This window comes from Pseudomonas sp. B21-054, assembly GCF_026016345.1.
Classification (GTDB): Bacteria; Pseudomonadota; Gammaproteobacteria; order Pseudomonadales; family Pseudomonadaceae; genus Aquipseudomonas.
In genome coordinates this window covers 2121668-2236247 of record NZ_CP087204.1, presented here as the reverse complement: position 1 = coordinate 2236247, position 114580 = coordinate 2121668, and the positions used below count along the sequence as shown (strand labels likewise).

Sequence of the window (114580 nt, the reverse complement as noted above, 5' to 3'; positions counted from 1 at the left end):
GTGCCCGCCTACCTTTATCGCGACCCGGCAGCGCTGTGGTGGTGCGTGCCGGGAGGAACTGGGCGACCTTTGGGTCGCCTTTTTTCTAAGCTGCGCGTGCCAGGACAGGCTCCGGGGGAAACACATCATCAAGCGTGCAGCTAGCCCCTAGTCGATTCAGTGCGGCCGTTATGGCACGACAATCACTCAATCCAGGCATCCGGTTACCCGACTCGTAGTTACTCAAACGGGCCTGCGTCCAACCCAAGACCTGCCCGAGGTCTCTTTGCTTTATTTGTGCCTCTTTCCTAAGGCGAGCAATGTTATTCATGGAATTGACTCCTCTAGTCAGCGCAGAGAATAAACACATTACGTGATTTACTCAACACGATAAGTGAGAAAAATATATTTCATTACGTGATAAAAAATCCACATGGATACTTTAGGCTCACGCATCAAGCGACTCAGAAAACAGAAACGCATCAGCCAGAAGGCTTTAGCGGAGGTCTGCGGCTGGTCGTCTCAATCTCGAATAGGCAACTATGAGAGCGATCTCAGGGAGCCGAATCTGATGGATCTTGCTCTCTTGGCCCCTGCGTTAGGGGTGACGGTTGCTGAACTCATAAGCGGCACGAACTCAACACAGCAGGCTTCTGCAGAACCTGAAGATGCGTCGACAACTGTGTCGGACTCTTCAGATGGAACGGCAAGGCTGATAGGCCCAGCCAAGACAGGAGTGGTGCCCGTGGTAGGCACAGCGAAACTAGGGATGGATGGGTATTTTGAAGCCTTGGATTTCCCGGTGGGCCATGGCGATGGCTATCTACATATTTTCAGTGATGACCCAAATGCTTATGGCTTGAGGGTCATCGGCGACAGCATGCATCCGAGAATCAAAAGCGGTGAGTACGTGCTCATAGAGCCGAATAAAGCCTATGTGACTGGCGATGAGGTCATGGTGCAGACCTATGACGGTCGCTCAATGATCAAGGAGTACATCTATCTGCGAGACGGGGTGTATAGATTTGACAGTGTTAACCAGGACCACAGCCCCTTGCACCTGGATCAGCATGAAGTGATGAAAGTGCACCTCGTCGGCGGCATCCTCAAATCATCACGGTTCACTCACGAACCCAAAAAATAATCACAATACGTGTTGACTTGTGCAACACGACACGTGATATTTGCCTCACTCTTCCACCACAGAGCGAGGCAAAACCATGCACACCACAGCATCCCTGCACGTCCATCCGGCCGTTGCCGACCTATCCCGGATCTTCGAAGTAAGGCGCTTGGCCCGCATCTACGGCTGCACCTTCATCCCGTCAAAACCCAAGCAACATGCCCGTACCGCACCGACTTCCTTCGATCCAAACGACGGAGGTCGGGCAGCATGAGCAAATTCCTGATCGACAACCGCACACTGACATTGCTCAGCGCCCAGGTGAACCTAAGCGGGACTTTCAATCACACCCTTCGACGCCTATATCGACGCGATGTGTTGGCGTTTCGGTTGAAAGTTGAACGCAACAAGACTGACAATACCTTCACCGTTGAGCTGGGCTCAGAGCGTCACACGCTGACCGTGCCCAACACCAAAAAAACACACCTGAAGCTCGCCGACTTCATTGAGGAGGTCGTTAATGGACCTTCAGACCTGGCAGGCGAACCCCAGCCGAAACGACATGCTGAACGTGAGTACGGCGCTTTCAGTAGCCAGCAGCGGGAACAGGTTTACAGACTGGTTTCCACAGGCGGGTTTATCGACCTGGACCTGGGCTTTGAACTGCCAATCCGGCTCGCGGTGCACCGGACACGTACACGTTCGGGCATCACCGTAGTCATGAGCATCGGCGTTAAAAGCCCGTGCACCAAGTGCTTCACCGTGTGCGGCACTGACGCCGAGATGTACGAGCAGGTTTGCGAATCCATCAACCACCTGGCTGCGCTGGCAACACCCGCCGCGCACGCAGCATAGGAGGGCTGACATGGAGCGCAATCTCGAAAAGACCGCCAAACACTTTGGCCTGACTCGCCCCGCCCTGATCAAGCTCATGCGTGAAAAGGGGCTGCTCACCGACCGCAACCTGCCGACGTTCCCCGTCCGCGACCGTGAATACCTTCGGGTCAAGGACAGCAACTGGTACCACGACACGCTGGGCATGCAGTACAGCCAATCGACACGCGTCCGGCAGGCCGGCATCCCCTGGCTAGCAGAGCAATTGGGCCTCGACCTTCCTGCCATCCCGGCAGACAACCGTGACGTGGCCTAGGGAATACGCCCGCCAGATCATCGCCCTACGCACCCGAGAGGAGCGCAACGCCGCGCTCCTTGAGGTGCCGGAGCATCTGCGCGAGCTGACCAAACGCCACTGCCTCAATGCCTGGAATCATCCCCAAAGGAAGAAAAACCATGGACCACAAACTGATTGATCATGCGCTTAATGAGCTGCTCTCGATCAAGGCGACCAACCGGACTGTTGAACATATCCAAGGCTTCGCTCAACTGGTGTGTAGTGCTGCAGGAATAACCGTTGACTCGCCGACACCATCTTTGGCAAGCCTGCCGGAGCTGCATGCCGCTGTATCGCTTATCGCAACCCAGCTTGACGCTGAATCCCTAAGCCCTACCAGCTCAGTCTCCACATCGATCCGCCTGTCGAACAGAATACCGGTACATGTTTCAGTGTCCATCCATAACCATGAAGGATTCGGTAGCGGCATCACCTGCCTTGCAGGTTATGGCAGTTCCGCGGAGGAAGCACTGCGCTCCCTTAAAAACGACATCAATGACCACTGCAGGACGGGGGCCAAATGAGCCCACACACCGACCAGCAACCGCTGCGGCTGTTGTCAGCACCAGACCCGGCCACCGTCGAGCTGCTGTATCGCACCTTCGGCGACGTGCTTATCCCCCTCGAAAAGCTGCGTGTGCAGTACTTCCGCAACCTCAACGAGCAGTCGTTTGCAGCCGAAATCACCAGCGGCCGCATTCAACTGCCCGTGACCACGCTGGACAACAGCCGCAAAGCACCGAAGTACGCGCACATCCGCCACGTTGCGGCACTGATCGATATCCAGGCCTACAAGGCCGACGAAGTCCACGCGAAGGCCCAGGCCGACGCAACCGAAGAAGCCTAACCGTAACGGCTGCCACCACCAGCCACCCACACCACCAGGAGCACACCACATGACTGCAATTCAAATCTGCGCATTGATCGGCCTGATAGTCGGCGCGACCCTCATCTACTGGACCGGCTACCGAGGCGGGCTCATTGACGGCCGCGTCGAAGGTATCGAAGAGGGCACGAACGACGAAAGAGCAGCCAACGCCAAGGCTATCCGCGAATTGGAGGCATCCCTCCAATTCATCCGTGCCGATCACAAGCACCTCGCAGCCCATGCGAAGCGGCTAAAAGAAAGCCAAGCCTTCGGCCCTCAAGAACGCCAAACGCTTATGCAGATCGCCGAAAAACTGAGGCTGGCCTCTGACACCTTCCGCGCCATGAGCTCGAAGGCACAGGCACAGCAGGCGCTCGACCTGCGCGAGAAAGCACTGGGCATGGCCGCTCTGCTGGATCAGGTCAACGTGGAGGACGCAGCATGAGCCGTCATAGCCCGATGCTACGCCTCTCACCTCAAGACGCCAGCGCGCTGCACCAGCAACACGCCAAAGCCACCGCCGAACTGCGCGAAGTGACTCGATTCCGCAAAGAGTTCGACCGGCAACTGTCGCTGCTGATCGGCTACGACGCCCTGCGCAAGTTGCACAAGGACACCCAGAACGCCCTGCTGCTCGCCGACCTGGTCAAGGAGGCAGCATGAACTGGATCCTCACGCATACCGGCAAACGCTTTGACCTGTTCGAGCCGGACGTCGACATGATCGACCCACGAGATATTGCGCACTCGCTCGCACATTTGTGCCGCTTCAACGGCCACACCCGCGAGTTCTACAGCGTGGCCCAGCATAGTTGCTTGGTTGCGGATCTGGTGCCGGCCGAGCACAAACTCGCCGCCCTCCTCCACGATGCGACCGAAGCCTACATCGGCGACATGGTGCGGCCGCTCAAACAGTGGATGCACGCCTACCAGGACGTCGAGACTTGGATCTGGGAACGCATTTGCACCCAATTCAGCATCGATCAGGAGCTGCCGGCATTCGTCACCCAAGCCGACCTGATCGCCCTGGCCACCGAACGCCGCGACCTGATGCCACCCGACCCGGCCACCTGGGATTGCCTTGTCGGCATTGAACCCGCGCCCGAACGCATCCGGCCGTGGTCGCCCACCGAAGCCCGGCTCACCTACCACCAGCGCCTGATGGACCAACTCGCTATTGAACACCGGAGGAAAGCGGCATGAAGAACGAACAGAACTACACCCAAACCCAGTCCGCTTTGCTCCGCAGCGCTAGTAGGGTCGACGCGCCTGTAAAAAACAGTCTCTGCTGCGCAGTAGCAGGCATTACTGCTTCTTCCAATGCCACTGCCGAGGCACTTACACCCCATGAAAGGCTGCGCCGGGCAGCAGCAACTGAAGCCACGCTGATCGCTAAAAATCGCCCGCTCGCGCAGCCTGTCGTGGGGTATACGCATGGAGCCCGCGTATGACCGCCTTTTCCCAAACCCCAATAAGCACTGCCGTCATCACCCAATTTGGCCTCGACCTCATGGGCAAGATCCGCGTCGACCTGTTTGCCGGTGGTGGCGGCGCAACCATGGGCCAGGAAATGGCTACGGGCAAAGCCGTCGATATCGCGATCAACCACAACCCCAAAGCCATCAGCATGCACAAGCGCAACCACCCAGGCGCAGAGCATTACATCTCGGACGTCTATGAGGTGTGCCCCCGAAAGGCGACACGAGGCCGCCCCGTCGCACACCTACACGCAAGCCCTGAATGTACCCATCACAGCCTTGCCGCCGGAGGACAACCACGCAGCAGTGCCAGCCGCTCTCTGTCGTGGGTCACCGTCAAGTGGGCCGGGCAGGTCAAACCCGACCTCATCACTATGGAAAACGTCTGGCAGATCCTGCAATGGGGCCCCTTGATTGCTAAGCGATGCAAAACCACCGGCCGGGTGATTCACCGCGACGGCAGCGTGGCCGCACCAGGCGAGCGCGTTCCGGTGCAGGATCAATACCTGGTGCCTGATCCGAAACGTAAGGGCAAGACTTGGCGCCGCTTCTTGCAGATTCTCAAGAACATGGGCTATGACATCCTGCATGGAAAACTCAAAGCCTGCGATTATGGCGCCGCTACCACACGTGAACGCCTTTACATGGTCGCTCGATGCGATGGCAAGCCACTGTATTGGCCGGAGCCGACCCACTTCAAAGAACCTGCGAAGGGTCAAAAAGCTTGGCGTAACGCTGCCAGCATCATCGATTGGTCGATCCCCTGCCCAAGTATCTTTCTGACGAAAGAAGAAGGCCGTGCCGCTGGTGTACGCCGACCATTGGCAAGCAAAACCATGGAGCGCGTTCGCAAAGGTGCCCGCCGCTATGTGGTTGATCATGCCGACCCGTTCATCGTAAGCGTCAATCACTCGGGCAATGACATCGCTCGATGCCAGTCTGTGCAAGATCCAACCAAGACCATCACTGACGCGCATGGCTTCGCCCTGGTGACACCACAAGTCACGCCTTTCCTCACAGAGCACGCCAACGCAACTACCCAGCGAACTATGGCCGCTGATGCACCCCTGGGGACCATCTGCGCACAGGTCAAGGGCGGACACTTCGCGCTCGCCGTGGCCTACATCGCACAACACAACGGTGGCTTCAACGAAACGTTGGGACGGCACCCAGCCCAACCTCTGACAGCGATAACCACGACGGGCAGCCAACAGCAGTTGGTGACCGCCAATCTGCTGACCTTGCGCAAGAACTGTGTGGGCAGGGCGACGGATGAGCCGATCTCAACTATCTGTGCCGGCGCAGAACATCACGCGCTGCTCGAGTACACACTCGCACCAGACGTGAAGGAAGGCGCTCTGCGCGTTGCCGCTTTCCTGATGGGGTACTACGGCACCGACAATATCTACGACCTGCGCGACCCGGCTGCCACGATCACGACACGGGACCGGCTGGCACTGGTTAGCGTAGTTATCAGGGGCACGCCGTACGTCATCGTCGACATTGGCATGCGAATGCTGACCCCCCGGGAGCTTTACCGAGCCCAGGGCTTTCCGGACAACTACGTGATTGACCATGGCCACGACGGCCAGAAGTTCAGCAAGAAAGATCAGGTATTGATGGTAGGAAACTCTGTCTCTCCCTGGCCTATGATGGCTTTGATTGAAGCTAATATGACCGAAAATACAAGCGATATGATGGAGGCTGCATGAATACCCTCTTCTTACTGATGGCTCAATATGAAGGACAAGCGGTCATCCCGCTAGGAAAAGTATGCGAGGACTATATGCACTTGACTGTAGAAAAATTCAAGCGCAAACAACTTGATGGGGAAATAGATATCCCGGTAGTTCGATTGGGGGCCAACAGCCAAAAGGCCGCCCTAGGCATCCACATTAAGGATTTAGCAGACTACATTGATCGCCAACGTGAAAAGGCAGCCAAAGAACAAAACCAATTGATGGGCAGAGCAGCTTAAAGTAAACGGGGCCGATTTGGTCCCGCTTACTAATTAGAAAAGGTAAGATACAGTTACTACTCGCCATACATGGATATTTCCGCCCGCAGCTTATTCGCAGTTATGAACCCAGCGGCCTGAACAAACAGCACGACAAGAACGCTTAACAAACAAGCACCACGAACCGACATTACCCCCCAACCCCAATACTCTGACAGAACCAATCTCTGCACAAACGCCATATCACCAAAAGCGCCAACAACTACCGCCAACATCAACAGAACAACTACCAAAACAACATTAACAATCACCTCATGCTTCAAATCAGTCAAAGCATCCACGACCAGCTTGTACGCTTGCGGCTTCTGTACCTTCAATTTCTTAGGAACATCCTTCATTACCCCTTCCACGTAATTGAAAAACGCCAATGATAGTGCACCAAACAATGCTCCCAAGACGAACAGGACCGCATTAACACTACCAAACAATGGTGCTGCCTCCCCTCCCGTGCCCCACAGCAAAAGAAAGAAAAGGCTGAACGAAGTAAAGAAAGCAAATGATAGGCGGAGCATACTAACGCCTCAACAACTCACCTATTGCAGAATAAACATCAGCCACCATCCGCGCATCATTATCAGAACGCCCCGGCGCAGGCTGCCCAGTTTCCAGTTCTAGCTGCCCCTCATGCATCACTATGTCGTCCGAAGGAACATTCAGGTCAACCTTAACTATGGCAGATATACTTTTATGTATTTTCTTACCATTATTTTCGCCTTCAGTTGTCACGCTCCACTTACCTTCTCCCTCTTCAATATAATCCACATAATCCTGAACCGGCAATATTGGAACCTTAAGATCACCGTATTCGTTACTAAGCGTAATCCTAACCTCGTCTTGGCCAAAAAGCTCCTTCATAGCCTTTAGAGCTTCTCGAGCTTTCACATTCGTCTCAAGTATATTAGGAGATATAAGCTCCAGTTCAATCTCATACACTTTTTTGTGAGACTCAATCACACTCCAAAACTCGCCCCTTATAGTTTTAGGCTCAATAAATATCGAATAGTTAAACTCATCCGACACAGGATCTTTAAGCCCAGCATGTATAGCGTTTGCAATCTGCTCCTCTGTACCGAACCGCCAATCATGCTGCACGAAAACATACTGATCAACAACATCTACAACCGTTATTACAGGAACCCAATCATCAGCGTCGTGAGGAACTATATCGCCCGGTATTTTATCACCAACTTTTGTGATTTTATGCTTTGCTGTTTTCCCTACTAAAAATCGCCCCTTCGGAAACTCATCAGCAATTGGCTCCACATAAGTAAAGCCTACAAAACTATAACGAACCTTATTTTTTACAAACTCTCGACCATCATCCTGAAGGGCAGACACGACAACAGCCCCCTTGGGTTTGGGTAAAGCCTTAGGAACAAGGGCGCCTTGCTTATTTTCGATCAATGAGTAACGCAACACCAAAAATGGTTTGATTCCTTTCACAATATTTCCTTCAGAGGCGTAATTTTGTTATTCAGCTACATCCGCAACTTACCCGCTTTACAAAGTGATATCAATGTGGAATCGCACTATTTGCGCGCACATCATGATTTCGACACGCCAGCTAAACCAGCTTCCCTAACCACTCCCACTCTTTATAAATATCCCCTCTTCCCCTCAGATGCGTATACCGCCGCAATGAGTTCCAGTCCCTATGCCCCGAAACACTCGACACCCGAGGAATATCCCAGTCCATCTCAAACAACCGACTCACCCCTTCATGCCGCAGGTCATGAAAATGAAGGTCTTCTATTCCCAGCAACGGGCAAGCCCTGGTGAAAGAGGCTGATACCGATTTACCGTTGAAGGGGAAAATCTCTCGCTCCACTTTGGGCATTGAATTCAGGATCGCCCATGCCTCATCGGGCAAGTGGCACCAGACATCGTTACCTAGCTTCTGACCAGGATTCTTCATGTCTCGAACCAGCACTGCCTGCCTGGATTCGTCGAGATCCTCCCAGCGTATCCGCGTGATTTCCTCCTGCCGACGTGTCGAAAAGAGTGCGAAAGCGATTATTTTCGGCATAGGAATCGAGTTATTACCCCGAGTCTGCATGTCGAAGAAGTGCTTCATCAGCTTGTCCAACTCATCAAGAGTAGGCCGGCGATTGCGCTCTTTGCTCTTGGTGACCATTCCAAGCTTACGCAACACCTTTCGAGCGTCAGTCATGGCAAGCGGATCTATCTCATACCCCCAGGCCGGCCTAGCAACCGAGAGGACCGCGCCTAGGTGCGATAGATCATTCCCGACCGTCTGCGCCTGGACACCGCCTCCCTCTTTGCTCATCCGCCACTGAGCAAACTCGACCAGCTTCTGGCTATTCAGCGCCGAATCATCGACCTCGCCCAGCCACGTCTCCTTGATCGCCGTCAGGGTTGCTCGCTTAGTCTTCCCCAGCGGCCGGATCTTCTCGTACTCGTCCAGGTACTGGTCGATCATTTTCTTGATTGTCACCCCCTTCCGGTTCGCACGTTCGATAGCACCAGGCGCGGCCAGCTCCGTCTCCCGCCGCTTGATCCATGCCTGAGCCACCTGCTTGCGGTCGAAGGTTTGGCTTTCCTGATAAACTGTCTTCCCGTCCCGATTAATCCGTATCTGCGCCGTGTAGGCCGTCGAATTGTCCTTGCGCTTGCGTGATGTGATCGTGCCCATATCCAGTTGCTACATTGCCGAGACCGGTTGCTACAATGTAGCAACCGCTTTCCAAAAACAAGGAAAAATGGGTAAAAACAGCTGTATAAAAGATCAGTATCAATGAACTTAGAAAAAACTAAAGTGCCCGTAAACACTGGATCATCTCGCCAAGAGCCTTCCCGCCGCTTCAGCGTTGCGCCGATGATGGACTGGACCGACCCCCACTGCCGGTTCTTCCTACGCATCCTCTCCAAACACGCCCTGCTCTACACCGAAATGGTCACCACCGGCGCGCTACTCAACGGCGACCATGAACGCTTCCTGCGCCACCACCCGTCCGAACACCCACTGGCCCTGCAACTGGGCGGCAGTGTGCCTGCCGACCTGGCCGCCTGCGCACGGATGGCCCAGGAGCACGGCTACGACGAGGTCAACCTCAACGTCGGCTGCCCCAGCGACCGGGTGCAGAACAATATGATCGGCGCTTGCCTGATGGGGCATCCGGATTTGGTGGCCGATTGTGTAAAGGCGATGCGCGATGCGGTGTCGATTCCGGTAACGGTCAAGCATCGGATAGGGATCAATGGGCGGGACAGTTACGAGCAATTGTGTGAGTTCGTCGGGACGGTGCACGAGGCCGGTTGCACGAGTTTCACCGTGCATGCGCGGATTGCGATTCTGGAGGGGTTGTCGCCAAAGGAGAATCGCGACATCCCGCCCTTGCGGTATGACGTGGCCGCTCGGTTGAAAGCGGACTTTCCCGAGCTGGAGATTGTGCTCAACGGCGGGATCAAGACGCTGGAGGCGTGTCATGAGCACTTGCAGACTTTCGACGGCGTGATGCTGGGGCGCGAGGCCTATCACAACCCGTACCTGCTGGCTGAGGTGGATCAGCAGCTGTTCGGCAGCACGGCGCCGGTAATCACCCGGGCCGAGGCGTTGGCGCAGTTGCGACCTTATATCGCCAGTCATCTGGCCGCTGGCGGGGCCATGCATCACATCACCCGCCACGTACTCGGGCTGGGCACCGGTTTCCCGGGCGCGCGACGGTTTCGGCAGTTGTTGTCGGTGGATATTCACAAGACCAAGGATCCGTTGGCGTTACTGGATCAGGCGGGGCAATTGCTGGAAGGACGTTAACCGTCACTTGCTTTGAACCTGCGGCCGGTTTTGGCATCGTATCTACCGATACCCGCCCCGGCCTTTCAAACAGCCGTTTTCAGGTTGTTGCCGCCGGGACCGTTGATACCTCTTCACGCCCTTGAGTGGCTGCCGGCCCTCGGGTAATGTCAACAGACCCATAGGACAGAGCACGCTCATGACTTCCAAGCTGGAACAACTCAAACAATTCACTACCGTCGTGGCCGATACCGGCGACTTCGAAGCCATCGCCCGCGTTAAACCCGTGGATGCCACCACCAACCCTTCCCTGCTGCTCAAGGCTTCGGCCATCCAAGGCTACGCCGAGCTGCTGAACGCCTGCGTCGCGGACTGCAAGGGTGACGTCGGCCTGGCCAGCGACCGTTTTGCCGTAGCGGTCGGGCAAGAAATCCTGAAAGTGATCCCAGGGCGTATTTCCACTGAAGTGGATGCGCGCCTGTCGTTCGATACCGAGGCCATGCTGAAGCGTGCGCATCGTCTGATCGATCTGTACGAAAAGGCCGGTATTGGCCGGGATCGGGTGTTGATTAAGATTGCCTCCACCTGGGAAGGTATTCGCGCCGCCGAGCAGCTGGAGCGTGAAGGCATCCAGTGCAACCTGACCTTGCTGTTCTCCTTCGCCCAGGCCGCGGCCTGTGCCGATGCCGGGGTGTTCCTGATTTCGCCGTTCGTGGGCCGTATCTACGACTGGTACAAGAAAGCCAATGGCAACGACTACACCGGCGCGGATGATCCGGGCGTGCAGTCAGTGACGCGCATCTACAACTACTACAAGGCCAATGACTACAAGACCGTGGTCATGGGCGCGAGCTTCCGTAACCTCAATCAGATCGAGCAACTGGCCGGCTGTGACCGTTTGACCGTCAGCCCTGAGCTGCTGGAGAAACTGGCCGCCGATGAAGGCAAGCTCGAGCGCAAACTGGCGCCAGGCCAGGCTGGGGAAGCACGTTTGATCCTCAATGAGGCGCAGTTCCGTTGGTTGTCCAACGAGGATGCCATGGCGACCGAGAAACTGGCCGAAGGTATTCGTCAGTTTGCCCGCGACCAGGAGAAGCTGGAGGCGTTGCTGCAAGCCAAGCTGTGAGGTGATTCAGCCGGCATGCAAAAAGGGCGAACCTGGTTGGGTTCGCCCTTTTTTATGCCGCTTGACTTAAGAGATGTGGCGGGTCGACAAACGCCATCGCGAGCAAGCTCGCTCCCACAGGGGATGTCGGTTGGGCTCGATTAAGAGAATGCCATAAAACCTGTGGGAGTGAGCTTGCTCGCGATGAGGCCGGTGCAGCCTACACAAGCCCAAGGCTCAAGGCCGCTCCAGCGCATTCACCAAGTCATGGAACGCTTCGCGATTGGAGTCGTTGAGCCCCATCAGGATCTTGTGGGCTTCGAGCACCTTGATCCGCACTTCCTCTTCAGACTGGTCCTGGTCAGGCAGGTCGTCCAGGCACTCAGGGCATGGCACGGGGTCGCCAACGATGTTGAACACCTGGTCGAAGCCCATGGACTGCAGAAGACGGGTGATGTCGTTGTGGGTGGTGACAACGGTCGGCAGCAGGCCGACCTTTTGCCGCGACAGGATCGACAGCTTGGCCAGCAGGCCCAGGGTGGTGCTGTCAATGCTGCGGGTTTCGGTCAGATCGATCACGATGGCGCTGAAGTTCAGCGCGGTGAAGATCCGCTCAATAGTCGCATCCAGCGCCGAACACAGGGTCAGGCGCACTTCACCGACAAACTTCAGGACAAAGGTGCCGTCCTGCTCGGCGAACTGGATTCTACCAGTACTCATCAAAGTTTCCTGCTCAACACTAACAGGGCGATATCATCCGGCATCTCCCCTAGCGTGGCTAATCCAAACACTTGACGCAAGCCTTCCAGGCTGCCGCCCGCTGCTCTCACCCGTTCAGGCAAGGCCGCTTCTTTCTCTTTGAGTGTAGGTTCTGTCAAAAGGTCCAAAATGCCATCAGACATCAGCGTCAGGCTGAATACTGGCGGCAATTCCAGCACGTGGTCTTCGTAGGTGGCCTCATTGAACAGGCCCACCGGCAAACCACGTCCTTCCAGATAACGAACACTGTCTGGTGTATACAACACAGGCAACGGCAGGTGACCGCCGATGCTATAGGTCAACAAACCCGTCTCCTCGTCGATGACCCCACCGACCATGGTGACGTGTTTGCCCAGCTTACAACTGATCAGGCCTCGGTTGATATGCCCAAGGACTTCTGATGGCTTGAATTCTGGCAACGTGCCATTGCGCTTGGATTCGAACAGCAGACGCGTGGTCATGAACTTCAACAGCACCGTCACGAACGCCGAGGAAGCGCCATGGCCGGAAACGTCCGCCAGATAGAATGCCACTCGTCGCTCATCGACCCGGAAATAGTCCACGAAATCCCCCGACAGGTACAACGACGGGATGATCTGGTGGGCAAAACGGAAATCGTCGACGGTCCAAGGGCTGACCGGCAGCATGTTCATCTGCACCTGGCGCCCGGCGTTCTGGTCTTCCTGCAACAGGTTCAGACTGGCTTCCAGCTCGCGGTTGGCGGTTTCCAGTTTTTCGCGGTAGCGCTGGTTTTCCACCAACAGGCGCGAACGGTCCAGGGCCCGGCGCACCGAGTGCTCGAGCACAGCCAGGTCTTCGAGGGGCTTGATCAGGTAATCCGCCGCGCCCAGGCGCAACGCCTCGACCGCGTCATTCATCACGCCCGCGCCCGAAACCACGATCACCGGGGTCTGCGAGGAAATCTCGGTGACCTGGCGAATGAGTTCGAGTCCGCCCATCTGCGGCATGCGCAGGTCGCAGATGACCAGGTCGGGCTTGTCTTGCTCGAATACCTGAAGACCCTGTTGGCCATTGCTGGCCTGCAGGACGCTGAAACCACTGTCTTCCAAGTAGGCCGCGAGACTGGCTCGCACCACTTCGTCATCATCGATTATCAGCAGCGTGGCACTGGTTTTTGGCATGTGGGCAAACGGCGCCAGAATTAGGTTGGCGTAGCGGGCTGGGGCAACTTGACCTGGCACGCACTACTGGATTCGCTTTCTAGCCTCTCTGTCGTACCGGTTTCAGGTCTTTTCCCTACACACAGTTACATCAGAGGTGCCCTTCTAAGGCGCAGACGGTACTCCCATCCGCGGGGCGTTTCAAGCTCAGGCAGATAGCCGCTTGCCGTCTTTATTTGTCAAAGCACAGAGAGTTATAAGAACCGAGCGAAGCGTAACTCAATGGAAGGATCAAACCGGCTCGAACCCGCGCTCAAAGCACAGAAGGCGGCCTTTTGGGCCGCCTTCCTGGTTTATGAGTCGAAATCAGAAATCGTCTTCGACCTGGCCATCCTTGACCTTGAATTCGCGGTTTTGCAGATAGGCGTTGCGGATGAAGACATACTTGTCGCCGCTCACCATTTTCTCGGCCGACAACAGGCTGGCGCGGGTGTCGACGACGTTCAGGCCGCGAATTGAGTTACGCACCGAGACGTTATCGATATAGCGATACGGGGCCGTGTAGTCATCGACCAGCTTGGCCGGCGCGTCACGCAAGGTGCTTGGGCCCAGCAGTGGCAGCATCACATACGGCCCGCTACCCAAGCCCCAGTAGCCGAGGGTCTGGCCGAAATCTTCATCGCTGCGCTGCAGGCCCATGTGGGTGCCCACGTCGAAGAAACCCAGCAGGCCGAAGGTGGTGTTGAAGATCAAACGGGCCGTGTCGACCCCGGCGGCGGCCGGCTTGGCCTGCAGCACGTTGTTGGCCAGATTGCCCACGTCACCGATGTTGCGGAATATATTATGGATGCCGTCTTCGAGAAACTGCGGCGTCACGTACTGATAACCCTGGGCCAATGGCTTGAGCGCATAGGTATCGACGGTGTCGTTGAAGGTGAAGATCGGACGGTTGATGCTTTCCCAAGGATCTTCTTCCGTCGCGGCCTGGGTGGCGAACGGAACCAGCAGGACGCCGGCGGAAAGACACAGCTGAGCTAGACGATGGCTCCAGCGCATAGGGGAAAACTCCTTGGATTGTTCAGGCAAGGGCGCCGAGCCCAGGCGGTAAGCTGGCTAGTATAAGGCGGAAAAGTCCTACTGACAGCATTGAAAAAACGAAGCAGATTTTAGGACACTTCTGCCACCCAGCGCCTTCATTTCACTGTCACCGGACTGTCATGGAGGACCGTTAGGCTGCTGGTTATTTCAAGGACGTTCCCATGCCCCGCGCCGAAGCCCTGCCCCTCCCCGCTCCCAGCCTGACTGCCGTATTGTTTGGCCTTAGCGGATGCCTGGTGGATTTCGGGGCGCGCATTCGTCAGCCAGGGGCAGCCCCGGTCGAGCATGCGCAACCGACGCTTGGCGCCCTCGAATGTTTACACAACTTGCACCGTCAGGAAATTCCCTGCGCCTGGCTCGACGAACTACCACCCGCCACCGGCCATGCCCTGGCGGCTTCGTTGCCGAGCTGGATCAAACCGCCGCAACTTCCAGCAACAAATAATCCTTGGCCGGCGCCTCATGCCTGTTGGCAAGCCTTGATGGCGCTGAATGTCCAGCAATTGGACGGCTGCGTGTTGGTCAGCGGTGAACCCAAGCTGTTGCAATCAGGGCTCAACGCGGGTTTATGGACCATCGGGTTGGCGTCCTGTGGCTCATTGTGTGGCCTGGCGCCTGTCGAATGGCAGGCGCTCAGCCAACAGCAACGGGAAACCAAGCGCGCCAAGGCCACCGTGCAATTGTTCAGCCTGGGCGTGCATTCGGTGATCGATCACCTGGGCGAACTCGACACCTGCCTGGCCGATATCAGCCTGCGCCGACTCAAAGGCGAGAAGCCATGACCCGGATCATGCAGGGGCCGTAAGGGTGGATTACTCTTAAGGCAAGCCATGGACTTTTGACGCACCGTCGCGGTCCATGGCTGAGCCTATCAATAAAGGGAGTACGCCAATGCCTGCCCGCGAATTGCAAGAACAGCTCAATAAACTGCGCGAGCAATTGGAACAGAATCCACCGCTGTCGGAAGTCGAGCGCGATGACTTGCACGCGCTGATGCAACAGATCGAACTTGAGCTTGAGCTGGAAACCAAGACACAGGACACCAACCTCGCTGACAATGTGAACCTGGCCGTCGAACGCTTCGAACTGGAACATCCCACCCTCGCCGGGACCTTGCGCAATATCGTGCAAACCTTGGGCAATATGGGAATCTGACCCCCGCCAAATGCAAAAAGCCCTGCTGTTGATAGCAGGGCTTTGTGGGAGCGAGCTTGCTCGCGATAGCGGAGTTTCAAGCAACATCAATGTTGAATGGGCTGGCCCCATCGCGAGCAAGCTCGCTCCCACTGGGGGCTTTATTGGCGAACCAATCGGTTATTCGGCAACTGTACCGCTTCGGTACTGCGATACGGATTGATATCCAGCCCACCACGACGCACATACCGCGCATACACCGTCAACTTCTCCGGCTTGAGCAGGCATTGCAGGTCGAGAAAGATCCGCTCCACGCATTGCTCATGAAAATCCGAATGCTGGCGGAAGCTGACGATGTAGGCCAGCAGGCTGGCATGGTCCAAGGCCGCGCCGCGATACTCCACCGCCACGCTGCCCCAGTCCGGTTGGCTGGTCACCGGGCAGTTGGACTTGAGCAGATGGCTGTGCAAACTTTCCTCGACGATGCGTGAATCATCGCAACGCAGCAGCTCCGGACGCGGGTGCTCGTACGAGTCGACGCTGATGTCCAGGTCGTCGATGCACGCACCGGGCAGCGCCACGATGCCTTCGCTTTCCACATCCTTGAGGCTGCGAACCTGCACGCCCACCGGCTTCCCGGCCGCCGCCGACAGGTCCTGGCGCAGAGTGGTTTCCAGGCTTGCGGTATCGGTGAACGGGGTCTGGTTCAGGGAGTTGAGGTACAGCTTGAAGGATTTGGACTCGATGATATTCGGCGAGTCCGCCGGGATCGAGAATTCACCGATGGCCACCACCGGCTTGCCGGATGGCAACAGCCACGACAGCTCGAAACAGTTCCAGAAATCCACGCCCTTGTACGGCAAGGTCTCGGCCGTCAGGCCCAATTCCGCCCATTTCGCGGCGCGCGGGATCGGAAACAGCAGTGACGGCGTGTACGTGGCGATGTATTCGCTGGATTTGCCCAGCGGCGAATGTTCGGCTGCGGGATGCATGACGGAAACCTGACTGAAGAATCAGCGGATTCTATCAGCCTTTGCCGCAGCCTTTGAGTGCTTACTGACTGACAGTCAGGTCGCCCTTCATCCCGGCCTGGTAATGACCGGGGACATTGCAGGCAAACTCCAGGCGCGTGGCCTTGGTGAACGTCCAGGTCAGCTCGGCGGTTTTACCCGGCTCCACCAGCACGCTGTTGGGGTCGTCGTGTTTCATGCCGGCCTGGTCGTGGTTCATGGCGCCATGACCCATCCCTGGCTTCATCGCGGTCGGCGTCATCTGTCCGCTCTGCTGCATCTTCAGCATTTCCTGCTGGTGTTCGATATGCATCGCGGCGTTGCCCAGGTTGAATTCGTGGAGCAACTGGCCTTTATTGATCAACACGAAGCGTACGGTCTCCCCAGCCTTGATATCGAGCGCGCCAGGATTAAACGCCATGTCGCTCATCACCACCTCGATGCTGCGACTGGCCTTGGCTGCCGGCGCGGGCTGGCCGAAATCAACATGGCCCGGCGATGCCCACGACGGCGCACCGAGAAGCAATGCGCAAGCGGCCAGGATCAAGCGGTTTCCCATTAACATGTTCATACTCCAAGCGGATAAGGTTCAGCTTGTGGAGAACTCTATCGCTGTACGCCTGCCAATCGGCTGACAGCTCGATTACAACTTTGTCAGGTTGCGCCACGGGCCCGCCTGCCACGGTATAACGCCCTCGTTCCAACCCTGCATCGAGCCGCCCATGAAACTGTTGATCGTCGAAGACCAAACCAAAACCGGCCAATACCTGCGCCAAGGCCTGGGCGAAGCCGGGTTCAACGCCGACCTGGTGGCCGACGGCGTCACCGGCCAGCAACTGGCCTTGAGCGGTGAATATGCCTTGCTGATCCTCGACGTGATGCTGCCCGGCCGCGATGGCTGGCAGATTCTGCAAGCGGTGCGCGGGGCTGGCCTGGATACACCCGTGCTGTTTCTCACGGCGCGGGATGCGATACAGGATCGAGTGCACGGCCTGGAGTTGGGTGCCGATGATTACCTGGTCAAGCCTTTCGCTTTTTCCGAGCTGCTGGCGCGGGTGCGCAGCCTGTTGCGCCGGGGCAGCTCGACGCCTCAGGAAACCAGCCTGCAACTGGCCGACCTGCGCCTGGACCTGATCCGCCGCCGCGTCGAACGCAGCGGTCGGCGCATCGACCTCACCGCCAAGGAGTTCGCCTTGCTGGAAATGCTCCTGCGCCGCCAGGGCGAAGTGCTGCCCAAATCCCTGATCGCATCCCAAGTCTGGGACATGAATTTCGACAGTGACACCAATGTCATCGAAGTCGCCATCCGGCGCCTGCGCATCAAGATTGACGATGACTTCCCCAACAAGCTGATCCACACCGTGCGCGGCATGGGCTATGTGCTTGAAGAGCGCAGCCTGTGAGGGGCCAGTGGTCGCTGAGTAGCCGCCTGGCCCTGCTGTTCGCTGCCTGCACCGCCGTGGTGTCGTTGTTTGCTGGAGTATTGTTCAGCCGGGGCAGCGAGGCGCACTTCATCGAGCTGGACCAGCAACTGCTGGAAGGCAAGCTGATCGGCCTGCGCCACGCCCTGCAAGACTTCGACGCCGAACAGACCCAGGGCCGCCTGGAAGATGAACTGAGCCGTCAGGCCGACCTGGCGCTGCGCATCAAGGGCAGCGATGGCGTGCGCTGGTACGACAGCTCGATCCGGATTCCTGCTCAGCTGCCGGAGCGTCCCGGCTTGTCCACCCTCAACGATGGCGACAACGCTTACCGCGTGTTGAACGCACCGCTGTATCCCGACCAACCCAATTCGCCGCAACTGACGCTGTTGCTGGACATCACCCATCACCAGCACTTCCTGCAACGCATGCAGCGCCTGATCTGGTTGACCGTGGGCCTCTCGGCCCTGGCCACCGCCCTGCTCGGCGCGTGGGCCGCCCGACGCGCCTTGCGGCCGTTGCGACGCATGGGCGCCATCGCCGGCAGCGTCTCGGCCCGCTCCCTCAACGCCCGACTGCCTGAAGAGCAAATGCCCGCAGAACTGGCGGAACTGGCCCACAGCATCAATGCCATGCTCGGACGCCTCGACGACGCCTTTCAACGACTCTCGGCGTTCTCAGCCGACATCGCCCATGAATTGCGCACACCATTGTCGAACCTGTTGACCCACACCCAGGTCACCCTCACCCGCGAGCGCCCGCTGGAGGACTACCGCGAGGCCTTGCACAGCAACCTCGAAGAACTGCAATGGATGGCGCAACTGGTCAACGACATGCTCTACCTGGCCAAGGCCGACCACGGCCTGCTGGCGCCCAACCGCGAACCGCTGGCATTGGCAGCGGAGGTCGACGTACTGCTGGAATTCTTCGCGCCCTTGGCCGAAGACGCCAACGTTCGCTTGAGTCGTGAGGGCGAAGGCCCCATCGAGGGTGACCGCAGCATGTTGCGCCGGGCCCTGTCCAACCTGCTGGACAACGCCCTGCGCTTCACCCCCGACGGCGGCGAAGTGCGGGTGCGGATTGTCGATGAGGCTCAGGTGGTGTGCGTCAGCGTGGAGAACAGTGGCGAGGGGATTGCGGCGGACCTGTTGCCGCGCCTGTTCGACCGTTTCTACCGCGCCGACCCGGCTCGCCAGGAAGGCAGCAGCGAACATGCAGGGCTGGGACTTGCGATTACCCGCTCGATCATCCGCGCCCATGGCGGGCAGATCCGCTGTGAATCAGCCGATGGCTGGACGCGGTTCCTGATCGAATTGCCGAAGGTGGATTAAGCCCGACGCCCCCCTGTGGCGAGGGGATTTATCCCCGCTGGGCCGGGAAGCGGCCCCAAGACAGTCAATTTAATCGGCCTGATGTACCGAGCTATCAGGGTTTAGGGCTGCTTCGCAGCCCATCGGGGATAAATCCCCTCGCCACAAGGGTCTCGCGGCCACCCCTGGGGTATCAGGAATACCGCAACGCCTGCGCCGGCTCGATCTTCGCCGCACGCCACGCGGGGTACACGGTGGCAAGGAAGCTCAGAATGAACCCGGCGGAACAAATCAGCAGCACATCGCCGCGCTGAAGCTCCGACGGCAAGTTGCTGACGAAGTACACATCGGAACTGAAGATGTGCTGCCCACTGACCCGTTCCAGCCAACCCACCAGGGCGCTGACGTTCAACGCCGCAATCACCCCGAGCACGCCGCCAATCAGCGTGCCGACCACACCGATCACCGTACCCTGGACCATGAAGATCGCCATGATCTGCCGCGGCGTGGCGCCAATGGTGCGCAGAATCGCGATATCCGCGCCCTTGTCGTTCACCACCATGATCAGCGTGGCGATGATGTTGAACGCTGCCACCGCGACGATCATCAACAACAGCAAGCCAATCATGGTTTTTTCCATCTTCATGGCGCTGAACAGGCTGCCCTGGGTGTGGGTCCAGTCGTCGGCCTTGAAGTCCGCGCCGAGCCCGGTGGCGATGTCGCCAGAGACTTGCGGCGCGGCATACAGGTCTTTCACCGCCAGGCGCACGCTCTGCACCTGGTTTGGCTGCCAATGCTGCATCTGCGCGGCGTCGGCCAGGTGGATCAGGGCCATGGAGCCGTCCAGCTCGGCGCCGACCTTGAACACGCCCACCACGTTCAGCCGCTGCATCCGCGGGGTAATTCCGCCGGGTGCGGTGCTGACTTCCGGCACGATCAGGGTGATTTTGTCGCCGACGTTCAGACGAAAACGCCGGGCGGTGATTTCGCCGATCACTACACCATATTCGCCCGGCTTCAACGCATCGAGACGGCCCTGGACGATATGCTGGGCCACGATGGACACCTTGCCTTCCTGGGCCGGGTCAATGCCGCTGATCTGGATCGGCTGCATCGAACCCTTGTGGCTGAGCATGCCTTCCATCTCGGTGAACGGCACGGCGGCGGTCACTTCAGGATTCTTCAGCGCCGCGGCGGCCACCGGCTGCCAGTCGTCGATCGGATTGACACCGACGATGGTGGCGTGGGGCACCATGCCGAGGATGCGCGAGCTCATTTCGCGCTGGAAGCCGTTCATCACCGACAGCACCACAATCATCGCCAGCACGCCCAGGGCGAGGCCGATCATCGAGGTCATGGAAATGAACGAAACAAAGCGATTGCGGCGCTTGGCGCGGGTATAGCGCGTGCCGATAAAGATCGATAACGGTCTGAACATTCGCGGGGCACCGTATAAAAATAAAAGACCCGGCGTTCGTCACAAACACCGGGTTTCGGTCGGTCAGATGGGCGTCAGGCAACCTTCCTGCAAGTGCAGGACGCGGTCCATCTGCCGGGCCAGGTTCATGTCGTGGGTCACCACCAGGAACGCGGTGCGCATCGACGTGCTGAGCTCCAGCATCAAGTCCTGGATGCCTTGGGCGGTGTGGGAGTCGAGGTTGCCGGTCGGCTCATCGAGCATTACCAGGCCTGGCTTGTTGACCAGGGCCCGGGCAATCGCCACGCGCTGGCGCTCGCCACCGGACAGTTCGGCCGGTTTGTGCTCCAGGCGATGCCCCAGCCCGACCCGCTCCAGCAAGGCCGTAGCGCGCTGACGGGCTTCAGGAATCGCGGTGCGGCCGATCAACAGCGGCATGCAGACGTTTTCCAACGCGGTGAACTCGGGCAGCAAATGGTGGAACTGGTAAACGAACCCCAGGGACCGGTTGCGCAGCAGGCCGCGGGCCTTTTCGTTCAGCGCCGAGAGTTCTTCGCCTGCCAGCCAGACACTGCCGGCGGACGGCGTATCGAGGCCGCCCAGCAGGTTGAGCAAAGTACTTTTGCCCGACCCGGAGGTGCCGACAATCGCCACGCGCTCGCCAGGGTGCAGCTCCAGCTGCAGGCCCGACAACACCACCACCGACTCCGGGCCTTCCTCGTAGGATTTACCCAGGTTGCGGCAGCTCAAGATTGCTTTTTCACTCATGCCCGACTCACTCATAACGTAACGCCTCCGCAGGCTGGGTGCGCGCGGCACGCCAGGCTGGATACAGGGTGGCGAGGAAACTCAGGACCAACGCGGCGCCGCAGACCATCAACACGTCATCTGCCTGCAATTGCGACGGCAGGTAGTCGATGAAGTACACGTCGGCGTTGAGAAACTTGTGCCCGATCAGGCCTTCGAGGGCGGCAACCGCGGCGCTGACGTTCAGCGCGGCGAACATCCCGACCAAGGCGCCAACAATAGTGCCAATCACGCCGATGACGGTGCCCTGGACCATGAAGATCCGCATGATCTGCCCCGGCGTGGCGCCAAGGGTACGCAGGATGGCGATGTCACCCTTCTTGTCGTTCACCACCATCACCAGCGTGGAAATGATGTTGAACGCCGCCACGGCGACAATCAGCAACAGCAGCAGGCCGATCATGGCTTTTTCCATGCGGATCGCCTGGTACAGGTTGCCGTGGGTGCGGGTCCAGTCCCGGGCGTAGTAGCGGTCTTCGCCAAGCTGCTGGGCGATGGTCCAGGCCACACGCGGGGCCTGGAACAGATCGTCGAATTTCAACCGCAGGCCCTGGACCTGATCCGGTTTCCAGCGATGCAGGCGCGCCAGATCTTGAAGGTTGGTGACACCCAGGTAACCGTCCAGCTCACCAGCGCCGACATGGAAAATGCCAACCACGGTAAAGCGCTTCATGCGTGGGAACATGCCGCCCGGGGTCACGGTGACTTCCGGGGCGACGAAGGTCAGTTTGTCGCCGATGGCCACGCCGAGCTTGGCCGCGGCCTTGTCACCGATGACGATGCCGAAGCTGCCGGGCGCCAGGTCGTCGAGTTTACCCTGCTGCATGAAGTTATCGATGATCGATACCTGCCGCTCGAGCCCGGGGTCGATGCCATTGAGCAACACCTTGGACACTTTGCCGTCGTTGGTCAGCAACCCCTGCATCTGGATGAATGGCGCCACGGCCAGCACCTGCGGGTTCTGCTTGACCTTGGCGGCCAGGCTCGGCCAATCGTTGATGGCTTCGCCGGTTTCGAGGGTCGCGTGGGGCACCATGCCTAGCACGCGGGTGCGCATTTCATGGTCGAAGCCGTTCATCACCGAGAGCACGACAATCATCACGACCACGCCAAGGGCCAGTCCGATGATGGATGTCAGGGAAATGAACGATACGAAATGATTGCGACGCTTTGCACGGGTATAACGCGTGCCGATAAATACGAAGAGAGGTCTGAACATGTCGGGGCTTGTTCGGAGGGAAAAGGAACGTCCTTGTGGCGGGGGTCACAAACCAGCTTTACACTCAGACCACCGCCGCTACCATGGGTTCGCCATGTCGACATTAGATGAAGAAGATCGCCGCGAATACTACCGTATCGAGGACACGATCGCACTGGAAATTCGGCCCCTCTCCATTCCTGAAGCTGCCAGCCAGGAAGTGTTGCAGGATGCTTCTCCATTGTTCAACCTGCTCAGTGAACTGCACCTGAGTGAATTCGAGTCACAGCACCTGCTGCGCCAGATCAGCGAGCGCGAACGCAGCGTCGCGGCGTACCTCAAGGCGATGAACAAACGCATCGACCTGCTCAGCCAAGTGATTGCCCTGACGGTGCTCGGCGAAATCGGCGAACCGCAGCCGGTGATCATTTCCGAAGGCGGCGTCGACTTCCAATACCCCACGCCAATCGCCGTCGGCGCCCACTTGTCGATCAAGCTGGTGCTGATGCCCCAGGCCCTCGGTTTGCTGCTGCGAGCGCGGGTCACCCACTGTGACCCCAAGGGCGACGGCTACGACGTCGGCACCGAGTTCGAACGCCCCACCGACGCCCAGCGCCAGTTGCTGGCCCGCTACATCCTGCAGAAACAGGCGCAAGAACGGCGCCTGGCCCGGGAACTGAACGAATCAGGTATCAATAAGGAAGAACCGTGACCCTCATTTATGGCCACCGCGGCGCCAAGGGCGAAGCACCGGAAAACACCCTGACCGGCTTTCAGGAGTGCTTGAAGCACGGCGTACGCCGTTGCGAGCTGGACCTGCACCTGTCCATGGACGGCGAGTTGATGGTGATCCACGACCCGACCCTCAAGCGCACCACTGATCGCCGTGGCAAGGTGGTGGAGCATTCGGCTGCCGAACTGGTGACCTACGATGCGCGCAAGGGTGGACCGGGCTGGATCAAGCCGTGCCCGATCCCACGCCTGGAGGAGCTGTTCGAGAAGTGTGATTTCGAGCATTGGCAGCTGGAGGTCAAGAGCGCCTCACGCACCCGTGCCGCCGCCACCGTGCTGGGGATCCGCGAAATGGCCCAGCGGTTCGGGCTGCTGGACAAAATCACTATTACCTCAAGCTCCCGGGAAGTGCTCAAGGCTGCCCTGGACCTGACCCCGGATATCTCCCGCGGCCTGGTGGCCGAATACGCCTGGCTCGACCCGCTGAAGGTCGCCCAGAGTTATGGCTGTGAGATTCTGGCGTTGAACTGGACCTTGTGCACGCCGGAACGCCTGATCAAGGCGCAGCGTCAAGGCCTGCATGTGTCGGTGTGGACCGTCAACGAACCCGCGCTGATGCGCAGGCTCGCCGACTTTGGCGCTGACAGCCTGATTACAGACTTTCCCGGTTTGGCCACTGCCACGCTTGAGAAAGGCTGAAATCGGTCTCCCCGGCCGGCTCAGGCCACCGGCCGGAGCCGCTCAAAAAAGCCGGTTGAGCCCGTCGTACGCCGCTACCCGATAGGCTTCGGCCATGGTCGGGTAGTTGAACGTGGTGTTGACGAAGTACTTCAGCGTGTTCAGCTCGCCCGGCTGGTTCATGATCGCCTGGCCGATGTGCACGATCTCCGAAGCCTGGTAGCCGAAGCAGTGCACGCCCAGCACCTCCAGGGTCTCGCGATGGAACAGGATCTTCAGCATGCCTTGCGGCTCACCGGCGATCTGCGCCCGCGCCATGCTCTTGAAGAAAGCCTTGCCCACTTCGTACGGCACCTTGGCCTGGGTCAGCTCTTGCTCGTTCTTGCCGATCGAGCTGATCTCCGGAATGGTGTAGATACCGGTCGGCACGTCGTTGACGAAGCGCCAGCTGCCGTTGTCGACGATGCTGCCGGCGGCCGAACGACCCTGGTCGTGGGCGGCACTGGCCAGGCTCGGCCAGCCGATCACGTCACCGGCGCCGTAGATGTTCGGCACACAAGTGCGGTAGTTCTCATCGACTTCGATCTGGCCGCGGCTGTTGACCTTCACGCCGATGTTTTCCAGGCCCAGGGTGTCGGTGTTGCCGGTACGGCCGTTGCACCAGAGCAAGGCGTCGGCCTTGATCTTCTTGCCGGACTTGAGGTGCAGGATCACGCCGTTGTCGACGCCTTCAACACGGTCGTAGTCTTCGTTGTGGCGCACGGTGATGTTGTTGTTGCTGAAGTGATAGCTCAGGGCCTGGGAGATTTCCGAGTCCAGGAAGCTCAGCAACTGGCCGCGGTTATCCACCAGCTCCACCAGCACACCCAGGCCGCTGAAGATCGAGGCGTATTCGCACCCGATCACGCCGGCACCGTAGACGATGAGCTTACGCGGGGTGTGACCCAGGCTCAGGATGGTGTCGCTATCGTAGATCCGCGCATGGTTGAAATCGATGTCGGCCGGGCGATACGGGCGCGAACCGGTGGCGATGATGATGTGCTTGGCCACCAGCTTCTCGACCACGCCATTGCCGCAGACCACTTCCACAGTCTGCTCGTCGGCAAAGCTGCCAGTGCCGAAGAACACGTCGACACGGTTGCGGGCGTAGTAGCCGGTACGCGAGGCCACTTGCTTGGAGATCACCTTCTCGGCGCTCTTGAGCACGTCCGGGAAGGAGAACCAGCGTGGCTCGCCGATGGCCCGGAACATTGGATTGGTGTTGAACTGCATGATCTGCCGGACCGAGTGACGCAAGGCCTTGGACGGGATGGTGCCCAAGTGGGTGCAGTTGCCGCCGACCTGCCGACGGCTGTCGACCATCGCCACCTTGCGCCCCGCCTTGGCGGCGTTCATTGCCGCGCCTTCCCCCGCCGGGCCGGAACCCAGTACCACCACGTCGTAGTTGTAGACAGCCATGCGTACTCCTCAGAACAGGCCGCAGTGCCTTATTTGGCACATACGGCTAAATCATGCCGGCCTGCGGCATGAAAGAACAATTTGGGGCCGGTTCACGAGCCCGGCCACAGTCTATAGAAGCGTCAACGCCGCGCACATTACCCCTTGGTCGCGTCGTAGGCTAGTTTTGCCTGCGCTATTTCGCCACAGGGGGCCTTTCAGTACGCTGTCATCATTGGGTTTTTCCGTTACTGATCCGTTCAAATGCATCGTTAGTACGGGTGACAAAGCCATTGCCATCGCGCAGAACGAAAAACACCCCGATACCGTGCTTTTCGGCATAGTCCCAACCCCGTTCAGGACCGAGAATCAGCAACAGCGTCGATAGTCCATCGGCCATCAACGCCGAAGGATGAATCACCGTGACTGACGCCAGGTTGTGTAGGACCGGTGCACCAGTGCGTGCATCAAAGGTGTGGGAATAACGCGTCCCGTCCTGCTCGAAATAACGCCGGTAGTCACCGGAGGTCGAAACCCCGTAGCCATTGACTTCGATGACACGCTCAGCCACTTGCCGGTCGTCCCGCGGCGCCTCCAGGGCAATGCGCCAGGCCGAGCCGTCGGGTTTACGCCCGGCAGCCTTGAGTTCACCGGTGGCTTCGGCCAGGTAACTGTCGATGCCCAGGGCCTGGAGCCTGGCGGCTATCCGGTCGACGGCATAACCGGCGGCGATGCTGTTGAAGTCGACTTCCACCGCAGCGTCCTTGCACAACCGGTCGCCGTCGATGCGCAAATGACCATGCCCGACGCGCTGGCGCACCTGGGCCAAGGCTTGCGTGGTCGGCACTTTCTCTTCTCGGGATTGGGGACCGAAGCCCCACAGGTTCAGCAGCGGCTCCACCGTCAGGTCGAACGAGCCGTCGCTTTGAATGGATAACTGTTCACCGACCCGGATCAATTCGAGGACCGGCCCCGGCATGACCTGGCAGCTATTGGCCGGCAATGCATTGAAACGCTCGATGTCCGAGTCACTGCGATAGGTCGAGAATTGCCGATCCACTTCGGCAAGGATGTTTTCCACCTCGGCCTGCACCGCTTTCGGACCGGGCGTGGCGGAATGCCTGACGTATTGAATGGAATAATGACTGCCCATGGCCGGGCCATCGAAGCGCTCCAGGGTGTCGCCATTGCCGCAGCCGGACAAAACGCCGACCAGGACCACAAGCTTTCCCCACCGTCCAGTTAACAAATCTTCATCTCCCCTCAAAACCGCGCCAGCCATTATGGGCTTCAGCGCTAGTCAGTCCAGCTGCAAATCCTGTGGGAGCGGGCTTGCTCGCGAAAGCGGTCAGGCAGGCAGCGTCTGTGTTGAATGTGCCGGCCTCTTCGCGAGCAAGCCCGCTCCCACAGGAGATACAACCTCCATACAAGATTTGTCAGAGTGAGTACCTACCCCATGTCTTCCACCACGAGCAACGGCAAGGCGATTTTTCGCGTTGTCAGCGGCAACTTCCTGGAGATGTTCGACTTCATGGTCTACGGCTTCTACGCCACGGCCATTGCCAAGACGTTCTTCCCTACCGACAGTGCATTCGCCTCGCTGATGCTGTCCCTGGCCACGTTCGGTGCCGGGTTCCTGATGCGCCCCCTGGGGGCAATTTTTCTCGGCGCCTACATCGACCGCCACGGGCGCCGCAAAGGCTTGATCATCACCCTGGCGATGATGGCCCTGGGCACCGTACTGATCGCCTGCGTGCCGGGCTACGCCGTCCTGGGCGTGGCGGCGCCCTTGCTGGTGCTGCTGGGCCGATTGCTGCAAGGCTTTTCTGCCGGTGTGGAACTGGGCGGTGTATCGGTGTACCTGGCGGAAATCTCCACGCCAGGGCGCAAGGGCTTCTTTGTCAGTTGGCAATCCGCCAGCCAACAGGCTGCCGTGGTGTTTGCCGGCCTGTTGGGGGTGGGTCTCAATCATTGGCTGAGCCCTCAGGAGATGGGCGATTGGGGCTGGCGCGTACCGTTCCTGGTGGGTTGCATGATCGTGCCGGCGATATTCGTAATCCGTCGCTCACTGGAAGAAACACCTGAATTCCAGGCGAGAAAGCACCGCCCCACCCTGTCGGAAATCGTCCGTTCCATCGGTCAGAATTTCGGCATCGTCTTGGCTGGCATGGCGCTGGTGGTGATGACCACGGTGTCGTTCTATCTGATCACCGCTTACACGCCGACCTTCGGCAAGGCCGAATTGAACCTGTCGGACCTGGACGCACTGCTGGTCACGGTGTGCATCGGCTTGTCGAATTTCTTCTGGCTGCCCGTGATGGGGGCGCTCTCCGACAAAATCGGACGCAAGCCCCTGCTGCTCGGCGCGACTATCCTGGCGATCCTGACGGCGTACCCGGCGCTGTCCTGGTTAGTGGCGAACCCCAGCTTCAGCCATTTGCTGATTGTCGAGCTGTGGTTGTCGTTCCTGTATGGATCCTACAACGGTGCCATGGTGGTGGCCTTGACGGAAATCATGCCGGTTGAAGTGCGTACCACCGGTTTTTCCCTGGCCTACAGCCTGGCGACGGCTACGTTCGGCGGGTTTACCCCGGCGGCGTGTACCTATCTGATCCATGTGCTCGACAACAAGGCTGCACCGGGGATATGGCTCAGTGGGGCGGCGGTGCTGGGGTTGATTGCGACCCTGGTGTTGTTCAAGGGCAACCGTCATGAACTGCGGACCGCACAGGCTTCGATGGTGAGCGGCGCCTGATAGATTGCCTTCGCGAGCAAGCCCGCTCCCACATTGGACCGCATACATCAGCAACAACTCGGTCAACTGTGGGAGCGGGCTTGCTCGCGAAGAGGCCGGCGCACTCAACACAAAACCTCTGGACAAAAAAACGCCCCGACAAGTCGGGGCGTTTTCACAAGCGGCTAAGGCTTAGCGCGGGAACGCTGGCGGGTTTACCCCGGCCATGTCTTCCATCACGCGAACCACCTGGCAGCTGTAACCGAATTCGTTGTCGTACCAGACGTACAGAACAACGCGGTTGTCTTGGCTGATGGTGGCCTCGGCATCCACGACACCGGCGTGGCGCGAGCCCACGAAGTCGGTGGACACCACTTCCTGCGAGTTAACGAAGTCGATCTGCTTGTGCAGGTCGGAGTGCAGCGCCATGTAGCGCAGGTACTCGTTCATCTCTTCACGGGTGGCGGCTTTCTCAAGGTTCAGGTTGAGAATGGCCATCGACACGTTCGGCGTAGGCACACGGATCGCGTTACCGGTCAGCTTGCCGGCCAGCTCAGGCAGGGCCTTGGCAGCGGCGGTGGCGGCACCGGTCTCGGTGATGACCATGTTCAGCGCGGCGCTGCGGCCACGACGGTCGCCCTTGTGGAAGTTGTCGATCAGGTTCTGGTCGTTGGTGTACGAGTGAACCGTTTCGACGTGACCGTTGACGATGCCGAACTTGTCGTTCACTGCCTTGAGCACCGGCACGATGGCGTTGGTGGTGCAAGACGCAGCGGAGACGATCTTGTCGTCAGCGGTGATTTCGCCGTGGTTGATGCCGTGGACGATGTTCTTCAGTTTGCCCTTGCCAGGCGCAGTCAGCACGACGCGGTCGATGCCCGGGCAGGCCAGGTGCTGGCCCAGGCCCTCGGCGTCACGCCATACGCCGGTGTTGTCCACCAGCAGTGCATCCTTGATACCGTACTGGGTGTAGTCCACCTCGGTCGGGCTCTTCGCGTAGATCACCTGGATCAGGTTGCCGTTGGCGAGAATGGTGTTGTTTTCTTCATCGATGATGATGGTGCCGTTGAACGAACCATGGACCGAATCGCGACGCAGCAGGCTGGCGCGCTTGGTCAGGTCGTTCTCGGCGCCTTTACGCACCACGATCGCCCGCAGGCGCAGGCCGTCGCCGCCACCGGTTTTTTCGATCAGGATGCGCGCCAGCAGACGGCCGATACGACCGAAGCCGTACAGGACCACGTCAGTGCCTTTGCGAGGCGAAGCGTTCTGCTGGCCAACCACATCGGCCATCTCTTCACGCACGAACTGCTCGGCGCTACGGCCATTGCCTTCGTTGCGGAACTTGAACGCCAACTTGCCCAGATCCACCGAAGCCGCGCCGAGCTTGAGCTCGCTCATGGCCTTGAGCAGGGGGAATGTTTCGTGGACGGAGAGTTCGCTGTCGTCGGAAGAACGGTGGCGAGCAAAGCGGTGGGCTTTGAGGATCGCGATGACAGACTGGTTGATCAGGCTGCGGCCATAGATCGAGCTCACCACGTTGTTATTGCGGTAGAGCTGACCGATGAGAGGGATCATCGCTTCTGCGAGAGCTTCACGATCAATCCATTCACCAAGACACTGGTCGGGCTTCTGAGTCACGGTAACCTTCCACATGTAGGGGCTGAAAAAAGGGGCTACATTATGCCGCCGAGTCCATCGCGGAGCAATGCGCGCCCGTCGCACCGTGGTTTTCCTGTCTGCCAAGGTAGTCTGCGACTGACAGCCACCCCCTTCCCCCGCTACAATTGTCGACTTTGTCGCAACGCTGGAGCTCAACCTTCCGTGCCCGTTCTGCGTCTTCCGCTACTCCCTGCCGCGGCAGGTAAACAGCACTGGGGCAACCTGCCCGGTGCCGCCCTGAGCCTGGCCATCGCCGAGGCTGCCAGCGCTGCAAAGCGTTTCACCCTGCTACTGACCGCCGACAGCCAAAGCGCTGAACGGCTGGAACAGGAGCTGAGTTTCTTCGCCCCGGACTTGCCCGTGCTGCATTTCCCGGACTGGGAAACCTTGCCCTACGATCTGTTTTCGCCCCACCAGGACATCATTTCCCAGCGAATCGCCAGCCTTTATCGGTTGCCGGAGCTCAGTCATGGCGTTTTGGTAGTGCCGATCACCACAGCCCTACATCGCCTGGCTCCGACCCAGTTCCTGCTCGGTAGCAGCCTGGTACTGGACATCGGCCAGAAGCTCGACGTCGAGCAAATGCGCAGCCGCCTGGAAGCCAGTGGCTATCGCTGCGTCGACACGGTGTACGAGCATGGCGAGTTCGCCGTACGCGGCGCCCTGATCGACCTGTTCCCGATGGGCAGCAAACTGCCCTATCGCATCGACCTGTTCGATGACGAAATCGAGACCCTGCGCACCTTCGACCCGGACAACCAGCGCTCCATCGACAAAGTGCAGTCGATCCGCCTGTTGCCGGCCAAGGAATTCCCGCTGCAAAAAGACGCCGTGACCCGCTTCAAGGCGCGCTTTCGCGAGCGCTTCGATGTGGATTTCCGCCGCTGCCCGATCTTCCAGGACCTGAGCAGCGGGATTACCCCCGCCGGTATCGAGTACTACCTGCCGCTGTTTTTCGAAGAAACCGCCACCCTGTTCGATTACCTGCCCCAGGACACCCAGGTGTTTTCCCTGCCGGGCATTGAACAGGCCGCAGAAAATTTCTGGAACGACGTGCGCAATCGCTACGAAGAGCGTCGCGTCGATCCTGCCCGTCCTTTATTGCCACCCGCCGAGTTGTTCCTGCCGGTGGAAGACTGCTTTGCCCGCCTCAAGAGTTGGCCACGGGTGGTGGCGAGCCAGCAGGACGTGGAAACCGGCGTCGGCCGTGAGCGCTTTCCGGCCAGGGCACTGCCGGACCTGGCGATCGAAGCCAAGGCCACGCAACCCTTGGCGGCACTTGCCGGCTTCCTCGACGCGTTCCCCGGTCGCGTCCTGTTCACCGCTGAATCCGCGGGGCGTCGCGAAGTGCTGTTGGAGCTGCTCGAACGTCTGAAGCTGCGACCCAAGACAGTCGACAGCTGGCCGGGCTTCGTCGCGGGCAAGGATCGCCTGGCGATTACCATCGCGCCACTGAACGACGGCCTCGTCCTGGATGATCCGGCCCTTGCCCTGGTGGCGGAAAGCCCGCTGTTCGGCCAACGCGTCATGCAGCGCCGCCGTCGCGAGAAACGCGCCGACGCCGCCAACGACGCGGTCATCAAGAACCTCACCGAGCTGCGCGAAGGCGCGCCCGTGGTGCATATCGACCACGGCGTGGGCCGCTACCTGGGCCTGGCGACCCTGGAAATCGACAATCAGGCCGCCGAGTTCCTGACCCTGGAATACGCCGAGGGCGCCAAGCTCTACGTGCCGGTGGCGAACCTGCACCTGATCGCCCGCTACACCGGCAGCGACGACGCCCTGGCCCCGCTGCATCGCCTGGGCTCGGAAACCTGGCAGAAAGCCAAGCGCAAAGCCGCCGAACAAGTGCGCGATGTGGCCGCCGAACTGCTGGACATTTACGCCCGTCGCGCCGCCCGCGAGGGCTACGCCTTCGCCGATCCGAAAGCCGATTACGAAACCTTCAGCGCCGGTTTCCCCTTCGAAGAAACCGTCGACCAACAGACCACCATCGAAGCCGTGCGCGCCGACATGCTCGCGCCCAAGCCGATGGACCGGCTGGTGTGCGGCGACGTGGGCTTCGGTAAGACCGAAGTGGCAATGCGCGCCGCGTTCATTGCCGTGCACGGTGGCAAGCAGGTCGCGATCCTGGTGCCGACCACCCTGCTCGCCCAGCAGCACTACAACAGTTTCCGTGACCGTTTCGCCGACTGGCCGGTGACCGTGGAAGTGATGAGCCGCTTCAAGTCCACCAAGGAAGTGAACGCCGCCGTGGCCGACCTGGCCGAGGGCAAGATCGACATCGTCATCGGTACGCACAAACTGCTGCAGGACGACGTGAAGATCAAAAACCTGGGGTTGGTGATCATCGACGAAGAACACCGCTTTGGTGTGCGCCAGAAAGAACAGCTCAAGGCCCTGCGCAGCGAAGTCGATATCCTGACCCTGACCGCGACGCCCATCCCGCGCACGCTGAACATGGCGGTGTCGGGCATGCGCGACCTGTCGATCATCGCCACGCCGCCGGCCCGGCGCCTGTCGGTGCGCACGTTCGTCATGGAGCAGAACAAAAGCACGATCAAGGAAGCCTTGCTGCGCGAGCTGCTGCGTGGCGGTCAGGTCTACTACCTGCACAACGACGTGAAGACCATCGAAAAATGCGCCGCCGACCTGGCCGAACTGGTGCCGGAGGCCCGCATTGGCATCGGCCACGGGCAGATGCGCGAACGTGAACTCGAACAGGTCATGAGCGACTTCTACCACAAGCGCTTCAACGTGCTGATCGCCTCGACCATCATCGAGACCGGCATCGACGTACCGAGCGCCAACACCATCATCATCGAGCGCGCCGACAAATTCGGCCTGGCCCAACTGCACCAGTTGCGCGGCCGGGTCGGTCGTAGCCACCACCAGGCCTATGCCTATCTGTTGACGCCACCGCGCCAGCAGATCACCCCGGATGCGGAAAAGCGCCTGGAAGCCATCGCCAATACCCAGGACCTCGGCGCCGGGTTCGTGCTGGCCACTAATGACCTGGAAATACGTGGTGCCGGCGAATTGCTCGGCGACGGCCAGAGCGGCCAGATCCAGGCCGTCGGCTTCACCCTGTACATGGAAATGCTCGAACGGGCCGTCAAGTCGATCCGCAAGGGCGAGCAGCCGAACCTCGACCAGCCCCTGGGCGGCGGGCCGGAAATCAACCTGCGGGTGCCGGCGCTGATCCCGGAAGACTACCTGCCGGATGTCCACGCGCGACTGATTCTCTACAAACGCATCGCCTCGGCCAGCGACGAAGACGGCCTCAAGGACCTGCAAGTGGAAATGATCGACCGCTTCGGCCTGCTGCCGGAGCCGACCAAGAACCTGGTGCGCACGACGCTGCTCAAGCTCAAGGCCGAACAACTGGGCATCAAGAAAGTCGACGGCGGCCCCAACGGCGGTCGTATCGAGTTCGAGGCCCAGACCCCGGTCGATCCGCTGGTGTTGATCAAACTGATCCAGGGCCAGCCCAAACGCTACAAGTTCGAAGGTGCCACGATGTTCAAATTCATGGTGCCCATGGAACGCGCGGAAGAGCGTTTCAATACCGTAGAAGCGCTGTTCGAGCGCCTCACTCCGACCACTGCTTGAAGGACGCCACATGCGCCTGTTTCGCTCACTGACCTTGCTGTTGACCCTGGTCGCTCCCCTGGCGTTTGCCGACGACCTGTATCAGGTTGAAATGATTCTGGTCCGCCAGAACGCCGAGCCGGCGATTGTCAGCCGCGCCGCGCCGGAAGACTGGGACGCCGGCGCGCAACGCCTGGGCGCGGACAGCCAGCGCACGCCGGCCATGGGCAACATCGTCGAGAAACTCACCACCAGCGGCCAATACACGGTATTGATGCACAAGGCCTGGCAGCAGACCCTCGGTGAACAGGGCCGCAAAGTCGCCATCAGCGACGGTGCCGAACAGTTTGGGCAATTCCCCATCGAGGGCACCCTGGAACTGAAACTGGGCCGTTTCACCGACGTGGATGCCGATTTCTGGATCAACCAGATCGACGCCAATGGCCTGGTCACTGCCAGCGAGCGCCTCAAACAGCAGAGCCATACCAAGAATGGCCAACTGAATTTCCTCGATAACGGCCACCTCGGCCTGCTGATCAAGATCACCTCGCTGACCGCGCCCGCGCCACGGCAGGCACCTGAAGTCATTCCGGACTGATTGGCGCGCCTATGCCCTCGCCCCTGAGCAAACCCCTGGCACCTTCCTGGGTCAATCGATTCAAGGAACAGAGCCTGGAGCGCGGGCGCCGTTATGCGCTGGAAAACCGCGTCAGGATTGTCGAGGCCGGCGACAGCACCATCACCGCCAGTTGCGAAGGTTCTGGCGGCAACGTCTACCGTCAGACCATTCGCCTTAAAGAGTCAGCCAAGGGCGCGTTGATTCTGCTCGAGGCGGCTTGTACCTGCCCGGTGCGCATCAACTGCAAGCACTGTGCGGCGGTATTGCTGCAAGTCCAGGAAACCCTGGCGTATCCGGCCGCCGAGAAAGACGCGCAGTTGCTGGAGAAACTCCAGGCGGTGCTGGACAACCGCAGCCCCAAGGCCCCGCCGCAAGTGCTGGTGGACAACGTGCAGCCGATGCCACGCCTGTGGCTGGCCAGTATCGAGTTTAGCGCCTTCGAGCCGCGCAACGGCAAGATGCAACGTTACATCCAACACCGTGCCGCGCTGTCCTTCAGTTATCTGGACGAATACGTCAGCGGCCAGCGCAACACTGACGTGCTGATTCGCCAGGAAACACAGACGTTGCGGATAAAACGTCATACCGATGTGGAACAGTCCTACCGCGAACAGCTACGCATCCTCGGTTTCAAGGTCGCGACCCGGCAAAGCAAAGCCCTGCCGGAAAGTGCCGGCGAGCTGTACGAAATGGTCAATGACAGTGCCTGGCTGACGTTCACCCTCAACGACCTGCCAAAACTGCGTGATCAGGGCTGGGAGTTACAGATCGATGAGGATTTCGGCTTCGACCTGACGGCCGTGGACGAATGGTACGCCACGGTCGAGGAAACGCCGGAACGGGACTGGTTCGACCTGGAGCTGGGAATCATCGTCAATGGCGAGCGTCTGAGCCTGCTGCCGATCCTGCTGAACCTGATGCGTTCGCACATCGAATTGTTCAACCCGGAACGCCTGGCCAGGCGCCGTGACGATGAGCTCATCCTGGTCAACTTGCCCAACCGTCCGAACTCTGAGTTCGGCCCGCAGCAAGTGGCCCTGCCCTACGGCCGCCTGAAACCGGTGCTGGCGACCCTGGGCGAGTTTTACCTGCAAGAGCCGGGCACCACCAAACTGCGCCTCAACAGCGCGGACGCCTTGCGCCTGAACCCGCTGCAAGACATGCCCCTGACCTGGGAAGGTGGCGAGCACATTCGCGGCCTGGCCCAACGCCTGCGGGACATCAAGGATTACACCGCCACCGCGCCAGACGGCCTGAACGCAACACTGCGGCCTTATCAACTCGAAGGCTTGAGCTGGATGCAATCGCTGCGACAGCTGGAAGTCGGCGGCATCCTCGCGGACGACATGGGCCTAGGCAAAACCCTACAGACCCTGGCGCACATTCTCAGCGAAAAAAATGCCGGGCGCCTCGATCGGCCGTGCATGGTGGTCATGCCCACCAGCCTGATACCCAACTGGCTCGACGAAGCGGCCCACTTCACGCCACAGCTCAAGGTACTGGCCCTGTACGGCGCCGGGCGCAAGAAGCATTTCGAACGACTGGCCGAATACGACCTGGTCCTCACCACCTATGCGCTGCTGCCCAAGGATGTCGAGCGCTTGGCGGTGCAGCCGTTGCACGTGCTGATCCTCGACGAAGCCCAGTACATCAAGAACCCCACCAGCAAAGCCGCCCAGGCCGCCCGCGAACTCAACGCCCGGCAGCGGCTGTGCCTGTCCGGTACGCCCTTGGAAAACCACCTGGGCGAACTGTGGTCGCTGTTCCACTTCCTGCTGCCGGGCTGGCTCGGGGACGTCAAGAGTTTCAACCGCGATTACCGTGTACCGATTGAAAAGCGCGGCAGCGACGTACGACTGCAACACCTCAACGGCCGGATAAAACCCTTCCTGCTGCGCAGGACCAAGGAACAAGTGGCGACGGAGCTGCCACCCAAGACCGAGATCATCCATTGGGTCGAACTCAGCGATGCCCAGCGCGACGTTTACGAAACCATGCGCCTGGCCATGGACAAGAAAGTCCGCGATGAGATCACCCGCAAAGGCGTGGCCCGCAGCCAGATCATCATTCTCGAGGCACTGCTCAAGCTCCGCCAGGTGTGTTGCGACTTACGCCTGATCAACGACGCCACCCTCCCCGCCCGCGGCAGTACCTCAGGCAAGCTCGACAGCCTGATGGAAATGCTCGAAGAGTTGTTTGAAGAAGGCCGTCGGGTGCTGCTGTTTTCCCAGTTCACGTCCATGTTGGCGCTGATTGAAGAGGAGCTGAAGAAGCGCGGCGTCGATTACGCCATCCTGACCGGCCAGACCCGGGACCGTCGCACGCCCGTCAAGGAATTCCAGAGTGGCAAGCGTCAGATCTTTCTGATCAGCCTGAAGGCCGGTGGTGTGGGCCTGAACCTGACCGAGGCCGACACCGTGATTCACTACGACCCGTGGTGGAACCCGGCCACCGAAAACCAGGCGACCGACCGTGCCTACCGCATCGGCCAGGAAAAGCCGGTGTTCGTCTACAAACTGATTGCCCGGGGCACGGTGGAAGAGAAAATTCAGCTGCTGCAGAAGGAAAAGTCCGATCTGGCGGCCGGCGTGCTGGATGGGCGCGTGGCCGGAGACTGGAAACTGCAGAGCGACGATATCGAGGCTCTGTTTGCGCCGCTACCGGATAAGTTGGAGAAGCGCTGACTCACACCGCCCCCTGTGGGAACCGAGCTTGCGCGCGATAGCCGACTATCAAGCAACAACTATATCGATGCGTGGGTGAATCAGGTCTTGGGCAACGGCGCAAACAGCGCTTCGATATCGCTCTGCTCAAGCTTCCACCCGCCCGTCGCTCCACCGTCAAGTACACTGCCGACCAACGCAGCCTTATCCTGCTGAAGGGCCTGGATCTTTTCTTCCACCGTGCCTCGGGCAATCAGCTTGTAAACGAACACCGGGTTGTTTTGCCCAATCCGGTAAGCCCGGTCGGTCGCCTGGTTTTCCACCGCAGGATTCCACCACGGATCAAAATGGATCACCGTGTCGGCGGCGGTCAGATTGAGCCCCGTACCGCCCGCCTTCAGGCTGATCAGAAACAACGACACCTTGCCACTTTGAAAATCCCTCACCGGAGTGCGGCGATCCGTGGTGGAGCCCGTCAATAACGCATAGTCAAGGCTACGCTTTTGCAGCTCATCTTCAATCAGGGCCAGCATCGAGGTGAACTGGGAAAACAGCAAAATCCTGCGCCCTTCACTCAGCAGCTCTTCAAGCATCTCCATCAAACTGGCCAACTTTGCGCTACCGGAACGCAGCGCTTTGACGGTCTGCGTGGTGTTGAGCAGCCGCAAGTCGCAGCAGACCTGACGCAATTTTAGCAATGCATCAAGGATGATGATCTGGCTGCGGGCCACACCACTACGGGCAATTTCGTCGCGCACTTTCTTGTCCATGGCTACGCGCACGGCTTCATAGACATCCCGCTGCCCGTCAGTGAGGTCGACCCAATGCACGATTTCGGTCTTGGGTGGCAGTTCGGTGGCAACCTGTTCCTTTTTACGTCGTAGCAGAAAAGGTCTTATCCGGGCCGTCAGGTGCCGCATTCGCTCGCTGTTACCCTGTTTTTCAATTGGGGTCCGGTAGTCCCGGTTGAAGCTTTTGCTATCCCCCAACCAGCCGGGCAACAGGAAATGGAACAGCGACCACAATTCGCCCAGGTGGTTTTCCATGGGGGTACCGGACAGGCACAGCCGCTGCCGGGCGTTGAGCTCGCGGGCGGCTTGCGCAGCCTTGCTGGCAGGGTTCTTGATGTTCTGCGCTTCATCAAGAATCAGTACACTCCAGGCTTGGGGCTTTAACACCTCCAAATCTCGCGGCAACAAAGCATACGTCGTCAAGACCAGATCGTATTGGGCAAGGCAGGCGAAGTCTTTTTGCCGGGCAGCGCCATGAAGCGCTATCACGTTGAGCTGCGGCGTGAAGCGTGCCGCTTCGTCGAGCCAGTTGGGAATCAGGCTGGTGGGCATGACGGCCAGCGCCGGAACATCCAGGCGTCCGGCTTGCTTCTCGCACAACAGGTGAGTCAAGGTCTGCAAGGTTTTACCCAGGCCCATGTCATCGCCCAGGATGCCGCCGACTTCGAGCTCACGCAGGGTCTGCATCCAGTTAAGCCCTTCGAGCTGATAGGGTCGCAGCACAGCGTTGAGGCCCTTGGGGGCGGGGACATGCACATGAGTGGACTCATGCAATCGTTTTGCAAAAGCACGCAACCGCTCGCCCCCCTGCCAAGCCAGGGGAATACCATCGAGCGCATTTAGCCTGGCCGCATCAAAGGCATTCAAGCGTATCGAGTCGCCCCGATGTTCCTTCATGTACAGCTCGCCGAGGGTGGCCATCAACGGCTTGACCCGCCCATACGGCAACGCGACCTTCACGCCAGGGCCCGCCACGAGTTTTCCGCCGTTGAGATCGATCAACATCAACTGCTCGTCACTGCGCTGGTCGAGATTGACCGGATCCATCATCTCGGGGTTTGAGCGAAGCAGATGGAGCAAAATCGGCAGCAGGCTGTGCCGTTTCCCATCCACGACGATGCCCAGCTGTAAATCGAACCACTCCCGGCCGGGGGACTCCTCGATGTCAGCGTAAAGCTGCTCCACGGGTTGCAGATTGAAATGAAAGCTGTCTTCGATTTCAACTTGCCAATGAGCGGCTCGCAATTGCGCCAGGCCTTGATCAATGAACACCAACCAGGCCGCCTCGTCAGGCAATTGGAACAACTCACCTGCACTTTCTGGCAGTGCAAGGCTCTTGCGAGCGGTCCTTTTGAAACCTGCTTTACGTAGAACGGTGCGTAAAGCTTGCTCGGCATCAGGCTTGCGCTGGATACGCAAGGTTTCGACCCCGGACAGGATCGACACCTCAGCGGGACTCTTAGCGTCCACAACATGCCCATCATAAATAAAGGTCAACGCCGCGCGATGTTCTGGAACGGATCGCCAGTGCCGATAATTGACATAACTTCCCAACGTCAACAGCGCCTTCGGCTCGACACCGTCGATGATGCGTTCAGTCAGTTTTTCCGGGGTCGGGATCGCTCGGCCGACAGCGTTGATCCGGTGACTGAAAAGTACCGCATGTCTAGCCGGCACCTCTGGTGCAGCGGATAAATGGCATGCGAGTCTATCGTCCAGCTCATAAGAAAGCTGGCCAAGCTCCCCGCGCCAGACATCCAGATAATGGAGGGGCTCAAGGGCGAGGATATGTTCCAGTACCTGATCGGTACTTTGCCACTGAGGCCGGTAGTTGCCATTAGGCTGTTCCGCCCAAGAGAACTGAACGGTTTTTTGCGGGCCGGCGATGATGGGTTGCGGCGGATCAAAATCGAAGAACAAGCGAGAAGATTGCAGTGCGAGCGCAAGCACGTCGCCGCCACTACGACCTTGCAGCGGATAACTGTTCGCCTGACCGCGGAAGTCATGACCGCTGATCAGTAGTCGACCGATCTGCCTATCGATATCAGTCATGTAATTCGGCGAGCGAATCAGCATGTCTGCAAGTTGGTAAAACCCTTTTAAATCCCGCAGAGAACCATCATTGAGCTGACGCCCCTTGAAAAGTTGCAGCATCCACTTACCGGAAGACGTGCTTTTATTGAGCTTGTAGAAAAGCCTGGCATCGGTACTTTTTTCGACGGGCGCCGGGTTGGAACTTTGGCCTGGAATGCGCTCGATCCAGGTTTCGAGTTCGGTGCTCAAGCGCCCTTCGGCAACGCAAGCCTCTAGCGCTTGCTCATCTTCCATCAAGTGAAACATCACCGCTGCGCAGTGCTTGCAACCGGCGCCGACCGGGCAAGAGCACTGGAAATCAACCTCGTAATCGTCGCGATGAATAATCAGTTCGATAACTTGCTGGTAGAGATTCGCACCGGAGCCCTTGCATTCGGCACGAACGGTTCGATCATCAATTTCCAGTATCCGCACCCGATCATCCTCGGCGTAGTCAAATGCGCGCTCAAGGTATCGCTGATTGAACATTTCCCCCCATTCAATCTCCAGGAGTTCGGCAATCGACTTAATCATAGGATCAGAACTTAATAAGAGTCAGATAATGAAAACAAGGAGCTGCCGAGGGCCCTGCGTTGATGATCTGGAGCTCCAGCAGCCACTCCTCGTCCAACCACCCTAACCGTAAACGCTGTCCGTGCAGCTAGCCAGCCATCAACACCCGCGCCAACGTCGACTTCACCTTCCCCATCCCGTCATGCAACGCCTGCTCGATCTCGGCCATGGTGATCACCGCCGTGGACTTGCCCGCCGCGGGATTCACCACCAGCGCCAGGCAGGCGTAATCCAGCTCCAATTCGCGAGCCAGCGCCGCTTCCGGCATGCCGGTCATGCCGACGATGTCGCAACCGTCGCGCTCCAGGCGGGCGATTTCGGCCACCGTTTCCAGGCGTGGTCCCTGGGTGCAGGCATACACGCCGTGACTGCTATAGCCACACCCTTCGGCGGCGAGGGCCGCGATCAGTTGCTGGCGCAGCGACTCGCTGTAGGGGTAGCTGAAATCGATGTGGGTAACCGCTTCCAGGTCATCGGCAAAATAGGTGTGCTGGCGGCCGCTGGTGTAATCGATCAACTGATGGGGAACGCAGAAATGCCCGGTCCCCATCCCTGCATGAATCCCGCCCACCGCGTTGACCGCCAGGATCGCCTCAGCGCCGGCCTGCTTGAGGGCCCAGAGATTGGCGCGATAGTTCACCTGATGGGGCGGAAAACGATGGGGATGACCATGGCGAGCCAGAAACAGCACTTCGCGCCCGGCGTAGTCGCCGATCTGCACCTCGGCCGATGGCGCGCCATAGGGTGTATCCACCGCCAGAGACTGACGAATCGTCAGGCCTTCGAGCTGGGTCAGGCCAGTGCCGCCGATAATTGCGTAAACGGTCATAAAAGGGGTCCTTAATCGATCAGTTGGGCGGCTTTCAGCGCGCCGATCGCCGTCAGCCAACGGGGATCCTGACGGTATTCAGTGGAGGCGAACGCCTGGCCGCGCATGCGGGCGATGCGCGCCGATGGCTTGACCTTCAAGCGCTGGGCGGCGCTCAGGGCCAGTTCAGCGGCAGCGCGGTCATTGCACACCAGGCCCATGTCGCAACCGGCCGACAAGGCGGCCTCAATCCGACTGGCCGCATCACCGACCACGTGGGCGCCGGCCATCGACAAATCGTCGCTGAAAATCACGCCATCGAATTGCAGCTCACCTCGCAGGATCTCCTGCAACCAGCGCCGGGAAAAGCCCGCCGGATTGGCATCAACCTGCGGATAAATGACATGGGCGGGCATGACCGCCGCCAGTTGCTTGCTCAGCTTGGCAAACGGCACCAGGTCGTTGGCGCGGATCTGCTCGAGGCTGCGCTCATCATTGGGAATGGCCACGTGGGAATCAGCCTCAGCCCAGCCATGCCCAGGAAAATGCTTGCCGGTTGCGGCCATTCCGGCGGCGTTCATGCCACGAATGAATGCACCGGCCAACACCGCCGCACGCTCGGGGTCACCCTCGAAGGCGCGGCTGCCCACCACCGCGCTGCGCTGGTAATCGAGGTCCAGCACCGGTGCAAAGCTCAAGTCGAGGCCGACCGCCAGCACTTCCGTGGCCATGATCCAGCCGCACTGCTCGGCCAGGTATTCTGCATTCGGATTGTCAGCAATTGCCCGCATCGCCGGCAAACGCACAAACCCCTGGCGCAAGCGCTGCACTCGCCCCCCTTCCTGATCGACCGCCAGCAAAAGGTCGGAACGGATGGCGCGGATCGAGGCGCTCAACTCGCGCACTTGCCGTGGATGCTCAATGTTGCGCGCAAATATAATCAGGCCGCCCACTTCGGGTTGGCGCAGCAGGTGGCGATCTTCGGCCGTCAGCCAGGTACCGGCGACGTCCACCATCAACGAGCCTTGCAGGCCAGCAGTCATAGCTTTTCCTTAATAACGATGAACCCCACATGCACAACCGCGCCGCCGAGCTCCAGGCTCGGCAGGCCGCGGTTATGCAATGAAATACAAAGCGGGTTCGAAACGAGAGTCGGCATGGGCGGCTAGCTTAGCGGATGTGGGCAGCCGCGCCCACCCGTGTGCTCAAGCCTTGGCAAGCGCCGGGGCTGATTTGCTGCGCGGACGCAACTGCGCGGCCGCCATGGCCTCATCAGTGACACCGCTTTCGGCACGCATGCCGGCAGCCAGGAACGGCACCATCAGGCGCATCACTTGCTCAATCGAAGTGTTCACACCGAAATCGGTCTCTGCAATGGCCCGCAGCGCCTTGATACCGGACATGCTGAACGCAGCGGCGCCGAGCATGAAGTGCACGCGCCAGAACAGCTCGATCGGGGGAATACGCGGCGCGGCCTCATTGACCAGCAGCATGTAGCGGCGAAACACCTTGCCGTACATGTCTTCCAGGTAACGCCGCAAGTGGCCCTGGCTCTGGCTGAATGCCAAGCCCAGCAGGCGCATGAAAATGGAAAGATCGTTACCGCTGCGTGGCTGCACGGCAAGCGCTTGCTCGACCAGCATTTCCAGCAACTCTTCCAGGGTAGGCTTGACGTCAGGCTTGGCCTGGCGGCGCTCCAGCTCGCGATCGAGGCTGAGGCAGAAAGGCCCGAGGAAGCGCGAAAAAACCGCCTGGATCAGGGCTTTTTTCGAACCGAAGTGATAATTCACCGCCGCCAGGTTGACCCCGGCCTTGCTGGTGATCAGACGCAACGAGGTTTCGGCGAAACCTTTTTCCGCGAACAACTGCTCGGCAGCATCGAGAATGCGTTCAACGGTTTCCGACTGGGCCATGGCTACTCCGCCTGACAAACACTTGTTTGAAACATACGTTTCAGCCTTGGGGTTGTCAAGCCTGCCGGGACGTTTTGCGAACGCCCGGTCAGCTATTTAACCACACCTTTAAACAGGCTGTAGTCATGCCCGTTTCCAGCAGCCGACCGACCGTCGAGCGGCCAGAGAAAAAAGGAGGATTGCCAAGCAGCGTCCACTGTATATAATCCCAGTCACTGTATAAAAAGACAGAGCGATCATTATGCTAAAGCTGACGCCACGCCAAGCAGAGATTCTGGCCTTCATCAAACGCTGCCTCGAAGACAACGGCTACCCGCCGACCCGCGCGGAAATCGCACAGGAACTGGGTTTCAAGTCGCCCAACGCGGCCGAAGAACACCTTAAGGCGCTGGCCCGCAAGGGCGCAATCGAAATGACCCCGGGCGCGTCCCGTGGCATTCGTATTCCTGGCTTCGAAGCCAAGGCCGACGAGACCACCCTTCCGATCATCGGCCGGGTAGCAGCAGGCGCCCCGATCCTCGCCCAGCAGCACGTCGAGGAGTCATGCAACATCAATCCTTCATTCTTTCATCCACGGGCTGATTATCTGCTTCGCGTGCATGGCATGAGCATGAAGGACATCGGCATCTTCGACGGCGACCTGCTGGCGGTCCACACCACTCGCGAGGCTCGCAACGGCCAGATCGTGGTGGCGCGAATTGGTGATGAAGTCACCGTCAAGCGCTTCAAGCGCGACGGCAGCAAGGTCTGGCTGATCGCCGAGAACCCCGAGTTCGCCCCTATCGAAGTGAACCTGAAAGATCAGGACCTGGTCATCGAAGGCTTGAGTGTTGGCGTCATTCGCCGCTAAAGGAGGCTTTATGCAGTTCCCACACACACCACAGCACACACAACTTCCGCTGTTCGAGGCGTTCATGGCCCAACCGCTGGTTCCAGTCCTGAAAGAAGTGATCGAGTCACCCTGGGGCGTCGAACCCGAGGCCTTCAGCGAACTGTCGTTACGTGGTGCGGCCGGGAACTGCCTGAACCTGCTGGCGCCGATTCTGCGAGAGCTCAGCCAGGACCAGGACGCTCGCTGGTTGACACTGATTGCACCACCCGCCAGCGTGACCCAGGCCTGGCTGCGGGATGCCGGCCTGAACCGTGAGCGCATCCTGCTGCTGCAACCAAGAGGCACCCAAAGCGCCCAACAACTGACTTGTGAAGCCTTGCGTCTGGGCCGCAGTCATACGGTGGTCAGCTGGCTCAATCCTTTGACCGCGACCGCGCGGCAACAATTGATCAGCGCCGCCCGCACCGGGGACGCACAAAGCCTGAATATTCGATTGGGCTAAACAAACGCAGGGCTTCTCCAGGGCAGAGAAGCCGGCCAGTCATACTATCTTCCGAAGAAACCGACCGACGGAATCAATGAAGAACCCGCGGCCCCTCTTCCTTGTTGAATTCGCCTTCAACCAGGCGACCCGCCATCTGAACGCCCACACTCAGCATCGCCTTCGCGACTTCGACGTGTTGGCCTTGAAGGAATACCTTGGCATCTTCGGAGAAGTTCAGGGTCACCAGAGAACCTTCGTCCTCAGCCCTGCGCAGCTCGATGCGGCCATCAGGAAGTTCGACAATTTCTAGAAACGACGTAGGCATAAAAGTCTGTTCTCCACGAAAGGCGAGGATTATATAGTCATCGGCCAGGCTTCGCTCGGGATCTTGACCAAGCGTTATCAACAAACAGAGCGGACTGAAGGAAAATTCAGCATTCGTTCAAACCTTCGCGAAAGCGGATCGCCAGGCTTTTCAAGCTCTGGCGCCAGCTCTCCAGCTCCTCCTGGCTCAGTTCCTGCTCGGGCTCCTGCTCGTCCAGGTTGACCGCAACGATCAACGGTTGAGTCACGTCCCCCTTGGGCTTGCGAGGAGCCCGTGGAGGCTGGAACAGCGCCGCGTGGGCGGCCAACAGCTGGGCCAGCCAGGTTTCCGGGTTATGGGCCAGCTCCACCATCTCGGCCAACTCCGGGATGGCAATGGTATCCAGCACTTCGCGGGTCAACAGCAGTTCGGCCCGGGGCGCATTCGCTTGTGGCAGGCGATAGAAACCGGCGATTTCATGGCACAACCCCAACAACGCACCGTACAGGTGAAATAGCGCGGACTCACGCCCTGCCTGGATCAGCGCCGGGGAATTCATCGCACGCCCGTCCTCCGCCCTGGCGAGCGCTTCGAGCGACAGGCCGGCGAAATAAATTTTCTGATTGGTGCGGGTGTAGAGTTCGTGGGCCATGGCGGCATTCTCCCCAACGAAATAAAAGCTTCACGCAAGGACGACAGTGTCGTGGATCAACCGAGGCCACTGCAAGCCAAAAACAAAAGGCCGCATGAAAACCTATGGGTTGTCATGCGGCCTTTTTGTTAGGTCTATGCGGATTTAGCGATTGTAGAGGGTGGCTGCGCCGCCAGCGGGAGCAAGCTCCCTCGCCACAAGAGCCTCAACCCCGCCCTCCAGACAAGCCCTGGCGATCAGCGCTTGTCTTCAACGGTCCATTTACCGCCATCGTAGTACGCCTTCCAGCCGGTAGGCTTGCCGTCGACTTCGGTCTGCACGTACTGCTCCTTGGTCTTGCGGCTGTAGCGAATCACCGCCGGGCGCCCTTCTGGATCTTTTTGCGGTGCTTCACAGAGGAAATGGTACTTCGGATCGATCTCGCTCTTATGCGGCAGGATTTCCATCACCAGCGGTGCACGGGTCTCGCGGTTTTTCGGGAACTGACTGGCCGCCAGAAACAGACCGGAAGCACCGTCGCGCAAGATGTAGGTGTCATTGACCTTCTCGCACTTGAGCTCCGGCATCTTCACCGGGTCCATCTTCGGCGGCGCCGCATCACCGCTCTTGAGCAGTTTGCGGGTGTTCTTGCAGGTTGGGTTAGTGCAACCGAAGAACTTGCCGAAACGCCCGGTCTTGAGCTGCATCTCACTGCCGCACTTGTCGCATTCCAGGCTCGGGCCTTCGTAGCCCTTGATGCGATAGGTGCCCTCTTCGATCTCGTAACCGGCGCAATCCGGGTTGTTACCGCAGATGTGCAACTTGCGCTTTTCATCCAGCAGGTAGGCATCCATTGCCGTGCTGCAGATCGGGCAGCGATGCTTGCCACGCAATACCAGAGATTCCGATTCGCCCTCGTCGTCGGCTGCGATTTCATCGCCCGGCACCAGGTTGACCGTCGCCTTGCAGCGTTCCTTGGGTGGCAGGCTGTAGCCCGAGCAGCCGAGGAAGACACCGGTCGAGGCGGTGCGGATTTGCATCGGGCGCCCGCAGGTCAGGCACGGAATATCGGTCATGACCGGCTGGTTGGCCCGCATGCCGTTGTCCGGGCTTTCGGCCACTTCGAGTTTTTTCTTGAAGTCGCCGTAGAACTCGTCGAGGACGTTTTTCCAGTCCCGCTCACCCTGGGCCACATCGTCGAGGTTCTCTTCCATGCCGGCGGTGAAACCGTAGTCCATCAGGTTCGAGAAGCTCTCGGACAAACGCTCAGTAACAATGTCACCCATCTTTTCCGAATAGAAACGACGGTTGTGCAGCGCCACGTAGCCGCGATCCTGGATGGTGGAAATGATCGCCGCGTAGGTCGAAGGGCGACCGATGCCACGTTTTTCCATTTCCTTGACCAGGCTGGCTTCCGAATAACGGGCCGGCGGTTTGGTGAAGTGCTGCGTCGGATCAAGCTTGATCAGCTTCATCACGTCGCCCTGGGCCATGTCCGGCAGGACGTCGTCATCCCCAGGCTTGGTGATTTGCGGCATGACGCGGGTGTAGCCGTCGAACTTCAGGATGCGGCCCTTGGCGCGCAACTCGAAGTCGCCGGCACCGACGCTGACCGTGGTCGACAGGTATTGCGCCGGCAGCATCTGGCAGGCCAGGAACTGGCGCCAGATCAGCTCGTAGAGACGCTCGGCATCGCGCTCCATGCCCGACAACTTGCTTGGCTCGGTGTTGGCGTCGGACGGACGAATCGCTTCGTGCGCCTCCTGCGCGCCTTCCTTGCTGCTGTAGACATTTGGCGTTTCCGGCAGGTATTTCTTGCCGAACTCGCTTTCTATATAAGTGCGCGCCATCGCCACGGCATCGGCCGAAAGGTTGGTCGAGTCGGTACGCATATAGGTGATGTAGCCGGCTTCGTACAGACGCTGGGCCATCATCATGGTTTTCTTCACACCAAAGCCCAGGCGGTTGCTCGCGGCCTGTTGCAGGGTAGAAGTAATGAACGGTGCCGACGGTTTGCTGCTGGTCGGCTTGTCTTCGCGCTTGACGATGCTGTAGCTGGAAGCCTTGAGCTTTTCCAGCGCAGCCATGGCCTGGGCTTCGTTGAGCGGCTTGAAGGCTTCGCCCTTTTCCCGCGCCACGTCGAAGCGCACGGTGGCGCCCTTCGCGGTGCCGAGGTCGGCGTGGACTTCCCAGTACTCTTCAGGAATGAACGCGCGGATCTCGCGCTCGCGCTCCACCACCAGTTTCACCGCAACCGACTGCACGCGACCGGCCGACAGGCCGCGGGCGATCTTGGCCCACAGCAATGGCGAGACCATGTAGCCCACCACGCGGTCAAGGAAGCGGCGCGCCTGTTGGGCGTTGACCCGATCGATGTCCAGCTCGCCTGGCTGGGAGAAGGCTTCCTGGATGGCCTTCTTGGTGATTTCGTTGAACACCACGCGCTTGTAGCGGCTGTCATCCCCACCAATGGCTTCGCGCAGGTGCCAGGCAATGGCTTCCCCTTCGCGGTCCAAGTCCGTCGCGAGATAGATGGTGTCGGCATCCTTGGCTAGCCGGCGCAGCTCTTCGATGACTTTTTCCTTGCCTGGGAGGATCTCGTACTTGGCTTTCCAGCCGTGTTCCGGATCGACCCCCATGCGTGAGACCAGCTGCTTGCGCGCCTTGTCTTTCGGCGACAGCGCCGGCGCTTCACCAGCCGCAGCCTTGCCGCGCTTGGCGGCTGGCTCCTTGCTGGCGCTAGCCGAACCGCTGGTGGGCAGGTCTCGGATATGGCCGATACTCGACTTCACCACGTATTGGTTGCCCAGATACTTGTTGATGGTCTTGGCCTTAGCCGGGGATTCCACAATGACCAGCGATTTGCCCATGGATCAGAAAATTCCTGAATTCTAAAAAGTGAAAGGCGGTTGGCGCCTGACGCGGCACCGCTATATATAGTGGCTGCAAGGTGAGGTCAAGCACAGGGTTACCCGCAGGTTGGCCTCAAGGCCTGGAAAAAATGCTCTCCTCGGCCTGCACCAAAGCAAAGCGTGGCACCTGTTCGCCGTCAACCTCGACGGACTCCTGGAACATGCTCAAGGGACGTACCCAAAAGCCGTAATCACCATACAGGGCTTGATAGAAGACCACTTCTTCCTCGGTCTCGGAATGCCGCGCGATGCTGAATACGCGGTACTGCGGACCTTTGTAATGTTGGTAGAGCCCAGGTTGTATCGGCATGTCTTGGCCTTCACTCAAATCTTTTCAAAATAAAAACAAAAATTTTCTACTAAACCCGGAAAAAACAAAAACCGGGGCACTTGGCCCCGGCTTCCATCGACGTAACGCTTAGACGCGTTCGAAGACAGTGGCAATGCCCTGGCCGAGGCCAATGCACATGGTCGACACACCAAAGGTGCCGCCATTCTGCTTCATGACGTTGAGCAGCGTGCCGGAGATACGCGCACCGGAGCAACCGAACGGATGACCCAGGGCGATCGCGCCGCCGTGCAGGTTAACCTTCTCGTTCATCTTGTCGAGCACTTTCAAATCTTTCAGCACCGGCAGGGCCTGTGCGGCGAAAGCTTCGTTGAGTTCGAAGAAGTCGATATCGGCAATACCCAGGCCTGCACGCTTCAAGGCTTTCTGCGTGGCCGGTACTGGACCATAGCCCATGATCGCCGGGTCCACACCCGCCACGGCCATCGAACGAATCACCGCCATCGGCTGGATACCCAGGTCCTGGGCACGCTGGGCCGACATCACGATCATGCACGAGGCACCGTCGGTGATCTGCGACGACGTACCGGCTGTCACGGTGCCGCCCTTCGGATTGAAGGCCGGCTTGAGGGCCGCCAGGCTTTCCAGGGTGGTTTCCGGACGAATGGTTTCGTCGTAGTCGAACAGCTTCAGGAAGCCGTTCTCGTCGTAGCCCTGCATCGGGATGATCTCGTCCTTGAACTTGCCTTCCACGGTCGCCTTGTGGGCGAGCTGGTGGGAGCGCACGCCAAAGGCGTCCTGCTGTTCGCGGCTGATGCCGTGCATTTTGCCGAGCATCTCCGCAGTCAGGCCCATCATGCCCGAGGCTTTTGCCGCGTACAGCGACATGTGCGGGTTCGGATCGACACCGTGCATCATGCTCACGTGGCCCATGTGCTCGACACCGCCGACGACGAACACGTCACCGTTGCCCGTCATGATCGCCTGGGCGGCGGTGTGCAGCGCGCTCATGGACGAACCGCACAGGCGGCTGACGGTCTGGCCGGCCGCAGTGTGGGGAATCTGGGTCATCAGCGAAGCCATGCGGGCGATGTTCCAGCCCTGCTCCAGGGTCTGGTTCACACAGCCCCAGATCACGTCTTCGACTTCGTTGGGGTCGACCTTGACGTTGCGTTCCAGCAGCTTGCTGATCAGGTGCGCCGACATGTCTTCGGCGCGGGTATTGCGGTGCATGCCGCCCTTGGAGCGGCCCATCGGCGTACGACCGAAGTCGACAATCACGACGTCTCTAGGATTCAAGCTCATAAATGTTCTCTCGCTCTAGTCGTTGGGCGCTTAACCGAAGAAACGCTGGCCGTTCTTGGCCATCTCACGCAGCTTCGCGGTCGGGTGGTACAGCGCGCCCAGATCAGCGTACTGGTCAGCCAGGGCAACGAACTCGGCCACACCGATCGAATCGATGTAACGCAGCGCACCGCCACGGAATGGAGGGAAACCGATACCGTAGACCAGACCCATGTCGGCTTCGGCGGCGGTTTCGACAATGCCGTCTTCCAGGCAGCGCACGGTTTCGAGGCACAGCGGGATCATCATCCAGTTGATAATGTCTTCGTCGGTGACTTCACGCTGCTCGTAGATGATCGGCTTGAGCACTTCCAGCACCGACGAATCGGCGACTTTCTTTTGCTTGCCGCGCTTGTCGGTCTCATAGGCGTAGAAGCCCTTGCCGTTCTTCTGGCCCAGGCGCTTGGCTTCGTAGAGCACATCGATAGCCGAACGACGGTCGTCCTTCATGCGGTCCGGGAAGCCTTCAGCCATGACGTCGCGACCGTGGTGGCCGGTGTCGATGCCGACCACGTCCATCAGGTACGCCGGGCCCATTGGCCAGCCGAATTTCTCCATGATCTTGTCGATGCGCACGAAATCCACGCCAGCGCTGACCAACTTGGCGAAACCGCCGAAGTAAGGGAACAGCACGCGGTTGACCAGAAAGCCCGGGCAGTCGTTGACGACGATCGGGTTCTTGCCCATTTTCTTGGCGTAGGCAACGGTAGTGGCAATCGCCTGTTCGCTGGACTTCTCGCCACGGATCACTTCCACCAGCGGCATCATGTGCACCGGGTTGAAGAAGTGCATGCCGACGAAGTTTTCCGGACGCTTGAGGGCCTTGGCCAGCAGCGAAATGGAGATGGTCGAGGTGTTCGAGGCGAGGATGGTGTCCTCTTTGACCTTGTCTTCGACTTCAGCCAGCACCGCCTGCTTGACCTTCGGGTTCTCGACAACCGCTTCGACCACCAGGTCGACATGGCCGAAATCGCCGTAGGACAGGGTTGGGCGAATGCCGTTGAGCACTTCGGCCATCTTCGCCGCGGTCATGCGACCTTTATCGACGCGGCCGACCAGCAGCTTGGCCGCTTCGGCCAGGCCTTGCTCGATACCGTGTTCGTTGATGTCTTTCATCAGGATCGGCGTGCCCTTGGACGCCGATTGGTAGGCGATACCGCCACCCATGATGCCGGCACCGAGTACCGCGGCCTGCTTCACGTCACGGGCGATTTCGTCGTAGACCTTGGCCTTTTTCTTCAGCTCCTGGTCATTGAGGAACAGACCGATCAGGCTTTGCGCAGCCGAGGTCTTGGCCAGCTTGACGAAGCCGGCGGCCTCGACTTCCAGGGCCTTGTCGCGACCGAAGTTCGCGGCTTTCTGGATGGTCTTGATTGCTTCGACCGGCGCCGGGTAGTTCGGGCCTGCCTGACCTGCCACGAAACCCTTGGCGGTCTCGAAGGCCATCATTTGCTCAATCGCGTTGAGCTTGAGCTTTTCCAGCTTCGGCTGACGCTTGGCCTTGTAGTCAAACTCGCCACTGATGGCGCGCTTGATGGTTTCAAGGGCCGCTTCCTGGAGTTTGCCAGGCTCGACCACGGCATCCACGGCGCCGACTTTCAGCGCGTCTTCAGCACGGTTTTCCTTGCCGGCGGCAATCCATTCGATGGCATTGTCGGCACCGATCAGGCGCGGCAGGCGCACGGTACCGCCGAAGCCTGGGTAGATGCCCAGCTTGACTTCCGGCAGGCCGATCTTGGCGACGGTGGACATGACGCGGTAGTCCGCCGCCAGGCACATTTCCAGGCCGCCGCCCAGGGCGATGCCGTTGATGGCCGCGACGGTCGGTACGTTGAGGTCTTCGAAGTCGCTGAAAATACGGTTGGCTTCGAGGTTGCCAGCGATCAGTTCGGCATCGGGCAGCTTGAAGTTATCGACGAATTCGGTGATGTCGGCGCCGACGATGAAGACGTCCTTGCCGCTGCTGACGATCACACCCTTGATCGAAGCATCTGCCTTGATAGTGTCCACGGCCTGACGCAATTCATTCAGGGTTAGACGGTTGAACTTGTTGACGGACTCACCCTTGAGATCGAACTTCAGTTCGACAATGCCACTTTCAAGAGCCTTAACCGTGATGGCTTTACCTTCGTAAATCATCAACTGATCTCCACGATATGGAAGCTGAACAGTACACGTTGGACGCTGGCTGCTGGTTCGGCATTGACGTTACCGTCGATGCTACGCCAATCCGCCAGGCACACCCGTCAACGCGATAGTCGGGTTCTGTAGGAGCATTCTGAAATACAAACGCTCAATTCATACGCCCGTTTGATTTGGGTACGTCACCTTCACGGAATTTCCGACAATTGTCAATCGCCCTAAACAGAGGGCTGAGCACGACTTTACGGTCATTTCCGAACCATACGGATCCACAACACGACGCCGCATGAGCAGCTATTCATAGAATCAATAATTAGAAAAATCGCCCTAATTCCTGACATACCGGATCCAGCCGACTACGCTGTCGGAGCGCGATTGAATATTTGGGAACGAAGGACGTTGCGAACGCACGCCCTGACACGAGATTGATTACCGGCCTGCCTGGCCAACCCGCCCGATGAGACTGTCGGGCTTTTTTACGCCTCAGGCCAGCGCCTTGAGCACGTCGGTAATGTCCTGCAAAACACTGGCTTCGCCCTTCTCGCCCCAGTACAGGGCGATCATTTGCCGGTCGGCTTCGACTTTGTAGACGTTGGCCGGCAATTTTTCGAAATGATTGAGCAACGCCTCATCCTGGCAGACTTCCCGCCATTGGTTGACCCATACGCCCGGCGCACTTTGCCAATAGCTCCAGACAGCCGGCTGCTTGCCGCGCCGGGGTCGGTGGTACTGGGCACAGGGGTTTGGCGGCTGCTGGCCGAGCCAGTGCGGCCACTCCTGCGGCGCCAGCTGCATGGCCAATCCAAGGCGTCGCGCCTCCATGCGCAGGGCCATGCGGCCGCTCTGAACACGGGACGGCCGCAACCATGCCAAGGGGCTTAACACCACTAACAGGATTGACACCACTATCCAGACCGTCATATCTGTACTCCCGAATTCTGATGAGCCCATTGAGCCACGTCACCGTCAATGCGCTTGAAACCAGCCATACTTACCGTATCGCAATTCTCTGGAGTGCTTTCCATGTACTACGAACACGTCCTGGTCGCCGTCGACCTCACTGAAGAATGCGATCCCGTCGTCAAACGCGCTCGCGCCCTGTGCGACGGCAGAGACACCAAGCTGTCGCTGGTGCATATCGTCGAGCCGATGGCCATGGCCTTTGGTGGTGATGTGCCAATGGACCTTTCCCAGTTGCAACAACAGCAATTCGATCAAGCCAAGGAACGCCTTGACCGACTGATCGTGAAGTATCCTGACCTGAAAAAGGAAAACTGCCACCTGACCTACGGCCAGCCGCGCCAGGAGATCCATCACCTGGCCAAGGAGCAGGGTTGCGACCTGATCGTCGTCGGCAGCCATGGCCGCCATGGCCTGGCATTGCTGCTGGGCTCGACCGCCAACGACGTGCTGCATGGCGCGCCTTGCGATGTGCTGGCGGTGCATCTGGTCAAGCGCTCGTAACTCCATGTGGGAGCGGGCTTGCTCGCGAAAGCGTCGTGACAGTCAATATCGAACTCGACTGATACACCGCTTTCGCGAGCAAGCCCGCTCCCACAGAGGACTGCATGCCATATAAAAATCCCGGTGCTCATTGCTGAGCCCCGGGATTTTTTTCAACAGTCGATCACGCGTCCAGTTCAGCCCAGCGCTCGACCAGTGCATCCAGCTCGGCTTGCAACTGCTCCAACTGCGCGATGACCTTGGCTGTTTCAGCGGCAGGCCGCTGGTAGAACCCGGCGTCGGCCATTTCGGCTTCCACCGCTGCGATCTGCTTTTCCTTGGCGTCGATATCACCCGGCAGCGCTTCCAGCTCGCGCTGCAGCTTGTAGCTGAGCTTTTTCTTCGCCGGCGCCGTTGCGGCGGCAACCGGGGCAGGCTCGGCCTTGACCACCGCCGAATTCAGGTCGGCCTTGCCAGACTTGCTCTCGGTCACGCCCAGCAGGCGCGGCGAGCCGCCCTGGCGCAGCCAGTCCTGATAACCACCGACGTATTCGCGCACCAGGCCTTCGCCTTCGAACACCAAGGTACTGGTGACCACGTTATCGAGGAATGCCCGGTCGTGACTGACCATCAGCACGGTGCCGTTGAAGGTCAACAACACCTCTTCCAGTAATTCGAGGGTTTCCACGTCCAGGTCGTTGGTCGGCTCGTCGAGCACCAGCAGGTTCGCTGGCTTGCTGAACAGCTTGGCCAGCAACAGACGAGCACGTTCACCACCGGAAAGCGCCTTGACAGGCGTACGAGCGCGCTGAGGGCTGAACAGGAAATCACCCAGGTAGCTCAGCACATGCCGGCTCTGACCATCGATATCGATAAAGTCGCGGCCTTCGGCCACGTTGTCGATCACGGTCTTTTCCAGGTCCAGTTGGTGGCGCAGCTGGTCGAAGTAGGCAACGTCGATCTTCGTGCCCTCTTCCACCTTGCCAGCGGTCGGCACCAGGCCACCGAGCATCAACTTGAGCAAGGTGGTCTTGCCGGTACCGTTGGCCCCCAGCAGGCCAATGCGATCGCCACGCTGCAGCACCATGGAGAAGTCCTTGATCAGGAACGGGCCGCCAGGGTGGGCGAAACTCACGTTCTCCAGGACCATCACCTGCTTGCCGGACTTGTCAGCGGTATCCAACTGAATGTTGGCCTTGCCGGTGCGCTCGCGACGCTCACTGCGCTCCATGCGCAAGGCCTTGAGCGCTCGCACACGACCTTCGTTGCGGGTGCGACGGGCCTTGATACCCTGGCGAATCCAGACCTCTTCCTGGGCCAGCTTCTTATCGAACAGCGCGTTAGCGGTTTCTTCCGCTGCCAGCGCCGCTTCCTTGTGCACCAGGAAGCTGGCGTAGTCGCCGTTCCAATCGATCAGGCCGCCGCGATCCAATTCAAGGATGCGCGTCGCCAGGTTCTGCAGGAAGGAACGGTCGTGGGTGATGAACAGCACCGCACCCTGGAAGTCCTTCAAGGCCTCTTCAAGCCAGGCGATGGCGCCGATATCCAGGTGGTTGGTCGGTTCGTCGAGCAACAGCAGGTCCGGCTCGGATACCAGGGCCTGGGCCAGCAGGACGCGGCGACGCCAGCCACCGGACAACTCGGCGAGGGTCTTGTCGGCCGGCAATTGCAGGCGGCTCAGGGTGCTGTCGACGAGTTGCTGCAACCGCCAGCCATCACGGGCTTCAAGGTCGTGCTGCACGTGCATCAACTTGTCCAGGTCAGCGTCGGTGACGATGTTCTGGCTCAGGTGGTGATACTCGGCCAGTAGCGCGCCGACACCGTCCAGGCCTTCGGCAACCACGTCGAACACGGTCCGCTCGTCGGCCACCGGCAGTTCCTGGGGCAATTCGCCGATTTTCAGGCCTGGCGCGCGCCAGACCGAGCCGTCATCGGGCTTCTGGTCGCCCTTGACCAGCTTCATCATGCTGGACTTGCCAGTGCCGTTGCGGCCGATGATGCACACCCGCTCACCACGGGCGATCTGCCAGGACACCTTGTCCAACAACGGCATAGCGCCGAAAGCAAGGGACACATCGCTGAATTTGAGCAGGGTCATGAGCTTCTCCAAAAACCGGGCGCGCATTCTACCTGAGATGAGGCTTCAAGAGTCCGCCAATTTCGCCAAGGAAGCACTCTGCACAACAAATGTTGCGAACTTGCACCTGCGGCCCGGCAAAGCTTTCGCCGGTTGCTGGCAAAAGGCTAAGCTACAGACAGTTACCCTGGGTTACCCCTTGGGCTTGTCATGTTTTTTCTGCCCGGACGTATCATGCGCAGTCGCCTTTTTAGTGTTTTGTCTTGTCTTTTCGTGTGTGCCACTGCCGTTCAAACCGCTCAGGCGGTGGATATTTCCACCCAGCGCCAGTATTACGATGAGGCCAAGCGCGCCTTGGCCAAGGGTGATTCCGGTCCCTATTTTCGCTACAGCCAGGCCCTTCGCGATTACCCGCTGGAGCCGTACCTGGCTTATGACGAACTGACCGCTCGCCTAAAGAGCGCCAGTAACGCCGAAATCGAGAAATTCCTCGCCGAACACGGTGACCTGCCCCAGGCCAACTGGATGAAACTGCGCTGGCTGCGTTGGCTGACCGAGCGCGGCGACTGGGAAACCTTCGTCAAGTATTACGACCCCAAGCTCAATTTCACCGAGTTGGACTGCCTCAACGCCCAGTACCAGCTCAGCCATGGCCTCAAGGCCGAAGGCTACGCCAACACCGAAAAACTCTGGCTGACCGGCAAGTCCCAGCCGGCGGCGTGTGACGCACTGTTCGGCCTGTGGGCCTCCCAAGGCCAGTTGACCGAACAAAAACGCTGGGAGCGCGCCAAGTTGGCCGCCCAGGCACGCAATTACCCGCTGGCCAACAGCCTGGTCAGCGGCCTGACCACCCTCGCCCCTCGTGGCCAATTGCTGGTGGACGTGGCGCAAAAGCCCGAGCTGCTCAACCAGCCCGCGCGCTTCACTCCAGCCGATGAACCGATGTCCGATATCGTCAGCCTCGGACTGCGCCGACTGGCCCGTCAGGATCCAGAAAAAGCCATGGCGCTGCTGGACGGCTACGCCAGCACCATGCATTTCTCCCGGGATGAAAAAGTCGCGATTGCCCGGGAAATCGGCCTGACCCTGGCCAAGCGCTTCGACAGCCGTGCGCTCGATGTCATGACCAAATACGACCCGGAACTGCGGGACGACACTGTTTCGGAATGGCGCCTGCGCCTGCTGCTGCGTCTAGCTCGTTGGGATGACGCCTACCAACTGACCCGCCGTCTGCCCGAGACGCTGGCCAGCACCAATCGCTGGCGCTACTGGCAGGCCCGCACGCTCGAACTGGCACAGCCGCAGAACCCCGAAGCGCTGACGCTCTACAAGCATCTGGCTCGTGAGCGGGACTTCTATGGTTTCCTCGCCGCCGACCGCTCCCAGTCGCCGTACTCGCTGGTCAACAAACCGCTGGTGATGAGCCAGGCGCTGATCAACAAGGTGCGCAACACGCCCGGTGTGCGTCGGGCCCTGGAATTTCACGCCCGTGGCGACATTGTCGATGGACGCCGCGAGTGGTATCACGTCAGCCGGCATTTCAGCCGGGACGAAATGGTTGCCCAGGCGAAACTGGCCTACGACCTGAAGTGGTATTTCCCGGCGATCCGCACCATCAGCCAGGCCAAGTACTGGGACGACCTGGACATCCGTTTCCCGATGGCTCACCGCGAGACCCTGGTACGCGAAGCCAAGATCCGCGGCTTGCATCCAAGTTGGGCGTTCGCCATCACCCGCCAGGAGAGCGCCTTCATGGATGATGCCCGCTCCGGCGTCGGTGCCGCCGGCCTGATGCAACTGATGCCCGGAACCGCCAAGGAAACTGCCCGGAAGTTCAGCATTCCCCTGGCCTCGCCGCAGCAAGTGTTGAACCCGGACAAGAACATCCAGCTCGGCGCGGCCTACCTGAGCCAGGTCCACAGCCAGTTCAACGGCAACCGCGTCCTGGCCTCCGCCGCCTACAACGCCGGCCCCGGTCGTGTGCGCCAGTGGCTGCGCGGCGCCGACCACTTGAGCTTCGACGTCTGGGTCGAAAGCATTCCCTTCGACGAAACCCGCCAATACGTGCAGAACGTGTTGTCTTATTCGGTGATCTACGGCCAGAAACTCAACTCGCCACAGCCGTTGGTGGACTGGCATGAGCGGTATTTCGATGATCAGTGAATTAGCCCTTCTCCTGTGGGAGCGAGCTTGCTCGCGATGGCGTCGGCACCTGCAACATGAATGCAAGCTGACTTACCGCTATCGCGAGCAAGCTCGCTCCCACAGGCTCTGCATCAAACACAGCATCCCCTGTGGACGCGGTATCAGTCGGTTGCCGCCTCCAACCCCACATTGAACTGCAACGCCGCCAACCGCGCATACAGCGCATTGCTGGCAACCAGTTCCTGATGGGTCCCCACGGCAACCACCTTGCCCTGGTCCATCACCGCGATCCGGTCAGCGTTTTTCACCGTCGCCAGGCGGTGGGCGATGACCAGGGTGGTGCGGTTTTTCATCAGGCTGGGCAGGGCTTGCTGGATCAGGTGTTCGCTTTGCGCGTCGAGGGCGCTGGTGGCTTCGTCCAGCAGCAGGATCGGTGCGTCCACTAACAAGGCCCGGGCGATGGCCAGGCGTTGGCGCTGGCCGCCGGACAACCCCAGGCCGCCATCACCCAGATGGGTCTGGTAGCCCTCGGGCATTTTTTCGATGAAGTCGTGGGCGTGGGCGATCTGTGCGGCTTCGCGCACTTGCTCGGAAGTCGCTTCAGGATTGCCGTAGCGAATGTTCTCCTCGACCGTGCCGAAAAACAGCGCCGGGTTTTGCGAAACCAGGGCGAAATGACGGCGCAGATCCAGCGGATCGAGCTGGGTCAATGGCACGTCGTCGATGAAAATCTGCCCTAGCACCGGGTCGTAGAAACGCAGCAGCAGGTCATACACCGTTGATTTGCCCGCGCCGGAGGGCCCGACCAGGGCGAGGGTTTCACCTGCGTGGATGGTCAGGTCAAGGCCATCGACCGCATAGCTTTCCGGTCGGGAAGGATAGGAAAAACGCACGCCTTCGAGGCGCAAATCGCCGCGAACCCGCTCCGGCAACGTCACCAGGCCTGAGGCCGGCGGCTGGATGATGTTCTCCGAACGCAGCAATTCGGCAATGCGCTCCGCCGCACCGGCGGCGCGTTGCAACTCACCGATCACTTCGCTCAGGGTGCCGAAGGCGCTGCCGACGATCAGGCTGTAGAACACAAAAGCCGCCAGTTCACCGCCGGAAATTCGCCCGGCGATCACATCCATGCCGCCGACCCAGAGCATCACACCCACCGCCCCCAGCACCAGCACGATGACCAGGGTGATCAGCCAGGCCCGCTGGGCGATACGCTTGCGGGCGGTGTCGAAGGCCTGCTCCACCGTCACGGAAAAACGCTGTTCATCCTGGACCTGATGGTTGTAGGCCTGCACGGTCTTGATCTGACCGAGGGTTTCGGAGACGTAGCTGCCAACGTCGGCGATGCGGTCCTGGCTCTGACGCGACAGGCTGCGCACTCGCCGGCCGAAGACCAGGATCGGCGCCAGCACCAGCGGCAATGCGATCACCACGATGCTGGTGAGTTTGGGATTGGTGATGAACAGCAGCACGATGCCGCCAATGACCATCAAGGCGTTGCGCAAAAACAATGACAGCGACGAACCGATCACCGATTGCAACAAGGTTGTATCGGTGGTCAGTCGCGACTGGATCTCCGAACTGCGGTTGTTCTCATAGAAACCCGGGTGCAGGTACACCAGATGGTTGAACACCTGCCGCCGGATATCGGCCACCACCCGCTCGCCGATCCACGACACCAGGTAGAAACGGGCAAAGGTACCGATCGCCAGCCCCACCACCAGCACCATGAACAGGCCGATGGATTGATTGAGCAGGTGCGGTGAGCGGGTCATGAACCCCTGGTCCACCAGTAACCGGATGCCCTGCCCCATGGACAAGGTGATGCCAGCGGTGACAATCAGGGCCAGTAAGGCGCCGACAACCTGCTTGCGATAAGGAGCGATGAAACCGCTGGCCAGACGTATGGCACGACGTTGCTGGGAAGAAAGCATCAGGAGCATCCGATAAACCAACAGGAAAAAGACCGGCCAGCGGCACCGAAAAGCAGCGCAACCAGGGTTGAATCAGAATGAGTCAGGTTAAATATGACCGCAACGAATAGCGCATAGATGTTATCGGTCTAAAGTCTGGCTGGAAACGCAACTGTCTTTCTGATTGAGTGGAGGTGTCGCCATGAACCTACAAGGAGTGTCATGGCTCGGTCACCTGGCGACATTAAAGTAGGCACACAACCTGATGAGGAGACAGGCCATGTCCTTGCAACACAGCAGCGACGACAAGATTCAAGTGATCCGCACGCAACCGGACCAGTCCCTGGGCTGCTCGTTTATCGACGCCCAAGGGCGCGAAGTACCGATCACTGAAGACATGATCCAGAAGGCGTGCAGCGAACTGGAAAAACGCCTGGTCAAACCTGCCGAACAAAAGTGATACAGCCCCGTCTTCAATTGGACCCGACGTTGATGTCGGGTTTTTTATGCCTGCCCGAATGAAGCAGCTTGTCACTATTGAATAGCCTAACAAAGACCTGTGGCGAGGGGATTTATCCCCGCTGGGCTGCGTAGCAGCCCCATGAGCGAACAGAGTCAATCTGATAGATCGGGAGTATCCTTTTAGGACCGCTACGCGCCCCAGCGGGGATAAATCCCCTCGCCACAACAGCCTTGCCTAAATCACAGTGGCACCCAGCGCTGTCACGATCTGTTGCAAAGCCGGGCTCTCTCCTACGATGCGAACCTCCAGGCTGTCGATCTCCCGGCGTGGCGGATAATGCTTGCGCAAGGCATCGAACGCGCGGCGTTGCTCATCGACGGTGTCCACCAGGCTGCGGCGAAAATCCGCGTCGTCGCGACGTGGGTCGTACACGCTCCGGCACAGCGCCGCCAGGGCCCAGGCCGGGTCGGTTTCGGCGTCCAGGGTGATGCCAGCCAGCCAGGGCCGCGGCAGCAGGTCACTCAGGCGTACTTCAACCGGTCGTTCCAGGAAAGCGCACAAGGCCTCGTAGATCTGCGCCGTGCCACGCTGACGGCCATCGAGGCTGTAACCGGCAATATGCGGTGTGGCAATCACGCACAGGTCGGCCAGGTCTACATCCACGGTCGGCTCCTGCTCCCAGACATCCAGCACCGCTTGCAAGTCCTCCCGCTCCAGCAGCACCTCGCGCAGCGCGGCGTTATCGATCACCGGGCCTCGGGCCGCGTTGATCAACCAGGTGCCGGGCTTGAGCTGGTTCAGACGTTCTTCGTCGAACAGGTGCCAGGTCGGGTGTTCACCGTCACGGGTCAAGGGTGTGTGCAGGCTGATCACGTCGCACTGCTCGATGATCTGCTCCAGGCTCACATACTCGCCGCCTTCAGCGGCTTGGCGTGGCGGATCGCAAACCTTCACGCTCCAGCCAAGGCCCTTGAGCACCTCGATCAACCGCCCGCCTACCTGGCCGGCACCCACCACGCCGAAGGTCCGCCGCTGGAGATCCGCGCCTTCGATTTCAGCCAGGGTCATCAGGCTGCCCAGCACGTAGTCCACCACGCCACGGGCATTGCAGCCCGGCGCACTGGCCCAGCGGATGCCGGCCTCGGTGAAATAATCCAGGTCCAGGTGGTCGGTGCCGATGGTGCAGGTGCCGACGAAGCGCACCTTGCTGCCTTCCAGCAGCGCCCGATTGACTTGGCTGACCGAGCGCACCAGCAGCACGTCGGCCTGCTCGACCGTCGCCCGGTCAATGCCCCGCCCGGGCACCCGGCGGATTTCGCCGAAACCTTGGAAAAACGCATCAAGCAGAGGGATGTTTTCGTCAGCGACGATCAGCATGGCAGAGCTCCTTTGGCGGGGTAGGCAGTGTAGGCGTTCCAGTAGGTCTACGCATTACCAGGAGCAAGCGATTACAAATCCACAACACAGGTTTTTTCCTGACCACTGCGTCAAGGCGTAGAATCCGCCGCCTCGCGCTTAATCTTTTCGGACGCTTCGCCTGTGAACCCTGTGATCGACACCTCCACCCCGCTCTCCCGCCCAGCCCGGGTACGCCAGGAGCTCAGAACGCTGCTGGCCTTGGCATTGCCGATCATGGTGGCGCAATTGGCGACCACCGCCATGGGCTTTGTCGATGCGGTGATGGCGGGGCGCGTCGGCCCACGGGACCTGGCGGCGGTGGCGCTGGGCAACTCGATCTGGGTGCCGGTGTTCCTGCTAATGACCGGCACGTTGCTGGCCACCACCCCGAAAGTCGCCCAGCGCTTCGGCGCCGGCACGTTCGACCAGATCGGTCCGCTGGTACGCCAGGCGCTGTGGCTGGCGCTGGTGGTGGGGTTGATCGCGACGCTGGCGCTGTTCAGTGCCGAGCCGATCCTGCACATCATGAAGGTCGACCCCGAACTGATCGGCCCCTGCATGGAATACCTGCGGGGTATCGGCACCGGCCTGCCGGCCGTGGCGTTGTATCACGTGCTGCGCTGCTTCAGCGACGGCCTGGGTCGTACGCGTCCGGCGATGGTGCTGGGCTTGTGCGGACTGGCATTGAACATTCCACTCAATTACATCTTCATTTACGGTCACCTCGGCGTGCCGGCCATGGGCGGCGTCGGTTGCGGCTGGGCCACGGCCATCGTGATGTGGGTCATGGTCCTGGGCATGGCCGGTTGGGCGCGGTGGGCACCGGCCTATCAGTCGAGTCGGTTGTTCAGCCGTTTCGACTGGCCGCAATGGGCGGTCATCAAACGCCTGCTGGGCATCGGCTTGCCGATCGGCATTGCGGTGTTCGCCGAGTCGAGTATTTTCGCAGTGATCGCCCTGCTGATCGGCAGCCTCGGCGCTACCGTGGTGGCCGGGCACCAGATCGCACTGAACTTCAGCTCCCTGGTGTTCATGATCCCCTACTCCCTGGGCATGGCCGTCACGGTGCGGGTCGGCCAGGCCCTGGGGCGCGCTCAGCCCCGTGAAGCGCGCTTCGCCGCCGGGGTGGGCATGGGCACGGCGTTGGCCTACGCCTGCCTGTCGGCGAGCTTGATGTTCGCACTGCGCGGGCCTATCGCGGCGATCTATACCGCCGATCCGGTGGTGATCGAAGTGGCGTCGATGCTGATCGTCTATGCGGCGTTGTTCCAGTTTTCCGATGCGATCCAGGTCACGGCGGCAGGCGCATTGCGCGGCTACCAGGACACCCGGGTGACGATGATCCTGACGCTGTTCGCCTATTGGGGCATCGGCCTGCCAGTGGGTTACGCCCTGGGGCTGACCGACTGGCTCGGCGCGGCCAGCGGCCCGAGCGGATTGTGGCAAGGCCTGATCGTGGGCTTGAGCTGCGCGGCATTGATGCTGTCGATTCGCCTGGCCCGCAGCGCGCGCAAGCAGATCCGCATCAGCCGCTCGATGGATTAAGCGAGTTTCTTGCGGATCCAGTAGAGGTAGGTGCCCGCCTCTTCCTGCTGTGCCACCAGTTCGTGGTCCAGGAACACGCAAAACTTGGGGATGTCGCGACGGGTCGAGGGGTCGGTGGCGATGACTTTCAGCAGGCCACCGGGGGCCAGGTCGCGGATATGCTGGTGCAGCATCATCACCGGTTCCGGGCAATTGAGGCCGGTGGCATCCAGCGTGCCGTCGACCGGCGTGTCGTTCATTTCACTCATGTTCTACTCCTGAAACTGGCCGGCATTGTCGCGCAATGTCGGCGTTCGGTCACCTCTGGCGTCACACTGCCTCCTGTGGGAGCGAGCTTGCTCGCGATAGCGGTGGGTCAGTTTGCATCCAAATTGAATGTACCGACGCCATCGCGAGCAAGCTCGCTCCCACAGGGTTTCGATCTCCCGAGGGCTAGCGGGACTTCGGCTTCTTCGTGTCCAACCGCCGCAAATGGCAGGTCACTTCCTCACGGTCGTGGTACAGCTGCTTGCAACCGATCTCGACCTTGATGCCCCGGGCCTTGAAACCGTCGGCGATACGTTCGAGCAAGCGCTTGACCTCGGCGTACCGTTGCTTCATCGGCAGCTTGAGGTTGACCACCGCTTCGCGGCAATGGCCCTCGCCGATCCATTCTTCCAGCATCGCCGCGTTACGCGCCGGCTTCTCGACGATGTCGCAGACCATCCAGTCCACCGGTTGTTTCGGCTTGAAGGTAAAGCCGTCCGCCATCAGGTGCTGCACCAGGCCGGTGTCCATCAGGCTTTCAGCCATCGGACCGTTGTCGATGGCGGTCACCAGCATCCCACGGTTGACCAGTTGCCAAGTCCAGCCACCGGGGGCCGCGCCGAGGTCCACGCCAGTCATGTCACTGTGCAGGCGCTCGTCCCATTGGTCCCGCGGGATGAAATGGTGCCAGGCTTCCTCGAGTTTGAGGGTGGAGCGGCTCGGCGCCTCCCGAGGGAACTTCAAGCGCGGAATGCCCATCGGCCACATCGCCGAATTATCCGCGTCCGCCAGGCCCAGGAACACTTCGCGGCCACTTTTGAAGGTCAGCAGCAGGCGTGGCTTGCGTGGGTCGTCCACCAGCTTGCCAGCAGCGGTCAGCGCTTTGCGCAAAGGCCCTTCGAACTTTTTACAGAAGTTCGACAGCTCCTTGCCGTCGTTGGTGTCCACGACTTCCAGCCACAGGCTGCCGCAGCCCGGGAAATCGGCCATGTGGGCCAGGATGACACTGATGCGGTCGGTTTCCGGCAAATCAATAAAGGTACCTCGCGCCCACTGGCGCGGAAAAATCAGCTCGGCAAAACGCTGACCGCGCATCAGCCGTTCGGCGCCGTCATCTTCGGTGCAGACAAATTCAGCGCAGGCACTGGCCGGTTTGGCCTTGGCATAGCCGGCCACGTTGAGCCGTGCGGCGTGCTCGGCGATCTCGGAACAGACCTCGCCTTCGAAGCCCGGCCGGCAGTGCATAAAAAGCGTGTTCATTGAAACTCCGTAGCAAAGCCTGTCACGAAAACCGCCGCATGATAGCGGAGTTCGGAACCCCGGACCTGCCCATAGAGTCCAGTGATTAGTCATACGCTTAAAACAGGGCTACGTTAAAGCCTCTGTCCATCCCGTCAGTCCGTAGCCGTGCGGACTCAAAGGAGTGATTGCAATGCCGTCCCTCGATAGCCTGAAAACCCTTAAAACGCTGCAAGTCGACGCCAGGACCTACCACTATTTCAGCCTGCCGGACGCCGCCCGAAGCCTGGGTGACCTGGACAAGCTGCCCATGTCCCTGAAGGTGCTGCTGGAAAACCTGCTGCGCTGGGAAGATGAAAAAACCGTTACCGGCACCGACCTCAAGGCCCTCGCCGGTTGGCTGAAGGACCGTCGTTCCGACCGCGAGATTCAATACCGCCCGGCACGGGTGTTGATGCAGGACTTCACCGGTGTCCCCGCCGTGGTCGATCTGGCCGCCATGCGCGCCGCCGTGGAAAAGGCCGGCGGCGATCCCCAGCGGATCAACCCGCTGTCGCCGGTGGACCTGGTCATCGACCATTCGGTGATGGTGGACAAATTCGCCAGCAGCCAGGCGTTCGAGCAGAACGTCGACATCGAAATGCAGCGCAACGGCGAACGCTACGCCTTCCTGCGCTGGGGCCAGAGCGCCTTTGACAACTTCAGCGTGGTACCGCCGGGAACCGGCATCTGCCATCAGGTCAACCTCGAATACCTGGGCCGCACCGTGTGGACCAAAGAAGAAGACGGCCGCACCTACGCCTTCCCCGATACCCTGGTGGGCACCGACTCCCACACGACCATGATCAACGGCCTCGGCGTACTGGGCTGGGGCGTCGGCGGGATCGAGGCGGAAGCGGCCATGCTCGGCCAACCAGTGTCGATGCTGATTCCCGAAGTCATTGGTTTCAAACTCATCGGCAAGCTGCGTGAAGGCATCACCGCCACCGACCTGGTATTGACGGTCACGCAAATGCTGCGCAAGAAAGGCGTGGTGGGCAAATTCGTCGAGTTCTATGGCGACGGCCTGGCCGACCTGCCCCTGGCCGACCGTGCCACCATCGCCAACATGGCCCCGGAATACGGCGCCACCTGCGGCTTCTTCCCAGTGGATGACGTGACCCTGGATTACTTGCGCCTGTCGGGACGCCCGACGGAAACCGTGAAACTGGTGGAAGCCTATTGCAAAGCCCAGGGCCTGTGGCGCTTGCCCGGCCAGGAACCGGTGTTCACCGACACCCTGGAGCTGGACATGGGCAGTGTCGAAGCCAGCCTTGCCGGGCCGAAACGCCCCCAGGACCGGGTTTCGCTGCCCAACGTTGGCCAGGCTTTCAGTGACTTCCTGGGGCTGCAAGTCAAACCCACCAGCAAAGAAGAAGGTCGCCTGGAAAGTGAAGGCGGCGGTGGCGTCGCGGTGGGCAATGCCGACCAGGTGGGCGAAGCCGAGTACGAATTCGAAGGCCACACCCATCGCCTGAAAAACGGCGCGGTGGTGATTGCCGCCATTACCTCGTGCACCAACACCTCCAATCCCAGCGTGATGATGGCCGCCGGGCTGCTGGCGAAAAAAGCCGTGGAAAAAGGCCTGGCCCGCAAGCCTTGGGTCAAGAGCTCCCTGGCGCCGGGCTCCAAGGTGGTCACCGATTACTACAACGCGGCCGGCCTGACCGAGTATCTGGATAAACTCGGTTTCGACTTGGTGGGCTATGGTTGCACGACCTGTATCGGCAACTCCGGGCCGTTGCCGGACCCCATCGAGAAAGCCATCCAGAAAGCCGACCTGACCGTAGCCTCCGTCTTGTCCGGCAACCGCAACTTCGAAGGCCGGGTGCATCCGCTGGTGAAGACCAACTGGCTGGCCTCGCCGCCCCTGGTGGTCGCCTATGCCCTGGCCGGCACGGTGCGCATCGACATCAGCAGCGAGCCACTGGGCAACGACCGTGACGGCAACCCGGTGTACCTGCGGGACATCTGGCCCAGCAGCCAGGAAGTGGCCAATGCCGTGGCCCAGGTGAACACCAGCATGTTCCATAAGGAGTATGCCGCCGTGTTTGCCGGTGACGAGCAATGGCAGGCCATCGAAGTGCCGCAAGCGGCGACTTACGTCTGGCAGGATGACTCGACCTACATCCAGCACCCACCGTTCTTCGACGACATCGGCGGGCCGCCACCGGCCGTCAGGAACGTCGAGGGCGCCCGGATCCTGGCCCTGCTGGGAGACTCAGTGACCACCGACCACATCTCCCCTGCCGGCAACATCAAGACCGACAGCCCGGCCGGCCGCTACCTGCGCGAACAGGGCGTGGAGCCTCGGGACTTCAACTCCTACGGTTCAAGGCGCGGTAACCACCAGGTGATGATGCGCGGCACCTTCGCCAACATCCGTATCCGCAACGAAATGCTCGGCGGTGAAGAAGGCGGCAATACGCTCTACATTCCCAGTGGGGAAAAAATGCCGATCTACGACGCCGCCATGTTGTATCAGGCTGCAGGCACGCCGCTGGTGGTGATCGCCGGCCAGGAATACGGCACCGGCTCCAGTCGAGACTGGGCGGCCAAGGGTACCAACCTGCTGGGGGTCAAGGCAGTGATCGCCGAAAGCTTCGAGCGCATCCATCGCTCCAACCTGGTGGGGATGGGCGTGCTGCCATTGCAGTTCAAGCTCGACCAGAACCGCAAGAGCCTGAACCTCACGGGCAAGGAAACCCTGGACATTCTAGGATTGGACAACGTCGAACTGACGCCCCGCATGAACCTGCCGCTGGTGATCACCCGAGAGGACGGCCGCCAGGAGCGGATTGAAGTGTTGTGCCGGATCGATACCTTGAATGAAGTGGAGTATTTCAAGGCTGGAGGGATCCTTCACTATGTCCTACGGCAATTGATTGCAGCTTAAGAAGACCCGTCCTACGAAAACACCGCCGCTTAAGGGCGGTGTTTTTGTATCAGCCTGCCTATAATCCCCGCCGACTCGGCCTGCCCTGCCCGCCACAACTGTTCATCAGACTCAAAAGGATGTGATATGCCCGCCCTACCCTGGCCGTACCTGGCCCTCCTCTCCATCGGTTATGGCCTGGCCCTGGCCTACGGTCAGTTGGCCTGGACCGCGGTCATTTCGATCGCACTGTTGTTATTCGCCGGGTATGCGGTTCGTCAGCACCAGATGCCGGTAGGCCGGTTTCTCGGCCATGTCCTGTTCGTGGTGATGGCGTTGGCGCTGGCGCTGCACTGGATGCCAGGTTTCTTCAACGGGCGAGCAATCCCGGCGCAACGCTTGACCGATGATGCCGTGCCGTTTGCCATGTACCTGAACCAGGACAAGGCGCTGATCGGTTTCTGGCTGCTGTTGGCCTGCCCTTGGATAGTCGGCCGGCGCTCGTTGCGTTTGTCGGTCTACGCCACGGCCCTGGGCCTGACGCTGAGCGCGGTGCTGGCACTCGGCGGGGCGATGCTGCTGGGCATGATCCACTGGGCGCCGAAGTGGCCGGATCACGCCTGGTTGTGGGTATTTAATAATCTTTTATTGGTCACCCTGGTGGAGGAAGCATTGTTTCGTGGCTACATTCAGGGAGGCCTGAGCCGCTGCTTCAAACATCTGAGCTACGGCGACAACCTGGCGTTACTGCTGGCCTCGCTGCTGTTCGGCCTCGTGCACGTCGGGGCAGGCTGGGAGTGGGTGCTGCTGTCGGGCCTGGCGGGGATCGGTTACGGCCTCGCTTATCGTTTTGGCGGTCTGGGTGCAGCGATTGCCACCCACTTCGGCCTCAACCTGCTTCATTTCGCCCTATTTACCTACCCCATGCTGGCGTGATAGCGACGGGAAAAATAACTTCAATAAAAACCTGACGGCGCCGACAACCTTCCAAAGCCTTGCGGATTGACCACACCATGCGTAACAACCAGCCCGTCACACAACGAGAAAGGACCTTCCCGGCCCAGCAACGATTGATTTCCACCACCGATGCCAAGGGCGTGATCACCTACTGCAACGACGCGTTCGTTGAAATCAGTGGGTATTCGAAGGAAGAGCTGATCCGTTCACCGCACAATCTCGTGCGTCACCCCGATGTCCCGCCCGCCGTGTTCGCGCACATGTGGAGCACACTGAAACAAGACTTGCCATGGATGGGCATCGTCAAGAATCGCAGCAAGAACGGTGACCATTACTGGGTCAACGCCTACGTCACGCCAGTGTTCGAAGGCAAGCAGGTGGTCGGCTACGAATCCGTGCGAGTCAAGCCTTCCGCCGAGCAGATCGCCCGGGCCGAAGCGCTTTATCAACGTATCAACCAGGGCAAATCCGCGGTCCCCAGCAGCGACAAATGGTTGCCGATATTGCAGGACTGGTTGCCGTTTATCCTGGTCAGCCAACTGAGCTTCGTCGTCGGCGCGTTCCTCAACTCGTCCTGGGGCTTTGCCCTGGCTGCCGCACTGTCGGTGCCGTTGGGCCTGATGGGCCTGCAATGGCAGCAACGCGGGATCAAGCGCCTGCTGCGCCTGGCCGAGCAGACCACCTCCGACCCGCTGATCGCCCAAATGTACACCGACAGCCGCGGCGCCCAGGCGCGCCTGGAGATGTCGATCCTCAGTCAGGAAGCGCGCCTGAAAACCTGCCTGACCCGCCTGCAGGACACCGCCGAGCACCTTAACGATCAGGCCCGCCAGTCCAACACCCTGGCCCACAACAGCTCCAGTGGCCTGGAGCGCCAGCGGGTAGAAACCGAACAGGTCGCCACCGCGGTCAACCAGATGGCCGCGACCACCCAGGAAGTCGCCAGCCACGTGCAGCGCACGGCCGATGCCACCCAGGAAGCCAATCGCCTGACCCGTCGCGGCCGCGACATCGCCGGGGAAACCCGCGAAGCCATCGAGCGCCTCTCGGTAGTGGTCGGCGAAACCGGCCAGACCGTGACCCAGCTGGCCAAGGACAGCGACGAGATCGGTGGCGTGGTAGATGTGATCAAAGGCATCGCCGACCAGACCAACCTGCTGGCCCTCAATGCCGCCATCGAAGCGGCTCGCGCCGGTGAGATGGGCCGCGGCTTCGCCGTGGTGGCCGACGAAGTGCGGCAACTGGCGCAACGCACCAGCGAATCCACCGGGCAGATCCATGCCCTGATCGCCAAGCTCCAGCAAACCGCCACCAACGCCGTGCAGACCATGGACGCCGGCCATCGCCAAGCTGAAGAAGGCGTGGCGCGGGTCATGGAAGCGGACCAGGCATTGGTGGGGATCAGCGAAGCGGTGGCCCACATCACCGACATGACCACCCAGATCGCCGCTGCCACCGAGGAACAAAGCTCAGTGGCCGAGGAGATCAGCCGCAACATCAGCAACATCTCGGAACTGGCCGACCAGACCTCGGGCCAGGCCCACAGCTCGGCGCTGCTCAGCGAAGAACTGACCCGTACGGCCAATACGCAGTATTCGTTGGTGGAGCGGTTTAACCGCTGATATTGTTGGCTTGATCAAAAACCCGGACAGCGAAAGCTTCCGGGTTTTTTGTTGCCTGATAGATAGCTATCGCGAGCAAGCTCGCTCCCACAGGGGTGGGGGCCGCTCAATCAAATGCATTCCAATGTGGGAGCGGGCTTGCCCGCGATAAGGCCAGGACTGCCTACCAGAAACCCGCCGAAGAAACTCATCCATCTTATCGCCACCACCTGTCAACTCTGACAGTAGACAGCAATCCCCACGGCCCTACCCTGCGAAAGCCAGCAAGAAATTTTAATGCGCGGCAATTAACAGAGAGGGACTCACATGAACAGTCAAAGCTTTTTCATTCCCAAAGAAAAGACCCTGAAAGCCACAGGAAACTCATTTATCTGGAACCTCGGCACAGGTCCCGTCAGCGCCGAAAGTACATTGTTTTACCTGCATACATATCCGCCCACGGGGGAGAAGAGTTGGTCCATTAGCGGAGGCACCGGCTCGGCTCCCGAGGAGAACTACTTCAGTTTCGGTTTTTCGATTCCCTACGTCAGCGATGAAATTATGGATGCCAGTTACACAGTGGAAGGCGGGCTCAGGTTTCGTCACGTCCACTCGATCCCCGCACCGCCCGACTTCTATGGCTTTCAGGTGGTCAGTGCGGATAAAGCAGAATTAACCATCCGGCTCGACCCTATCAAAGGAACAGCCAAGGGCGACTTCACTGCCGTCTTCAAAACTTATCGACTGAACCCAACAGGGACATTTGATTTAACCCTCGGTGACTAAAAAGACTCATGCAAAGTGGCAAATCCTTACTGCAAACAGGTTCCCCCTCATGACTTTACTTGCCAGTTGGGGAACCTGTTAAGCCGAGACAAACACTTCACTCCCGAATAAGAAACCCAGCCGCTTTTTGCGCCGCCGCTTCCAGATGCTGCTCATGACTGAACCCCGAAGCCTTCAGCGGCTTGAGGTCATGATCCCCCGCCACCAACCACATCACCTCGATGCCCGGTGACAATTCATACCCCTGCACCGCCTCCCGATTGCCCAGCGCATCGCGCTCGCCCTGGACGATCAAGGTGGGGGTCTTCAGTCCCGCCAGGTGCTCGACCCGTGGCTTCTCTGGCTTGCCCACCGCATAGAAGGGATACCCCAGGCACACCAGCGCGTCGGCGCCCACTTCATCGGCCAGCAAACTCGCCATGCGCCCGCCCATGGACTTGCCGCCAATGGCCAGCCGCCCAGCGACATAAGGCCGCACCGTGGCATACACCTCACGCCAACACTCCAGCAGTTTCGGTGCCGGGTTCGGAGGGCGCTTGCCCCCATCCAAGCGACGTTGGGCCATGTAGGGAAACTCGAAGCGCAGCACGTTGACCCCATGCGCGGCAAGGCGCGCAGCCATTTCGTCCATGAAGCCGCTGTCCATCGGCGCACCGGCGCCGTGGGCCAGAATCAGGGTCGGCGGCTCGACGCCGACACCCGGTTGCGCGGCAGTCCATAACCAACTGTGTTCGGCCACACACTGCGCCCATTGATCCCCGTCAATACTGGCCTTGTGCTGTTTGTCCATGCTGACCTCGCTTTTAGTCTGCCTATAACTCCAGGCGAAGAACGCCGCACTGCCTTGCGCAGGCGCTCACTTCGGCTGAACCGTGGATGGGGAACCATGAACACTTCTATCAGTACCGCCTACAACTACAAGGTGGTCCGCCAATTCGCCATTATGACGGTGGTGTGGGGCATCGTCGGCATGGGGCTCGGGGTTTTTCTCGCCGCCCAATTGGTCTGGCCGCAGCTCAACTTCGATTTGCCCTGGACCAGCTTCGGCCGCCTGCGCCCGCTGCACACCAACGCGGTGATCTTCGCCTTTGGCGGCTGCGCCCTGTTTGCCAGTTCGTTTTATTCGGTGCAACGCACCTGCCAGACACAGCTGTTCGCGCCGAAAATCGCCGCGTTCTGCTTCTGGGGCTGGCAACTGGTGATCGTGCTCGCGGCCATCAGCCTGCCACTGGGCTACACCAGTTCCAAGGAATACGCCGAGCTGGAATGGCCGATCGACATCCTGATCACCATCGTCTGGGTCGCCTACGCCATCGTGTTCTTCGGCACCGTGGCCAAGCGCAACACCAAGCACATCTACGTCGGTAACTGGTTCTTCGGCGGGTTCATCCTGACCGTGGCGATCTTGCACATCGTCAACAACCTGGAATTGCCGGTGAGCTTCACCAAGTCCTACTCAGTGTACGCCGGGGCCACCGATGCGATGGTGCAGTGGTGGTACGGCCACAACGCCGTGGGCTTTTTCCTCACCGCAGGCTTCCTGGGGATGATGTACTACTTCGTGCCCAAGCAAGCCGAGCGCCCGGTGTATTCCTATCGCTTGTCCATCGTGCACTTCTGGGCGCTGATCACCCTGTACATCTGGGCCGGGCCCCACCACTTGCACTACACCGCGCTGCCGGACTGGGCGCAGTCGCTGGGCATGGTGATGTCGCTGATCCTCCTGGCGCCGAGCTGGGGCGGCATGATCAACGGCATGATGACCCTCTCGGGCGCCTGGCATAAGTTGCGCAGCGACCCGATCCTGCGCTTTTTGGTGGTGTCCCTGGCGTTCTACGGCATGTCGACCTTCGAAGGTCCGATGATGGCGATCAAGACCGTCAATGCCCTCTCCCACTACACCGACTGGACCATCGGCCACGTGCATGCCGGTGCGCTCGGCTGGGTGGCGATGATTTCCATCGGTGCGCTGTACCACATGATCCCGAAAGTCTTCGGTCGGCCACAGATGCACAGCATCGGCCTGATCAACGCGCACTTCTGGCTCGCGACCATCGGCACCGTGCTGTACATCGCCTCGATGTGGGTCAACGGCATCGCCCAGGGCCTGATGTGGCGCGCGGTGAACGAGGACGGCACCCTCACCTACTCCTTCGTCGAAACCCTGGTGGCCAGCCACCCAGGCTTCGTCGTGCGGCTGGCGGGCGGGTCGATCTTCCTTCTCGGCATGCTGCTGATGGCCTACAACACCTGGCGCACCGTGCGGGCCTACCAGCCTGCCGAAGCCGCCGCTGCCGCGCAGATGGCCTGAGGAGTCCACCATGAAACACGAAACAATCGAAAAAAACGTCGGCCTGTTGATGCTGCTGATGGTGCTGGCCGTGAGCATTGGCGGCCTGACCCAGATCGTGCCGCTGTTCTTCCAGGACGTGACCAATAAACCGGTGGACGGCATGAAGCCTTATACCGCCCTGCAGCTGGAAGGCCGTGACATCTACATCCGCGAAGGCTGCGTGGGCTGTCACTCGCAGATGATCCGTCCATTCCGCGCCGAGACCGAGCGCTACGGCCACTATTCTGTGGCCGGTGAAAGCGTCTGGGACCACCCGTTCCTGTGGGGTTCCAAACGTACCGGCCCGGACCTGGCCCGAGTCGGCGCACGTTACTCCGATGACTGGCACCGCGCCCACTTGTACAACCCGCGCAACGTCGTGCCCGAGTCGAAAATGCCGGCCTATCCATGGCTGGTGACCCAGGCGGTAGACAGCAGCCACACCGAAGGCAAGCTGCGCGCCATGCGCACCCTGGGCGTGCCGTACACCGACGAGGACATCACCGCCAGCGTGGCCTCGCTCAAGGGCAAGACCGAAATGGATGCGCTGGTGGCCTACCTGCAAGTGCTCGGCACTGCCATCAAGAGCAAGAGGTGAGCCATGGTTCTTGAAATGAGTACTGGAATGATCCGCGGCCTGGGCACGGTCGTGGTGTTCGTGGCCTTCATCGGCCTGACCCTGTGGGTCTTCAGCAGCAAGCGCCGTTCGGAGTTCGCCGAGGCGCGCCTGCTGCCGTTCGCCGACGAGCCTCCCGCCGACATCGCCAACCCCCAAGCCCCTGCAACAAGGAGTACCCGGCCATGACCACCTTCTGGAGTACGTGGATCTGCGTACTGACCATCGGCAGCCTGATCGGCCTGACTTGGCTGCTGATCGGCACGCGCAAGGGCGAAACCAAGGGCAGCGTCGACCAGACCATGGGCCACAGCTTCGACGGCATCGAGGAGTACGACAACCCGCTGCCGCAGTGGTGGTTCCTGTTGTTCGCCGGCACCCTGGTGTTTTCCGTCGGCTACCTGGTCCTGTATCCGGGCCTGGGTAACTGGAAAGGCATCCTGCCGGGCTACGAGAACGGCTGGACAGGCGCCCATGAATGGGAAAAGGAAATGGCCAAGGCCGATGCCAAGTTCGGACCGATCTTCGCCAAATTCGCCGCCATGCCAGTGGAAGAAGTCGCCAAGGATCCACAGGCGCTGAAGATGGGCGGCCGCTTGTTTGCCTCCAACTGCTCGGTCTGCCATGGCTCGGACGCCAAGGGCGCCTTTGGTTTCCCGAACCTGGCCGACAGCAACTGGCGTTGGGGCGGTGCCGCCGACACCATCAAGACCACCATCCTGGGCGGCCGCATGGCTGCAATGCCAGCCTGGGGCGAAGTACTGGGGGACACTGGGGTCAAAAACGTAGCCGCCTATGTACGCCACGACCTGGCCGGCCTGCCGCTGCCGGCAGACAGCGGTGCCGACCTGCAAGCCGGCCAGCAGGCGTTCAATACCACCTGCGTCGCCTGCCACGGCGCCAACGGCCAGGGCACCGAAGCCATGGGCGCGCCGAACCTGACGCAACCGGCCGGCTTCATCTACGGCACCAGCCTGGCCCAATTGCAGCAGACCATTCGCCACGGCCGCCAGGGGCATATGCCGGCGCAGAATGAACTGCTTGGCAATGACAAGGTGCAATTGCTGGCCGCCTATGTCTACAGCCTGTCCCACAATGCGGGCGCCGAACGCCTGCAAGCGCAAAGTAAAAGCGAATAAATCCTGACCACACGAACAGCCGCATCCATCCGGGTGCGGCGGTTCCGTGCCATTGCGCGACGCATTGTCGCACCCTCTCCCCCCTCTCCTTTCGGTTCTCTGGAATCGGGTCTAAGCTGACCCTTCGTGCACTGGCGATTGCCGGTCTGAGGTCGACCCGACCCGATGTGTTCGACAATCCGTTCGGCAAAAAAGGCCGCAAAGGCAGGTAGATACCGGGTGTTGTGACAATCGCCTGGCATCTCCCGAACGCCGTGTTCGAACACACCCCGTTACAACCGACCCGACCCCCTCGCCGCTTTCCTTCGTTGCGACATTTTGCCGAGGGCCAATTTTGTCCCTACACGGAACATGGAAAGGCCGCAGAATCAGCTTTAGAAAGCATTGACCCAGGTCATGGCGCGTTGCAATGACCCCCCGCTTTCTCCATACTTGCGACCGATTTTTATCCTAATAAAACACCCAAACCGTGGAACCTTAGAATGAGCACAGCAATCAGTCCGACTGCTTATAACTATAAGGTAGTCCGCCAGTTCGCCATCATGACGGTGGTCTGGGGGATCCTTGGCATGGGGCTCGGTGTCTTCATCGCCTCGCAACTGGTCTGGCCGGAGTTGAATTTCGGTCTGCCATGGACGACGTTTGGACGCTTGCGCCCGCTGCACACCAACCTGGTGATCTTCGCCTTCGGTGGTTGTGCATTGTTTGCCACTTCCTATTACGTCGTGCAGCGAACCTGCCAAACGCGACTGATTTCCGACAGCCTCGCGGCCTTCACCTTCTGGGGTTGGCAAGCGGTGATCGTCGGCGCCATCGTTACCTTGCCGCTGGGTTACACCACCACCAAGGAATACGCGGAGCTGGAATGGCCCCTGGCTATCCTGCTGGCCATCGTCTGGGTGACCTACGGCCTGGTGTTCTTCGGCACCATCGTCAAGCGCAAGACCAAGCACATCTATGTCGGTAACTGGTTCTACGGTGCCTTCATCGTCGTGACCGCCATGCTGCACATCGTCAACCACGCCTCCCTGCCGGTCAGCTTCTTCAAGTCGTACTCGGCCTACTCGGGCGCGACCGACGCGATGATCCAGTGGTGGTACGGCCACAACGCAGTGGGCTTCTTCCTGACCACTGGCTTCCTGGGGATGATGTACTACTTCGTGCCGAAACAGGCCGAGCGTCCGATCTATTCCTATCGCCTGTCCATCGTGCACTTCTGGGCGCTGATCACCCTGTACATCTGGGCCGGTCCGCACCACCTGCACTACACCGCACTGCCGGACTGGGCGCAGTCCCTGGGCATGGCGATGTCGATCATCCTGCTGGCGCCAAGCTGGGGCGGCATGATCAACGGCATGATGACCCTTTCGGGCGCCTGGCATAAGCTGCGCACCGACCCGATCCTGCGCTTTTTGGTGGTCTCCCTGGCGTTCTACGGGATGTCGACTTTCGAAGGCCCGATGATGGCCATCAAGACCGTCAACTCCCTGAGCCACTACACCGACTGGACCATCGGCCACGTACACGCCGGTGCGCTCGGCTGGGTCGCGATGATTTCCATCGGCGCCATCTACCACATGATCCCGAAACTGTTCGGTCGTGCGCAGATGCACAGCACCGGCCTGATCAACGCGCATTTCTGGCTCGCGACCATCGGTACCGTGCTCTACATCGCCTCGATGTGGGTCAACGGCATCACCCAGGGCCTGATGTGGCGTGCGATCAACGACGACGGCACCCTGACCTACTCGTTCGTCGAAGCGCTGCAAGCCAGCCACCCTGGCTTCATCGTGCGTGCCCTGGGCGGCGCGTTCTTCGCCAGCGGCATGCTGTTCATGGCCTACAACGTGTATCGCACCGTTCGTGCCTCTGACCCGGCTGAAGCTGAAGCCGCCGCCAAGATCGCCGTAGTTGGAGCTCACTGATGAAGCACGAAGCAGTAGAGAAGAATATCGGCCTGCTGGCCTTCTTCATGGTCATCGCCGTCAGCATCGGCGGCCTGACCCAGATCGTCCCGCTGTTTTTCCAGGACGTGACCAACAAGCCGGTCGAAGGCATGAAGCCGCGTACCGCCCTTGAACTGGAAGGCCGTGACATCTACATCGCCAACGGTTGTGTCGGCTGCCACTCGCAGATGATCCGTCCGTTCCGCGCCGAGACCGAACGCTACGGCCACTACTCGGTCGCCGGTGAAAGCGTCTGGGACCACCCATTCCTGTGGGGTTCCAAACGTACCGGCCCGGACCTGGCCCGCGTTGGCGGCCGCTACTCCGACGATTGGCAGCGTGCGCACCTGTACAACCCGCGCAACGTGGTGCCTGAGTCAAAAATGCCGGCCTACCCGTTTCTCGTAGAAAACAAGCTCGACGGCAAAGACACCGCCAAGAAAATGGAAGTCTTGCGCACCCTGGGCGTGCCTTACACCGACGAAGACATCGCCGGTGCCAAGGATGCCGTGAAGGGCAAGACCGAAATGGACGCGCTGGTGGCCTATCTGCAAGGCCTGGGCACCATCATCAAAAGCAAACGGTGATCTGATGGATATCGGGATGATTCGTGGCCTGGGCACCGTCGTCGTGATGGTGGCCTTTATCGGTCTGGCCCTGTGGGTGTTCAGCCCCAAGCGCAAGTCGGAGTTTGAAGACGCGACCTTGCTGCCGTTCGCGGATGATCCCGAAGCCATCAAGCACGTCGAGCAAGCTTCTAGGAGTAACAAAGAATGACTACGTTCTGGAGTCTGTACGTCACAGTCCTCAGTCTGGGTACGATCTTCGCCCTGACCTGGCTGCTGCTGTCGACCCGCAAGGGCCAGCGCGCCGAACAAACGGACGAGACCGTTGGTCACTCGTTCGATGGCATCGAAGAGTACGACAACCCGCTGCCGAAATGGTGGTTCATGCTGTTCGTGGGCACCATCGTGTTCGCCCTCGGTTACCTGGTGCTCTACCCTGGCCTGGGCAACTGGAAAGGCCTGCTGCCAGGCTACAACTACCTGGACAACGAAAAGCAGACCGCCTTCGCCAACGGCCAGACCGGCTGGACGGGCGTCCACGAGTGGGAAAAGGAAATGGCCCGTTCGGACGCCAAGTTCGGTCCGATCTTCGCCAAATTCGCCTCCATGCCGATCGAAGAAGTCGCCAAGGACCCGCAAGCCCTGAAGATGGGTGGCCGCCTGTTCGCCTCCAACTGCTCGGTCTGCCACGGTTCCGACGCCAAGGGTGCCTACGGCTTCCCTAACCTGACCGACGCCGACTGGCGCTGGGGCGGTGAGCCGGAAACCATCAAGACCACCATCATGGGCGGTCGTCACGCTGTGATGCCGGGCTGGGCTGCCGTGGTCGGCGAGCAAGGCGTTGCCGACGTTGCCGCCTACCTGGTGACCGGCCTGCACAGCCGCAAACTGCCGGAAGGCGCCAAGGCCGATCCAGCCAATGGCCAGAAATTGTTCGCAGCCAACTGCGTGGCCTGCCACGGCCCCGCCGGCAAAGGCACGCCTGCCATGGGCGCGCCAGACCTGACGCATCCGGCGGGGTTCATCTACGGTTCGAGCTTCGCTCAGCTGCAGCAGACCATCCGCTACGGCCGCCAGGGCCAGATGCCTGCCCAGGCCGACCTGCAAGGCAACGACAAGGTCCACTTGCTGGCCGCCTATGTCTACAGCCTGTCTCACGGTGAAAAAGCTCCTGCGGCTGACGCCCAGTAAAGCCAACGCCCGATGTACCAAAGGCCCCGTCAACCAACGTTGACGGGGCCTTTTTGTTTGCCGGTGCGACGGGACGAAATTGTTTTGTCTTGCCCGCAATCAACGAGAGTAGTAACGTTCCTACATTCAATTTTCTCGAGGACGCCGCCATGTCCATCACCACTATTTCCAGCCGCGAATTCAACCACGACACAAGTGGTGCCAAAAAAGCCACCCGTCAGGGGCCGGTCATCATCACCGACCGTGGCAAGCCGGCCCATGTGCTGCTAAGCATTGAGGAGTACCAGAAACTGACCGGCATCGGCACCAGCATTGTCGAGCTGCTGGTCATGCCCGACACGCCGGATATTGATTTCGATACCGAGCGTGCCGTCATCTCTCCTCGACCGGTGGACCTGTCCTGATGTACCTGCTCGACACTAACGTCATCTCGGAACTGCGCAAGCCTCAAGCCGATAAGAACGTACAGGCTTGGGCGCGGAGCGTGCCCGCCCCCAGCCTTTACCTCTCGGCGATTACCGTATTGGAACTGGAAACCGGCGTGTTGCGCTTCGAACGCAAGGACCCGGTGCAAGGCGGCCACCTGCGCGCATGGCTGGACAACCATGTCATGCCCGCATTCGCCGGAAGAATCCTGGCGGTCGACCGCGCGGTCGCGTTGCGCTGCGCTCGCCTGCACGTTCCGGATCGCAGCAATGAATGCGATGCACTGATTGCCGCCACTGCGCTGGTCCACGGACTGACCGTAGTCACCCGCAATGTGGCTGATTTCCAAAGCAGCGGCGTGGCGTTGCTTGACCCGTGGTCCAGCTAAGGCATCCTCACGACGGACGAATCGCCCACGATAGTCGCACCCAGCCAACCCGAAAGGGCCTGCTGAATGAGTCAGCAGGCCCTTTCGTTTTCCCCAACGCAACAGAATGTCTATAGTCAATTGACTTGGATCAAGACTTGTTACATCCCGCTACACCATTGTGCCCCTACCCCCAACGCGACCAAAGGTCGCACCCTTGAGTTAGAGCGACAGGCGTATCATTGCGCCACTGCAACACCCCTTGTGACCGTGGTCGGCACGTACTGGCCTCGGCACTTTTCCACTGCCGTGGGATGCAATTGATGAGCAACCAGATTCCGGTACATGACGTTACCCCGCCTGCCAAGGACGCGAACAAAACCGTCGACCTTTATGCCTCTCGGGAAAAGATCTACACCCGCGCCTTCACCGGCCTGTTCCGTAACCTGCGGATGCTGGGCGGAGCATTCTTGTTCTTGCTGTATTTCGGTACGGTCTGGTTGAACTGGGGCGGCCATCAGGCCGTCTGGTGGAACCTGCCGGAGCGCAAATTCTTTATTTTCGGCGCGACCTTCTGGCCCCAGGATTTCATCCTGCTGTCCGGGCTGTTGATCATTGCGGCCTTCGGCCTGTTTTTCATTACGGTCTATGCCGGTCGCGTCTGGTGCGGCTACACCTGCCCGCAAAGCGTATGGACCTGGATCTTCATGTGGTGCGAAAAAGTCACCGAAGGCGACCGCAACCAGCGCATCAAGCTCGACAAGGCGCCCATGGGTGCCAACAAGCTCCTGCGCAAGTTCGCCAAGCACAGCCTGTGGCTGCTGATCGGTTTCGTCACCGGCATGACCTTTGTCGGTTACTTCACGCCGATCCGCGAACTGGTGTTCGAGTTCTTTACCGGCCAGGCCGACGGCTGGTCGTATTTCTGGGTCGGCTTTTTCACCCTCGCCACCTACGGCAACGCCGGCTGGCTGCGTGAGCAGGTGTGCATCTACATGTGCCCTTACGCCCGCTTCCAGAGCGTCATGTTCGACAAAGACACGCTGATCGTGTCCTACGACCCGCGTCGCGGCGAAAGCCGTGGCCCGCGCAAGAAGGGCGTCGACTACAAGGCCCTGGGTCTGGGGGACTGCATCGACTGCACCATGTGCGTTCAGGTCTGCCCCACCGGCATCGACATCCGCGACGGCCTGCAGGTCGAATGCATCGGCTGTGCGGCCTGCATCGACGCCTGCGACAACATCATGGACAAGATGGATTACCCCCGCGGCCTGATCAGCTACACCACCGAACACAACCTGTCGGGGCAGAAAACCAATAAACTGCGCCCGCGCCTGATCGGTTATGCCTTGGTACTGTTGGCAATGATCAGTTTGCTGGTGACGGCGTTCTTCATGCGTTCGCTGGTGGGTTTCGACGTCAGCAAGGACCGCGTGCTGTACCGCGAAAACGCCGAAGGGCGGATCGAGAACGTCTACAGCCTCAAGATCATGAACAAAGACCAGCACGACCATACGTACGTCCTGGAAGCCACCGGCCTGCCCGACCTCAAGCTGCAAGGCCGACGGGAAATCAAGGTCGCGGCCGGCGAGATCTTCAGCCAGCCGGTGGAATTGTCCAGCGCACCGGAACAACTGCCATCGAGCACCAACGAGGTGACCTTCATCCTCAAGGATGCCGATGACGAAAGCGTACATGTCGAAGCCAAGAGCCGGTTCATCGGCCCACAAACTCGTTGAGAGAAATGCACATGCCTGCAGCAACCGCCACCAGCCCTTGGTACAAGCACCTCTGGCCGTGGATCATCATTGCGATCCTGACCTGCTCGGTGACACTGAGCCTGACGATGGTGACCATTGCGGTGAAGAATCCGGATAACCTGGTCAACGACAACTATTACGAAGCCGGCAAGGGCATCAACCGCTCGCTGGAGCGCGAACTGCTGGCCCAGACCCTGCAACTGCATGCCAACGCGCAACTGGACGACGTCACCGGTGAAGTGAACCTGCGCCTGAATGGCAACAGCCGTCCCCAGACCCTGGAACTGAGCCTGATCTCGCCGACCCAGCCGGAGAAGGACCGCAAGATCGTCCTGACCCGCAATGACAGCGAACCGGGGCGGTACATCGGCCAGTTGACGGACAAGATCGAAGGCCGGCGTTTTGTCGAATTGCTGGGTGTGGAGAACGACAAGACCTGGCGCCTGTTCGAAGAAGAACAGATCAACCACGACCAGGCCATCCTGCTCGGCGATGAACCGCTGCAAGGCGCTGAAGACCTGAAGAAGTAAGCCGCTTTCCTGTGGTTCTGATTGTTCCCATGCTCCGCATGGGAACGCAGCCCGGGACGCTCCGCGTCCCCCTCGCAAGCGTGACGCGGAGCGTCACAGGATGCGTTCCCACGCCGAGCATGGGAACGATCATTGGACAACGTTCTGTGAAAACGCAATGACCACTCCACAGCCCTGCTACCACTGCGCCCTGCCCGTTCCCGCCGGCAGTCGCTTCACCGCCGTTGTCCTCGGTGAAACCCGCGAGTTGTGCTGCCCGGGCTGCCAGGCGGTGGCCGAGGCCATCGTGGCCGGTGGCCTGGAGAGTTATTACCTGCATCGCAGCGAAGCATCGGCCAACCCCGAGACCCTGCCCGTCCAACTGACCGATGAACTGGCGCTGTACGATCGCCCTGACGTGCAGCAATCGTTCGTGCGCCATGAGGGCGAGCTGGCCGAAACCACCTTGTTGATGGAAGGCATCAGCTGCGCCGCCTGCGGCTGGCTGATCGAAAAACAATTGCGCAGCCTGCCGGCCGTGGCCGAGGCGCGCTTGAACCTGTCCAATCATCGCCTGCAGGTGCGCTGGGCCGACGCTCAACTGCCACTGAGCGCGCTACTCGCCGAATTGCGCCAGATCGGCTACGTCGCCCACCCGTATCAGGCCGACCAGGCTTGCGAGCAACTCGCCGCGCAAAACCGCCTGGCCCTGCGCCAATTGGGCGTGGCCGGGCTGCTGTGGTTCCAGGCGATGATGGCGACCATGGCCACCTGGCCGGAATTCAACATCGACCTGAGCCCGGAAATGCACACCATCCTGCGCTGGGTCGCGCTGTTCCTCACCACCCCCATCGTCTTCTACAGCTGTGCGCCGTTCTTCAAGGGCGCCATGCGCGACCTACGCACCCGCCACCTGACCATGGACGTTTCGGTGTCCCTGGCCATCGGCGGCGCTTACGTTGCCGGGATCTGGACCTCGATCACCGGCGTTGGCGAGCTGTATTTCGATGCCGTGGGCATGTTCGCCCTTTTCCTGCTGGCCGGCCGTTACCTGGAGCGCCGGGCCCGGGAGCGCACGGCCGCCGCCACCGCCCAACTGGTCAATCTGTTACCGGCCTCGTGCCTGCGCCTGGAAGACAACGGCCAGAGCGAGCGCATCCTGCTCAGCGAATTGCGCACCGGCGACCGGGTATTGGTGCATCCCGGCGCGGTCCTGCCGGCCGATGGCAAGATCCTCGAGGGCCAGTCCAGCATCGACGAATCGCTGCTGACCGGCGAATACCTGCCACAACCCCGCCAGGCAGGCGACGCAGTCACCGCAGGCACGCTGAACGTCGAAGGTGCGTTGACAGTCGAGGTGTTGGCCCTTGGACAGGACACTCGCTTGTCGGCCATCGTGCGGCTGCTGGAGCGGGCCCAGGCCGAGAAACCGCGACTGGCGGAAATTGCCGATCGCGCCGCACAGTGGTTCCTGTTGTTCTCCCTCGTCGCGGCGGCTGCCATCGGACTGTTGTGGTGGCAGCTGGATGCCTCGCGCGCCTTCTGGATCGTCCTGGCAATGCTGGTCGCCACTTGTCCTTGCGCCCTGTCGCTGGCCACGCCAACCGCCCTCACCGCCGCCACCGGCACCCTGCACAAGCTTGGCCTGCTGCTGACTCGCGGCCATGTGTTGGAGGGCCTGAACCAGATCGACACGGTGATTTTCGACAAGACCGGCACCCTCACCGAAGGTCGTTTGGCATTGCGCGCCATTCGACCGTTGGCGGCCCTGGACAGCGATCAATGCCTGGGCCTGGCCGCGGCCCTGGAAAATCGCTCCGAGCACCCCATCGCCCGTGCCTTTGGCCGTGCGCCACTGGCCGCCGAGCACGTACAGAGCACGCCGGGGCTGGGACTCGAAGGTTTAGTGGACAAACAACGCCTGCGCATCGGCCACCCCGGTTTTGTCTGTGAGCTCAGTGGCGCGGCGATACCGGTGATGCCAGACGAACCCGGTCAATGGCTGTTGCTGGGCGATGATATCGGGCCACTGGCCTGGTTCGTCCTGGACGACCGCCTACGCGTCGATGCCCCGGCGCTGCTGGCGGCCTGCAAGGCGCGGGGCTGGCGGACGTTGCTGCTGTCCGGCGACAGTTCGCCGATGGTCGCCAGCGTCGCCGCCGAACTGGGCATCGACGAGGCCCGGGGCGGTCTGCGCCCGGACGACAAACTGGCCGTGTTGCAGCAGTTGCACCAACAAGGCCGCAAGGTGCTGATGCTCGGTGATGGGGTGAACGACGTGCCGGTGCTGGCGGCGGCGGACATCAGTGTCGCCATGGGCTCGGCCACGGACCTGGCCAAGACCAGCGCCGACGCGGTGCTGCTGTCCAACCGCCTCGACGCCCTGATCCACGCCTTCAATCTGGCCCGGCGCACCCGCCGAGTGATCATTGAGAACCTGGTGTGGGCAGGGCTGTACAATGGCCTCATGTTGCCGTTCGCCGCCCTCGGCTGGATTACACCCGTGTGGGCCGCGGTCGGCATGTCCATCAGTTCGTTGACCGTGGTGTTGAATGCGCTGAGGCTGACTCGTCAGCCCAAGGCGCAGGTAATCGACGCCACGCCCGATACCCGCCCGCTGCCGGCCTGAGCCGCGCGGGCATGGAGTCCTGACATGCCAGCTCTTTACGTAATGATCCCGGCCGCGCTGCTGATCGTGGCCATCGCCGTGTACATTTTCTTCTGGGCGGTGGACAGCGGGCAGTACGACGACCTCGACGGTCCGGCCCACAGCATTCTGTTCGACGACCAGGATCCGAACCACAAGGCGGCGGTGGACGAAGCCAGCGGCCAGGCCCGCGAGCCGGACGACAAGGCTGCGCCCCATGCTTGACCTGGCGCCACTGCTGGTCTCGGCGGTCATCCTCGGTCTGCTCGGTGGCGGCCATTGCCTGGGCATGTGCGGCGGCCTGATGGGCGCCCTGACCCTGGCGATTCCCAAGGAACAGCGCAGCCGGCGCTTCCGGCTGCTGCTGGCGTACAACCTGGGGCGAATCCTGAGCTACGCCACCGCTGGATTGCTGATCGGCCTGGCCGGCTGGGCCGTGGCCAACAGCCCGGCGGCGATGATCATGCGCGTGCTGGCCGGTTTGCTGTTGATCGCCATGGGCCTGTACCTGGCGGGCTGGTGGAGCGGCCTGACCCGCATCGAAAGCCTGGGGCGTGGCTTGTGGCGACACATCCAGCCCGTCGCCAACCGCTTGCTGCCGGTGTCGAGCCTGCCCCGGGCCTTGCTGCTCGGCGCACTGTGGGGCTGGCTGCCGTGCGGGCTGGTCTACAGCACCCTGCTGTGGTCCGCCAGCCAAGGCAACGCACTGGACAGCGCGCTGCTGATGCTCGCCTTCGGCCTCGGCACCTGGCCAGTGCTGCTCGCCACCGGCCTGGCCGCCGAACGCGTCACTGCCCTGCTGCGCAAACGCAGTGTGCGCATGGCCGGCGGACTGTTGGTGATTGTTTTCGGGATCTGGACGCTGCCAGGGCCGCATCAGCATTGGCTCATGGGCCACTGACCGAGTGCTTCGGCACGCCCCGGTGTGGGAGCGAGCTTGCTCGCGATGACGGCGGCACATTCAACATCACCGGTCCAGCCAGACCGCTATCGCGAGCAAGCTCGCTCCCACAAGGAATTTGCGGCGGGATTTTCCTCCCAATTATGCCCCGTTGATGCAAATCAACACGCCACCCGGGCCGCTCCCCTAGACTCGCCCCATGCCAGCCTATCCGGGGAACGCCCGCATGCTTGACGCCATTCGTTGGGACACAGACCTGATCCGCCGTTACGACCTGGCGGGGCCACGCTATACCTCGTACCCGACCGCCGCGCAATTTGGCAGCCAGGTGGGCGCCTTCGACTTACTCCACGCCCTGCGCGACAGTCGTAAGGCCTTGCGGTCGCTGTCGCTGTATGTGCACGTGCCGTTCTGCGCGAACATTTGCTACTACTGCGCCTGCAACAAGGTCATCACCAAGGACCGCGGCCGCGCCCACGCCTACCTGCAACGCCTGGAACAGGAAATCCAGCTGATCGGCTGTCACCTGGACCCGGCCCAGCGCGTGGAACAGCTGCATCTGGGCGGCGGCACCCCCACCTTCCTCAGTCACGACGAGCTGCGCCAGTTGATGGCCCAGTTGCGCAAGCATTTTCACCTGTTGGACGACGATTCCGGCGACTACGGCATCGAGATCGACCCTCGCGAAGCGGACTGGTCGACCATGGGCCTGCTGCGGGAACTGGGCTTCAACCGGGTCAGCATCGGCCTGCAAGACCTGGATCCGGCCGTGCAACGCGCCGTCAATCGCCTGCAGAGCCTGGAAGAAACCCGCGCCGTGATCGAAGCTGCCCGGACCTTGCAGTTCCGCTCGATCAACATTGACCTGATCTATGGCCTGCCCAAACAGACGCCGGAAAACTTCGCCCGCACGGTTCAGGAAGTCATCGAGCTGCAACCGGACCGGCTCTCGGTGTTCAACTACGCCCACCTGCCAGAACGCTTCATGCCCCAGCGGCGCATCAACAGCCAGGACCTGCCGAACCCGGAGCAGAAACTGGCCATGCTGCAAGGCACCATCGAGCAACTGACCGCCGCTGGCTACCGCTACGTCGGCATGGACCACTTCGCCCTCCCCGACGATGAATTGGCGATCGCCCAGGAAGAAGCCACGCTGCAGCGCAACTTCCAGGGTTACACCACCCACGGTCATTGCGACCTGATCGGCCTTGGTGTGTCCGCCATCAGCCAGATCGGCGATTTGTACTGCCAGAACAGCAGCGACCTGAACCATTACCAGAACACCCTCGCCGACGGACAATTGGCGACCAGTCGGGGGCTGATCTGCAATACCGACGACCGGTTGCGGCGCGCGGTGATCCAGCAGTTGATCTGTCATTTCAACCTGGCCTTCGCCGAGATCGAGCAACGCTTCAACATCGATTTCCACGGCTATTTCGCGCCGTTATGGCCGCAATTGCAGGCGATGGCCGCGGATGAATTGATCGAGGTCGACCACACACACATCAGGGTACTGCCCGCTGGGCGGCTGCTGGTGCGATCAGTGTGCATGGTGTTCGATGCCTACCTGGAGCAGCAAAATCGACAACGCTTCTCCCGCGTCATCTGAGCGCGACAATTTGGCGACGAAACCACACTGGCCGGAGTGCCGGCGCTGGGGTACCCTTACGGCCTATGTGTGATTTCCCACAAGGATTTAAGAAATGTCCGAGCCAGTCAAACTGCGCGCTCATAGCCAGGCCCATTGCAAGGATTGCAGCCTGGCCCCCCTCTGCCTGCCACTTTCGCTGAATCTGGAGGACATGGAAGCGCTGGACGACATCGTTAAACGCGGCCGCCCGTTGAAAAAAGGTGAATTCCTGTTTCGTCAGGGCGACACCTTCGACTCCGTCTATGCCGTGCGCTCGGGCGCCTTGAAAACCTTTAACCTGAGCGATGGCGGCGAAGAGCAGCTCACCGGTTTCCACCTGCCCAGCGAGCTGGTGGGCTTGTCCGGCATGGACACCGAGAGCCATCCGGTCTCGGCCCAGGCGCTGGAAACCACCTCGGTGTGCGAAATTCCCTTCGACCGCCTGGACGAGCTGGCCATACAGTTGCCGCAACTGCGTCGTCAGCTGATGCGCGTCATGAGTCGGGAGATTCGCGACGATCAGCAAATGATGCTGCTGCTCTCGAAAAAAACCGCCGACGAGCGCATCGCCACGTTCCTGGTCAACCTCTCGGCACGCTTTCGCGCCCGCGGTTTCTCGGCCAACCAGTTCCGCCTGAGCATGTCGCGCAACGAAATCGGCAATTACCTGGGCCTGGCGGTGGAAACCGTGTCCCGGGTGTTCACCCGTTTCCAGCAGAATGAGTTGATCGCGGCCGAAGGTAAGGAAATTCATATTCTCGACCCGATCCAGCTCTGCGCCCTGGCCGGCGGCTCGCTCGACGGCTGACGGACAAGCGCGGCTGCAGGGCGGCTGAGCAATAGCCTCGGCCGCGCTATACTGCCGCGTTTGCAGCTCACCCAGGACGCCTCCCCGATGGTCTTCGACTCCTTCGACATCAAATCCCTGATCCGCCCCGTGATCGACTTCCCCAAGCCAGGCGTGATCTTTCGCGACATTACCCCGTTATTCCAGTCCCCCACCGCCCTGCGGCTGGTGATGGACAGCTTCGCCCACCGTTATGTCGAGGCCGAGTTCACTCACATCGGCGCGATGGATGCGCGCGGTTTCCTGATCGGCTCGATCCTGGCCTATCAGTTGAACAAACCACTGGTGCTGTTCCGCAAGCAAGGCAAGCTGCCGGCGGACGTACTGGCCGAGGGGTATCAGACCGAATACGGCGAAGCCTTCCTGGAAGTGCATGCCGACAGCCTGTGCGAGGGTGATTCGGTGGTGATGTTCGATGACCTGATCGCCACCGGCGGCACGCTGATCGCCGCCGCCAACCTGATCCGCCGCATGGGCGCCAAGGTCCACGAAGCGGCGGCGATTATTGATTTGCCGGAATTGCTCGGCTCCCAGCGTTTGGAAGACATGGGGATTCCGACATTCTGTCTGACGCAGTTTTCGCTCAGCGAAAGGTAATTGGCAGGCAACAATCGAACCTGTGGGAGCGAGCTTACTCGCGATGGCGATTTATCAGTCGCATGGATGTTGACTGATCCACCGCTATCGCGAGCAAGCTCGCTCCCACAGGTACTGTGTAGCGGCTACAGCGCGATCGGCTTGCGCCCGGCAAACGAATGCGCCAGCGTCCCGCCGTCCACCAACTCCAGCTCGCCACCCAACGGCACGCCGTGGGCGATGCGGGAGGCGATCAGGCCTTTGTTGTTCAGCAACTGGGCGATGTAGTGGGCAGTGGCTTCGCCCTCGACCGTCGGGTTGGTGGCGAGAATGACTTCCGTGAACGTGCCCGCCTCTTCGATTCGGGCGACCAACTGCGGAATGCCGATGGCTTCCGGGCCCAAGCCGTCGAGCGGTGACAAATGGCCCTTGAGCACGAAGTAACGCCCCCGAAAACCAGTCTGCTCCACCGCGTACACATCCATCGGCCCTTCCACGACGCACAGCAGGCTGTCGTCCCGACGCGGGTCGGCACATTGTGGGCAAAGGTCGTCTTCGGTGAGGGTGCGGCACAGACGGCAATGCCCGACCCCTTCCATGGCCTGGCTCAGGGCCTGGGCCAGGCGCGAACCGCCGCTGCGATCACGCTCAAGCAATTGCAACGCCATGCGCTGGGCAGTTTTCTGACCCACACCTGGCAACGTTCGCAAGGCATCGATCAGTTGGCGAATCAAAGGGCTGAAGCTCATGGAGGAAATGTCCGACATAACAACGAGACGCGGTTTATACCCGCGCCTCCGATTAGCGTCAAATACTCAATCCTGCGCCACCCGCACCACCAACTTGCCGAAGTTGCGCCCTTCCAGCAGACCGATAAAGGCCTGCGGCGCATTCTCCAGGCCATCGACCACGTCTTCACGGAACTTGACCTTGCCATCGCGCACCCAGGGCGCCATGGCACTGATGAACTCCGGCTGACGGTCACCGTAATCGTCAAACACAATAAAACCCTGGATCCGCACGCGCTTGGTCAGCAAGGTACGCTGCAATGCCGGCAAGCGATCCGGACCGCTCGGCGCTTCATGCGCGTTGTAGGAAGCGATCAGGCCACAGAGCGGGATACGCGCCTTGGCATTGAGCAACGGCACCACTGCGTCGAAGACCTTGCCGCCGACATTTTCGTAGTAGATGTCGATGCCCTTGTCGCAAGCCCGGGCCAGTTCCTCGGCAAAGTTTTCAGCTTTGTGATCGACACAGGCGTCGAACCCCAACTCGTCGACCACGTATTGGCATTTCTCCTTGCCGCCAGCCACGCCGACCACTCGCAGGCCCTTGATCTTCGCCACCTGGCCGACCACGGAGCCCACGGCGCCCGAAGCCGCCGCCACCACCAGGGTTTCCCCGGCCTTGGGCTGGCCGATGTCCATCAGCCCCATGTACGCGGTCATGCCCGGCATACCCAGCACACCCAGGGCCATCGATGGGCTGGGCAGCCCGGACGGGATGGGGATGACATTGCGGCCGTCGCTGATGCTGTGACTCTGCCAACCCGTGGCCCCCACCACCAGATCGCCCTCTTGGAATTTCGGGTGCATCGAGCGCTCCACGCGACTGACAGCGCCACCGGTCATCACCTCGTCGATTTCCACCGGCGCGGCGTAGGACGGTGCGTCACTCATTCGGCCGCGCATATAGGGGTCCAGGGACAGGAACAGCGTCTTGAGCAGGATCTGCCCGTCCACCAAGTCCGGCAGCGCCACCTGTTCAAGGCGGAAATTGTCCGGGGTGGGCGCACCCTTGGGGCGGGAAGCGAGGACGATGCGCTGGTTGGAGGTCGATGCTTGGGACATGGAAGCGTTCTCCTTGATCGTTGAGTGGCACGTATAGGGAGCAGACCATTGCCGAGGGGGCGGCGTTCGATGTTTGTTCGGTTGGACCGCAGTGACGGCATCGCGAGCAAGCTCGCTCCCACATAGGACCTGCGATGAACCTCACAATTGAGAACACTTCAATCCAGTGTGGGAGCGAGCTTGCTCGCGATAGCGGCCTCATAGCCACCACATTGCCTTGGACAGAAACAAAAATGCCAGGCGCGGTGCCTGGCATTGTGTGTAGCCCATCCCCACCGGGATGGCGAATCAGAACGGCAGCTTCATGCCCGGTGGCAGTTGCATGCCAGCGGTCATGCCGGACATCTTGTCCTGGCTGTTGGCTTCGATCTTGCGGACGGCATCGTTGACGGCGGCGGCGAACAGGGCTTCAAGCATTTCCTTGTCGTCTTCGCTCAAGCCTTCGACCACGCTCGGATCGATGCTGACGCGCTTGACGTCGTGGCGACCGGTCATGACCACCGTCACCATGTCGCCACCGGACTTGCCGGTGACTTCGGCGTTGGCCAGTTCTTCCTGCATCTTGGCCATTTTTTCCTGCATCTGCTGCGCCTGCTTCATCAGGCCGGCCATGCCACCTTTCATCATGGGAATCACCTCGAAAGTACTTGGATAGACAACACGCCCGACCCATTCGGCCCGGCGCTTTCAGTTATGAGCCCTGGATAACCGGGGCCTCGACAGGTTCGATAGTATCGTGGCGGACCACGGCGCCGAACTGTTGCATCATCTGCTGGATGAACGGATCGCCATGAATCGACTCCTCGGCTTCGCGCTGACGGTTGGCACGGCGGCGAGACGCAGCCTGGGCCGGGGTTTCCTGCTCAGGCTTGATCAGCTCGATGCTCAGCGTCAGGGTACGCTGGTGGTACTGGTTCAACGCATCGTTGAGGCGACGCTGCTGGGTCGCGTTGAACAGCGCGCTGTGGGCCGGGTCCAGGTGCAGCAGCCAGTGGTCCCCCTCCACGGAGATCAACGTGCAGTTGGCGGCGATGCTGCCGGTCATGCCGGTGATCGGCAGTTTCGGGAACAGCTCCAGCCATTGCAGCGCCAGCCCGGTGGCCGGCATCGCCGCGGGTTCTGGCTCGGGCTCCGGTGCTGGCTCGGCGGCGTGCTCGCTGGCCAGCTCGTCCAGGTAGCTGTAGGCCGAATCCATGTCCGGCTCGATGTAATCCTCATCCAGCGGCGGCTCGTCGTCCAGGTCGATGCCCGGCGTGGCGATATCGACATCGGCCACCGTCGGCTCGGGCACGGGCGCTGCGACCCATTCCGGCGCATCGAGCACCACGCTGTCGGGCGTTGGCAAGGGCATCGGCGGCAACTCGGGCTGCTCGGCGACGGTTTCCAACACGGGCTCGACGACCGGCTGCTGGATCACTTGCGGCTCGACCGGGTCGTTCCAAGGCAGGTCGACGACTTCTTCGGCGACGGGCTCGGGCAGCGCTTCGACGACCGGCTCGGGTTCCGGCTCGGGTGTCGCGACAACAGGCGCCGGCACCGGCTGGGCTACAGGTGCCACCGCTGCCGGAGCCGAAGTCACTGCCGGCGCAACGACGGGCGCGGCAGCCACTGGCTTGGCGGAATCAGCTGTGGCCTGGCTGATCCCCACTGGCTTTAGCGTTTGCCTCGGGGCATCCGCCGTGTCGGCTGGCCGGAACGCCAGCATTCGCAACAGGACCATTTCGAAGCCGCCTCGCGGATCCGGTGCCAAGGGCAGGTCACGGCGGCCGATCAGGCCCATCTGGTAATAGAATTGCACGTCTTCGGCCGGCAGCACCTGGGCCAGGGCCAGCACGCGATCACGGTCGCCATGGCCGTTGTCGACGCCATCAGGCAAGGCCTGGGCGATGGCAACACGGTGCAACACGTTGAGGATTTCCGAGAGCACGCCATTCCAGTCCGGGCCCTGCTCGGCCAGGTGACGCACCGCCTCGAGAAGCGCCTTGGCATCGCCTTCGATCAGTGCATGCAGCACGTCGTAGACCTGGCCGTGATCGAGGGTGCCGAGCATGGCTCGGACATCGGCGGCCATGACCTTGCCTTCACCGAAGGCGATGGCCTGGTCGGTCAGGCTCATGGCGTCACGCATCGAACCATCGGCGGCGCGGCCCAGCAGCCACAACGCATCGTCTTCGAATGGCACGTTCTCGACGCCCAATACGTGGGTCAGGTGCTCGACCACCCGTTCCGGCGTCATGTTTTTCAGGGAGAACTGCAGGCACCGCGACAGAATCGTTGCAGGAAGTTTCTGCGGGTCGGTGGTCGCCAGGATGAACTTGACGTAGGGCGGCGGTTCTTCGAGGGTCTTGAGCAGCGCATTGAAGGAATGGCTGGAGAGCATGTGCACTTCGTCGATCAGGTAGACCTTGAAGCGCCCACGGCTCGGCGCGTACTGCACGTTGTCGAGCAGTTCGCGGGTGTCTTCGACCTTGGTGCGGCTGGCGGCGTCGATCTCGATCAGGTCGACGAAGCGGCCCTCGTCGATTTCCCGGCAGACCGAACACTCGCCACAAGGTGTCGAAGTGATACCGGTTTCACAGTTCAGGCACTTGGCAATGATCCGCGCGATGGTGGTCTTGCCCACGCCCCGGGTACCGGTGAACAGATAGGCATGGTGCAGCCGCTGGCTGTCCAAGGCATTGATCAGAGCCTTGAGCACATGGGTCTGGCCGACCATTTCGCGAAACGAGCGCGGACGCCATTTACGTGCAAGAACCTGATAACTCATCGAAAACCGTCGCAACGAAGGAACATAAGCGGCTAATGCTAGCGGAGCAGGGGCGAAATTGCATCCAGTGTGCTCGTCTAATCTGACTAAGCTTGGGTCAGGGACTCGGTTGTCGACCGGTTTTACACAGTCAGGAGAGTTTATGCGCTCAGCCATGGGGGCTTTGCTGTTGGTGGGTACAGGTTGTTTTGCCGAAGAAGTACCGTTGCGATTCGCCATTACCGACGGCTGGGCCATGCCGATGGTGCAGATCGAGCGAGGCCGTCCGACCCAGGGCATCATTCCCGACGTCATGACCAGCCTGGCGACCCACGTAGGCATGCCGGCTGAATTTCACGTCCTGTCCCGCGCTCGCCTGGACGGTGCCATGAAACACGGCGAAGTCGACGTACGTTGTTATGTCACCCCCGATTGGGTTGCCGACAAGGGTGGCGACTATATCTGGAGTGTCCCGCTGTTTTTCCAACGCGACATCCTCGTCGCCACGGCAAACGCCCCCGCCACGGTGACGCCGGCGACGCTGCCGCACCAGCCCATCGGCACCGTGCTCAGCTATACCTATCCGACCCTGCAGCCTTTGTTCGACGGCGGGCACCTGCGGCGTGACGATGCACGCAGCCAGGAACAAGTGCTGGCCAAACTGCTGGCCGGCCGCTATCGCTATGCGGTCAGCAACCAGTGGGCGCTGGACTGGTTCAATCAACGGCATACCGCTGACCAGCAATTGCACGAAGTGGCTGTTCTCCAGCAACAGCTGTTGAGTTGTTACGTGCGCGATGACCCGAGAATTCCAGCGCAACGCATTTTGCTCACCTTGCAAAAAATGAAAATATCGGGGGAAATCGACGCGATCATCCAGCTCTATACTGGCCGCAGTGAAACATCGGAAACCGCGGCCGACTCTCCCTGAATGCCCGGCCGCTGCTGCCATTGCAACGGCGGAATGAATCCCGTCACCCAGCCGGGGACTTGTTCAGGCGGCATGGGGCGGGCGATGAAATAGCCTTGAGCCACCTCGCAGCCCAGGCGCAGCAGCAGTAGCCCATGTTCGAGGCTGTCCAATCCCTCGGCGACGACTTGGCGACCAAATGCCCGGGCAAGGCCGATCACCGCCTCGGTCAGCGCCAGGTCGTCGCGGTCATCGAGAATATCGCGGACAAAGGTCTTGTCGATCTTGATGGTTTGCGTGCGCAGGTGCTTGAGGTCGTTGAGCGAGCAATAGCCTGTGCCGAAGCCGCCTAGCGAAAATCCCACACCCAAGGCCTGACACGCCTGGAGGCAGGCACTGACGTGTGCGAGGTTTTCCACGGCGACGGATTCGACGATTTGCAGATCCAGCATGCGCGGAGACACCGTCGGGTGTCGCTCCAATACGTCTCGCAGGCGCTCGACGAAATCCGTGCGCTGGAAATGCCGCGCCGAGATATTGATGCTCACTGGCCAGCCCTGCCCTGCCTGCTGCCACTGCTGCAGCTGGGTCAACACCTGCTCCATCACCCACTCGCCGATCTCGACGATCAGATCGGTTTCCTCTACCAGCGGCAGGAACTCTCGAGGCGGGATCAGGCCACGCTGTGGATGTTTCCAGCGCAGCAACGCCTCCAGGCCGACCACTGCGCCGTTGCGCATGTTGACCTTGGGCTGGAAGTGCAGCCGCAGCTCGTGAGTCGCCATCGCCTGGCGGACCCGCTCGACAGTCTGATAAGTAGCCCGGACCTCCTTGTCCCGGGACACATCGAATAGATGGAAACGATTGCGGCCACTTTGTTTGGCCACGTACATCGCCTGGTCGGCGTGGCGCAACAAGGTTTCGGCGTTTTCGTTGTCCCACGGGAACAGCGTGACGCCAATGCTGGCAAAGACCTTGATGCCCTTGCCGTCAATGGCATACGGCATTGAAACGGCGACCAATACACGGTTCAGCGCGGCATTCAATTCATCCATCCCACGCACATGGCGCAGCACCAGCACGAACTCGTCCCCGGCCAACCGAGCCACCACGTCTTCGCCACGTACGATACTGCGCAATCGCCTGGCAACCTCCACCAACAGCCGATCACCACTGGCATGGCCATGACCATCGTTGACGGCCTTGAAGCCATCAAGGTCGAGCATGCACACCGCCAGGGGTAGATTTTCCGCGCGGGAAAACGCCAGGGCCTGGTCCAGCAGCTCGGACAAGTAGGTGCGGTTGGGCAATCCGGTCAGCACATCGTGCCCGACCCGCCATTGCAAGGAGTGCAACAGCCGACGCTTTTCGCTGACGTCGAAGCGAATCGCCAGGTAGCGTTCGACTTGCCCGCTCTCATCGTCGATCACCGGAACCAGGGTGGTATCGACCCAGTGCAACGTTCCGTCCTTGGCCCGGTTACAAATCTCCCCTTTCCAGACCTGCCCCAAGGCAATGGTGTGCCACATGGAGCTGAAAAACTCGTCGGGGTGTTGGCCGGAATTGAGCAGGCGATGGTTCGCGCCCAGCAACTCATCGCGCGGGTAACCAAAAAGGCTGCAAAACTGGTCGTTGACGTAAGTGATGCGCCCGCTCAGATCGGTTTCGGAAAAAATCGCGGCGGCGTCAACGGCTCTGCGGTACTTCTTATCCATCGAAGCAGTCATCCATGAGTCAGGCTCATTTGTCGCGCGCGGTTGCACCGCCTCTGGAACAGGCGAAAATCAACTAGGCTCAAACACCTTGAGATAAGCTGGAGCGCGGGCCCTGGAGGCGCGACCTGAGAGGGAGCAGGCCCCTGCCTTGTGTCGCGGCAAGAAACACAAGGCCCACTCTTTTCGCACATCCCGGCTTCTGAAGCAGGTCACTAAATACCCGTGCCAAAGGCCGATTCTACGAAACACATCACATTTTGCAAGTCAAGGTGATGAATCATGCAGTTGCCTAATGCGAAAATCTATCGTTAAGTTCTTGATTCTAAATGGGAATTAAGCGATGCAAATTTCAAGTTTGGGTGCGGCCATCAGACGCTATCGCAAAGTAGCGGGGCTGACTCAGGCTGAACTTGGCGAAAAAACCGGTTTTGACCCCAAAACCATCAGCCGCTTCGAAACCGGCAACTACACCCCCAGCGTCGAAGCCCTGTTCCTGCTTGCCAATGTGCTGGATGTGCAACCGAAAGCTTTCTTCACCGACATGAGCGAGGAAGACGAACAGCGGGCCTATCTGTTCGGTGTCATACACAGAGCCACGCCGAAAGACCTGGGGAAGCTGATCGCCGCGGTTGACCAGGCGATGTCCAAGTCTTGATACCGTCATGAAAAAGAGCAGCCAGACCTGTCGATGCAAGACAGGCCTGGCTTCTCTTTGGTGTTCGCTTGTCCAATTGGCAACCCTTACCCATGCCCTTCGATTCCGTCGGCGACCAACAAACAATGTCACGTTGACATCAACGACCGCGACCCCTGACTATCAAAGTCCATCTTGCATCCCCATGATGCCTGCGACCCGCTGACATCAATAGAATCCCAAGGGCACACCGTGCATAAACTCTCGATCATTCTTGTTTCGCTACTCGCCACCGGCTGCACCGCTAAATATGCACAACAAGATGTATTCCCCAGCCAGGCAAAACTTGATCGGCAAATGCCGATCGCCATTGCCACGCCGATCGACGGCCGCTACGAAACGACGGTATACCCTGCGTCCGGCGACATGACCGCCGCCGCCGTTAAAACGGCCTTCTCTCATTACACCAACCGTGTGACGGTAATGGGCGCGTGCCGTGAACTGAGCTGCCTGAGACAAAACAGCCCCTCGGGCTACTACGTCATCCCGGAAATCCTCCATTGGGAAGAACGCGCCACGGAATGGTCAGGCATCCCCGACAAGATTGAAGTGAAGCTGGCCATCTATGGCCCGACGGGCGCAGAACCACTGGGGTCTGCGATCCTGACGGGTAAAAGCAAATGGGCGACCTTTGGCGGGGATCATCCACAGGACCTGCTGCAGGAGCCGATTGCTGAGTATGTGAAGGCTCAATACTGATCGCAGAACCGCAAGCGTTTCTGAGCCCGGCCCTGTCGATGTGCGATAGGACCGGGCTGCTTTTTTTGGGCTTCGATTGCCCTGCCTGGCCAAAAGCCGGACAGCAGAAAGCAACGATCGATATCGATCAGCAAACAAAAAGAAATTTGGAATTCAAAAAGCCTTGCGAACGAAGGCCTGGGCGTTATGGAGGCAACCCCACCAGCCACACCCCGGCACACAATGTTCCCGCTGTGGCTGCTTCCTTCCGGATCTGACCAGGTTCACGGGTAATCGTTGCGGGGGGACCGATGGGGTCACCATAACGACGCCCGCCTGACGGCGAGCCGCGCCATTGTACCTATCTGACGAGAAGTTACAACCGTTCCCGCCGGATTAAAAAACTGAAGATGTTCAAGCACTTGCCGTGGGAGCAAAGCTACAACAGCACCTCATCCGCCCGGCCACCCTCTTCCTGGATCACCAGATGGATGAAATGCAGCTTGGTAATGACGGCGGCCGGTACGACGAACGGGTAGAAATCCGGCTGGCCCATGCTGCGGGACAGTTCGTTGAGCATGCCGGCCAGTTCGATCCAGGCGTTGACGAACGAGAGGAAGGCCGCGCCGCCAGTGTGTTCGGGGTCGTACAAGGTCTCGGGCGGGAACGGCTGATAATCAAAATCCATTTCCCGGGCACTCATGCCGAAGCCCAGCGCCGTGTCCACGGCATCCATCATGTGCAGGTAGTGGGCCCAGGTTTCGGCCCAGTCTTCCCAAGGGTGCATGGTGGCGTACGCACTGACGTAGCGGGTTTGCCAGTCCAGCGGCGCGCCTTGCTGGTAGTGGCGTTCCAGGGCTTCGGCGTAACTGGCGCGCTCGTCGCCAAACAGTTCGCGAAAGGCCTCGAGCCAGGGGCTGTTGGCAATCAAGCGATCCCAATAATAGTGACCCACTTCGTGACGAAAATGCCCGAGCAAGGTGCGATACGGCTCGCGCATCTGCTGGCGCACGTATTCACGATGGGCATCGTCAGCCTCTTTGATGTCGAGGGTGACCAACCCGCTGGCATGACCCGTGGTCGGTGGCGTGCCATCGGGGTCGACGCCGATGAAATCGAACGCCAGGCCGATGTTTTCATCGACGGTTTTCGGGATGACCGGCAGGCCGAGGGTGATCAGTTGCGCCACCAGCCGGCGCTTGGCGGTTTCTACTTTGCGCCAGCGCTCGGGGTTTTCCGGGATCGACAGGTCGGGAATGGTGCGATTCAGGCTGCAGGCGATGCACAGGGTATCGTTGCCGTTGGCCGGTAACAGCCAGTTGCACGCTGCCGGTGTGTCGAGGTTCGCGCAACGACGGAACAGTCCGGCTTGCGGGTCGACGTCCAATGTCCAGGTGTCGGGTTGCTCGCCGGGTTGCAAGGACGACAGGCGACTCTGCTCCGGCTGATAGCCCAGCACCGCCAGGCAGGCCAGGCATTGGCTGTTGCGAAAAAACAGGGACTGGCCGCAGCGGCACGGCCAGATCTTACTGTTGCGTGAGCGGTCGCCCATGAAAGGCGCCGCGATGCGTGAGGTCAGTTGTTCGAAGAAGCGGTACATGGCGATCTTTCCCAGGAGCCTGCAAGACTAGATCATCCCCTGCCCTTGATCGTTCCCACGCAGTGGGAGCGATCGTGTCAGATCTCGATACCGTGCTGCCCAAGGAACGCCACAAACGCCGCTTCGTCGAGCACCTTGATCCCCAGCTCATTCGCCTTGGCCAGCTTCGAACCCGCACCCGGCCCGGCCACGACGCAATGGGTTTTCGCCGACACCGAACCGGCCACCTTGGCCCCCAGGCTTTCCAATTTGTCCTTGGCGACGTCGCGGCTCATCAACTCCAATGAGCCGGTCAACACCCAGGTGTGTCCCGCTTCGGGCAGGCCTTCGACAACTTTTTTCTCGCTTTGCCAATGCATGCCGAAGTCCCGCAGCTGCTGTTCCGCAGCCTCGGCCTGTTGGCGATTGGCGGCGATGGCGAAGAACTCGCGCACGGCGTTGGCCTGTTTTTCCGGCAATGCCTGGCGCATGTCCAGCCAGTCGGCGCTCATCACCGCTTCGAGGGAGCCGAACTTGTCCGCCAGTTTCTGCGCCCCGCCCGGCCCGACCGACGGAATGTGCAGCTTGTCGAGAAAACCGCCCAGCGTCGTGCTGGCGGAAAATTCGGCGCCCAACTCGCCCTGGTCCTGGATATCGAGGCCGTGGCGCAGCAGGTCCTTGATCACCTGGCGGTTATGCGGGTCTTCGAAGAAGCTGTGGATCTCGTAGGCCACTTCCAGGCCGACATCCGGCAGATACGTGAGCACTTGGGGCAAAGCCGCCTGCACGCGCTCCAGCGAACCGAGGGAGCGAGCCAGGACCTTGGCGGTCTCCTCGCCCACGTCCGGAATGCCAAGGGCGTAGATGAAACGCGCCAGGCTCGGCTTTTTGCTGTCGACGATGGCCGCCAGCAAGTTCTTGCTCGACAGTTCGGCGAAACCTTCCAGGTCGACCACTTGCTCAAAGGTCAAGGCATACAGATCGGCGGGCGAGCCCACCAGGCCCTCGTCCACCAGTTGCTCGACGCTCTTCTCGCCCAGCCCCTCGATGTCCATGGCCCGACGCGACACAAAATGAATGATCGCCTGCTTGAGCTGCGCGCCGCAGGCCAGGCGACCGACGCAGCGGTACACCGCGCCTTCGCTGATGGTCTCGCGGCCCTTGCTGCGCTTGATCAACTGCGTGCGCTCGACATGGGAGCCGCAGACCGGGCACTGCTTGGGGACCTCCACCGGACGGGCATCATCCGGGCGGCGCTCGGTGATCACTTGCACCACTTGCGGGATTACGTCACCGGCACGACGGATAATCACAGTGTCGCCGATCATCAGGCCCAGGCGCGCCACTTCGTCCATGTTGTGCAGGGTGGCGTTGGCCACGGTCACGCCGGCAACTTTCACCGGCTTGAGTCGCGCCACGGGCGTGACGGCCCCGGTGCGGCCGACCTGGAACTCAACGTCCAGCAACTCGGTGAGTTCTTCAGTGGCCGGGAATTTATGGGCAATGGCCCAGCGCGGCTCGCGGGCACGGAAGCCCAGCTCACGCTGGGAGGCAATGCTGTTGACCTTGAACACCACACCGTCGATTTCATAAGGCAATGCGTTGCGCCGCTCGCCGATGTCGCGGTAGTAGTCCAGGCATTCGTCGATGCCGTGGGCCAGTTTCAGCTCACGGCTGATGGGCATGCCCCAGGCCTTGAGCTGCTTGAGATTGCCGATGTGCGTATCGGCAATGTCTGCGGTGACCTGGCCGATACCATAGCAGCAGAACTCCAGGGGACGGTTGGCAGTGATCCGCGAATCCAGCTGGCGCAAGCTGCCGGCCGCCGCGTTACGCGGGTTGGCGAAGGTCTTGCCGCCCGCCTCCAGTTGCGTGGCGTTGAGGCGCTCGAAGCCGGCCTTGGACATGTACACCTCACCGCGCACTTCCAGCAGCGGTGGCCAACCGCTGCCCTGCAACTTGAGGGGAATATTGCGCACAGTGCGCACATTGACGCTGATGTCTTCACCAGTGGTGCCGTCACCGCGCGTGGCACCGCGCACCAGCATGCCATCCTGATACAACAGGCTGACCGCCAGGCCATCGAGCTTCGGCTCGCAGCTGTATTCCACCGCCGCGCCACCGCCCAATAGATCGCCGACAGGTAAGTCGAGGCCTTCGGTCACTCGGCGGTCGAACTCGCGCATGGTGGCTTCGTCGAAAGCGTTGCCCAGGCTGAGCATCGGGATCTCGTGCCGCACCTGGCTGAACGCCGACAGTGCCACGCTGCCGACCCGTTGGGTCGGGGAATCGCTGGTCACCAAGTCCGGATGCTGCTCTTCCAGGGCCTTGAGCTCGTGGAACAGGCGGTCGTATTCGGCGTCCGGAATGCTCGGCTCGTCGAGGACGTGGTAGCGATAGTTATGCTGATCCAACTCAGTGCGCAGCTGTTGGATGCGGGTTTCGACGGCGTTCATGGGTGTTCTCTCATAAAGCAAAAGAGCAGCCTAGGCTGCTCAATCTTTTAAAATCGTCGGCAGTTCGAGTCTGAACCTACCAATACAGAACCTGTGGCGAGGGGATTTATCCCCTCGCCACAAAAAGCCCCTCCGCCACAAAGGCTCTGCTGACTTCAGCGTTTCTGGGTCAGCGCGCGGCGTTCGAACTCGACGATGCGCTGGCGGTAATGCTCGATGGTTTGGGCAGTCAGCACGCTGCGCTGGTCATCCTTCAGTTCGCCATTAAGCTCCTGGGACAGCTTGCGTGCGGCAGCCACCATCACGTCGAAAGCCTGCTTGGGATGACGTGGACCTGGCAGGCCAAGGAAGAAACTGACGGCAGGGGTGCTGAAGTGGTCGATGTCGTCCAGGTCGAACACGCCTGGCTTGACGGCGTTGGCCATGGAGAACAGCACCTCACCATTGCCAGCCATGCTTTCGTGGCGGTGGAAAATGTCCATCTCGCCAAAGCGCAGGCCGCTTTCCAGGATGTTCTGCAGCAACGCCGGGCCCTTGAAGCCGGCCGGGTCGCGGCAGATCACGCTGATCACCAGCACTTCTTCGGCCTGGGCCTGGTCTTTGTCGGCACTCGAGGTTTTGTTATCGTCCGGGAAATCGTCGTCGCGGCTGCTGAAGCTCGGGCCGCCGTCCAGGTCAAGATTGAGGTTCAGGTCGCCCTGGGACGGCTCGCTGTTGCGCTTGCCGCGCTTGGAACCCGATTCCCGAGGCTCGCGCGCAGGTGCGCTCATCGACGGCAGGTCGTGCTCGTCCAGCTGCGGTTCCTTATGGGTGTCCAGCACCCGTGGCGGGCCCAGCAACTCGGCGTTGCCGTCGTCGTCCGGCAGGTTCGACAGGCTGCGATCAAGACGAAACTTCAGTTTCCCCTTGCCACCGCGCATGCGGCGCCAGCCGTCGAAAAGAATACCGGCAATGACAATGATGCCGATGACGATCAGCCACTCGCGCAGACCGATTTCCATGTAATCCCGTGCCTCTATAAAAATGCTGAAAAATAAGGGGCTTAGCTATTTGCAAACCGCTTTAAAACGTGGCGCCAACTCTATGTTCTGAATGGCGTTTTGCCCACGCATACGAAAAATTGACATTAAACTAGCACGACCAAAGATAACTTTACACCGTCTGTCGCATGGGCTTGTGCCCAATCTGTGGATTGGACGACAGGCCCAGGGGTAAAAAATATCTGCAGCGCTCCAGGTAGATGCCCTACGGCCTGTGTTTCAGGCATCCACCATGGCCATCGCCTCCTCCACATCCACCGCCACCAGTCGCGAGCAGCCCGGCTCATGCATGGTCACGCCCATGAGCTGATCGGCCATTTCCATGGCGATCTTGTTGTGGGTGATGTAGATGAACTGCACCGTTTCGGACATTTCCTTCACCAGCCGCGCGTAGCGGCCTACGTTAGCGTCGTCCAGCGGTGCGTCGACTTCATCGAGCATGCAGAACGGCGCCGGGTTCAACTTGAAGATGGCAAAAACCAGGGCCAGGGCGGTCAGTGCCTTTTCGCCACCGGAGAGCAAATGGATGGTGCTGTTCTTCTTGCCAGGAGGACGCGCCATGATTGTCACCCCTGTATCGAGTAAATCTTCGCCCGTCAGTTCCAAGTAAGCGCTGCCGCCACCGAAAACTTTTGGAAAAAGGGCCTGCAAACCGCCGTTGATCTGATCAAAGGTATCCTTGAAGCGATTGCGGGTTTCCTTGTCGATCTTGCGAATGACGTTTTCCAGGGTCTCCAGCGCTTCCACCAGATCATCGTTCTGGGCATCCAGATAGCGCTTGCGCTCGGACTGCTGCTGGTACTCGTCGATGGCCGCCAGGTTGATCGCCCCCAGCCGCTGGATGCGCTGGGCAATACGTTCCAGTTCCTCTTCAGCGTCCTTCTCGTTCGCCCCGGCCACCAAGGTGGCAAGCACGCCGTTGAGGTCGTAGCCGTCTTCGAGCAATTGGTCCTGCAAGGCTTTGCGCCGCACCGTCAGGGCTTGCCACTCCATGCGCTGCTGTTCCATCTGGCCGCGAATCAGCTGGGATTGCTGCTCGGCCTGGCTACGGCGCTTCTCGGCGTCGCGCAATTCGCGGTCGGCGTCTTCCAGGGCAATTTGCGCGGTCTTGAGTTCTTCGTCGACGCTCATGCGCTTGTCGAGCAACTCTTCGAGCTTGAGGCGCAGCTCTTCCAGCGGTGCTTCGCCCTCCTCCAGATTGAGGCTCAACTGCTCGCGCTTCTCGGTCAGGCGTTCGGACTGCATTTCCAGCCGTTCCAAGGCCTGGCGGGTGGAATCGAATTGAGCCTTGAGCGAGCCCAGGCGCACCGCCAACTGATGGGCATGATCCTTGTGCTGGCGAGCTTCCTGGCGCACCCGGTCCAGGCGTTCACGCAGGCTGTCACGCTGGGCCAGCAACAGTTCGCGCTGTTCAGTGTCCAGCGCCATGGCATCGAGGGCTTCCTGCAATTGCAGGCGCGCCTCACCGATCTGCTCGTGCTCCAAGGCCCGCTGCTCGCCCAACTCGGCGATCTCTTCTTCCAGGCGGGTGCGGCGCAGGGCCAGTTGTTCGAGCTTGGCCTTGCCGGCCGATAACTGCGCCTTGAGCTCGCCCTGTTGGCGGGCCTCATCCTGCAGCAGTCGACGCAGGTGCTCGCGGCCATTCTCCTGTTGACGCTGTTGCGCCCGCAGGTTTTGCAATTCGGTTTCCAGGGCTTCGACGCTGGCCTCGCGCTCTTCGCGCTCAGCACTCAGGCGTTGGATTTCCTGGCCCCGGGCGAGCATGCCGCTCTCGGCTTCGCTGGCCCGGCGCACCCGCAGGAAGTGCCGGCCGACCCAGTAACCGTCCTGGCTGATCAGGCTTTCGCCAGCCGCCAATTGCCCGCGCAAGGCCAAGGCCTGTTCAAGGCTTGCCACCGGCTTGACCTGCCCCAGCCACGGCGACAGATCGACCTGGGCCTCGACTTTGTCCAGCAAACTGCCGGGCACACGCACCCCGTCGCCGGCTGGGCTGAGCAGGCGCAGATCGCCCTGGGTGAAACCCGACAGGTCGAAGCCGCCGAAGTCATCCACCAGCACCGCTTGCAGGTCCGCGCCCAGCACGGTTTCCACCGCCAGTTCCCAACCGGCATCGACCTTCAGGCCCTCCGCCAACCGTGGGCGTTCGGCCAGGTGCTGGTCGCGCAGCCACTCGGCGGTGCCGGTGCCCGGGTCCAGCGCGGCTTGCTGCAAGGCCTCCAGCGAGGCCAGGCGCCCATTGAGTCGCTGCAGTTCGCCCTGGGCCTGCTGCTGGTTCTGCAAGGCCAGTTGCAAGGCCTGGCGCAGTTGCTCAAGCCGTTCGACCTGGGCGTCTTCGCTGGCCTGCAAATCTTCGAGCGTGGCTTCGCTGGCCGCCAGTTGCTCGCCCAGGTCAAGAATCGCCGCGTCTTCCGGGTCCGCCGCGAGCAAGGCGCGTTCTTCGGCCAGGCGGCGCTGCCGTTCGGCCAGGCGCTCCATGCTGGTTTCCAACTGTTGGATGCGCGATTGCTGGACCTCAGCCTGACGCCGCGGCTCGGCCGAGGTCAGGTTGAAACTGTCCCACTGCTCTTGCCAGCCGTGCATGGTCAGCTCGGCCTCTTCCAGGGCGGCAGCGGCTTCTTCGGCGGCGGCGCTGGTGACTTCCTGTTCCGGCGTGAGCCTGTCCAGTTCTTCGCCAAGGGTCAGCAGCAACGTGCGGTCGTGGCCCAGGTGGGATTCGGTTTCCAGGCGCGCCCGCTCGGCTTCCTTCAAATCATCCTGCAACTGACGCAGCCGTTGCTGGCCGTGCTGGATGCTCTGCTCGACCCGGGCGATATCGCCGCCCACCGAATAAAAGCGCCCTTGCACCAGGTTGAAGCGCTCGGACAGGTCGTGATGCCCGTCCCGCAGGCGCTCGATGGCGGCATCGGCGTTGCGCTGTTCGGCCACCAACGCCTCGAAACTGACTTCCTGGTTGCTGATGACCGCCTCACGCTGGCCAACCTGCTCGTTCAACGCCTGCCAGCGCAGGGCCGACAACTGGGCCTTGAGCTGACGCTCCTCACCCTTATATTCCTGGTACTTCTTGGCGGCCTCGGCCTGACGGTGCAGGCGTTCGAGCTGGCGCTCAAGTTCTTCGCGCAGGTCGGTCAGGCGGGCGAGGTTTTCGTGGGTGCGGCGGATACGGTTTTCGGTTTCGCGGCGCCGCTCCTTGTACTTGGAGATCCCGGCGGCTTCTTCGATGAAGTTACGCAGGTCCTCGGGCTTGGCCTCGATCAACTTGGAGATCATGCCCTGCTCGATGATCGAGTAGCTGCGCGGGCCCAGGCCGGTGCCGAGGAAAATATCGGTAATGTCGCGCCGCCGGCACTTGGTGCCGTTGAGGAAGTAACTGTTCTGGCTGTCGCGGGTCACTTTGCGACGAATGGAAATCTCCGCATACGCCGCATATTCGCCAACCAGGGTGCCGTCGGAATTGTCGAACACCAGCTCGATGCTGGCCTGGCTCACCGGTTTGCGGCTGGTGGAGCCGTTGAAGATGACGTCGGTCATCGACTCGCCGCGCAGGTTCTTGGCCGAGCTCTCGCCCATCACCCAGCGCACGGCGTCGATGATGTTCGACTTGCCGCAGCCATTGGGCCCGACCACCGCCGCCATGTTACTGGGGAAGTTCACCGTGGTCGGGTCGACGAAGGATTTGAACCCCGCCAGTTTAATGCACTTGAGCCGCACGTTCAGGCCTTCGTCAAGGCAGAGACCACCAGATCGCAACTGCGCTGGGCGTAGGCCGTCAGCACGAGGCGGATCTGCGGCAAATCACGGGCCAGCACAGCGGCGAGCAGGCGCTGGAACAGTTCGAGGAACTCGCCCATCTCAGCCTTGCGTTGTTCCAGGGCGAGAAAATAGGCACGGCTCATGGCCGGTTGCAGGTTCTCGACGGTTTCCTGCAAGTAAGGGTTGTTGGCGAACGGATACGCGGCGCGCATCACGCTGAAGCTTTCATCGACGAAGGTGCGGATGTCCTGGCGTGCAAACGCGTCCTTGAGACGCTGCTGGATGGCCATGAACGGCGCCATGTCGGCCTGGTCCCGCCAGCCATGGGCCACGGCATGGCCCAGCAGGATGTACAGCTCGCTCATCAGTGCACAGAGACTGCGCACATTGTGTTCGGTGAGCTCGGTGACGTGCGCGCCACGGCGCGGCAGGATGGCGATCAGATGGCGCCGCTCCAGAATCAGCAGGGCCTCGCGCACCGAGCCGCGGCTGACATTGAGCGCCAACGTGACCTTTTGCTCCTGGATGCGCTCTCCCGGCTTCATTTCGCCGCGAATGATGCGCTCGGCGAGGTGATGGGCGATTTGCTCGGCGAGGCTGTCCGGGGCCTTGAACGTCATGGTTGTCCTTCAAACTCTTCGATTTGCACAAGCGGCGCAGTGTAGCGCACTCAATACGTCATGGCGCAGGGCCTGCAGCGGGTTTTTGGCACGATATAAGCAATTTTTTCAGTGGTCCGGCCCCTGTGGGAGCGGGCTTGCTCGCGAAGAGGCCAGTCCGTCCGCAAGAAATCCACCGGCAGAAACGCCGTCTTCGCGAGCAAGCCCGCTCCCACAGGGATTTGCGCTTAACTGATGGATATAGGACATCCCTCGAGGATCAATACCCGAAACCGTTGTTCATCGACAAAACAAATTTTCCTGACCTTTAAGTCAGAAAATCATTGACCGAAAAGTCAGAACTGATAAATTCGGCCCAAGTCGATACAACAATAATGAGTCTGCGAGGCCTTCCGTGATCCAGTTTTTACTCAACCAGGAACTCCGTAGCGAGCACGCCCTGGACCCGAACCTGACCGTGCTCAATTATTTACGCGAGCATGTCGGTAAATCCGGTACCAAAGAAGGCTGCGCCAGCGGCGACTGTGGCGCGTGCACCGTGGTGGTGGGCGAACTGCACATGGATGAAACCGGCCGTGAGCGCATGCGCTATCGCAGTCTCAACTCGTGCCTGACCTTCGTCTCGGCCCTGCACGGCAAGCAACTGATCAGCGTCGAAGACCTCAAGCATCAGGGCCAGTTGCACAGCGTCCAGCAGGCGATGGTCGATTGCCACGGTTCGCAGTGCGGTTTCTGCACGCCCGGCTTCGTCATGTCGCTGTTTGCCTTGCAAAAGAGCAGCGTGCAACCCGATGCGCACAAGGCCCACGAAGCCTTGGCCGGCAACCTCTGCCGCTGCACCGGCTACCGGCCAATCCTGGCCGCGGCCGAACAGGCCTGCTGCGGCCAGCAGCCGGACCAGTTCGACGCTCGCGAAGCCGAAACCATCGCCCGCCTCAAAGCCATCGCCCCGACCGAAACCGGCGAACTCAACAGCGGCGACAAGCGCTGCCTGGTACCGCTGACCGTGGCCGACCTGACCGACCTGTACGATGCTTACCCTCAAGCGCGCCTGTTGGCCGGCGGTACCGACCTGGCCCTGGAAGTCACGCAGTTTCACCGCACCCTGCCGGTGATGATCTACGTGGGCAACGTCGCCGAACTCAAGCGCATTGAACGCTTCGATGATCGCCTGGAGATCGGCGCCGCCACCGCTCTCTCCGATTGCTACGAAGCCCTGAAAGCCGAATACCCGGACTTTGGCGAACTGCTGCAACGCTTCGCCTCGCTGCAGATCCGCAACCAAGGCACTTTGGGCGGCAACATCGGCAATGCCTCGCCGATTGGCGACTCACCGCCCCTGCTGATCGCCCTCGGCGCGCAAATCGTGCTGTGCAAGGGCCAGACCCGTCGCACCCTGGCCCTGGAAGACTATTTCATCGACTACCGCGTCACTGCGCGCCAGGAAAGCGAATTCATCGAGAAGATCATCGTGCCCCGGGCCAGTGCCGAGCAGGCGTTCCGCGCCTACAAAGTCTCCAAGCGCCTGGACGATGACATTTCCGCCGTGTGCGCCGCGTTCAACCTGCGCATCGACAATGGCGTGGTCCGCGATGCCCGGATCGCCTTCGGCGGCATGGCCGCGACGCCCAAACGCGCCAAGCATTGCGAGGCCGTACTGATCGGTGCGCCGTGGAACGACAGCACCGTCGAACGCGCCTGCGCGGCCCTGGCCGAGGATTTCACACCGCTGTCAGACTTCCGCGCCAGCAAGGAATACCGCCTGCTCAGCGCCCGCAACCTGTTGCGCAAATACTTCATCGAACTGCAAACGCCGCACATCGAGACTCGGGTGACCGCTTATGTCTAACCATCACACCGTAGAGAAGACTCAAGCCGAACTGGCCGAGCTGTTCGCCCGCGACCTGACCACCGGCGTGGGCCGCAGCGTCAAGCATGACAGCGCCGCCAAACACGTGTCCGGCGAGGCGCAGTACATCGATGACCGTCTCGAATTCCCGAACCAATTGCACGTTTACGCCCGGCTGTCAGACCGCGCCCATGCCCGAATCATCCGCATCGACACCGCGCCCTGCTACGCCTTCGAAGGCGTGCGTATCGCCATCACCCATGCCGACATCCCGGGCCTCAAGGACATCGGCCCGCTGCTGCCTGGCGATCCGCTGCTGGCCATCGATGACGTGCAGTTCGTCGGTCAACCGGTGCTGGCCGTCGCCGCCAAGGACCTGGACACCGCTCGCCAGGCCGCGATGGCGGCCATCGTCGAATACGAAGACCTGGAGCCGGTGCTGGATGTGGTCGAAGCCCTGCGCAAACGGCATTTCGTGCTCGACAGCCACACCCACCAGCGCGGTGACTCGGCCACGGCCCTGGCGAGCGCCGAGCATCGCATCCAGGGTTCGCTGCACATCGGCGGCCAGGAACACTTTTACCTGGAAACCCAGATCTCCTCGGTAATGCCCACCGAAGATGGCGGCATGATCGTCTATTGCTCGACCCAGAACCCCACCGAAGTGCAGAAACTGGTGGCCGAAGTGCTGGGCGTGTCGATGAACAAGGTCGTGGTGGACATGCGTCGCATGGGCGGCGGATTCGGCGGCAAGGAAACCCAGGCAGCCAGCCCGGCGTGCCTGTGCGCGGTCATCGCCCACCTCACCGGGCAGCCGACCAAGATGCGCCTGCCCCGGGTCGAAGACATGCTGATGACCGGCAAGCGCCACCCCTTCTACATCGAATACGACGTGGGCTTCGACAGCCGCGGGCGCTTGCACGGCATCGCCCTGGAACTGGCCGGCAACTGCGGTTGCTCGCCGGACCTGTCGGCGTCGATTGTCGACCGGGCGATGTTCCATGCCGACAACGCCTATTACCTGGGCGATGCGACCATCAACGGCCACCGCTGCAAGACCAACACCGCCTCGAACACTGCCTACCGTGGTTTCGGCGGGCCCCAAGGCATGGTCGCCATCGAAGAGGTGATGGATGCCATCGCCCGGCACCTGGGTCTGGACCCACTGGCCGTGCGCAAGGCCAACTACTACGGCAAGACCGAACGCAACATCACCCACTACTACCAGACCGTCGAGCACAACATGCTCGAGGAAATGACCACCGAGCTTGAGCAGAGCAGCCAGTACGCCGAACGCCGCGAAGCGATCCGCCGCTACAACGCCAATAGCCCGATCCTGAAAAAAGGCCTGGCGCTGACCCCGGTGAAATTCGGCATTTCGTTCACCGCCAGTTTTCTCAACCAGGCCGGCGCGCTGATCCACGTCTACACCGATGGCAGCATCCACCTCAACCATGGCGGCACCGAAATGGGCCAGGGCCTGAACACCAAGGTCGCCCAAGTGGTGGCCGAGGTGTTCCAGGTGGAAATGGACCGCGTGCAGATCACCGCGACCAACACCGACAAAGTGCCGAACACCTCGCCCACCGCGGCCTCCAGCGGCGCCGACCTGAACGGCAAGGCGGCGCAGAATGCCGCCGAAACCATCAAGCGGCGCCTGGTGGAGTTCGCCGCGCGGCAGTACAAGGTCAGCGAAGAAGACGTGGTATTTCACAACGGCCATGTGCGGGTACGCGATCACATCCTGTCGTTCGAGGCGCTGGTGCAGCAGGCGTATTTCGCCCAGGTCTCGCTGTCGAGCACCGGCTTCTACAAGACCCCGAAAATCTATTACGACCGCAGCCAGGCCCGCGGCCGTCCGTTCTACTACTACGCCTTTGGCGCGGCCTGCGCCGAAGTGATCGTCGACACCCTCACCGGCGAGTACAAGATGCTGCGCACCGACATCCTCCACGACGTCGGCGCCTCGCTGAACCCGGCCATCGACATCGGCCAGGTCGAGGGCGGGTTCATCCAGGGCATGGGTTGGCTGACCATGGAAGAGCTGGTGTGGAACGACAAGGGCAAGCTGATGACCAATGGCCCGGCCAGCTACAAGATCCCCGCCGTGGCCGACATGCCGCTGGACCTGCGGGTCAAACTGGTGGAAAACCGCAAGAACCCCGAAGACACGGTGTTCCATTCCAAGGCCGTGGGCGAACCGCCGTTCATGCTCGGCATCGCCGCGTGGTGCGCCATCAAAGACGCCGTGGCGAGCCTGGGGGATTACCGGCACCAACCGAAAATCGATGCACCGGCGACACCAGAGCGGGTGTTGTGGGGGTGTGAGCAGATGCGGGGGTTGAAGGCGGTCAAGGCTGAGGAAGCTGAAGTCGAAGTGGCTTCGCTCTAGACCGCGGCGCGGCCAATCGCGAGCAAGCTCGCTCCCACAAGGGATTGCGAACACCGCCCCAATGTGGGAGCGAGCTTGCTCGCGATGAGGCCTGAACAGACAACACAGATGTCGAGGTGAATTATGTACAACTGGATCAGCGCCCTCGCCGACCTGCAAACCCGCGGCGAACCCTGTGTGCTGGTGACGATCATCGAGGAACTCGGCTCCACGCCGCGTAACGCCGGTTCGAAAATGGTCATCAGCGCCAGCCAGATCTTCGACACCATCGGGGGCGGGCACCTGGAATACAAAGCCATGGAGATCGCCCGGCAAATGCTTGCCAGCGGCCAGCAAGGCACGCATCTGGAGCGCTTCAGCCTTGGTGCGAGCCTGGGCCAGTGCTGCGGCGGCGTGACCGTATTGCTGTTCGAACCCATGGGCCAGGTGCAAGCGCAAATCGCCGTATTCGGTGCCGGCCATGTCGGTCGCGCGTTGGTACCGCTGCTGGCGAGCCTGCCCTGCAAGGTGCGCTGGATCGACTCGCGGGAAGCGGAATTCCCCGAGCAACTGCCCCACGGTGTGCGCAAGATCGTGAGCGAAGAGCCACTGGATGAAGTCGACGAATTGCCCGCCGGCAGCTACTGCATCGTCATGACCCACAACCATCAGCTCGACCTGGAACTGAGCGCCGCGATCCTCAAGCGCAACGACTTCGCCTACTTCGGCCTGATCGGCTCGAAGACCAAACGGGTCAGGTTCGAACATCGCCTGCGCGATCGCGGCTTCGACAGCAGCACCTTGCAACGCATGCGCTGCCCGATGGGCATCGGCGAAGTCAAAGGCAAGTTGCCTGTGGAAATCGCCATCTCCATCGCCGGCGAAATCATCGCCACCTATAACGCGGATTTCGGCCAGCACACCGCCCGCGCCGAACCGATTGCCAAGCTGCTGCCAGTCTCGCGCCGCAGCCAGGCGAACCGTTGAACCCTCGTTGAGAACGCCCATGCCCCTGACCCGCAAAGCCTACCGTGCCGCCCTGCTCCACAGCCTCGCCGACCCCGCCGAAGTCGGCATCGAGGCGTCTTATGAATATTTCGAAGACGGACTGCTGGTGGTGGAAAACGGCCAGATCAGCGCCATCGGCCACGCCCACGAGCTGCTGCCAACCCTGGCGGCGGACATCGAAGTCGTCCATCACCAGGATGCGCTGATCACCCCCGGTTTCATCGACACGCACATCCATCTGCCGCAGACCGGCATGGTGGGCGCCTACGGCGAGCAGTTGCTGGACTGGCTCAACACCTACACCTTCCCCTGCGAAGGCCAGTTCGCCGACAAGGCCCACGCCGACGCGGTGGCCGATATTTTCGTCAAGGAGCTACTGCGCAACGGCACCACCACGGCGCTGGTGTTTGGCAGTGTGCATCCGCAATCGGTGAATTCGTTCTTCGAAGTGGCCCAGCAGCTCGACCTGCGAATGATCGCCGGCAAAGTGATGATGGACCGCAACGCCCCGGACTACCTGACCGACACCGCCGAATCCAGCTACACCGAGAGCAAGGCGCTGATCGAGCGCTGGCACGGCAAGGGCCGCTTGCATTACGCCGTGACCCCCCGCTTCGCCCCCACCAGCACCCCGGAGCAACTGACCCTGGCCGGTCAACTGCTGGGGGAATATCCCGACTTGTACATGCAGACCCACATCAGTGAAAACCTGCAGGAAGTGCAATGGGTCAAGGCGCTGTTTCCCGAGCGCAAGGGTTATCTGGACGTCTATGACCACTACCAACTGCTCGGCGAGCGTTCGGTGTTCGCCCACGGCGTGCATCTGTGCGACGACGAATGCGCACGCCTGGCCGAGACCGGTTCGGCCATCGCGTTCTGCCCGACCTCGAACTTTTTCCTCGGCAGTGGCCTGTTCAACCTGCCGATGGCCGAAAAACACAAAGTGAACGTGGGGTTGGGCACGGATGTGGGCGGCGGCACCAGCTTTTCGCTGTTGCAGACCCTGAACGAAGCCTACAAGGTGATGCAACTCCAGGGTGTGCGACTGAGCCCGTTCAAATCGCTGTACCTGGCCACCCTCGGCGGCGCCCGGGCCTTGCGCCTGGAGGACAAGATCGGCACGTTGCAGCCGGGCACGGACGCGGATTTCCTGGTTTTGGACTACAACGCCACGCCGCTGCTGAGCTATCGCCTCAAGCAGGCCAAGGACATTGCCGAGCGGTTGTTCGTGTTAATGACACTGGGGGATGACCGGACGGTGGCGCAGACTTATGCGGCGGGCCGGTTAGTACATCAGCGGTAGATTTTTATTGGCTGTTGGATTGCTATCGCGAGCAAGCTCGCTCCCACAGGGATATATGAACACCCTAAATCCAATGTGGGAGCGAGCTTGCTCGCGATGAAGCCGACGCGGTGCCGCTGACGCCACTCAATCAGAGCTTGGCCGTCGAGCGCCCCGGTTTCTTGCTCTGCAACAAATGCGAAAACACCGCATGCAAATCATCCGAGGCGCTTTCTTCGTCGAGATTGAGCTTGCTGTCGATGTGGTCCATGTGATGCATCATCAGGTCCACCGCCAACGTCGCATCGCGCGCCTCGATGGCGTCGATCAATTGGGTGTGTTCGTCGTAGGAACAGTGGGAGCGGTTGCCGCTTTCGTACTGGGCGATGATCAGCGACGTCTGGGACACGAGGCTGCGCTGGAAGCTGATCAGCGGGGCGTTTTTTGCCGCTTCGGCCAGCTTGAGGTGGAACTCGCCCGACAGACGGATGCCGGCGCCGCGGTCACCGCGGGAGAAACTGTCGCGCTCGTCACTGACCATCTGCCGCAATTCAGCCAGCTGTTCGGCCGTGGCGTGCTGCACCGCCAGTTCGGTGATCGCCCGCTCCACCAGGCGCCGGGCCAGGAACACCTGGCGCGCCTCTTCGACACTTGGGCTGGCCACCACGGCGCCGCGATTGGGCCGCAGCAACACCACCCCTTCATGGGCCAGGCGTGACAATGCCCGGCGAATGATCGTGCGGCTGACCCCGAAAATTTCCCCCAGCGCCTCTTCGCTCAACTTGGTACCGGGCGCCAGGCGTTGTTCGAGGATGGCCTCGAAGATATGCGCATAGACAATATCGTCCTGGGTTCCGCTGCGGCCGGCTTTACCTGCTCGCGGTTGTTTCTTGAGGGGCTGCAACTGTTCGTTCATGGGCACTCGGGTCGGGAGAACTGCGGCGAATTGACCGTGACTGTAATACGGCACAGCGGGTCGCTGGCAAGTATCGCGTAAACAACACGGCGATTGTACACAACCTCTGATGGCAACACGACTGTATGGCTGTTTGCGGACATGGCTGTATTGCAATCGGCAACTGTGTTGAGTTTAAGCTTTAAACCCAAATCTGTGGCGTCATCCAGTCCAGCCAATCTACAACAAGGACCACCACTCACCATGACCGAAGTCACGACCACGCCACTTCGTCCGCTGGCCGATACCTCGCCCTCAGCCTTCGTCGCCGGGTTCATCGCCATGATGACCGGCTACACCAGTTCTCTGGTGCTGATGTTCCAGGCCGGGCAGACGGCGGGGCTGAGCAGCGGGCAAATTTCGTCGTGGATCTGGGCGATGTCCATCGGCATGGCGGTGTGCTCCATTGGCCTGTCGTTGCGTTACCGCACGCCGGTCACCATCGCCTGGTCGACACCAGGGGCGGCCTTGCTGATCACCAGCTTGGGCGGCGTGAGTTATGGCGAGGCCATCGGTGCCTATATCACCTGCGCGGTGCTGGTAACCATCTGCGGCCTGACCGGCAGTTTCGAGCGCCTGGTCAAACGCATTCCGGCCTCGCTGGCGGCGGCATTACTGGCCGGGATCCTGTTCAAGATCGGCAGCGAGATTTTCATTGCCGCCCAACATCGCACCGGCCTGGTACTGGGGATGTTTTTCACCTACCTGATCGTCAAGCGCCTGTCGCCGCGCTACGCGGTGCTGGCGGCGCTGCTGATCGGCACGGCGCTGTCCGGGCTGTTGGGGTTGCTGGATTTCAGCAATTTCGCCCTGGAAGTCGCAACACCGGTCTGGACCGCCCCGCACTTTTCCCTGGCGGCCACCATCAGCATCGGCATTCCGCTGTTTGTGGTGGCGATGACTTCGCAGAACATGC

The 114580-nt window shown here is 60.6% G+C and carries 102 protein-coding genes and 1 other RNA gene (1 of these 103 only partly in view); 59 read left to right on the top strand and 44 right to left on the bottom strand.

Going from position 1 to position 114580, the window contains the following annotated elements; translation table 11 throughout:
• Positions 1–85 precede the first annotated feature (85 nt).
• Positions 86–310, bottom strand: a complete 225-nt coding sequence (locus tag LOY70_RS09935) for a helix-turn-helix transcriptional regulator (RefSeq protein WP_265035905.1) — start codon at positions 308–310, stop codon at positions 86–88.
• A 102-nt stretch (positions 311–412) separates the two neighbouring features.
• Between LOY70_RS09935 and LOY70_RS09930 the strand changes: the two genes are divergently transcribed.
• From LOY70_RS09930 to LOY70_RS09880, 11 genes are all read left to right on the top strand, one after another.
• On the top strand, positions 413–1123 hold the full coding sequence (locus tag LOY70_RS09930) for an XRE family transcriptional regulator (RefSeq protein ID WP_265035903.1): 711 nt from the start codon (positions 413–415) through the stop codon (positions 1121–1123).
• Between the two features lie 249 nt (positions 1124–1372).
• Positions 1373–1957: a hypothetical protein gene (locus tag LOY70_RS09925; protein ID WP_265035901.1), complete on the top strand. Its 585-nt coding sequence runs from the start codon at positions 1373–1375 to the stop codon at positions 1955–1957.
• A 10-nt stretch (positions 1958–1967) separates the two neighbouring features.
• Entirely contained in the window at positions 1968–2252 is a 285-nt protein-coding gene (locus LOY70_RS09920; protein WP_265035899.1) for a phage antirepressor KilAC domain-containing protein, read from the top strand.
• A gap of 140 nt (positions 2253–2392) precedes the next feature.
• Positions 2393–2797 carry a hypothetical protein gene (locus tag LOY70_RS09915; protein WP_265035897.1) on the top strand — a complete coding sequence of 135 codons (405 nt, stop codon included), beginning with the start codon at positions 2393–2395 and terminating at the stop codon, positions 2795–2797.
• On the top strand, positions 2794–3120 hold the full coding sequence (locus LOY70_RS09910; protein ID WP_265035895.1) for a pyocin activator PrtN family protein: 327 nt from the start codon (positions 2794–2796) through the stop codon (positions 3118–3120). The genes LOY70_RS09915 and LOY70_RS09910 overlap by 4 nt, the downstream gene beginning before the upstream one ends.
• 49 nt (positions 3121–3169) lie before the next feature.
• A complete protein-coding gene (locus tag LOY70_RS09905; RefSeq protein ID WP_265035893.1) occupies positions 3170–3586 on the top strand; it encodes a hypothetical protein in 417 nt (138 codons plus the stop codon).
• Entirely contained in the window at positions 3583–3804 is a 222-nt protein-coding gene (locus LOY70_RS09900; protein WP_265035892.1) for a hypothetical protein, read from the top strand. Before LOY70_RS09905 ends, LOY70_RS09900 begins: the two co-directional genes overlap by 4 nt.
• The gene (locus LOY70_RS09895; protein ID WP_265035890.1) at positions 3801–4343 is read left to right on the top strand and encodes a phosphohydrolase; all 543 of its coding nucleotides are present in this window, start codon (positions 3801–3803) and stop codon (positions 4341–4343) included. The genes LOY70_RS09900 and LOY70_RS09895 overlap by 4 nt, the downstream gene beginning before the upstream one ends.
• Complete coding sequence (locus LOY70_RS09890) at positions 4340–4591, top strand: hypothetical protein (RefSeq protein WP_265035889.1); 252 nt, start codon at positions 4340–4342, stop codon at positions 4589–4591. Before LOY70_RS09895 ends, LOY70_RS09890 begins: the two co-directional genes overlap by 4 nt.
• Positions 4588–6330 (top strand): DNA cytosine methyltransferase, encoded by a 1743-nt coding sequence (locus tag LOY70_RS09885; protein ID WP_265035887.1) that lies wholly within the window; start codon positions 4588–4590, stop codon positions 6328–6330. Before LOY70_RS09890 ends, LOY70_RS09885 begins: the two co-directional genes overlap by 4 nt.
• A complete protein-coding gene (locus tag LOY70_RS09880; RefSeq protein WP_265035885.1) occupies positions 6327–6596 on the top strand; it encodes a pyocin activator PrtN family protein in 270 nt (89 codons plus the stop codon). The genes LOY70_RS09885 and LOY70_RS09880 overlap by 4 nt, the downstream gene beginning before the upstream one ends.
• A gap of 56 nt (positions 6597–6652) precedes the next feature.
• Here the strand turns inward: LOY70_RS09880 and LOY70_RS09875 are convergent, their stop codons facing one another.
• From LOY70_RS09875 to LOY70_RS09865, 3 genes are all read right to left on the bottom strand, one after another.
• Positions 6653–7147, bottom strand: coding sequence for a hypothetical protein (locus LOY70_RS09875; RefSeq protein ID WP_265035883.1), 495 nt, complete (start codon positions 7145–7147; stop codon positions 6653–6655).
• A gap of 1 nt (position 7148) precedes the next feature.
• Positions 7149–8078 (bottom strand): hypothetical protein, encoded by a 930-nt coding sequence (locus LOY70_RS09870; protein ID WP_265035881.1) that lies wholly within the window; start codon positions 8076–8078, stop codon positions 7149–7151.
• A gap of 121 nt (positions 8079–8199) precedes the next feature.
• Positions 8200–9288: a tyrosine-type recombinase/integrase gene (locus LOY70_RS09865; RefSeq protein ID WP_265035879.1), complete on the bottom strand. Its 1089-nt coding sequence runs from the start codon at positions 9286–9288 to the stop codon at positions 8200–8202.
• 102 nt (positions 9289–9390) lie between these two features.
• On the opposite strand from LOY70_RS09865, the gene dusA reads away from it, so the two are divergent.
• Positions 9391–10410 (top strand): tRNA dihydrouridine(20/20a) synthase DusA, encoded by a 1020-nt coding sequence (gene dusA / locus LOY70_RS09860; RefSeq protein WP_265035878.1) that lies wholly within the window; start codon positions 9391–9393, stop codon positions 10408–10410.
• Between the two features lie 178 nt (positions 10411–10588).
• A complete protein-coding gene (gene tal, locus LOY70_RS09855) occupies positions 10589–11515 on the top strand; it encodes a transaldolase (protein ID WP_265035876.1) in 927 nt (308 codons plus the stop codon).
• Between the two features lie 216 nt (positions 11516–11731).
• On the opposite strand, the gene rssC is transcribed toward tal, so the two are convergent.
• From rssC to LOY70_RS09840, 3 genes are all read right to left on the bottom strand, one after another.
• Complete coding sequence (rssC, locus tag LOY70_RS09850; RefSeq protein WP_025212773.1) at positions 11732–12214, bottom strand: anti-sigma factor antagonist RssC; 483 nt, start codon at positions 12212–12214, stop codon at positions 11732–11734.
• Positions 12214–13395 carry a two-component system response regulator RssB gene (rssB, locus tag LOY70_RS09845; protein ID WP_025212772.1) on the bottom strand — a complete coding sequence of 394 codons (1182 nt, stop codon included), beginning with the start codon at positions 13393–13395 and terminating at the stop codon, positions 12214–12216. Before rssB ends, rssC begins: the two co-directional genes overlap by 1 nt.
• A gap of 345 nt (positions 13396–13740) precedes the next feature.
• Positions 13741–14430, bottom strand: coding sequence for a VacJ family lipoprotein (locus LOY70_RS09840; protein ID WP_265035873.1), 690 nt, complete (start codon positions 14428–14430; stop codon positions 13741–13743).
• A gap of 203 nt (positions 14431–14633) precedes the next feature.
• Between LOY70_RS09840 and LOY70_RS09835 the strand changes: the two genes are divergently transcribed.
• A complete protein-coding gene (locus LOY70_RS09835; protein WP_123341943.1) occupies positions 14634–15254 on the top strand; it encodes an HAD family phosphatase in 621 nt (206 codons plus the stop codon).
• 109 nt (positions 15255–15363) lie between these two features.
• A complete protein-coding gene (locus LOY70_RS09830; protein WP_265035871.1) occupies positions 15364–15627 on the top strand; it encodes a DUF4404 family protein in 264 nt (87 codons plus the stop codon).
• Positions 15628–15767: 140 nt separating this feature from the next.
• Here LOY70_RS09830 and queF read toward each other — a convergent pair whose 3' ends face one another.
• Both queF and LOY70_RS09820 read right to left on the bottom strand, forming a co-directional pair.
• A complete protein-coding gene (gene queF / locus LOY70_RS09825) occupies positions 15768–16598 on the bottom strand; it encodes an NADPH-dependent 7-cyano-7-deazaguanine reductase QueF (RefSeq protein WP_265035869.1) in 831 nt (276 codons plus the stop codon).
• Between the two features lie 61 nt (positions 16599–16659).
• Positions 16660–17181, bottom strand: a complete 522-nt coding sequence (locus tag LOY70_RS09820) for a cupredoxin family protein (RefSeq protein ID WP_265035867.1) — start codon at positions 17179–17181, stop codon at positions 16660–16662.
• 157 nt (positions 17182–17338) lie between these two features.
• Here LOY70_RS09820 and LOY70_RS09815 point away from each other — a divergent pair, with 157 nt between their 5' ends.
• Positions 17339–18019: a heavy metal response regulator transcription factor gene (locus LOY70_RS09815; RefSeq protein ID WP_265035865.1), complete on the top strand. Its 681-nt coding sequence runs from the start codon at positions 17339–17341 to the stop codon at positions 18017–18019.
• Positions 18016–19368, top strand: a complete 1353-nt coding sequence (locus LOY70_RS09810) for a heavy metal sensor histidine kinase (RefSeq protein WP_265035863.1) — start codon at positions 18016–18018, stop codon at positions 19366–19368. The genes LOY70_RS09815 and LOY70_RS09810 overlap by 4 nt, the downstream gene beginning before the upstream one ends.
• A gap of 172 nt (positions 19369–19540) precedes the next feature.
• On the opposite strand, the gene LOY70_RS09805 is transcribed toward LOY70_RS09810, so the two are convergent.
• From LOY70_RS09805 to LOY70_RS09795, 3 genes are all read right to left on the bottom strand, one after another.
• Positions 19541–20785 (bottom strand): lipoprotein-releasing ABC transporter permease subunit, encoded by a 1245-nt coding sequence (locus tag LOY70_RS09805; protein ID WP_025212764.1) that lies wholly within the window; start codon positions 20783–20785, stop codon positions 19541–19543.
• Between the two features lie 63 nt (positions 20786–20848).
• Positions 20849–21532, bottom strand: coding sequence for a lipoprotein-releasing ABC transporter ATP-binding protein LolD (gene lolD / locus LOY70_RS09800; protein WP_185045809.1), 684 nt, complete (start codon positions 21530–21532; stop codon positions 20849–20851).
• Between the two features lie 7 nt (positions 21533–21539).
• Positions 21540–22790 (bottom strand): lipoprotein-releasing ABC transporter permease subunit, encoded by a 1251-nt coding sequence (locus LOY70_RS09795; protein ID WP_265035858.1) that lies wholly within the window; start codon positions 22788–22790, stop codon positions 21540–21542.
• A 94-nt stretch (positions 22791–22884) separates the two neighbouring features.
• Here LOY70_RS09795 and LOY70_RS09790 point away from each other — a divergent pair, with 94 nt between their 5' ends.
• Positions 22885–23481: a PilZ domain-containing protein gene (locus LOY70_RS09790; protein WP_123341949.1), complete on the top strand. Its 597-nt coding sequence runs from the start codon at positions 22885–22887 to the stop codon at positions 23479–23481.
• Positions 23478–24200 carry a glycerophosphodiester phosphodiesterase gene (locus LOY70_RS09785; protein ID WP_123341950.1) on the top strand — a complete coding sequence of 241 codons (723 nt, stop codon included), beginning with the start codon at positions 23478–23480 and terminating at the stop codon, positions 24198–24200. The genes LOY70_RS09790 and LOY70_RS09785 overlap by 4 nt, the downstream gene beginning before the upstream one ends.
• A gap of 42 nt (positions 24201–24242) precedes the next feature.
• Here the strand turns inward: LOY70_RS09785 and sthA are convergent, their stop codons facing one another.
• Both sthA and LOY70_RS09775 read right to left on the bottom strand, forming a co-directional pair.
• Positions 24243–25637: a Si-specific NAD(P)(+) transhydrogenase gene (gene sthA / locus LOY70_RS09780; RefSeq protein WP_003183399.1), complete on the bottom strand. Its 1395-nt coding sequence runs from the start codon at positions 25635–25637 to the stop codon at positions 24243–24245.
• Between the two features lie 211 nt (positions 25638–25848).
• On the bottom strand, positions 25849–26838 hold the full coding sequence (locus LOY70_RS09775; RefSeq protein ID WP_265035853.1) for an FAD:protein FMN transferase: 990 nt from the start codon (positions 26836–26838) through the stop codon (positions 25849–25851).
• Positions 26839–27072: 234 nt separating this feature from the next.
• Between LOY70_RS09775 and LOY70_RS09770 the strand changes: the two genes are divergently transcribed.
• A complete protein-coding gene (locus LOY70_RS09770; RefSeq protein WP_265035851.1) occupies positions 27073–28371 on the top strand; it encodes an MFS transporter in 1299 nt (432 codons plus the stop codon).
• Positions 28372–28542: 171 nt separating this feature from the next.
• On the opposite strand, the gene LOY70_RS09765 is transcribed toward LOY70_RS09770, so the two are convergent.
• The gene (locus LOY70_RS09765) at positions 28543–30006 is read right to left on the bottom strand and encodes a glyceraldehyde-3-phosphate dehydrogenase (protein WP_123341953.1); all 1464 of its coding nucleotides are present in this window, start codon (positions 30004–30006) and stop codon (positions 28543–28545) included.
• 168 nt (positions 30007–30174) lie between these two features.
• Between LOY70_RS09765 and mfd the strand changes: the two genes are divergently transcribed.
• The 3 genes from mfd to LOY70_RS09750 are packed head-to-tail and all read left to right on the top strand — an operon-like array spanning position 30175 to position 36906.
• Entirely contained in the window at positions 30175–33624 is a 3450-nt protein-coding gene (mfd, locus tag LOY70_RS09760; protein ID WP_265035849.1) for a transcription-repair coupling factor, read from the top strand.
• A 10-nt stretch (positions 33625–33634) separates the two neighbouring features.
• Positions 33635–34201: a peptidoglycan binding protein CsiV gene (locus tag LOY70_RS09755; RefSeq protein ID WP_265035847.1), complete on the top strand. Its 567-nt coding sequence runs from the start codon at positions 33635–33637 to the stop codon at positions 34199–34201.
• Positions 34202–34212: 11 nt separating this feature from the next.
• Entirely contained in the window at positions 34213–36906 is a 2694-nt protein-coding gene (locus LOY70_RS09750) for a DEAD/DEAH box helicase (RefSeq protein ID WP_265035846.1), read from the top strand.
• Positions 36907–36986: 80 nt separating this feature from the next.
• On the opposite strand, the gene LOY70_RS09745 is transcribed toward LOY70_RS09750, so the two are convergent.
• The 4 genes from LOY70_RS09745 to LOY70_RS09730 all read right to left on the bottom strand — a co-directional run bounded on the left by LOY70_RS09745 (position 36987) and on the right by LOY70_RS09730 (position 43043).
• Positions 36987–40283 carry a DEAD/DEAH box helicase gene (locus LOY70_RS09745; protein WP_265035844.1) on the bottom strand — a complete coding sequence of 1099 codons (3297 nt, stop codon included), beginning with the start codon at positions 40281–40283 and terminating at the stop codon, positions 36987–36989.
• Positions 40284–40410: 127 nt separating this feature from the next.
• Positions 40411–41151 carry an S-methyl-5'-thioinosine phosphorylase gene (locus tag LOY70_RS09740; protein WP_265035842.1) on the bottom strand — a complete coding sequence of 247 codons (741 nt, stop codon included), beginning with the start codon at positions 41149–41151 and terminating at the stop codon, positions 40411–40413.
• Between the two features lie 11 nt (positions 41152–41162).
• A complete protein-coding gene (gene nagZ / locus LOY70_RS09735; RefSeq protein ID WP_265038004.1) occupies positions 41163–42161 on the bottom strand; it encodes a beta-N-acetylhexosaminidase in 999 nt (332 codons plus the stop codon).
• 174 nt (positions 42162–42335) lie between these two features.
• A complete protein-coding gene (locus LOY70_RS09730) occupies positions 42336–43043 on the bottom strand; it encodes a TetR/AcrR family transcriptional regulator (RefSeq protein ID WP_025212751.1) in 708 nt (235 codons plus the stop codon).
• 241 nt (positions 43044–43284) lie between these two features.
• On the opposite strand from LOY70_RS09730, the gene lexA reads away from it, so the two are divergent.
• Positions 43285–43893, top strand: coding sequence for a transcriptional repressor LexA (gene lexA, locus LOY70_RS09725; protein WP_003199651.1), 609 nt, complete (start codon positions 43285–43287; stop codon positions 43891–43893).
• 10 nt (positions 43894–43903) lie between these two features.
• On the top strand, positions 43904–44377 hold the full coding sequence (sulA, locus tag LOY70_RS09720) for an SOS-induced cell division inhibitor SulA (protein WP_003199648.1): 474 nt from the start codon (positions 43904–43906) through the stop codon (positions 44375–44377).
• Between the two features lie 73 nt (positions 44378–44450).
• Here sulA and LOY70_RS09715 read toward each other — a convergent pair whose 3' ends face one another.
• The 7 genes from LOY70_RS09715 to LOY70_RS09685 all read right to left on the bottom strand — a co-directional run bounded on the left by LOY70_RS09715 (position 44451) and on the right by LOY70_RS09685 (position 52902).
• Positions 44451–44684, bottom strand: coding sequence for a hypothetical protein (locus LOY70_RS09715; RefSeq protein ID WP_003183419.1), 234 nt, complete (start codon positions 44682–44684; stop codon positions 44451–44453).
• 106 nt (positions 44685–44790) lie between these two features.
• Positions 44791–45315, bottom strand: coding sequence for a DUF6586 family protein (locus LOY70_RS09710; protein WP_265035836.1), 525 nt, complete (start codon positions 45313–45315; stop codon positions 44791–44793).
• Between the two features lie 236 nt (positions 45316–45551).
• Positions 45552–48164: a type I DNA topoisomerase gene (gene topA / locus LOY70_RS09705; protein WP_123341960.1), complete on the bottom strand. Its 2613-nt coding sequence runs from the start codon at positions 48162–48164 to the stop codon at positions 45552–45554.
• 115 nt (positions 48165–48279) lie between these two features.
• Positions 48280–48516 carry a DUF1653 domain-containing protein gene (locus LOY70_RS09700; protein WP_072389007.1) on the bottom strand — a complete coding sequence of 79 codons (237 nt, stop codon included), beginning with the start codon at positions 48514–48516 and terminating at the stop codon, positions 48280–48282.
• A gap of 108 nt (positions 48517–48624) precedes the next feature.
• Positions 48625–49800, bottom strand: coding sequence for an acetyl-CoA C-acyltransferase FadA (gene fadA, locus LOY70_RS09695; protein ID WP_060738412.1), 1176 nt, complete (start codon positions 49798–49800; stop codon positions 48625–48627).
• 30 nt (positions 49801–49830) lie between these two features.
• Positions 49831–51978: a fatty acid oxidation complex subunit alpha FadB gene (fadB, locus tag LOY70_RS09690; protein WP_265035830.1), complete on the bottom strand. Its 2148-nt coding sequence runs from the start codon at positions 51976–51978 to the stop codon at positions 49831–49833.
• A 486-nt stretch (positions 51979–52464) separates the two neighbouring features.
• On the bottom strand, positions 52465–52902 hold the full coding sequence (locus LOY70_RS09685; RefSeq protein ID WP_123341962.1) for a hypothetical protein: 438 nt from the start codon (positions 52900–52902) through the stop codon (positions 52465–52467).
• 102 nt (positions 52903–53004) lie between these two features.
• On the opposite strand from LOY70_RS09685, the gene LOY70_RS09680 reads away from it, so the two are divergent.
• Complete coding sequence (locus LOY70_RS09680) at positions 53005–53445, top strand: universal stress protein (RefSeq protein ID WP_123341963.1); 441 nt, start codon at positions 53005–53007, stop codon at positions 53443–53445.
• A gap of 163 nt (positions 53446–53608) precedes the next feature.
• On the opposite strand, the gene LOY70_RS09675 is transcribed toward LOY70_RS09680, so the two are convergent.
• A complete protein-coding gene (locus tag LOY70_RS09675) occupies positions 53609–55522 on the bottom strand; it encodes an ATP-binding cassette domain-containing protein (RefSeq protein WP_265035826.1) in 1914 nt (637 codons plus the stop codon).
• Between the two features lie 213 nt (positions 55523–55735).
• Here LOY70_RS09675 and LOY70_RS09670 point away from each other — a divergent pair, with 213 nt between their 5' ends.
• The gene (locus LOY70_RS09670; protein WP_265035824.1) at positions 55736–57664 is read left to right on the top strand and encodes a transglycosylase SLT domain-containing protein; all 1929 of its coding nucleotides are present in this window, start codon (positions 55736–55738) and stop codon (positions 57662–57664) included.
• A gap of 143 nt (positions 57665–57807) precedes the next feature.
• Here the strand turns inward: LOY70_RS09670 and LOY70_RS09665 are convergent, their stop codons facing one another.
• The gene (locus LOY70_RS09665) at positions 57808–59580 is read right to left on the bottom strand and encodes an ABC transporter transmembrane domain-containing protein (protein ID WP_265035822.1); all 1773 of its coding nucleotides are present in this window, start codon (positions 59578–59580) and stop codon (positions 57808–57810) included.
• A 259-nt stretch (positions 59581–59839) separates the two neighbouring features.
• Here LOY70_RS09665 and LOY70_RS09660 point away from each other — a divergent pair, with 259 nt between their 5' ends.
• Positions 59840–60019, top strand: coding sequence for a PA1571 family protein (locus LOY70_RS09660; protein ID WP_003199629.1), 180 nt, complete (start codon positions 59840–59842; stop codon positions 60017–60019).
• A gap of 237 nt (positions 60020–60256) precedes the next feature.
• Here the strand turns inward: LOY70_RS09660 and pdxB are convergent, their stop codons facing one another.
• Positions 60257–61399, bottom strand: coding sequence for a 4-phosphoerythronate dehydrogenase PdxB (gene pdxB / locus LOY70_RS09655; protein ID WP_265035809.1), 1143 nt, complete (start codon positions 61397–61399; stop codon positions 60257–60259).
• 162 nt (positions 61400–61561) lie between these two features.
• Between pdxB and LOY70_RS09650 the strand changes: the two genes are divergently transcribed.
• Positions 61562–62965: an MATE family efflux transporter gene (locus LOY70_RS09650; RefSeq protein WP_320110199.1), complete on the top strand. Its 1404-nt coding sequence runs from the start codon at positions 61562–61564 to the stop codon at positions 62963–62965.
• On the opposite strand, the gene tusA is transcribed toward LOY70_RS09650, so the two are convergent.
• Both tusA and rlmM read right to left on the bottom strand, forming a co-directional pair.
• Entirely contained in the window at positions 62962–63213 is a 252-nt protein-coding gene (gene tusA / locus LOY70_RS09645) for a sulfurtransferase TusA (RefSeq protein ID WP_003183455.1), read from the bottom strand. The genes LOY70_RS09650 and tusA overlap by 4 nt on opposite strands.
• Positions 63214–63397: 184 nt before the next feature.
• A complete protein-coding gene (gene rlmM, locus LOY70_RS09640) occupies positions 63398–64471 on the bottom strand; it encodes a 23S rRNA (cytidine(2498)-2'-O)-methyltransferase RlmM (RefSeq protein ID WP_265035803.1) in 1074 nt (357 codons plus the stop codon).
• Positions 64472–64643: 172 nt separating this feature from the next.
• Between rlmM and acnA the strand changes: the two genes are divergently transcribed.
• From acnA to LOY70_RS09620, 4 genes are all read left to right on the top strand, one after another.
• The gene (gene acnA, locus LOY70_RS09635) at positions 64644–67385 is read left to right on the top strand and encodes an aconitate hydratase AcnA (protein WP_265035801.1); all 2742 of its coding nucleotides are present in this window, start codon (positions 64644–64646) and stop codon (positions 67383–67385) included.
• Positions 67386–67511: 126 nt separating this feature from the next.
• Positions 67512–68300, top strand: a complete 789-nt coding sequence (locus tag LOY70_RS09630) for a CPBP family intramembrane glutamic endopeptidase (RefSeq protein WP_265035799.1) — start codon at positions 67512–67514, stop codon at positions 68298–68300.
• A gap of 77 nt (positions 68301–68377) precedes the next feature.
• On the top strand, positions 68378–69943 hold the full coding sequence (locus LOY70_RS09625) for a methyl-accepting chemotaxis protein (RefSeq protein WP_265035797.1): 1566 nt from the start codon (positions 68378–68380) through the stop codon (positions 69941–69943).
• Between the two features lie 306 nt (positions 69944–70249).
• Complete coding sequence (locus tag LOY70_RS09620; protein WP_265035795.1) at positions 70250–70708, top strand: hypothetical protein; 459 nt, start codon at positions 70250–70252, stop codon at positions 70706–70708.
• 97 nt (positions 70709–70805) lie between these two features.
• Here the strand turns inward: LOY70_RS09620 and LOY70_RS09615 are convergent, their stop codons facing one another.
• Positions 70806–71498 carry an alpha/beta family hydrolase gene (locus LOY70_RS09615; protein WP_265035793.1) on the bottom strand — a complete coding sequence of 231 codons (693 nt, stop codon included), beginning with the start codon at positions 71496–71498 and terminating at the stop codon, positions 70806–70808.
• A gap of 96 nt (positions 71499–71594) precedes the next feature.
• Here LOY70_RS09615 and ccoN (LOY70_RS09610) point away from each other — a divergent pair, with 96 nt between their 5' ends.
• From ccoN (LOY70_RS09610) to LOY70_RS09525, 18 genes are all read left to right on the top strand, one after another.
• Positions 71595–73019, top strand: a complete 1425-nt coding sequence (gene ccoN / locus LOY70_RS09610; RefSeq protein WP_265035791.1) for a cytochrome-c oxidase, cbb3-type subunit I — start codon at positions 71595–71597, stop codon at positions 73017–73019.
• Positions 73020–73029: 10 nt separating this feature from the next.
• Positions 73030–73638 (top strand): cytochrome-c oxidase, cbb3-type subunit II, encoded by a 609-nt coding sequence (gene ccoO, locus LOY70_RS09605; protein WP_265035789.1) that lies wholly within the window; start codon positions 73030–73032, stop codon positions 73636–73638.
• Between the two features lie 3 nt (positions 73639–73641).
• On the top strand, positions 73642–73845 hold the full coding sequence (locus LOY70_RS09600; protein WP_265035788.1) for a cbb3-type cytochrome oxidase subunit 3: 204 nt from the start codon (positions 73642–73644) through the stop codon (positions 73843–73845).
• Positions 73842–74795: a cytochrome-c oxidase, cbb3-type subunit III gene (gene ccoP, locus LOY70_RS09595; RefSeq protein WP_265035786.1), complete on the top strand. Its 954-nt coding sequence runs from the start codon at positions 73842–73844 to the stop codon at positions 74793–74795. Before LOY70_RS09600 ends, ccoP (LOY70_RS09595) begins: the two co-directional genes overlap by 4 nt.
• A gap of 482 nt (positions 74796–75277) precedes the next feature.
• The gene (ccoN, locus tag LOY70_RS09590) at positions 75278–76720 is read left to right on the top strand and encodes a cytochrome-c oxidase, cbb3-type subunit I (protein ID WP_123414475.1); all 1443 of its coding nucleotides are present in this window, start codon (positions 75278–75280) and stop codon (positions 76718–76720) included.
• Positions 76720–77328 carry a cytochrome-c oxidase, cbb3-type subunit II gene (gene ccoO, locus LOY70_RS09585; protein ID WP_018925301.1) on the top strand — a complete coding sequence of 203 codons (609 nt, stop codon included), beginning with the start codon at positions 76720–76722 and terminating at the stop codon, positions 77326–77328. The genes ccoN (LOY70_RS09590) and ccoO (LOY70_RS09585) overlap by 1 nt, the downstream gene beginning before the upstream one ends.
• Positions 77329–77332: 4 nt before the next feature.
• Positions 77333–77518: a CcoQ/FixQ family Cbb3-type cytochrome c oxidase assembly chaperone gene (locus tag LOY70_RS09580; protein WP_003175465.1), complete on the top strand. Its 186-nt coding sequence runs from the start codon at positions 77333–77335 to the stop codon at positions 77516–77518.
• Positions 77515–78498 (top strand): cytochrome-c oxidase, cbb3-type subunit III, encoded by a 984-nt coding sequence (gene ccoP, locus LOY70_RS09575; protein WP_265035771.1) that lies wholly within the window; start codon positions 77515–77517, stop codon positions 78496–78498. Before LOY70_RS09580 ends, ccoP (LOY70_RS09575) begins: the two co-directional genes overlap by 4 nt.
• Before the next feature lie 149 nt (positions 78499–78647).
• Positions 78648–78902, top strand: a complete 255-nt coding sequence (locus LOY70_RS09570) for a type II toxin-antitoxin system Phd/YefM family antitoxin (protein WP_060738429.1) — start codon at positions 78648–78650, stop codon at positions 78900–78902.
• On the top strand, positions 78902–79312 hold the full coding sequence (locus LOY70_RS09565) for a type II toxin-antitoxin system VapC family toxin (protein ID WP_265035770.1): 411 nt from the start codon (positions 78902–78904) through the stop codon (positions 79310–79312). Before LOY70_RS09570 ends, LOY70_RS09565 begins: the two co-directional genes overlap by 1 nt.
• 302 nt (positions 79313–79614) lie before the next feature.
• Positions 79615–81030 carry a cytochrome c oxidase accessory protein CcoG gene (ccoG, locus tag LOY70_RS09560; protein ID WP_265035769.1) on the top strand — a complete coding sequence of 472 codons (1416 nt, stop codon included), beginning with the start codon at positions 79615–79617 and terminating at the stop codon, positions 81028–81030.
• A gap of 11 nt (positions 81031–81041) precedes the next feature.
• Positions 81042–81581, top strand: coding sequence for a FixH family protein (locus LOY70_RS09555; RefSeq protein ID WP_265035768.1), 540 nt, complete (start codon positions 81042–81044; stop codon positions 81579–81581).
• Between the two features lie 157 nt (positions 81582–81738).
• Entirely contained in the window at positions 81739–84189 is a 2451-nt protein-coding gene (locus LOY70_RS09550) for a heavy metal translocating P-type ATPase (protein ID WP_265035767.1), read from the top strand.
• Between the two features lie 24 nt (positions 84190–84213).
• Positions 84214–84432, top strand: coding sequence for a cbb3-type cytochrome oxidase assembly protein CcoS (gene ccoS / locus LOY70_RS09545; RefSeq protein ID WP_265035766.1), 219 nt, complete (start codon positions 84214–84216; stop codon positions 84430–84432).
• The gene (locus LOY70_RS09540) at positions 84425–85108 is read left to right on the top strand and encodes a sulfite exporter TauE/SafE family protein (RefSeq protein WP_265035765.1); all 684 of its coding nucleotides are present in this window, start codon (positions 84425–84427) and stop codon (positions 85106–85108) included. Before ccoS ends, LOY70_RS09540 begins: the two co-directional genes overlap by 8 nt.
• 226 nt (positions 85109–85334) lie before the next feature.
• Positions 85335–86717, top strand: coding sequence for an oxygen-independent coproporphyrinogen III oxidase (hemN, locus tag LOY70_RS09535; protein ID WP_265035764.1), 1383 nt, complete (start codon positions 85335–85337; stop codon positions 86715–86717).
• Positions 86718–86811: 94 nt separating this feature from the next.
• Positions 86812–87546, top strand: coding sequence for a fumarate/nitrate reduction transcriptional regulator Fnr (gene fnr / locus LOY70_RS09530; RefSeq protein ID WP_025212716.1), 735 nt, complete (start codon positions 86812–86814; stop codon positions 87544–87546).
• An 87-nt stretch (positions 87547–87633) separates the two neighbouring features.
• On the top strand, positions 87634–88182 hold the full coding sequence (locus LOY70_RS09525) for an adenine phosphoribosyltransferase (protein WP_041020481.1): 549 nt from the start codon (positions 87634–87636) through the stop codon (positions 88180–88182).
• A gap of 125 nt (positions 88183–88307) precedes the next feature.
• Here LOY70_RS09525 and recR read toward each other — a convergent pair whose 3' ends face one another.
• From recR to dnaX, 4 genes are all read right to left on the bottom strand, one after another.
• Positions 88308–88910, bottom strand: a complete 603-nt coding sequence (gene recR / locus LOY70_RS09520; RefSeq protein WP_025212714.1) for a recombination mediator RecR — start codon at positions 88908–88910, stop codon at positions 88308–88310.
• 66 nt (positions 88911–88976) lie between these two features.
• Positions 88977–90011, bottom strand: coding sequence for an NADP-dependent oxidoreductase (locus LOY70_RS09515; protein ID WP_265035763.1), 1035 nt, complete (start codon positions 90009–90011; stop codon positions 88977–88979).
• Positions 90012–90299: 288 nt separating this feature from the next.
• Complete coding sequence (locus tag LOY70_RS09510; RefSeq protein WP_025212712.1) at positions 90300–90638, bottom strand: YbaB/EbfC family nucleoid-associated protein; 339 nt, start codon at positions 90636–90638, stop codon at positions 90300–90302.
• Positions 90639–90702: 64 nt separating this feature from the next.
• Complete coding sequence (gene dnaX, locus LOY70_RS09505; protein WP_265035762.1) at positions 90703–92778, bottom strand: DNA polymerase III subunit gamma/tau; 2076 nt, start codon at positions 92776–92778, stop codon at positions 90703–90705.
• Between the two features lie 142 nt (positions 92779–92920).
• On the opposite strand from dnaX, the gene LOY70_RS09500 reads away from it, so the two are divergent.
• A complete protein-coding gene (locus LOY70_RS09500; RefSeq protein WP_265035761.1) occupies positions 92921–93688 on the top strand; it encodes a substrate-binding periplasmic protein in 768 nt (255 codons plus the stop codon).
• Here the strand turns inward: LOY70_RS09500 and LOY70_RS09495 are convergent.
• On the bottom strand, positions 93640–95382 hold the full coding sequence (locus LOY70_RS09495) for a putative bifunctional diguanylate cyclase/phosphodiesterase (protein WP_265035760.1): 1743 nt from the start codon (positions 95380–95382) through the stop codon (positions 93640–93642). The two genes, LOY70_RS09500 and LOY70_RS09495, sit on opposite strands and share 49 nt — an antisense overlap.
• Positions 95383–95722: 340 nt before the next feature.
• On the opposite strand from LOY70_RS09495, the gene LOY70_RS09490 reads away from it, so the two are divergent.
• Together LOY70_RS09490 and LOY70_RS09485 are read left to right on the top strand one after the other, a co-directional pair.
• Entirely contained in the window at positions 95723–96037 is a 315-nt protein-coding gene (locus tag LOY70_RS09490; RefSeq protein WP_265035759.1) for a helix-turn-helix domain-containing protein, read from the top strand.
• 231 nt (positions 96038–96268) lie between these two features.
• Positions 96269–96775 carry a DUF4823 domain-containing protein gene (locus LOY70_RS09485; RefSeq protein ID WP_265035758.1) on the top strand — a complete coding sequence of 169 codons (507 nt, stop codon included), beginning with the start codon at positions 96269–96271 and terminating at the stop codon, positions 96773–96775.
• Between the two features lie 196 nt (positions 96776–96971).
• Here LOY70_RS09485 and ffs read toward each other — a convergent pair.
• The 6 genes from ffs to LOY70_RS09455 all read right to left on the bottom strand — a co-directional run bounded on the left by ffs (position 96972) and on the right by LOY70_RS09455 (position 106199).
• Positions 96972–97068, bottom strand: an RNA gene (ffs, locus tag LOY70_RS09480) — signal recognition particle sRNA small type.
• 125 nt (positions 97069–97193) lie between these two features.
• Complete coding sequence (locus tag LOY70_RS09475; protein ID WP_265035757.1) at positions 97194–98354, bottom strand: putative zinc-binding metallopeptidase; 1161 nt, start codon at positions 98352–98354, stop codon at positions 97194–97196.
• Between the two features lie 77 nt (positions 98355–98431).
• Positions 98432–100789, bottom strand: coding sequence for an NAD-dependent DNA ligase LigA (ligA, locus tag LOY70_RS09470; RefSeq protein WP_265035756.1), 2358 nt, complete (start codon positions 100787–100789; stop codon positions 98432–98434).
• 155 nt (positions 100790–100944) lie between these two features.
• Positions 100945–101790, bottom strand: coding sequence for a cell division protein ZipA (gene zipA / locus LOY70_RS09465; RefSeq protein WP_123341992.1), 846 nt, complete (start codon positions 101788–101790; stop codon positions 100945–100947).
• 258 nt (positions 101791–102048) lie between these two features.
• The gene (smc, locus tag LOY70_RS09460; RefSeq protein ID WP_265035755.1) at positions 102049–105537 is read right to left on the bottom strand and encodes a chromosome segregation protein SMC; all 3489 of its coding nucleotides are present in this window, start codon (positions 105535–105537) and stop codon (positions 102049–102051) included.
• A gap of 2 nt (positions 105538–105539) precedes the next feature.
• A complete protein-coding gene (locus LOY70_RS09455; RefSeq protein WP_265035754.1) occupies positions 105540–106199 on the bottom strand; it encodes a GntR family transcriptional regulator in 660 nt (219 codons plus the stop codon).
• A 394-nt stretch (positions 106200–106593) separates the two neighbouring features.
• On the opposite strand from LOY70_RS09455, the gene xdhA reads away from it, so the two are divergent.
• The 4 genes from xdhA (at position 106594) to guaD (ending at position 112730) form a co-directional block, all read left to right on the top strand.
• A complete protein-coding gene (xdhA, locus tag LOY70_RS09450; RefSeq protein ID WP_265035753.1) occupies positions 106594–108048 on the top strand; it encodes a xanthine dehydrogenase small subunit in 1455 nt (484 codons plus the stop codon).
• The gene (gene xdhB, locus LOY70_RS09445) at positions 108041–110440 is read left to right on the top strand and encodes a xanthine dehydrogenase molybdopterin binding subunit (RefSeq protein WP_265035752.1); all 2400 of its coding nucleotides are present in this window, start codon (positions 108041–108043) and stop codon (positions 110438–110440) included. The genes xdhA and xdhB overlap by 8 nt, the downstream gene beginning before the upstream one ends.
• A 123-nt stretch (positions 110441–110563) precedes the next feature.
• Positions 110564–111406, top strand: coding sequence for a xanthine dehydrogenase accessory protein XdhC (gene xdhC, locus LOY70_RS09440; protein WP_265035751.1), 843 nt, complete (start codon positions 110564–110566; stop codon positions 111404–111406).
• A 19-nt stretch (positions 111407–111425) separates the two neighbouring features.
• Positions 111426–112730 (top strand): guanine deaminase, encoded by a 1305-nt coding sequence (gene guaD, locus LOY70_RS09435; protein ID WP_265035750.1) that lies wholly within the window; start codon positions 111426–111428, stop codon positions 112728–112730.
• A gap of 130 nt (positions 112731–112860) precedes the next feature.
• Here guaD and LOY70_RS09430 read toward each other — a convergent pair whose 3' ends face one another.
• Positions 112861–113625, bottom strand: a complete 765-nt coding sequence (locus LOY70_RS09430) for a GntR family transcriptional regulator (protein WP_265035749.1) — start codon at positions 113623–113625, stop codon at positions 112861–112863.
• 243 nt (positions 113626–113868) lie between these two features.
• On the opposite strand from LOY70_RS09430, the gene LOY70_RS09425 reads away from it, so the two are divergent.
• Positions 113869–114580, top strand: the 5' portion of a protein-coding gene (locus LOY70_RS09425; RefSeq protein ID WP_265035748.1) for a benzoate/H(+) symporter BenE family transporter. It continues 479 nt past the right edge of the window; only the first 712 of its 1191 coding nucleotides appear in the window; its start codon is at positions 113869–113871; the stop codon falls past the right edge of the window.

What these genes read in the sequence shown, in the direction of transcription:
- LOY70_RS09935 (WP_265035905.1), bottom strand. Translation starts at nt 310, where the DNA reads ATGAATAACATTGCTCGCCTTAGGAAAGAGGCACAAATAAAGCAAAGA.
- LOY70_RS09930 (WP_265035903.1), top strand. Translation starts at nt 413, where the DNA reads ATGGATACTTTAGGCTCACGCATCAAGCGACTCAGAAAACAGAAACGC.
- LOY70_RS09925 (WP_265035901.1), top strand. Translation starts at nt 1,373, where the DNA reads ATGAGCAAATTCCTGATCGACAACCGCACACTGACATTGCTCAGCGCC.
- LOY70_RS09920 (WP_265035899.1), top strand. Translation starts at nt 1,968, where the DNA reads ATGGAGCGCAATCTCGAAAAGACCGCCAAACACTTTGGCCTGACTCGC.
- LOY70_RS09915 (WP_265035897.1), top strand. Translation starts at nt 2,393, where the DNA reads ATGGACCACAAACTGATTGATCATGCGCTTAATGAGCTGCTCTCGATC.
- LOY70_RS09910 (WP_265035895.1), top strand. Translation starts at nt 2,794, where the DNA reads ATGAGCCCACACACCGACCAGCAACCGCTGCGGCTGTTGTCAGCACCA.
- LOY70_RS09905 (WP_265035893.1), top strand. Translation starts at nt 3,170, where the DNA reads ATGACTGCAATTCAAATCTGCGCATTGATCGGCCTGATAGTCGGCGCG.
- LOY70_RS09900 (WP_265035892.1), top strand. Translation starts at nt 3,583, where the DNA reads ATGAGCCGTCATAGCCCGATGCTACGCCTCTCACCTCAAGACGCCAGC.
- LOY70_RS09895 (WP_265035890.1), top strand. Translation starts at nt 3,801, where the DNA reads ATGAACTGGATCCTCACGCATACCGGCAAACGCTTTGACCTGTTCGAG.
- LOY70_RS09890 (WP_265035889.1), top strand. Translation starts at nt 4,340, where the DNA reads ATGAAGAACGAACAGAACTACACCCAAACCCAGTCCGCTTTGCTCCGC.
- LOY70_RS09885 (WP_265035887.1), top strand. Translation starts at nt 4,588, where the DNA reads ATGACCGCCTTTTCCCAAACCCCAATAAGCACTGCCGTCATCACCCAA.
- LOY70_RS09880 (WP_265035885.1), top strand. Translation starts at nt 6,327, where the DNA reads ATGAATACCCTCTTCTTACTGATGGCTCAATATGAAGGACAAGCGGTC.
- LOY70_RS09875 (WP_265035883.1), bottom strand. Translation starts at nt 7,147, where the DNA reads ATGCTCCGCCTATCATTTGCTTTCTTTACTTCGTTCAGCCTTTTCTTT.
- LOY70_RS09865 (WP_265035879.1), bottom strand. Translation starts at nt 9,288, where the DNA reads ATGGGCACGATCACATCACGCAAGCGCAAGGACAATTCGACGGCCTAC.
- dusA (WP_265035878.1), top strand. Translation starts at nt 9,391, where the DNA reads ATGAACTTAGAAAAAACTAAAGTGCCCGTAAACACTGGATCATCTCGC.
- tal (WP_265035876.1), top strand. Translation starts at nt 10,589, where the DNA reads ATGACTTCCAAGCTGGAACAACTCAAACAATTCACTACCGTCGTGGCC.
- rssC (WP_025212773.1), bottom strand. Translation starts at nt 12,214, where the DNA reads ATGAGTACTGGTAGAATCCAGTTCGCCGAGCAGGACGGCACCTTTGTC.
- rssB (WP_025212772.1), bottom strand. Translation starts at nt 13,395, where the DNA reads ATGCCAAAAACCAGTGCCACGCTGCTGATAATCGATGATGACGAAGTG.
- LOY70_RS09840 (WP_265035873.1), bottom strand. Translation starts at nt 14,430, where the DNA reads ATGCGCTGGAGCCATCGTCTAGCTCAGCTGTGTCTTTCCGCCGGCGTC.
- LOY70_RS09835 (WP_123341943.1), top strand. Translation starts at nt 14,634, where the DNA reads ATGCCCCGCGCCGAAGCCCTGCCCCTCCCCGCTCCCAGCCTGACTGCC.
- LOY70_RS09830 (WP_265035871.1), top strand. Translation starts at nt 15,364, where the DNA reads ATGCCTGCCCGCGAATTGCAAGAACAGCTCAATAAACTGCGCGAGCAA.
- queF (WP_265035869.1), bottom strand. Translation starts at nt 16,598, where the DNA reads ATGCATCCCGCAGCCGAACATTCGCCGCTGGGCAAATCCAGCGAATAC.
- LOY70_RS09820 (WP_265035867.1), bottom strand. Translation starts at nt 17,181, where the DNA reads ATGTTAATGGGAAACCGCTTGATCCTGGCCGCTTGCGCATTGCTTCTC.
- LOY70_RS09815 (WP_265035865.1), top strand. Translation starts at nt 17,339, where the DNA reads ATGAAACTGTTGATCGTCGAAGACCAAACCAAAACCGGCCAATACCTG.
- LOY70_RS09805 (WP_025212764.1), bottom strand. Translation starts at nt 20,785, where the DNA reads ATGTTCAGACCGTTATCGATCTTTATCGGCACGCGCTATACCCGCGCC.
- lolD (WP_185045809.1), bottom strand. Translation starts at nt 21,532, where the DNA reads ATGAGTGAAAAAGCAATCTTGAGCTGCCGCAACCTGGGTAAATCCTAC.
- LOY70_RS09795 (WP_265035858.1), bottom strand. Translation starts at nt 22,790, where the DNA reads ATGTTCAGACCTCTCTTCGTATTTATCGGCACGCGTTATACCCGTGCA.
- LOY70_RS09790 (WP_123341949.1), top strand. Translation starts at nt 22,885, where the DNA reads ATGTCGACATTAGATGAAGAAGATCGCCGCGAATACTACCGTATCGAG.
- sthA (WP_003183399.1), bottom strand. Translation starts at nt 25,637, where the DNA reads ATGGCTGTCTACAACTACGACGTGGTGGTACTGGGTTCCGGCCCGGCG.
- LOY70_RS09770 (WP_265035851.1), top strand. Translation starts at nt 27,073, where the DNA reads ATGTCTTCCACCACGAGCAACGGCAAGGCGATTTTTCGCGTTGTCAGC.
- LOY70_RS09765 (WP_123341953.1), bottom strand. Translation starts at nt 30,006, where the DNA reads ATGTGGAAGGTTACCGTGACTCAGAAGCCCGACCAGTGTCTTGGTGAA.
- LOY70_RS09755 (WP_265035847.1), top strand. Translation starts at nt 33,635, where the DNA reads ATGCGCCTGTTTCGCTCACTGACCTTGCTGTTGACCCTGGTCGCTCCC.
- LOY70_RS09750 (WP_265035846.1), top strand. Translation starts at nt 34,213, where the DNA reads ATGCCCTCGCCCCTGAGCAAACCCCTGGCACCTTCCTGGGTCAATCGA.
- LOY70_RS09745 (WP_265035844.1), bottom strand. Translation starts at nt 40,283, where the DNA reads ATGATTAAGTCGATTGCCGAACTCCTGGAGATTGAATGGGGGGAAATG.
- LOY70_RS09740 (WP_265035842.1), bottom strand. Translation starts at nt 41,151, where the DNA reads ATGACCGTTTACGCAATTATCGGCGGCACTGGCCTGACCCAGCTCGAA.
- LOY70_RS09730 (WP_025212751.1), bottom strand. Translation starts at nt 43,043, where the DNA reads ATGGCCCAGTCGGAAACCGTTGAACGCATTCTCGATGCTGCCGAGCAG.
- lexA (WP_003199651.1), top strand. Translation starts at nt 43,285, where the DNA reads ATGCTAAAGCTGACGCCACGCCAAGCAGAGATTCTGGCCTTCATCAAA.
- sulA (WP_003199648.1), top strand. Translation starts at nt 43,904, where the DNA reads ATGCAGTTCCCACACACACCACAGCACACACAACTTCCGCTGTTCGAG.
- LOY70_RS09715 (WP_003183419.1), bottom strand. Translation starts at nt 44,684, where the DNA reads ATGCCTACGTCGTTTCTAGAAATTGTCGAACTTCCTGATGGCCGCATC.
- LOY70_RS09710 (WP_265035836.1), bottom strand. Translation starts at nt 45,315, where the DNA reads ATGGCCCACGAACTCTACACCCGCACCAATCAGAAAATTTATTTCGCC.
- topA (WP_123341960.1), bottom strand. Translation starts at nt 48,164, where the DNA reads ATGGGCAAATCGCTGGTCATTGTGGAATCCCCGGCTAAGGCCAAGACC.
- LOY70_RS09700 (WP_072389007.1), bottom strand. Translation starts at nt 48,516, where the DNA reads ATGCCGATACAACCTGGGCTCTACCAACATTACAAAGGTCCGCAGTAC.
- fadA (WP_060738412.1), bottom strand. Translation starts at nt 49,800, where the DNA reads ATGAGCTTGAATCCTAGAGACGTCGTGATTGTCGACTTCGGTCGTACG.
- fadB (WP_265035830.1), bottom strand. Translation starts at nt 51,978, where the DNA reads ATGATTTACGAAGGTAAAGCCATCACGGTTAAGGCTCTTGAAAGTGGC.
- LOY70_RS09685 (WP_123341962.1), bottom strand. Translation starts at nt 52,902, where the DNA reads ATGACGGTCTGGATAGTGGTGTCAATCCTGTTAGTGGTGTTAAGCCCC.
- LOY70_RS09680 (WP_123341963.1), top strand. Translation starts at nt 53,005, where the DNA reads ATGTACTACGAACACGTCCTGGTCGCCGTCGACCTCACTGAAGAATGC.
- LOY70_RS09675 (WP_265035826.1), bottom strand. Translation starts at nt 55,522, where the DNA reads ATGACCCTGCTCAAATTCAGCGATGTGTCCCTTGCTTTCGGCGCTATG.
- LOY70_RS09670 (WP_265035824.1), top strand. Translation starts at nt 55,736, where the DNA reads ATGCGCAGTCGCCTTTTTAGTGTTTTGTCTTGTCTTTTCGTGTGTGCC.
- LOY70_RS09665 (WP_265035822.1), bottom strand. Translation starts at nt 59,580, where the DNA reads ATGCTTTCTTCCCAGCAACGTCGTGCCATACGTCTGGCCAGCGGTTTC.
- LOY70_RS09660 (WP_003199629.1), top strand. Translation starts at nt 59,840, where the DNA reads ATGTCCTTGCAACACAGCAGCGACGACAAGATTCAAGTGATCCGCACG.
- pdxB (WP_265035809.1), bottom strand. Translation starts at nt 61,399, where the DNA reads ATGCTGATCGTCGCTGACGAAAACATCCCTCTGCTTGATGCGTTTTTC.
- tusA (WP_003183455.1), bottom strand. Translation starts at nt 63,213, where the DNA reads ATGAGTGAAATGAACGACACGCCGGTCGACGGCACGCTGGATGCCACC.
- rlmM (WP_265035803.1), bottom strand. Translation starts at nt 64,471, where the DNA reads ATGAACACGCTTTTTATGCACTGCCGGCCGGGCTTCGAAGGCGAGGTC.
- acnA (WP_265035801.1), top strand. Translation starts at nt 64,644, where the DNA reads ATGCCGTCCCTCGATAGCCTGAAAACCCTTAAAACGCTGCAAGTCGAC.
- LOY70_RS09630 (WP_265035799.1), top strand. Translation starts at nt 67,512, where the DNA reads ATGCCCGCCCTACCCTGGCCGTACCTGGCCCTCCTCTCCATCGGTTAT.
- LOY70_RS09625 (WP_265035797.1), top strand. Translation starts at nt 68,378, where the DNA reads ATGCGTAACAACCAGCCCGTCACACAACGAGAAAGGACCTTCCCGGCC.
- LOY70_RS09620 (WP_265035795.1), top strand. Translation starts at nt 70,250, where the DNA reads ATGAACAGTCAAAGCTTTTTCATTCCCAAAGAAAAGACCCTGAAAGCC.
- LOY70_RS09615 (WP_265035793.1), bottom strand. Translation starts at nt 71,498, where the DNA reads ATGGACAAACAGCACAAGGCCAGTATTGACGGGGATCAATGGGCGCAG.
- ccoN (WP_265035791.1), top strand. Translation starts at nt 71,595, where the DNA reads ATGAACACTTCTATCAGTACCGCCTACAACTACAAGGTGGTCCGCCAA.
- ccoO (WP_265035789.1), top strand. Translation starts at nt 73,030, where the DNA reads ATGAAACACGAAACAATCGAAAAAAACGTCGGCCTGTTGATGCTGCTG.
- LOY70_RS09600 (WP_265035788.1), top strand. Translation starts at nt 73,642, where the DNA reads ATGGTTCTTGAAATGAGTACTGGAATGATCCGCGGCCTGGGCACGGTC.
- ccoP (WP_265035786.1), top strand. Translation starts at nt 73,842, where the DNA reads ATGACCACCTTCTGGAGTACGTGGATCTGCGTACTGACCATCGGCAGC.
- ccoN (WP_123414475.1), top strand. Translation starts at nt 75,278, where the DNA reads ATGAGCACAGCAATCAGTCCGACTGCTTATAACTATAAGGTAGTCCGC.
- ccoO (WP_018925301.1), top strand. Translation starts at nt 76,720, where the DNA reads ATGAAGCACGAAGCAGTAGAGAAGAATATCGGCCTGCTGGCCTTCTTC.
- LOY70_RS09580 (WP_003175465.1), top strand. Translation starts at nt 77,333, where the DNA reads ATGGATATCGGGATGATTCGTGGCCTGGGCACCGTCGTCGTGATGGTG.
- ccoP (WP_265035771.1), top strand. Translation starts at nt 77,515, where the DNA reads ATGACTACGTTCTGGAGTCTGTACGTCACAGTCCTCAGTCTGGGTACG.
- LOY70_RS09570 (WP_060738429.1), top strand. Translation starts at nt 78,648, where the DNA reads ATGTCCATCACCACTATTTCCAGCCGCGAATTCAACCACGACACAAGT.
- LOY70_RS09565 (WP_265035770.1), top strand. Translation starts at nt 78,902, where the DNA reads ATGTACCTGCTCGACACTAACGTCATCTCGGAACTGCGCAAGCCTCAA.
- ccoG (WP_265035769.1), top strand. Translation starts at nt 79,615, where the DNA reads ATGAGCAACCAGATTCCGGTACATGACGTTACCCCGCCTGCCAAGGAC.
- LOY70_RS09555 (WP_265035768.1), top strand. Translation starts at nt 81,042, where the DNA reads ATGCCTGCAGCAACCGCCACCAGCCCTTGGTACAAGCACCTCTGGCCG.
- LOY70_RS09550 (WP_265035767.1), top strand. Translation starts at nt 81,739, where the DNA reads ATGACCACTCCACAGCCCTGCTACCACTGCGCCCTGCCCGTTCCCGCC.
- ccoS (WP_265035766.1), top strand. Translation starts at nt 84,214, where the DNA reads ATGCCAGCTCTTTACGTAATGATCCCGGCCGCGCTGCTGATCGTGGCC.
- LOY70_RS09540 (WP_265035765.1), top strand. Translation starts at nt 84,425, where the DNA reads ATGCTTGACCTGGCGCCACTGCTGGTCTCGGCGGTCATCCTCGGTCTG.
- hemN (WP_265035764.1), top strand. Translation starts at nt 85,335, where the DNA reads ATGCTTGACGCCATTCGTTGGGACACAGACCTGATCCGCCGTTACGAC.
- fnr (WP_025212716.1), top strand. Translation starts at nt 86,812, where the DNA reads ATGTCCGAGCCAGTCAAACTGCGCGCTCATAGCCAGGCCCATTGCAAG.
- LOY70_RS09525 (WP_041020481.1), top strand. Translation starts at nt 87,634, where the DNA reads ATGGTCTTCGACTCCTTCGACATCAAATCCCTGATCCGCCCCGTGATC.
- recR (WP_025212714.1), bottom strand. Translation starts at nt 88,910, where the DNA reads ATGAGCTTCAGCCCTTTGATTCGCCAACTGATCGATGCCTTGCGAACG.
- LOY70_RS09515 (WP_265035763.1), bottom strand. Translation starts at nt 90,011, where the DNA reads ATGTCCCAAGCATCGACCTCCAACCAGCGCATCGTCCTCGCTTCCCGC.
- LOY70_RS09510 (WP_025212712.1), bottom strand. Translation starts at nt 90,638, where the DNA reads ATGATGAAAGGTGGCATGGCCGGCCTGATGAAGCAGGCGCAGCAGATG.
- dnaX (WP_265035762.1), bottom strand. Translation starts at nt 92,778, where the DNA reads ATGAGTTATCAGGTTCTTGCACGTAAATGGCGTCCGCGCTCGTTTCGC.
- LOY70_RS09500 (WP_265035761.1), top strand. Translation starts at nt 92,921, where the DNA reads ATGCGCTCAGCCATGGGGGCTTTGCTGTTGGTGGGTACAGGTTGTTTT.
- LOY70_RS09495 (WP_265035760.1), bottom strand. Translation starts at nt 95,382, where the DNA reads ATGGATAAGAAGTACCGCAGAGCCGTTGACGCCGCCGCGATTTTTTCC.
- LOY70_RS09490 (WP_265035759.1), top strand. Translation starts at nt 95,723, where the DNA reads ATGCAAATTTCAAGTTTGGGTGCGGCCATCAGACGCTATCGCAAAGTA.
- LOY70_RS09475 (WP_265035757.1), bottom strand. Translation starts at nt 98,354, where the DNA reads ATGTACCGCTTCTTCGAACAACTGACCTCACGCATCGCGGCGCCTTTC.
- ligA (WP_265035756.1), bottom strand. Translation starts at nt 100,789, where the DNA reads ATGAACGCCGTCGAAACCCGCATCCAACAGCTGCGCACTGAGTTGGAT.
- zipA (WP_123341992.1), bottom strand. Translation starts at nt 101,790, where the DNA reads ATGGAAATCGGTCTGCGCGAGTGGCTGATCGTCATCGGCATCATTGTC.
- LOY70_RS09455 (WP_265035754.1), bottom strand. Translation starts at nt 106,199, where the DNA reads ATGACGTTCAAGGCCCCGGACAGCCTCGCCGAGCAAATCGCCCATCAC.
- xdhB (WP_265035752.1), top strand. Translation starts at nt 108,041, where the DNA reads ATGTCTAACCATCACACCGTAGAGAAGACTCAAGCCGAACTGGCCGAG.
- xdhC (WP_265035751.1), top strand. Translation starts at nt 110,564, where the DNA reads ATGTACAACTGGATCAGCGCCCTCGCCGACCTGCAAACCCGCGGCGAA.
- guaD (WP_265035750.1), top strand. Translation starts at nt 111,426, where the DNA reads ATGCCCCTGACCCGCAAAGCCTACCGTGCCGCCCTGCTCCACAGCCTC.
- LOY70_RS09430 (WP_265035749.1), bottom strand. Translation starts at nt 113,625, where the DNA reads ATGAACGAACAGTTGCAGCCCCTCAAGAAACAACCGCGAGCAGGTAAA.